The sequence below is a fragment of the Kaistia sp. SLG-1 genome, assembly GCF_059699055.1.
Map to the genome: position 1 here is coordinate 20,001 of NZ_AP048544.1, position 112,315 is coordinate 132,315.

102 protein-coding genes and 2 tRNA genes (1 of these 104 running past the window's edge) are annotated in these 112,315 nt (G+C 67.5%); 54 read left to right on the top strand and 50 right to left on the bottom strand.

Going from position 1 to position 112,315, the window contains the following annotated elements; genetic code table 11:
* Positions 1-689: 689 nt before the first annotated feature.
* A complete protein-coding gene (locus tag AC6HZP_RS00080) occupies positions 690-3,245 on the bottom strand; it encodes a DNA translocase FtsK (protein WP_497524921.1) in 2,556 nt (851 codons plus the stop codon).
* Positions 3,246-3,763: 518 nt separating this feature from the next.
* On the opposite strand from AC6HZP_RS00080, the gene AC6HZP_RS00085 reads away from it, so the two are divergent.
* Positions 3,764-4,627, top strand: a complete 864-nt coding sequence (locus AC6HZP_RS00085) for a 2OG-Fe(II) oxygenase family protein (protein WP_497526710.1) — start codon at positions 3,764-3,766, stop codon at positions 4,625-4,627.
* A 13-nt stretch (positions 4,628-4,640) separates the two neighbouring features.
* Here AC6HZP_RS00085 and AC6HZP_RS00090 read toward each other — a convergent pair whose 3' ends face one another.
* The 11 genes from AC6HZP_RS00090 to AC6HZP_RS00140 all read right to left on the bottom strand — a co-directional run bounded on the left by AC6HZP_RS00090 (position 4,641) and on the right by AC6HZP_RS00140 (position 18,289).
* The gene (locus AC6HZP_RS00090; RefSeq protein WP_497524922.1) at positions 4,641-6,647 is read right to left on the bottom strand and encodes a bifunctional DedA family/phosphatase PAP2 family protein; all 2,007 of its coding nucleotides are present in this window, start codon (positions 6,645-6,647) and stop codon (positions 4,641-4,643) included.
* A 59-nt stretch (positions 6,648-6,706) separates the two neighbouring features.
* The gene (gene rnk / locus AC6HZP_RS00095; RefSeq protein ID WP_201401494.1) at positions 6,707-7,120 is read right to left on the bottom strand and encodes a nucleoside diphosphate kinase regulator; all 414 of its coding nucleotides are present in this window, start codon (positions 7,118-7,120) and stop codon (positions 6,707-6,709) included.
* Positions 7,121-7,577: 457 nt separating this feature from the next.
* Positions 7,578-8,834 carry a D-amino acid dehydrogenase gene (locus AC6HZP_RS00100; protein WP_497524923.1) on the bottom strand — a complete coding sequence of 419 codons (1,257 nt, stop codon included), beginning with the start codon at positions 8,832-8,834 and terminating at the stop codon, positions 7,578-7,580.
* Between the two features lie 99 nt (positions 8,835-8,933).
* Positions 8,934-9,992 carry a GGDEF domain-containing response regulator gene (locus AC6HZP_RS00105; RefSeq protein WP_497524924.1) on the bottom strand — a complete coding sequence of 353 codons (1,059 nt, stop codon included), beginning with the start codon at positions 9,990-9,992 and terminating at the stop codon, positions 8,934-8,936.
* Positions 9,993-10,004: 12 nt separating this feature from the next.
* The gene (gene cheB, locus AC6HZP_RS00110) at positions 10,005-11,027 is read right to left on the bottom strand and encodes a chemotaxis-specific protein-glutamate methyltransferase CheB (RefSeq protein ID WP_497524925.1); all 1,023 of its coding nucleotides are present in this window, start codon (positions 11,025-11,027) and stop codon (positions 10,005-10,007) included.
* Entirely contained in the window at positions 11,024-13,288 is a 2,265-nt protein-coding gene (locus AC6HZP_RS00115) for a hybrid sensor histidine kinase/response regulator (protein WP_497524926.1), read from the bottom strand. The genes cheB and AC6HZP_RS00115 overlap by 4 nt, the downstream gene beginning before the upstream one ends.
* Positions 13,285-13,935: a chemotaxis protein CheW gene (locus tag AC6HZP_RS00120; RefSeq protein WP_497524927.1), complete on the bottom strand. Its 651-nt coding sequence runs from the start codon at positions 13,933-13,935 to the stop codon at positions 13,285-13,287. The genes AC6HZP_RS00115 and AC6HZP_RS00120 overlap by 4 nt, the downstream gene beginning before the upstream one ends.
* Positions 13,935-15,194 (bottom strand): CheR family methyltransferase, encoded by a 1,260-nt coding sequence (locus AC6HZP_RS00125; protein WP_497524928.1) that lies wholly within the window; start codon positions 15,192-15,194, stop codon positions 13,935-13,937. Before AC6HZP_RS00125 ends, AC6HZP_RS00120 begins: the two co-directional genes overlap by 1 nt.
* Complete coding sequence (locus AC6HZP_RS00130; RefSeq protein ID WP_497524929.1) at positions 15,194-15,658, bottom strand: chemotaxis protein CheW; 465 nt, start codon at positions 15,656-15,658, stop codon at positions 15,194-15,196. The genes AC6HZP_RS00125 and AC6HZP_RS00130 overlap by 1 nt, the downstream gene beginning before the upstream one ends.
* Positions 15,659-15,684: 26 nt before the next feature.
* Entirely contained in the window at positions 15,685-17,322 is a 1,638-nt protein-coding gene (locus AC6HZP_RS00135) for a methyl-accepting chemotaxis protein (protein ID WP_497524930.1), read from the bottom strand.
* A 286-nt stretch (positions 17,323-17,608) separates the two neighbouring features.
* Complete coding sequence (locus tag AC6HZP_RS00140) at positions 17,609-18,289, bottom strand: GntR family transcriptional regulator (RefSeq protein ID WP_497524931.1); 681 nt, start codon at positions 18,287-18,289, stop codon at positions 17,609-17,611.
* 214 nt (positions 18,290-18,503) lie between these two features.
* On the opposite strand from AC6HZP_RS00140, the gene AC6HZP_RS00145 reads away from it, so the two are divergent.
* The gene (locus tag AC6HZP_RS00145; protein ID WP_497524932.1) at positions 18,504-19,610 is read left to right on the top strand and encodes an enolase C-terminal domain-like protein; all 1,107 of its coding nucleotides are present in this window, start codon (positions 18,504-18,506) and stop codon (positions 19,608-19,610) included.
* 42 nt (positions 19,611-19,652) lie between these two features.
* Here AC6HZP_RS00145 and AC6HZP_RS00150 read toward each other — a convergent pair whose 3' ends face one another.
* Positions 19,653-20,693 carry a glycosyltransferase family 2 protein gene (locus tag AC6HZP_RS00150; protein ID WP_497524933.1) on the bottom strand — a complete coding sequence of 347 codons (1,041 nt, stop codon included), beginning with the start codon at positions 20,691-20,693 and terminating at the stop codon, positions 19,653-19,655.
* A gap of 124 nt (positions 20,694-20,817) precedes the next feature.
* Here AC6HZP_RS00150 and AC6HZP_RS00155 point away from each other — a divergent pair, with 124 nt between their 5' ends.
* Positions 20,818-21,813, top strand: coding sequence for a methyltransferase domain-containing protein (locus AC6HZP_RS00155; protein WP_497524934.1), 996 nt, complete (start codon positions 20,818-20,820; stop codon positions 21,811-21,813).
* Between the two features lie 52 nt (positions 21,814-21,865).
* Positions 21,866-23,272, top strand: a complete 1,407-nt coding sequence (locus AC6HZP_RS00160) for a class I SAM-dependent methyltransferase (RefSeq protein ID WP_497524935.1) — start codon at positions 21,866-21,868, stop codon at positions 23,270-23,272.
* Between the two features lie 24 nt (positions 23,273-23,296).
* Here the strand turns inward: AC6HZP_RS00160 and AC6HZP_RS00165 are convergent.
* Both AC6HZP_RS00165 and AC6HZP_RS00170 read right to left on the bottom strand, forming a co-directional pair.
* Positions 23,297-23,371: transfer RNA gene (locus AC6HZP_RS00165), tRNA-Gly, on the bottom strand.
* A 303-nt stretch (positions 23,372-23,674) separates the two neighbouring features.
* Positions 23,675-23,749, bottom strand: a tRNA-Gly gene (locus AC6HZP_RS00170).
* 288 nt (positions 23,750-24,037) lie between these two features.
* Here AC6HZP_RS00170 and AC6HZP_RS00175 point away from each other — a divergent pair.
* From AC6HZP_RS00175 to AC6HZP_RS00195, 5 genes are all read left to right on the top strand, one after another.
* Complete coding sequence (locus AC6HZP_RS00175) at positions 24,038-24,640, top strand: outer membrane protein (RefSeq protein ID WP_201401507.1); 603 nt, start codon at positions 24,038-24,040, stop codon at positions 24,638-24,640.
* Positions 24,641-24,767: 127 nt separating this feature from the next.
* Entirely contained in the window at positions 24,768-25,286 is a 519-nt protein-coding gene (locus tag AC6HZP_RS00180; RefSeq protein ID WP_497524936.1) for a prolyl-tRNA synthetase associated domain-containing protein, read from the top strand.
* Between the two features lie 77 nt (positions 25,287-25,363).
* Positions 25,364-26,290, top strand: a complete 927-nt coding sequence (gene trxA, locus AC6HZP_RS00185) for a thioredoxin (protein WP_497524937.1) — start codon at positions 25,364-25,366, stop codon at positions 26,288-26,290.
* A gap of 13 nt (positions 26,291-26,303) precedes the next feature.
* Positions 26,304-26,984, top strand: a complete 681-nt coding sequence (locus AC6HZP_RS00190; RefSeq protein WP_497524938.1) for an LON peptidase substrate-binding domain-containing protein — start codon at positions 26,304-26,306, stop codon at positions 26,982-26,984.
* A gap of 110 nt (positions 26,985-27,094) precedes the next feature.
* Entirely contained in the window at positions 27,095-27,286 is a 192-nt protein-coding gene (locus AC6HZP_RS00195) for a Trm112 family protein (RefSeq protein WP_201401511.1), read from the top strand.
* A gap of 440 nt (positions 27,287-27,726) precedes the next feature.
* Here AC6HZP_RS00195 and AC6HZP_RS00200 read toward each other — a convergent pair whose 3' ends face one another.
* The gene (locus tag AC6HZP_RS00200) at positions 27,727-28,200 is read right to left on the bottom strand and encodes a nucleoside deaminase (RefSeq protein ID WP_497524939.1); all 474 of its coding nucleotides are present in this window, start codon (positions 28,198-28,200) and stop codon (positions 27,727-27,729) included.
* A 47-nt stretch (positions 28,201-28,247) separates the two neighbouring features.
* The gene (locus AC6HZP_RS00205; protein ID WP_497524940.1) at positions 28,248-29,486 is read right to left on the bottom strand and encodes a ubiquinone biosynthesis hydroxylase; all 1,239 of its coding nucleotides are present in this window, start codon (positions 29,484-29,486) and stop codon (positions 28,248-28,250) included.
* A gap of 113 nt (positions 29,487-29,599) precedes the next feature.
* Between AC6HZP_RS00205 and tesB the strand changes: the two genes are divergently transcribed.
* From tesB to AC6HZP_RS00255, 10 genes are all read left to right on the top strand, one after another.
* Complete coding sequence (gene tesB / locus AC6HZP_RS00210; protein WP_497524941.1) at positions 29,600-30,502, top strand: acyl-CoA thioesterase II; 903 nt, start codon at positions 29,600-29,602, stop codon at positions 30,500-30,502.
* 241 nt (positions 30,503-30,743) lie between these two features.
* A complete protein-coding gene (locus AC6HZP_RS00215) occupies positions 30,744-31,082 on the top strand; it encodes a P-II family nitrogen regulator (RefSeq protein ID WP_201401515.1) in 339 nt (112 codons plus the stop codon).
* A gap of 120 nt (positions 31,083-31,202) precedes the next feature.
* Entirely contained in the window at positions 31,203-32,549 is a 1,347-nt protein-coding gene (locus AC6HZP_RS00220) for an ammonium transporter (protein ID WP_497524942.1), read from the top strand.
* 194 nt (positions 32,550-32,743) lie between these two features.
* The gene (locus AC6HZP_RS00225) at positions 32,744-33,928 is read left to right on the top strand and encodes an aminotransferase class I/II-fold pyridoxal phosphate-dependent enzyme (RefSeq protein WP_497524943.1); all 1,185 of its coding nucleotides are present in this window, start codon (positions 32,744-32,746) and stop codon (positions 33,926-33,928) included.
* Between the two features lie 24 nt (positions 33,929-33,952).
* Positions 33,953-36,523 carry an FtsK/SpoIIIE family DNA translocase gene (locus tag AC6HZP_RS00230; protein WP_497524944.1) on the top strand — a complete coding sequence of 857 codons (2,571 nt, stop codon included), beginning with the start codon at positions 33,953-33,955 and terminating at the stop codon, positions 36,521-36,523.
* Between the two features lie 84 nt (positions 36,524-36,607).
* Positions 36,608-37,282 (top strand): LolA family protein, encoded by a 675-nt coding sequence (locus AC6HZP_RS00235; protein ID WP_497524945.1) that lies wholly within the window; start codon positions 36,608-36,610, stop codon positions 37,280-37,282.
* Between the two features lie 380 nt (positions 37,283-37,662).
* Positions 37,663-38,466, top strand: coding sequence for an exodeoxyribonuclease III (gene xth / locus AC6HZP_RS00240; protein ID WP_201401519.1), 804 nt, complete (start codon positions 37,663-37,665; stop codon positions 38,464-38,466).
* An 871-nt stretch (positions 38,467-39,337) separates the two neighbouring features.
* Positions 39,338-39,745, top strand: coding sequence for an ArsR/SmtB family transcription factor (locus AC6HZP_RS00245; RefSeq protein WP_497524946.1), 408 nt, complete (start codon positions 39,338-39,340; stop codon positions 39,743-39,745).
* Positions 39,742-40,311 (top strand): SRPBCC family protein, encoded by a 570-nt coding sequence (locus AC6HZP_RS00250; protein ID WP_497524947.1) that lies wholly within the window; start codon positions 39,742-39,744, stop codon positions 40,309-40,311. The genes AC6HZP_RS00245 and AC6HZP_RS00250 overlap by 4 nt, the downstream gene beginning before the upstream one ends.
* An 84-nt stretch (positions 40,312-40,395) precedes the next feature.
* Complete coding sequence (locus AC6HZP_RS00255; protein ID WP_497524948.1) at positions 40,396-41,187, top strand: SDR family NAD(P)-dependent oxidoreductase; 792 nt, start codon at positions 40,396-40,398, stop codon at positions 41,185-41,187.
* Positions 41,188-41,376: 189 nt separating this feature from the next.
* Here the strand turns inward: AC6HZP_RS00255 and AC6HZP_RS00260 are convergent, their stop codons facing one another.
* Both AC6HZP_RS00260 and AC6HZP_RS00265 read right to left on the bottom strand, forming a co-directional pair.
* The gene (locus tag AC6HZP_RS00260; RefSeq protein WP_497524949.1) at positions 41,377-41,838 is read right to left on the bottom strand and encodes a cyclic nucleotide-binding domain-containing protein; all 462 of its coding nucleotides are present in this window, start codon (positions 41,836-41,838) and stop codon (positions 41,377-41,379) included.
* Between the two features lie 52 nt (positions 41,839-41,890).
* Entirely contained in the window at positions 41,891-42,574 is a 684-nt protein-coding gene (locus AC6HZP_RS00265) for a response regulator transcription factor (protein WP_018182190.1), read from the bottom strand.
* A 132-nt stretch (positions 42,575-42,706) separates the two neighbouring features.
* Between AC6HZP_RS00265 and AC6HZP_RS00270 the strand changes: the two genes are divergently transcribed.
* Positions 42,707-43,237, top strand: a complete 531-nt coding sequence (locus AC6HZP_RS00270) for a L,D-transpeptidase family protein (RefSeq protein ID WP_497524950.1) — start codon at positions 42,707-42,709, stop codon at positions 43,235-43,237.
* Positions 43,238-43,490: 253 nt separating this feature from the next.
* Here AC6HZP_RS00270 and AC6HZP_RS00275 read toward each other — a convergent pair whose 3' ends face one another.
* Entirely contained in the window at positions 43,491-44,219 is a 729-nt protein-coding gene (locus AC6HZP_RS00275) for a YggS family pyridoxal phosphate-dependent enzyme (protein ID WP_497524951.1), read from the bottom strand.
* Positions 44,220-44,419: 200 nt separating this feature from the next.
* Here AC6HZP_RS00275 and leuS point away from each other — a divergent pair, with 200 nt between their 5' ends.
* From leuS to holA, 3 genes are all read left to right on the top strand, one after another.
* On the top strand, positions 44,420-47,053 hold the full coding sequence (leuS, locus tag AC6HZP_RS00280) for a leucine--tRNA ligase (protein ID WP_497524952.1): 2,634 nt from the start codon (positions 44,420-44,422) through the stop codon (positions 47,051-47,053).
* Entirely contained in the window at positions 47,040-47,594 is a 555-nt protein-coding gene (lptE, locus tag AC6HZP_RS00285) for an LPS assembly lipoprotein LptE (protein WP_201401526.1), read from the top strand. Before leuS ends, lptE begins: the two co-directional genes overlap by 14 nt.
* Before the next feature lie 140 nt (positions 47,595-47,734).
* Positions 47,735-48,730, top strand: a complete 996-nt coding sequence (gene holA, locus AC6HZP_RS00290; RefSeq protein WP_497524953.1) for a DNA polymerase III subunit delta — start codon at positions 47,735-47,737, stop codon at positions 48,728-48,730.
* Positions 48,731-48,754: 24 nt separating this feature from the next.
* Here holA and AC6HZP_RS00295 read toward each other — a convergent pair whose 3' ends face one another.
* Positions 48,755-49,732, bottom strand: coding sequence for a GlxA family transcriptional regulator (locus AC6HZP_RS00295; protein ID WP_497524954.1), 978 nt, complete (start codon positions 49,730-49,732; stop codon positions 48,755-48,757).
* A gap of 117 nt (positions 49,733-49,849) precedes the next feature.
* Here AC6HZP_RS00295 and AC6HZP_RS00300 point away from each other — a divergent pair, with 117 nt between their 5' ends.
* Positions 49,850-50,491: an HD domain-containing protein gene (locus AC6HZP_RS00300; protein WP_497524955.1), complete on the top strand. Its 642-nt coding sequence runs from the start codon at positions 49,850-49,852 to the stop codon at positions 50,489-50,491.
* A 109-nt stretch (positions 50,492-50,600) separates the two neighbouring features.
* Here the strand turns inward: AC6HZP_RS00300 and AC6HZP_RS00305 are convergent, their stop codons facing one another.
* The 5 genes from AC6HZP_RS00305 to mnmE all read right to left on the bottom strand — a co-directional run bounded on the left by AC6HZP_RS00305 (position 50,601) and on the right by mnmE (position 56,332).
* Positions 50,601-51,488 (bottom strand): ParB/RepB/Spo0J family partition protein, encoded by an 888-nt coding sequence (locus AC6HZP_RS00305; RefSeq protein WP_497524956.1) that lies wholly within the window; start codon positions 51,486-51,488, stop codon positions 50,601-50,603.
* A gap of 37 nt (positions 51,489-51,525) precedes the next feature.
* The gene (locus AC6HZP_RS00310; protein ID WP_201401531.1) at positions 51,526-52,374 is read right to left on the bottom strand and encodes a ParA family protein; all 849 of its coding nucleotides are present in this window, start codon (positions 52,372-52,374) and stop codon (positions 51,526-51,528) included.
* A gap of 25 nt (positions 52,375-52,399) precedes the next feature.
* A complete protein-coding gene (gene rsmG, locus AC6HZP_RS00315; RefSeq protein WP_497524957.1) occupies positions 52,400-53,035 on the bottom strand; it encodes a 16S rRNA (guanine(527)-N(7))-methyltransferase RsmG in 636 nt (211 codons plus the stop codon).
* A complete protein-coding gene (mnmG, locus tag AC6HZP_RS00320; RefSeq protein ID WP_497524958.1) occupies positions 53,032-54,912 on the bottom strand; it encodes a tRNA uridine-5-carboxymethylaminomethyl(34) synthesis enzyme MnmG in 1,881 nt (626 codons plus the stop codon). The genes rsmG and mnmG overlap by 4 nt, the downstream gene beginning before the upstream one ends.
* A gap of 94 nt (positions 54,913-55,006) precedes the next feature.
* A complete protein-coding gene (gene mnmE, locus AC6HZP_RS00325) occupies positions 55,007-56,332 on the bottom strand; it encodes a tRNA uridine-5-carboxymethylaminomethyl(34) synthesis GTPase MnmE (RefSeq protein WP_497524959.1) in 1,326 nt (441 codons plus the stop codon).
* A gap of 142 nt (positions 56,333-56,474) precedes the next feature.
* Between mnmE and AC6HZP_RS00330 the strand changes: the two genes are divergently transcribed.
* Positions 56,475-58,493: a thioredoxin domain-containing protein gene (locus AC6HZP_RS00330; protein ID WP_497524960.1), complete on the top strand. Its 2,019-nt coding sequence runs from the start codon at positions 56,475-56,477 to the stop codon at positions 58,491-58,493.
* A gap of 115 nt (positions 58,494-58,608) precedes the next feature.
* On the opposite strand, the gene rho is transcribed toward AC6HZP_RS00330, so the two are convergent.
* The 3 genes from rho to hemE form a co-directional block, all read right to left on the bottom strand.
* A complete protein-coding gene (gene rho, locus AC6HZP_RS00335; RefSeq protein ID WP_201401535.1) occupies positions 58,609-59,874 on the bottom strand; it encodes a transcription termination factor Rho in 1,266 nt (421 codons plus the stop codon).
* Positions 59,875-60,096: 222 nt separating this feature from the next.
* Positions 60,097-60,528 carry a protoporphyrinogen oxidase HemJ gene (gene hemJ, locus AC6HZP_RS00340; RefSeq protein ID WP_201401536.1) on the bottom strand — a complete coding sequence of 144 codons (432 nt, stop codon included), beginning with the start codon at positions 60,526-60,528 and terminating at the stop codon, positions 60,097-60,099.
* 16 nt (positions 60,529-60,544) lie between these two features.
* Positions 60,545-61,567, bottom strand: coding sequence for a uroporphyrinogen decarboxylase (hemE, locus tag AC6HZP_RS00345; RefSeq protein ID WP_497526711.1), 1,023 nt, complete (start codon positions 61,565-61,567; stop codon positions 60,545-60,547).
* Positions 61,568-62,003: 436 nt separating this feature from the next.
* Between hemE and AC6HZP_RS00350 the strand changes: the two genes are divergently transcribed.
* The 5 genes from AC6HZP_RS00350 to dnaQ all read left to right on the top strand — a co-directional run bounded on the left by AC6HZP_RS00350 (position 62,004) and on the right by dnaQ (position 65,722).
* Entirely contained in the window at positions 62,004-62,870 is an 867-nt protein-coding gene (locus AC6HZP_RS00350; protein ID WP_201401537.1) for a pyruvate, water dikinase regulatory protein, read from the top strand.
* Positions 62,867-63,454: a Maf family protein gene (locus AC6HZP_RS00355; protein ID WP_497524961.1), complete on the top strand. Its 588-nt coding sequence runs from the start codon at positions 62,867-62,869 to the stop codon at positions 63,452-63,454. The genes AC6HZP_RS00350 and AC6HZP_RS00355 overlap by 4 nt, the downstream gene beginning before the upstream one ends.
* 9 nt (positions 63,455-63,463) lie before the next feature.
* Positions 63,464-64,336: a shikimate dehydrogenase gene (locus AC6HZP_RS00360; RefSeq protein ID WP_497524962.1), complete on the top strand. Its 873-nt coding sequence runs from the start codon at positions 63,464-63,466 to the stop codon at positions 64,334-64,336.
* On the top strand, positions 64,333-64,941 hold the full coding sequence (gene coaE / locus AC6HZP_RS00365; RefSeq protein ID WP_497524963.1) for a dephospho-CoA kinase: 609 nt from the start codon (positions 64,333-64,335) through the stop codon (positions 64,939-64,941). The genes AC6HZP_RS00360 and coaE overlap by 4 nt, the downstream gene beginning before the upstream one ends.
* 61 nt (positions 64,942-65,002) lie before the next feature.
* A complete protein-coding gene (gene dnaQ / locus AC6HZP_RS00370; RefSeq protein WP_497524964.1) occupies positions 65,003-65,722 on the top strand; it encodes a DNA polymerase III subunit epsilon in 720 nt (239 codons plus the stop codon).
* A gap of 296 nt (positions 65,723-66,018) precedes the next feature.
* Here dnaQ and secB read toward each other — a convergent pair whose 3' ends face one another.
* On the bottom strand, positions 66,019-66,507 hold the full coding sequence (gene secB / locus AC6HZP_RS00375) for a protein-export chaperone SecB (protein WP_201401542.1): 489 nt from the start codon (positions 66,505-66,507) through the stop codon (positions 66,019-66,021).
* A 259-nt stretch (positions 66,508-66,766) separates the two neighbouring features.
* Between secB and AC6HZP_RS00380 the strand changes: the two genes are divergently transcribed.
* From AC6HZP_RS00380 to AC6HZP_RS00395, 4 genes are read left to right on the top strand one after another with little or no spacing between them, the layout of a single operon-like run.
* Positions 66,767-67,498 carry a Tim44/TimA family putative adaptor protein gene (locus tag AC6HZP_RS00380; RefSeq protein WP_201401543.1) on the top strand — a complete coding sequence of 244 codons (732 nt, stop codon included), beginning with the start codon at positions 66,767-66,769 and terminating at the stop codon, positions 67,496-67,498.
* Positions 67,499-67,513: 15 nt separating this feature from the next.
* Positions 67,514-68,614 (top strand): murein transglycosylase A, encoded by a 1,101-nt coding sequence (gene mltA, locus AC6HZP_RS00385; protein ID WP_497524965.1) that lies wholly within the window; start codon positions 67,514-67,516, stop codon positions 68,612-68,614.
* A complete protein-coding gene (locus AC6HZP_RS00390; RefSeq protein ID WP_497524966.1) occupies positions 68,611-69,198 on the top strand; it encodes a Smr/MutS family protein in 588 nt (195 codons plus the stop codon). Before mltA ends, AC6HZP_RS00390 begins: the two co-directional genes overlap by 4 nt.
* Positions 69,195-69,614 carry a helix-turn-helix domain-containing protein gene (locus AC6HZP_RS00395; RefSeq protein ID WP_201401546.1) on the top strand — a complete coding sequence of 140 codons (420 nt, stop codon included), beginning with the start codon at positions 69,195-69,197 and terminating at the stop codon, positions 69,612-69,614. Before AC6HZP_RS00390 ends, AC6HZP_RS00395 begins: the two co-directional genes overlap by 4 nt.
* Before the next feature lie 12 nt (positions 69,615-69,626).
* Here AC6HZP_RS00395 and AC6HZP_RS00400 read toward each other — a convergent pair whose 3' ends face one another.
* The 3 genes from AC6HZP_RS00400 to hslV all read right to left on the bottom strand — a co-directional run bounded on the left by AC6HZP_RS00400 (position 69,627) and on the right by hslV (position 72,748).
* Entirely contained in the window at positions 69,627-70,574 is a 948-nt protein-coding gene (locus AC6HZP_RS00400; protein WP_497524967.1) for a DUF1402 family protein, read from the bottom strand.
* Positions 70,575-70,759: 185 nt separating this feature from the next.
* The gene (gene hslU, locus AC6HZP_RS00405; RefSeq protein ID WP_201401548.1) at positions 70,760-72,064 is read right to left on the bottom strand and encodes an ATP-dependent protease ATPase subunit HslU; all 1,305 of its coding nucleotides are present in this window, start codon (positions 72,062-72,064) and stop codon (positions 70,760-70,762) included.
* A 117-nt stretch (positions 72,065-72,181) separates the two neighbouring features.
* Positions 72,182-72,748: an ATP-dependent protease subunit HslV gene (gene hslV / locus AC6HZP_RS00410; RefSeq protein ID WP_201401549.1), complete on the bottom strand. Its 567-nt coding sequence runs from the start codon at positions 72,746-72,748 to the stop codon at positions 72,182-72,184.
* Positions 72,749-72,943: 195 nt separating this feature from the next.
* On the opposite strand from hslV, the gene hisB reads away from it, so the two are divergent.
* The 10 genes from hisB to AC6HZP_RS00460 all read left to right on the top strand — a co-directional run bounded on the left by hisB (position 72,944) and on the right by AC6HZP_RS00460 (position 79,923).
* Positions 72,944-73,537 carry an imidazoleglycerol-phosphate dehydratase HisB gene (hisB, locus tag AC6HZP_RS00415; protein ID WP_497524968.1) on the top strand — a complete coding sequence of 198 codons (594 nt, stop codon included), beginning with the start codon at positions 72,944-72,946 and terminating at the stop codon, positions 73,535-73,537.
* A 9-nt stretch (positions 73,538-73,546) separates the two neighbouring features.
* Positions 73,547-74,038 carry a DUF2628 domain-containing protein gene (locus tag AC6HZP_RS00420; protein WP_201401551.1) on the top strand — a complete coding sequence of 164 codons (492 nt, stop codon included), beginning with the start codon at positions 73,547-73,549 and terminating at the stop codon, positions 74,036-74,038.
* Positions 74,035-74,685, top strand: coding sequence for an imidazole glycerol phosphate synthase subunit HisH (hisH, locus tag AC6HZP_RS00425; protein ID WP_201401552.1), 651 nt, complete (start codon positions 74,035-74,037; stop codon positions 74,683-74,685). Before AC6HZP_RS00420 ends, hisH begins: the two co-directional genes overlap by 4 nt.
* Positions 74,685-75,425, top strand: a complete 741-nt coding sequence (gene hisA, locus AC6HZP_RS00430) for a 1-(5-phosphoribosyl)-5-[(5-phosphoribosylamino)methylideneamino]imidazole-4-carboxamide isomerase (protein WP_497524969.1) — start codon at positions 74,685-74,687, stop codon at positions 75,423-75,425. Before hisH ends, hisA begins: the two co-directional genes overlap by 1 nt.
* On the top strand, positions 75,425-76,213 hold the full coding sequence (gene hisF / locus AC6HZP_RS00435) for an imidazole glycerol phosphate synthase subunit HisF (RefSeq protein ID WP_497524970.1): 789 nt from the start codon (positions 75,425-75,427) through the stop codon (positions 76,211-76,213). Before hisA ends, hisF begins: the two co-directional genes overlap by 1 nt.
* Before the next feature lie 12 nt (positions 76,214-76,225).
* Positions 76,226-76,549, top strand: a complete 324-nt coding sequence (locus AC6HZP_RS00440; RefSeq protein ID WP_497524971.1) for a phosphoribosyl-ATP diphosphatase — start codon at positions 76,226-76,228, stop codon at positions 76,547-76,549.
* 23 nt (positions 76,550-76,572) lie between these two features.
* Complete coding sequence (gene coaA, locus AC6HZP_RS00445; RefSeq protein ID WP_201401556.1) at positions 76,573-77,526, top strand: type I pantothenate kinase; 954 nt, start codon at positions 76,573-76,575, stop codon at positions 77,524-77,526.
* A 121-nt stretch (positions 77,527-77,647) separates the two neighbouring features.
* Positions 77,648-78,547 carry a cation diffusion facilitator family transporter gene (locus AC6HZP_RS00450; RefSeq protein WP_497524972.1) on the top strand — a complete coding sequence of 300 codons (900 nt, stop codon included), beginning with the start codon at positions 77,648-77,650 and terminating at the stop codon, positions 78,545-78,547.
* Positions 78,548-78,671: 124 nt separating this feature from the next.
* Positions 78,672-79,271 (top strand): nucleotide exchange factor GrpE, encoded by a 600-nt coding sequence (gene grpE / locus AC6HZP_RS00455; protein ID WP_201401558.1) that lies wholly within the window; start codon positions 78,672-78,674, stop codon positions 79,269-79,271.
* A 13-nt stretch (positions 79,272-79,284) separates the two neighbouring features.
* Positions 79,285-79,923 (top strand): trimeric intracellular cation channel family protein, encoded by a 639-nt coding sequence (locus AC6HZP_RS00460; RefSeq protein WP_244669679.1) that lies wholly within the window; start codon positions 79,285-79,287, stop codon positions 79,921-79,923.
* A gap of 6 nt (positions 79,924-79,929) precedes the next feature.
* Here the strand turns inward: AC6HZP_RS00460 and olsB are convergent, their stop codons facing one another.
* The 5 genes from olsB to rsmI form a co-directional block, all read right to left on the bottom strand.
* Positions 79,930-80,877: a l-ornithine N(alpha)-acyltransferase gene (gene olsB, locus AC6HZP_RS00465; protein WP_497524973.1), complete on the bottom strand. Its 948-nt coding sequence runs from the start codon at positions 80,875-80,877 to the stop codon at positions 79,930-79,932.
* A gap of 390 nt (positions 80,878-81,267) precedes the next feature.
* On the bottom strand, positions 81,268-82,794 hold the full coding sequence (locus tag AC6HZP_RS00470; RefSeq protein WP_497524974.1) for a YifB family Mg chelatase-like AAA ATPase: 1,527 nt from the start codon (positions 82,792-82,794) through the stop codon (positions 81,268-81,270).
* A 116-nt stretch (positions 82,795-82,910) separates the two neighbouring features.
* Positions 82,911-83,852 (bottom strand): glutathione synthase, encoded by a 942-nt coding sequence (gene gshB / locus AC6HZP_RS00475; RefSeq protein ID WP_497524975.1) that lies wholly within the window; start codon positions 83,850-83,852, stop codon positions 82,911-82,913.
* A 64-nt stretch (positions 83,853-83,916) separates the two neighbouring features.
* Positions 83,917-84,321 (bottom strand): YraN family protein, encoded by a 405-nt coding sequence (locus tag AC6HZP_RS00480; protein WP_497524976.1) that lies wholly within the window; start codon positions 84,319-84,321, stop codon positions 83,917-83,919.
* Positions 84,272-85,246 carry a 16S rRNA (cytidine(1402)-2'-O)-methyltransferase gene (gene rsmI / locus AC6HZP_RS00485; RefSeq protein WP_497524977.1) on the bottom strand — a complete coding sequence of 325 codons (975 nt, stop codon included), beginning with the start codon at positions 85,244-85,246 and terminating at the stop codon, positions 84,272-84,274. The genes AC6HZP_RS00480 and rsmI overlap by 50 nt, the downstream gene beginning before the upstream one ends.
* 128 nt (positions 85,247-85,374) lie before the next feature.
* Between rsmI and AC6HZP_RS00490 the strand changes: the two genes are divergently transcribed.
* Entirely contained in the window at positions 85,375-86,598 is a 1,224-nt protein-coding gene (locus tag AC6HZP_RS00490) for a penicillin-binding protein activator (protein WP_497524978.1), read from the top strand.
* A 145-nt stretch (positions 86,599-86,743) separates the two neighbouring features.
* Here AC6HZP_RS00490 and hemW read toward each other — a convergent pair whose 3' ends face one another.
* The 3 genes from hemW to rph are packed head-to-tail and all read right to left on the bottom strand — an operon-like array spanning position 86,744 to position 89,270.
* Positions 86,744-87,901 (bottom strand): radical SAM family heme chaperone HemW, encoded by a 1,158-nt coding sequence (hemW, locus tag AC6HZP_RS00495; RefSeq protein ID WP_497524979.1) that lies wholly within the window; start codon positions 87,899-87,901, stop codon positions 86,744-86,746.
* A 5-nt stretch (positions 87,902-87,906) separates the two neighbouring features.
* The gene (locus AC6HZP_RS00500; protein ID WP_497524980.1) at positions 87,907-88,557 is read right to left on the bottom strand and encodes a non-canonical purine NTP pyrophosphatase; all 651 of its coding nucleotides are present in this window, start codon (positions 88,555-88,557) and stop codon (positions 87,907-87,909) included.
* A complete protein-coding gene (rph, locus tag AC6HZP_RS00505) occupies positions 88,557-89,270 on the bottom strand; it encodes a ribonuclease PH (protein WP_497524981.1) in 714 nt (237 codons plus the stop codon). The genes AC6HZP_RS00500 and rph overlap by 1 nt, the downstream gene beginning before the upstream one ends.
* 185 nt (positions 89,271-89,455) lie before the next feature.
* Between rph and hrcA the strand changes: the two genes are divergently transcribed.
* Positions 89,456-90,505, top strand: coding sequence for a heat-inducible transcriptional repressor HrcA (gene hrcA, locus AC6HZP_RS00510; RefSeq protein ID WP_211201089.1), 1,050 nt, complete (start codon positions 89,456-89,458; stop codon positions 90,503-90,505).
* 75 nt (positions 90,506-90,580) lie between these two features.
* On the top strand, positions 90,581-91,552 hold the full coding sequence (locus AC6HZP_RS00515) for a complex I NDUFA9 subunit family protein (RefSeq protein WP_497524982.1): 972 nt from the start codon (positions 90,581-90,583) through the stop codon (positions 91,550-91,552).
* Positions 91,553-91,634: 82 nt separating this feature from the next.
* Here the strand turns inward: AC6HZP_RS00515 and AC6HZP_RS00520 are convergent, their stop codons facing one another.
* Positions 91,635-92,441, bottom strand: coding sequence for an undecaprenyl-diphosphate phosphatase (locus tag AC6HZP_RS00520; RefSeq protein ID WP_497524983.1), 807 nt, complete (start codon positions 92,439-92,441; stop codon positions 91,635-91,637).
* 154 nt (positions 92,442-92,595) lie between these two features.
* On the opposite strand from AC6HZP_RS00520, the gene AC6HZP_RS00525 reads away from it, so the two are divergent.
* Together AC6HZP_RS00525 and queG are read left to right on the top strand one after the other, a co-directional pair.
* Positions 92,596-93,288 (top strand): glutathione S-transferase family protein, encoded by a 693-nt coding sequence (locus AC6HZP_RS00525; RefSeq protein ID WP_201401584.1) that lies wholly within the window; start codon positions 92,596-92,598, stop codon positions 93,286-93,288.
* Positions 93,285-94,454: a tRNA epoxyqueuosine(34) reductase QueG gene (queG, locus tag AC6HZP_RS00530; RefSeq protein WP_497526712.1), complete on the top strand. Its 1,170-nt coding sequence runs from the start codon at positions 93,285-93,287 to the stop codon at positions 94,452-94,454. Before AC6HZP_RS00525 ends, queG begins: the two co-directional genes overlap by 4 nt.
* 28 nt (positions 94,455-94,482) lie before the next feature.
* On the opposite strand, the gene AC6HZP_RS00535 is transcribed toward queG, so the two are convergent.
* The 6 genes from AC6HZP_RS00535 to dnaK form a co-directional block, all read right to left on the bottom strand.
* Positions 94,483-95,103: a 2,3-bisphosphoglycerate-dependent phosphoglycerate mutase gene (locus tag AC6HZP_RS00535; protein WP_201401585.1), complete on the bottom strand. Its 621-nt coding sequence runs from the start codon at positions 95,101-95,103 to the stop codon at positions 94,483-94,485.
* 20 nt (positions 95,104-95,123) lie between these two features.
* The gene (gene dapB / locus AC6HZP_RS00540; protein WP_497524984.1) at positions 95,124-95,936 is read right to left on the bottom strand and encodes a 4-hydroxy-tetrahydrodipicolinate reductase; all 813 of its coding nucleotides are present in this window, start codon (positions 95,934-95,936) and stop codon (positions 95,124-95,126) included.
* 65 nt (positions 95,937-96,001) lie between these two features.
* Positions 96,002-96,709 (bottom strand): orotidine-5'-phosphate decarboxylase, encoded by a 708-nt coding sequence (gene pyrF, locus AC6HZP_RS00545; RefSeq protein WP_497524985.1) that lies wholly within the window; start codon positions 96,707-96,709, stop codon positions 96,002-96,004.
* A 121-nt stretch (positions 96,710-96,830) separates the two neighbouring features.
* Positions 96,831-97,430, bottom strand: a complete 600-nt coding sequence (locus AC6HZP_RS00550) for a class I SAM-dependent methyltransferase (RefSeq protein ID WP_201401588.1) — start codon at positions 97,428-97,430, stop codon at positions 96,831-96,833.
* Positions 97,431-97,501: 71 nt separating this feature from the next.
* A complete protein-coding gene (dnaJ, locus tag AC6HZP_RS00555) occupies positions 97,502-98,638 on the bottom strand; it encodes a molecular chaperone DnaJ (RefSeq protein ID WP_201401589.1) in 1,137 nt (378 codons plus the stop codon).
* A 113-nt stretch (positions 98,639-98,751) separates the two neighbouring features.
* Positions 98,752-100,803, bottom strand: a complete 2,052-nt coding sequence (dnaK, locus tag AC6HZP_RS00560; RefSeq protein WP_256434836.1) for a molecular chaperone DnaK — start codon at positions 100,801-100,803, stop codon at positions 98,752-98,754.
* Positions 100,804-100,877: 74 nt separating this feature from the next.
* Between dnaK and AC6HZP_RS00565 the strand changes: the two genes are divergently transcribed.
* Together AC6HZP_RS00565 and pncA are read left to right on the top strand one after the other, a co-directional pair.
* Positions 100,878-101,525: an alpha-ketoglutarate-dependent dioxygenase AlkB family protein gene (locus tag AC6HZP_RS00565; protein WP_497524986.1), complete on the top strand. Its 648-nt coding sequence runs from the start codon at positions 100,878-100,880 to the stop codon at positions 101,523-101,525.
* An 84-nt stretch (positions 101,526-101,609) separates the two neighbouring features.
* Entirely contained in the window at positions 101,610-102,251 is a 642-nt protein-coding gene (pncA, locus tag AC6HZP_RS00570) for a bifunctional nicotinamidase/pyrazinamidase (protein ID WP_244669684.1), read from the top strand.
* A gap of 4 nt (positions 102,252-102,255) precedes the next feature.
* On the opposite strand, the gene AC6HZP_RS00575 is transcribed toward pncA, so the two are convergent.
* Together AC6HZP_RS00575 and AC6HZP_RS00580 are read right to left on the bottom strand one after the other, a co-directional pair.
* Positions 102,256-103,155, bottom strand: a complete 900-nt coding sequence (locus tag AC6HZP_RS00575) for a glycosyltransferase family 17 protein (RefSeq protein WP_497524987.1) — start codon at positions 103,153-103,155, stop codon at positions 102,256-102,258.
* A gap of 34 nt (positions 103,156-103,189) precedes the next feature.
* Entirely contained in the window at positions 103,190-105,472 is a 2,283-nt protein-coding gene (locus tag AC6HZP_RS00580; protein ID WP_201401593.1) for an NADP-dependent malic enzyme, read from the bottom strand.
* 206 nt (positions 105,473-105,678) lie between these two features.
* Here AC6HZP_RS00580 and mutS point away from each other — a divergent pair, with 206 nt between their 5' ends.
* The 3 genes from mutS to murJ all read left to right on the top strand — a co-directional run.
* Positions 105,679-108,342: a DNA mismatch repair protein MutS gene (mutS, locus tag AC6HZP_RS00585; protein WP_497526713.1), complete on the top strand. Its 2,664-nt coding sequence runs from the start codon at positions 105,679-105,681 to the stop codon at positions 108,340-108,342.
* Between the two features lie 90 nt (positions 108,343-108,432).
* On the top strand, positions 108,433-111,222 hold the full coding sequence (locus tag AC6HZP_RS00590; RefSeq protein WP_497526714.1) for a [protein-PII] uridylyltransferase: 2,790 nt from the start codon (positions 108,433-108,435) through the stop codon (positions 111,220-111,222).
* 166 nt (positions 111,223-111,388) lie between these two features.
* Positions 111,389-112,315 carry the 5' portion of a murein biosynthesis integral membrane protein MurJ gene (murJ, locus tag AC6HZP_RS00595; protein WP_201401595.1) on the top strand. It continues 639 nt past the right edge of the window, so 927 of the gene's 1,566 nt are visible here — the first part of the coding sequence; the start codon lies at positions 111,389-111,391; the stop codon falls past the right edge of the window.

Sequence of the window (112,315 nt, forward strand, 5' to 3'; positions counted from 1 at the left end):
CCAACCAAATTGGCGACGCGAGACTTGCCGTCGCGATCAAGGTGCGGTCGTCCTGAGGACAGGCGGCATAGGCTTGCCGCGGTACTTCATTCATCAGTGACCGACTCCGAGCGCGTCACCTGAAACAAGAAGCCCTCACCTTGCCCTCTCCCGCGTGCGGAAGACGGTTTGGGTCGGCGCCCCAAGAAAGCTCGGCCACAAGCGCAGGCAATCTCCTTCCCAACTGCCGGAGGCGGTTGGGCAGGTCCGCGAAGGGAAGAGACAACAAGGTCGGTCCCTCGTGCCGACAACAAGCCCCCCACCCTACCCTCTCCCGCGAGCGGGAGAGGGTTTGGGCCTGTGCCCTTCATCGATCTAAGGCGCGACGACAGACGAGCTCGTTGCCTCCCGGGCGTTTCTCGACGTGCAGGACACTGAGCGCCCGTCTCTGACGCCTCACCGGCTCGTGCGTATTCCGGGAAAGTTGCCGGAACGGCGAGCTGCCCGATCCTCCACGACCGAATGGGTCACAAACCCGCGGGCAATGCGGAGTCCGGAAGGCGGGCCCCGCCGCGATCGCTCGGCACGAGGCGGCCTTCCAGCCCGCACAAACGAAAACGGCGGCCCGAGGGCCGCCGTTTTGTCTAGGGAAGCGAAAGCCAGAAGGCTCGCTCTTCATGGTGGGTCGCGACTTGCGGCGCGAAGGCGCCCTAGCGCTCCATGAAGATTTCGCGCTTTCCGGCGTGGTTGGCCGGGCCGACGATGCCTTCCTGCTCCATCCGCTCCATGATCGAGGCGGCGCGGTTGTAGCCGACCTGCAGGCGGCGCTGGATATAAGAGGTCGACGCCTTGCGGTCGCGCAGCACGACGGCCACGGCCTGCTCATAGGCGTCGCCGCCGCCTTCCTCGGCCATCGCGGTCTTGTCGAACACGGCGACATCTTCCTCGGCAGGCGCGGTAACTTCCGCCTCTTCCTCGTCGCCGGCGGTGACGGCGTCGAGATATTCGGGCCGGCCCTGGCGCTTCAGGTGGGCTACGACCTGCTCGACCTCGTGATCGCTGACGAAGGGACCGTGCACGCGCTGGATGCGCCCGCCGCCGGCCATGAACAGCATATCGCCCTGGCCGAGCAGCTGCTCGGCACCCATCTCGCCCAGAATCGTGCGGCTGTCGATCTTCGACGTCACCTGGAAGGAGATGCGGGTCGGGAAGTTGGCCTTGATCGTGCCGGTGATGACGTCGACCGACGGGCGCTGCGTCGCCATGACCAGATGGATGCCGGCGGCGCGGGCCATCTGGGCGAGCCGCTGCACGGCGCTTTCGATGTCCTTGCCGGCGACCATCATCAGGTCGGCCATCTCGTCGATGATGACGACGATGTAGGGCAGGTTCGAGAGGTCCATGACCTCCTCTTCCTGCATCATCTCGCCGGTGGCGCGGTCGAAGCCGGTCTGGATCGTGCGGGTGATGACCTCGCCGCGGGCGCGCGCCTCGGCGACCCGCACATTGAAGCCGTCGATGTTGCGCACGCCGAGGCGCGACATCTTCTTGTAGCGCTCCTCCATCTCGCGCACCGCCCATTTCAGCGCGGTGACCGCCTTCTTCGGATCGGTGACGACCGGAGTGAGCAGATGCGGGATGCCCTCATAGACGGAGAGCTCCAGCATCTTCGGGTCGATCATGATCAGGCGGCACTCTTCCGGGCGGTGCCGGTAGAGCAGCGACAAGATCATGGTGTTGATGGCGACCGACTTGCCGGAGCCGGTGGTGCCGGCGACCAGCAGGTGCGGCATGCGGGCCAAATCGGCGATCACCGGCTCGCCGCCGATGGTCTTGCCGAGGCAGAGGCCGAGCTTGGCCTTGGCCTCCGCGAAGGCCTCGCTCGCCATCAGCTCGCGCAGCCAGACGGTCTCGCGGGTCTGGTTCGGCAGCTCGATGCCGATGACGTTGCGGCCCTCGACCACGGCGACGCGCGCCGACACCGCGCTCATCGAGCGAGCGATATCGCCGGAGAGGCCGATGACGCGGGACGACTTGGTGCCGGGCGCCGGCTCCAGCTCGTAGAGCGTGACCACCGGGCCGGGATTGGCGTCGATGATCTCGCCGCGAATGCCGAAGTCGCGCAGCGTCTGCTGCAGGAAGTTCGAGTTCTGGTCGAGATATTCGGCCGAGAGCTCGAAGGGCGGCTCGGAGACCGGCGGCTCGGCCAGAAGGTCGAGCGGCGGCAGTTCATATTCGCCGGTATGGAAGCTGACGACCGTCTCGGCGCGAACGGGAGCGGCTTCCGGGACGAGCGTGAGGGCAGCCGGCGCGACCTCGGGCCTGGCCTCGGCGACCGGTTCCGCGGCGACGGGCGCGGCCGCAGCCTCGAAGGCGCTTTCGCGCCGCAGGCGGCGGGAATTTCGCGAGCGGGCGCTGAGGCTCTGGACCGGCGTCACCCAGATCGGCCATTCGAACCAGACCTGGATCGAAGCCTGGACGTGACCCGGCAGCAGCGTTTCCGGCGCGCGCAGCGCCGGCGGCACCAGGCTTGGAGCCGGGACGACGACAGCTACCGAAGCGGGCGCCACAGCAGCGGGTTCGGCGGGAGCGGGCTGCGTCGGCGCTGAGGCGACCGGCGCCGTGGCGACCGGCTCGGCCGGACGCACGGGACGGGTGACGCGAGGGGCCTGCGCCACCGGCGCTTCCGGCAAGCCGATGGCATGCGCGGGCGGAACCGCGCGGCCGACCTGGATCAGGCGCTCGAGACGACGGATGTTGGAAGGCCGTGCCGCCTCGACGATCTCGGCCTGGCGATCGAGCTGCGGCTCGGGAGCGGCCGGCGCTTCGGCCACTTCGGCGACCGGAGCGGGCTCCGGCGTGGAAACCACATGCGGCGGCACCATCGAGGGAACGACGGGGCTGGCGTTGCGCACAACCGGCGGGGCGACGGGCGGAACGGTCGCAACCGGCGCGGCCTTGGCCGAAACCGGCAGGACCGGCGCGGGAGCCGCCGTCACCAGCGCGGCGGGCGCGGCGGCAACGGGCGTCTGGACGGAAGCAGCCGGCACGGACGGGGCAGACGAGGTCTGAACGGCGGGAACGGGCTGTTCCGCCGCCTCGCTGACGACCTCGGCGGCATCGGCCGGAAGATCGGCGTCGCCGGCCTCACCGCCCGCATTGCGCGGACGGCGCAGATAGTCGGGCGTGCGGGTGAAGCGGGCGTTCATCCCGGCCGTGAAGGGCTGCAGCCAGGTCGGCAGCGGCTCGCCATCCGGCCCGACCATCGGCGCCTCGGGCGCGGCCGCCGGGGCCGCGGGACGCGATGGATTGGGATGATGCAGTGCCTCCCGTTCGCGCGACGGGCGCGCCGCGGGCTCGGCGGAATGGAGGGAAGTATATTGGGGAGGCCGATTGGAAGAACGCATGTTTGTCGCTGACCCTGGTACGCGGTCTGGCCGACCGTTGCTGGTCGTTCAGGCATACGAAGAACAGCGTTAACGAATGGTTTGAACGATCCGTCCAATCCACCATTCGACCCTCCTGTTGCAGCGAGCCCACAGCGGCGGCGCGAGCGCCGGATCGCGCCCTGCCCCGCCGAAACGGCCGGTTCCCGCGCCGAGACGACCGCGCCGGCCACGGCAACGAAGCCGCGCTGTCGCAGGACGCGATCGAGATCCTTGCGCGGCCGCTGCCGGGTCGTCATTCTAGGATGCGGCACGCTATGGTTGCAGGCGCGCCGGACGGGACGGATGTGCCGGGCAGGTCGGCATGCCGGACGATGAAGGAGACGCCCTTGACCATCGTGAAGCCGGAATATGTCGGGGACGGCGGCGTCGCCACCGTCTCCTATTTTGCGCCGGACGCGCCGACCCGTTTCACGGATTCGCTCCATCGCACCGGCTTCGCCGTCATCCGCGACCATCCGGTGCCGCGGGATCTCGTCGAGACGATCCATGCCGAATGGCTCGCCTTCTTCGAAAAGGAAGCGAAGCACGCCTACGCCTTCGATCGCGAGACGCAGGACGGCTATTTCTCGACCGCCGTCTCGGAGACCGCCAAGGGCAACGACAAGCGCGACTTGAAGGAATTCTTCCACATCTTCCCCGGCGGCCGCTATCCGGCGGAGGTTTCCGACGCGGCGCGGCGCTATTTCGCGATCGCCGGCGACTTTGCCGGCGAACTGCTTTCCTGGGTCGAGGCGAACACGCCGGAAGACGTCCGCGCGCGCTTCGCCATGCCGCTCGCCTCGATGATCCGCGAGAGCCCGGCAACCCTGCTGCGCGTGCTGCGCTATCCGCCGCTGACCGGCAAGGAAGAGCCGGGCGCCGTCCGCGCCGCCGCGCATGAGGACATCAATCTGCTGACCGTCCTGCCCGCCTCGAACGAGCGCGGGCTGCAGCTCCTGACCCGGAGCGGCGCGTGGACCGACGTGCCGACCGATTTCGGCTCGCTCGTGGTCAATGTCGGCGACATGCTGCAGGAGGCATCGGGCGGCTACTACAGCTCGACGACGCATCGGGTTGTCAATCCGTCCGGCGAGGCGGCGCGCCGGTCCCGGATCGCGCTGCCGTTGTTCCTGCAGCCGCGCCCCGAGGTGAAGCTGTCGGAGCGCCATACGGCCGGGAGCTACATGGACGAGAGGCTGCGCCAGCTCGGCGTCAAATAGGCCCCTCCCCCGATCAGGGCGCCGCGGGGGCCCGGCGGAGCAGCAGCAGCACCCGCCGGCCGCCCGCCTCGTCCGCCACCCAATCGAGCCGGCCGGACTGCGGGAACGAACCGAGCAGCCCGAATTGCTCGGCGGCCGACAATTCCGGATCCCGCAGCAGCGTCGCCAGGCCCAGCGGCCGGCTGACCCGTTCGTCCGACAGCGAGCCGAGCAGGATCCGGTCGCGGCGATCGGCCGATTCGGCTGAGACCGTCGTCGGCCAGAAGCGCAGCACCAGCCGATGGTCGGCATCGACCGGCCGCACCATCGTCAGCACGGCGAAACGCCCGGCATGCGTCTGCGGCAGTGGCGGCAATCCGTCGAGGGGCGCATCCGGCGACAGGAATTTGGCGAACCCGCCGACACCGCCGGAGGGCGCGATCTGCCAGCCGGCATCGGTCAGCGCCTCGCGCAGCGCCTCGACGCCGGCATCCGACTGCAGCGTCAGCGCGCCGCCTTCGGAACCGTCGAGCTCCCAGCGATCGGCCGGGAAAGTGGCCCAGTCGCCGAGACGCCAATGCGCCGCGTCGAGGCTCGTCTCGACGACGCGCGGCCGGTAGGCGTCGACCGCCCTGGAATAGTTCGTCGCGACCCGCAGGCCGCCGGCGACCAGGAGCGCGGCAAGCACGACGCCGACGAAGCGGAACGGCCGCATCGCCTGCAGGTCGAGCCGGCGGAAGACGAGCGCATAGATCGCCGAGAGCGCCGAGCCGAGCGCGAGGCCCGCCAGCACGTCGGAGGGCCAATGCGCCGCCAGATAGATGCGCGACGCGGCGATCGCCGTGATCAGCACGCCCGCGAGCGCGAAGCCGGCCACCTTCCAGCGGAACGGCGCATTGTGGGTCGCAAGCCACGCGGCCGAGGCATAGAGCGCGGCGGCCGAGGTGGCGTGGCCGCTCGGAAAGCTGAAGGCATCGGCGCCGGTATAGATGTCGATCGGGCGGGGAATGACGAAGACGCCCTTCATCAGCGGCACCGACAGCGCCGCCAGCCCCATGGTCAGGACGAGGCCGACCGCCAGGCTGACCTGCCGGCGCAGGAGCAGCCAGACGACGATCGCCAGCAGGACTGCCGTGATCACCACGCCGTCGCCGAGGCTGGTGATGGCGATCATCACCCTGTCGAGCCCGGGCGTCCGCCAGCCCTGCACCAGCGTGCTCACCGCCGTATCCATGCGGGTGATCTGCTCGCGCATGAGGACGTCCTCGGCCAGCGACACGAACGCCACCGCGAGCGCGATCACCGCCGCGCCCATGACGATCAGGGTCGAGGTGCCGGGATCATCGGGATCGAGGACGGCGACGAGAACGCGGTCGAAGGCGGTATCGCGCCGCTTGGCAAGCCGGATGAGGCGGCGATAGCGCCGGCCGAGGCCGGGCAGCATCCAGCGCCAGGCGATGTAGCCGAGCCAGATGGCGAAGCCGATCAGGATGAGCGCCCCGACGAGCATCGCCACCAGCCGGCCGGCGATCGAGCCGAGCACGCCGAGCGCGAGGCCCATGCCGGCGCCGGGCAGGATATGCGCCGGCGCCCAGACGAGGGCGGAAAGGACATTGACGAGAAAGAAGCGCGCCGGCGGCATGCCGACGACGCCGGCGACGAGCGGGATGACCGCCCGCACACCGGGCACGAAACGGCCGATCGCCACGCTCAGCGTGCCGAAGCGGGCAAAGAACGCCTCGCCCCGGGCGAACAGCTCCGGCCGCTCGCGCAACGGCCAGGTCGAGCGGATCCGGTCCTTGTAGCGATGGCCGATCCAGTAGGAGATGCCGTCGCCGGCGATCGCGCCGAGCGTCGCCCAGAGCAGGATCGGCCAGAGCGACAATTCGCCGAGGCCGACGACCGCGCCGACCCCGATCAGGATCGCCGTGCCGGGCACGAACATGCCGATAACGGCGATCGCCTCCGCCATGGCGCAGAAGAAGACCAGGGCCGCCGCCCAGTGCGGATGCCCGGCGACGAGCTGGATGAGGGTCTGCAACCAGTCGTCCATGGCCCAAGACTAGCCCCGGACGAGAGCCTGGAAAACCCTCGCCGTCATCAGACGGCCTCGGCTTCGCCGACCTGGAGCACCGTCAGGCGCTTCAATTCGCCGTTGCGGGTTTCCCAGCTGATCGATTCGCCGACGCCGACGCCGATCAGCGCCGCCCCGATCGGGGTCAGGACGGAGATCCGGCCTTGGCCGATATCGGCCTGCTCCGGATAGACGAGCGTGACCTTGCGCACCATGCCGGCGGTATCGTCGCGGTACTCGACCTCGTGGCCCATCCGGACGAAGGGATGCGAGCGCTTGGCGTCGGCGACGACGCGAGCGCGGTCGAGTTCCTCGTTGAGGACCTCCGCCACGTCGGGATGAGAATGCGTGGCCGCCCGCGCCAGCGTCGAAAGCCGCTCGTGATCGGCCGCCAGAATGGTGATCCGGGGCCTGAGGCGGCCGGGGCTGCGGGTGGTCATGGTCGTCGTCTCCACTATGGGACCGCTGCGCCTGGCTTGAAGCGGCGAGGATCCCGAAATGATCTTCCATCGCCGCCTTCCGTTTGGGAAGGGCCGGCGAGGTTCGAGAAGCATCTGCCCCGCAATTCGCCGCGAAAGCGGCTGTTGCGGGCGAGTGCCTGAGGCAAGGGCATCCTGTCGAGGCGCGGGCGCGCGAACGGAATCAGGGCTGGCTTGGCGAAGGGTTTTGAAATGTCATGCTGGCAAGAACCCCGTGTCCGGGGCGAACGCGCGCGCCGAACCCGGGGCTAGTGTCCCGCGATCAGAAGACCCGCATGGAGCAGGGAACGGCGAAAGGGCGAATGGATCAACATGGTCCGTCCAGACATAAGCACACTGGCGCGAAAGTCAAACCAACGCGCCTGCGCGCCGACCCGACCGTCCGAAAACGTCACACGTGAAACAGTCGCCGCTTGCCCTACCCGCGACGGTCCGGCGCAAACGGGGCGATGTCGACGTCGGGGCGCTTGTCGGAGATCTGGTCGGCGAGCGCCTTGCCGGAGCCGCAGGCCATGGTCCAGCCGAGCGTGCCGTGGCCGCTGTTCAGATAGAGATTGGCATAGCGGCAGAAACCGAGGCGGGGCGGCCCGTCCGGCGTCACCGGGCGCAGCCCCGACCAGCGCTCGGCCGCGGCGATCGCCGCCTCTGGCACCTTGGGGAACAGCATCCGGAGCGAGGCGATCAGCCCCTCATAGCGCTTCTCCGGCCGGGTGAAGTCGTAGCCGGCGAGCTCCGCCGTGCCGCCGACGCGGATGCGGTTCTCCAGATTGGTGTGGCCGACCTTCATCGTCTCGTCCGAGACGGTGCTGACCGGCCCGACGGCGTCCGAATCCGCCGAGATCGTCAGCGAATAGCCCTTCACCGGATAGATCGACACCGGAATGCCATGCGGCTCGAGCAGGCCCTTCGACCAGACGCCGAGCGCCACCACGACCGCCTCCGCCTCGATCGTCTCGCCGCCGGCGACGACGCCGATCACCTTGTCCCGCTCGATGACGAGCTTTTCCGCCGCGCGGCCATAGAGGAAGGTCACGCCGCGCGCCGCGCAGGCCTGGGCCAGCGCCTGGGTGAACAGGAAGCAGTCGCCGGTCTGGTCGGTCTCGAGCAGCACGCCGCCGATGACGCCGCTGGTCGGGTCGATGTTGGGCTCGAAGGCGAGCAGATCGTCGCGGCCGAGGCTCCGGTGCGGCACGCCGAGCTCGTCGAGCACGGCCAAGTCGCGCTTGTAGCCCTCGGCCTGCGCCGCCTCGCGGAAGGCGACGATCAGGCCCTTCTGCCGGCCGGCATAGTTGATGCCGATCTCGGCGCGCAGCTGGTCCGAGCAGTCGCGCGAATATTCGGCGAGCCGCACCATGTTGCGCTTCGAGGTCACATATTGCTCGACGCTGGAGGCGCGCCACATCCGCCAGAGGAACTGGCTCATGGCGAAATCCGGCATGCGGCTGACGATCAGCGGCGCATGCTTGGCGAAGATCCACGACGCCGCCTTGCCGATCAGGCCGGGAAAGGCCCAGGGCGACGACAGCGCCGGCGAGATCTGCGCCGCATTGGCATAGCTGGTGCCGTGCCCGGCCGCGGTGTTCTTCTCGATCACCGTCACCCGGTGGCCGGCCTCGGCCAGATACCAGGCCGTCGTCACGCCGATCACCCCGGCCCCAAGCACGACAATATGCATGACTTCCCCTCGCTCCGATTCGCGCCGCCAGGCGACGCGCCCCCCGGCCCGTTCAATCGGAACTCGCAGCGGCGATCAAGCGCCGACCACGCCGCGGCCCTACGAGGCCCCCCCCGCCGGCGGCTCGCCGCCCTCGTGCAGCACGATGCGGTCGCGCCCTTCGGCCTTCGCCCGGAACAGCGCCAGGTCGGCCGCCTTGACCAGATCGTCCGGCGTCACCGTTTCCTGCGGCATGATCGTCGCCACGCCGACGCTGACGCTGACCCGTCCGTCGCCATGCGGAATATCGAGCTCGCGCACGCCCCGGACCAGCCGCTCCGCCACATGCTGCGCCCCGGCGGGCGTGACGTCGGTGAGGACGATGACGAATTCCTCGCCGCCATAGCGCGCCGCGAGGTCGGTCGACCGGCTGGCGCTCGTCTGCAGCACCTGCGACACCCGCTTCAGGACGTCGTCACCGGCGAGATGGCCATAGGCGTCGTTGTAGCGCTTGAAATGATCGACATCGATCATCAGCACCGAGACCGCCGTCTGCGTCCGCAGTCCGCGCTTCCATTCGGCGCCGAGATATTCGTCGAAATAGCGGCGGTTGCCGAGGCCGGTCAGTCCGTCGATCCGGGTCAGCCGCTCGAGCTCGAGATTGACGCGCATCAGCTGGCGCTGGCTTTCGCGCAGTGCCCGATAGGCCTCGTCGCGCTGGACGTGATCGAGATAGGCGCGGGTGTGGTAGCGGATGCGGGCGATCAGCTCGACCCGGTCCGGCAGCTTGACCAGATAGTCGTTGGCGCCGGCCTGGAAGGCCTCGCTCTTGATGGCCGGATCGTCCTTGGCCGACAGGACGATGACGGGAACCGAATGCGTCGCGTTGACGCGACGGTAGTGGCGCACCAGCTCCATGCCGTCGATTCCGGGCATGACCAGATCCTGCAGGATGACGGTCGGCTTGACGCGCTCGGCGACGGTCAGCGCGTCCATCGGATCGGTGCAATAGTGGAAATCCATGTCGGGCTGGTTGGCGAGCATGCGCCGCACCGCTTCGCAGATCATCACCTGGTCGTCGACCAGCAGCACCATCGACAGATATTTGTCGGCCGGCACCGGTGTCGGCAAATCCGGCGATCCCGGATCCTTCGGGTTCAAATCCTGTTCACCCTTCATGGGATGGCCTTTTCAAACTTGGGCGCGAAGACACGCGTCGACGAGGCGCGACGCGATCGAATCGAGCGGAAGGATTTCCGCGGCGGCGCCCAGCTCGGCCGCCGCCTTCGGCATGCCGTAGACCGCGCTGGTGGCGCGATCCTGGGCGATGGTGAGATGTTGCCGCTCGCGCAGCGTCTTGAGCCCGGTGGCGCCGTCGCGGCCCATGCCGGTCAGGAGGACCCCGACCAGATCGTCCTGCCACCAGCGCGCGGCGCTCTCGAAGAAGACGTCGATGGACGGACGATAGATATGCTGTCGCGGCTCCGCCGCATAGCCGAGCTCGCGGCTCGACTTGAAGACGAGATGATCGCTCGTCGACGCCACCAGCACCGTGCCCGGCGCCGGCCTGTCCCCCTCGATCGCCGCGCGGACCGAAAGCGCCGTGTGCCTGCCGAGCCAATCGGCCAGCCCGGCGACGAACTGCTCGTCGAGATGCTGCACGAGGACGATCGCCGCCGGAAAATCACCGGGCAGCTTGCCAAGCACGGCCGCGACGGCCGCGGGTCCGCCGGCCGACGCGCCGATGGCGACGAGGCTCGACGCTGGCGCGCCGGTTGCGGGCGGGCTCTTCCGGGCGGCCGGGCGGGTGGGAACGTCGCGAACCAGCTTGCCGATCGTGGCGATCCGGGCGAGCAGCACCGAGGCATTTTCCGCCCCGTCGCCGCGCGGGCCTGCCTGCGGCATGTCGACGGCGTCGAGGGCGCCATGGCCCATTGCCTCGTAGACGCCTGGCACATTGTGCTCGACGCTGGCCGTGACCAGCAGGATCGGACAGGGCGTCGCCTGCATGATCCGCCGCGTCGCCTCGACGCCGTCCATGACCGGCATGGTCAGATCCATCAGCAGCAGGTCCGGCAGGTCGCGCAGGCACATTGCCACCGCCTGCGCCCCGTCCATCGCGATCCAGGCGAGCTGGTGCTCCGCCGTCGAGACGAGGATGCGCCGCAGAAGCTCGACGGCGATCGGCATGTCGTTGACGATGCCGATCCTCATTCGGCGGCCTCCCCGATCAGGTCCACGACGGCATGCAGAAGCGTCTCGTCGTGGAAGCTGCCCTTGGTCAGATAATAGTCCGCCCCGGCGTCGAGGCCGCGCGCCCGGTCTTCTTCCCGGTCTTTGTAGGAGACAATCATCACCGGCAGGTTCCGCAAGCGGGCATCCTTCTTGATCAGCGTGACCAGTTCAATGCCGTCCATGCGCGGCATGTCGATATCGGTCACCACCAGGTCAAACGGATCGGAGCGGACCGCGTTCCAGCCGTCCATGCCGTCGACGGCGACCTCGACCTCATAGCCGTGATAGTCGAGCAGCTTGCGCTCGAGCTCGCGCACGGTGAGCGAATCGTCGACCACCAGGATGCGCTTCCGCCGCCGCGCGGCGGCGCCGGCGCTGCGCCGCTCCAGCGTGCGGAGCCCGCCCGATGCGGCCAGCCGCTCGGCCGAGCGCACCATGTCGGCGACATCGAGGATCAGCACCGGCGAGCCGTCGTCCATCAGCGCGGCGGCGCTGATGTCCTGCACCTTGGCGAGACGCGGATCGAGCGTGCGCACCACCAGCTCGCGCTCGCCGAGGAAGCGGTCGACGATCAGGCCGTAGGCCTCGCCGCGATCGCCGATCACGACGACGGCGAGTTCGCCCGAATCGAGCTTCGGCTCGCCGCGGCCGAGCACCTCATGCGTCGTCAAAAGGCCGAGCTGGCGCTCGTCGAGGCGGAAATGCGGCCGGCCCTCCAGCAGCTCGATGTTCTCCCGCGCCAGCGACAGCGTGCGGATGATGCCCGTCAGCGGGAAGGCGTAGGGCTCGCCGTCGACCTCGACCAGCAGCGTCCGCATCACTGACAGCGTCAGCGGCAATTGCAGCAGGAACTCGGTGCCGGAGCCCCGCTCCGACGTAACGCTGACCAGGCCGCGCACCTGCTTCGCCATCGCCTGCACGGCATCGAGGCCAACGCCGCGACCAGAAATATGGCTGACCGATCCCTTCATCGAGAAGCCGGGCAGGAACAGGAATTCCAGGAGCTCGGCCTCGCTGAGATGGGCCGCCGTCGCCTCCGTCGTCAGCTGGCGAGCGAGGATGGCGGCGCGCAGCGCCTCGAGATCGATGCCCCGGCCGTCATCGGCGACGCGGATCTGCAGCAGGCCAGCCTTGTGCCAGGCCTCGACGCGGACGACGGCCTCGGCCGGCTTGCCGGCGGCGAGGCGCTCCTCCGGCGTCTCGATGCCGTGGTCGACGGCGTTGCGGAGCAGATGGCCGAGCGGCGCGTCGAGCTGCTCGAGGATGTCGCGATCGATGCTGGTCGAACCGCCGACGATTTCGAGGCGCACCGGCTTGCCGAGGCTGCGGCCGAGATCCCGTACGCTACGCGAAAAATGCCGGACGCCGTCCTCGAACGGGCGCATGCGGCTCGCCAGCGTCTCGTCATAGAGACGGTTGGCGAGATCGGTAGCGCGGCGGTCGATCAGTTCGAGCTCGCCGAGGCGGGCGACGAGGAATTCGTGGCTCTGCACCATGTGCCGCTGCGCCTCCTCGAAGGCGAGCGTCACCTTGTCGCCGGCCGTAGCCGGCAGCGCCGCGCGCAGCTGCTCGAAGGCGCGCGCCGTGTTGGTCTGCAGGCGCTTCAGCCGCAGCAGCTCGTCGTGGAAGGGCCGCAGTCGGCGGGCCTCCATCAGCGATTCGCCGGCGAGGCCGAGCAGACGGTTCAGGCTCTCCGCCGTGACGCGGACCATGCTGTCGCCGGACGCGTTCGAGGCGACGGGCTCGGGCGTCTCGGCGCGGGTAGCCACCGGCGGTTTCGGCTCCGGTGCAGGCGCCTGGACCTCGACAGGGACAGGGGCGGGCTTTGCCGCCACCGGATGCGAGGCCGCCTCCAGCGTCGTGAGAAAAGCAGCGATTTCGCCGGCAAAACGGTCAGGGTCGCTGCCGTCTTCCTCGCTGCCGGCCGCGATGACGGCCAGGAGATCGACACCCCGGAGCAACGCGTCGATGTGATCGCGGCTGAGGGTCAAGCGGCCCTTCTGCGCAGCGACGAGGGTTTCCTCCATCGCATGCGCCACCTCGACGGCGGCGACGAGATCGATGATCCGCGCCGCGCCCTTCAGCGAATGGGCGGCGCGCATGCAGGCTTCGAGATGATCGGCGGCGACGGGATCGCGCTCCAGCGCCAAGAGGCCCGCCGTCAGCGCCTCGGACTGCGTCGCGAGCTCGGCCCGGAACAGGTCGAGCATGGAAAACTGGCTGAAATCCTCGCCGCTCATGCGATGTTCCGATCGATCGCGTCGAGAAGCCGGGTTTCGTCCAGCAGCCCGACCGTCCGCCCCTGCCAGTTGAGCACGGCGGTGGTGAAGGAGGAGACCGCCTGCCCGACCGTTCCCGGCACGGGCGAGAGCGCGCTCCGCTCATAGCGATGGATGCCGTGCACCTCGTGCACGCTGAAGGCGATCCGGCCATTGGCGCGACCGATCACCACCATGCGCTCGAAATGAAGGCTGCGGTCGCGGCGTTCGACCGCGACGTCCTTGTCGATGCCGAGCAGCGTCGCGAACGAGACGCAGACCAGAAGCTCGCCCCGCACATTGGCGATGCCGCGCACGACGCCGTTGCGCCGATGCGGCAGCGTGTGGACCCGACGCGGCTCGGCCACCTCCTCGAATACGGCGGTCGACAGCGCCAGCCATTCCTCGCCGATGCGGAAGATCACGGCGGCGGCGCGCTCCTCTTCGACATTGGTATCGATCGGCTTCTCGCTGGCGAAATGCAGCGCCCATTCGGCGCGGTATTCCGGCGGCAGCGGCCGGTCGAGCAGCCCGCGCGCGATCTCCGCATAGGCCTCGCGGTCCCGGCCGCGCGGCGCGGCGACGGCCTCGACCGCTTCGACTGTCGTCGTCCGGCTCTCGTCCGACATCAGCTACCGCTCCTCTTCGACATCCGGGCCAGCCGGTCGTTCAGTGTCTTGGCGCCGGCGCCGTCGCCCCGGCGTTGCAGCAGCAGGGCGAGATGCGCCAGCGCCTCGCGATGCTCGGGCGCGAGATAGAGCGCCTTGCGATAGTTCTGGATCGCCTCATCGGTCGCACCATCGGCATCGAGGACGAGGCCGAGCCGATAGAACGCCTCGGCGGAGGCGCCGAATTCGCTCAAATGGGCGCGGGCCGCCTCCAGCGCCTGCGCCAGCTGGCCGGCATTGGCGGCGCGCTCGATGGCGGCGAGGCTTTCGCCGGCCCGGTCGGGCGGCGGCAATTCCGAGGTCACGGTACGCGCCGGACCCGGCTTGGCCTGGGTCGGGCGCGGCTTCGCCGACACGACCGCAAGCCTGGCCGTCCCAGCCGGAGCTGGCGGCGGGGGCGCAGCACGCCGCGCCGGAACCGCCGGCTTGCCGGCCTCTTCCCGCTTCAGGCTGAAGGCGAACGCCATCGGCAGTCGGGCCGACACGAAGCCGCAGGCGATCGGCAACGCCGATTCGGCCGGGCCGACCAGCAGCAGCCCGTCCGGCGCGAGCACGGATTTGAGGCAATCGAGGGCGCGGTCCTGCGTCGGCCGGTCGAAGTAGATCAGAAGGTTGCGGCAGAAGACGATGTCGAAGCGTCCGCCCTCCCGCTCCGCGTCGAGATCGAACAAATTGGCGCGCCGGAAGCGGACGCAATCGCGCACGGCCCGACGCGGCCGGTACTCGCCGTCGACCGCCTCGAAATGGCGATCGCGGAAGCCAAGGTCGCGGCCGCGAAACGAATTGCGGCCATAGAGCGCCCGCTCCGCCGCGGCGATGTTGTGCTGGCTGACGTCGCGCGCCTCGATCTGGAACGCGTCGGCCGGGAAGCCGGCGTCGAGCATCGCCATCGCCATCGAATAGGGCTCCTCGCCCGTCGAGCAGGGAAGGCTCAGCAGACGGAACGGCTGGCGGCTGCGTGGCAGCGTCCGGAGATGCTGCACCACCGCGGCGAAGGCGCCCTCGTCGCGAAAGAACCAGGTCTCCGGCACGATCGTCGCGTCGACCAGCGCCTGCCGTTCGGCCGCCGACGCGTTCAGAACGGACCAGTAGACCCGCAGATCATCGAGGCCGAGCGCGGTCATCCGCTCCTTGAGCGCATGTCGGATGACCGAGGCGCCGACCGCCTCGCTGCTCAGGCCGATCTCGTCCTTCAGGAACTGTTCGATCACCTCCTGCATCAGGCGCTCGCATCGAGCTGGCGGAACAGGATGTCGCGAAGCTCCGGCGACAGCAGCGCCTCGGCTCGCACCAGCTGGATCAGGCCGATCGAGTCGGAGGCGACGGGGCCGAGATAGGCGGGCATGCCGGCCTCGACGCCCGACGGCACGAAATCGGCGGGATCGCGCGACACGGTCTCGATGACGCGCTCGGCGACGAGGCCGAGCCGCCGCGTCTCGCCTTCGCCGACGGGATAGCGGATCAGGATGATGCGCGTGCTGAGCACCGCCGCTGACGGACGGCCGAGCGCCAAGAGGCTCAGATCGATCAGCGGCACCGGGCCGCCGCGATAGTTGATGGCGCCGACAACGCCGGCCGGCGCGCCGGGCAGCACGGTCGGCTCGATGAAGGGCAGGACTTCCTCGACCTGCCCGACATCGAGGACATAGCGATCCCGGCCCAGGCGAAACATCAGGAACAGCATGGCGCGGTCCTCCCGTTCGAACCGCGTCAGGCGCGCAGCTTGAACCGCGTGATGCTGTTGCGAAGGCCGCTCGATACCTGGTTGAGCTCGTCGATCGCGAGCGACGATTGCTGCAGCGATTCGACCGTCTGCTGCGCCGCCTCGCTCAATTGCGAGAGCGCGTCGCTGATCTGGCCGGCGCCGGTCGCCTGCGCCTGCATGCCCTCGTTCGCGATCTCGAAGCGCGGCACCAGGCCCTGCACCTGCTCGATGATCTCCGACAGCTGGCCGCCGACCTGCTGCACCTCGGTCATGCCGCGACGCACTTCCTCGGAGAATTTGTCCATGCCCATGACGCCGGCGGCGACGGCGGACTGGATGTCCTTCACCATCTGCTCGATGTCGTAGGTCGAGACGGCGGTCTGGTCGGCGAGGCGGCGGATCTCGGTGGCGACGACGGCGAAGCCGCGGCCGTACTGGCCGGCCTTTTCCGCCTCGATGGCGGCGTTGAGCGAAAGCAGGTTGGTCTGGTCGGCGACCTTGGTGATGGTGGTCACCACCTGGTTGATGTTGCCGGCCTTCTCGCTGAGGATCGCCAGCTTGGCGTTGATGGCGCCGGCCGCCTCCATGACATGGCGCATGGTCGCCTCCATGCGCGACAGGCCGGCCTGGCCGCCGCCCGCGAGCGACGCGGTCTGCTCGGCGACCGTCGACACTTCGTTCATGGTGCGGACAAGTTCATTGGAGGTGGCGGAGATCTCCTTTGCCGTGGCGCCGATCTCGGTCGTCGTCGTCGCGATCTCGTTGGCCGTCGCCTGCTGCTGCTTCGACGTCGCGGCGACCTCGGTGATCGAGGTGTTGACCTGGATGCCGGACTTCTGCACCTGGCCGATCAGGGTCGTCAGGTCGTCGGCCATGCCGTTGAAACCATCGGCGAGCGTCGAGAACTCGTCGCGGCGAGCCAGCGCCAGGCGCTGGCTGAAATCGCCCCTGCGCATCACGGCGACGGCGTCGACGAGGTGGGCGAGCGGTCCCATGATGGCGCGGAACAGCCAGTAGGCGAGCAGCACCGACAGCACCAGCGCCGCGACGAAGCTGGCGATCAGCGCCAGCTTGGCCGTCTGCACATTGGCGAGGATCGCCTGCGTCGAGCGATCGCTCTCCAGCTTGTTGTAGTCGACCATGGCGCGAAGCTGGGCCTGGATGCGGTCCAGCACCGGCTCAAGCTCGGTCTTCACGACGGCGCGCTGCCGCGACGCGGACTCGACCGTGTAGCTCGCCCTCGCCATCTCGATGAGCGCGTCCTCGCGGGGGAAGAACTCCTCCGTGAGCTTGCGGATCCCGTCGAGGTTGATCCGGTCCTGCTCGGAATCGATCGTATCCTCATAGGCGACCGTCAGGCGGCGCACGAGGTCGCGATTGGTCTGGATCGCCGTGATGGCGCTCTGGCGCGCCGCGTCCGTGTCGGCCAGCGCCAGGTCCTGCACCAGGTTCTGCGTGTCGGTCCAGCCGGCCATCATCTCCATGCTGGTGACGAGGCCCGGCACCGTCTTGGTCTCGACGGAGAGCGCCTCGCTCTCGGTGCGGATCAGCGAGGCGAAGGTCACCACCGCCATGATCGACATCACCACCAGCACCGCGGCGAAGCTGCCGAGAATGCGTTGACGAATGGTCAGATTGTTCATCGAGCGTATTCCGTCCTGCAAGCATGGCCCCGGGGCCGGGAGGTTCCCCATCGACGTCCTGGAGCCCGATCGCGTCCGAAATCACGCGCCACCCCGTCGGATTGTCGCCTGACTATATACCGTCCAATCCTTTCATCTCCATTGCGCTCCATCGCCAAAACGCGACGGCGAACAAGAAGAACAGAGGCCGAAAACAGAAAAAACGGTTGAGCGGAAAGCAATGGACCAACCCGGGCGTCCAAGATCCTTGGGGCACGCCGGCCACGGCCGCGAAGCACCGCCGGCTTCAGAGCCCCATCGCCCGGTGCATGGAGCGGGCGAGATGCGCCTCCATCGCCGCGACGGCGGCTTCCGGATCCTGCGCTTCCAGCGCGGCGAGGACGGCGAGGTGCTCCTGCATCGTGTGGACGATCGCCAGCGACGACAGCATGTAGAGCGTGTCGAGGCGGACGACGCAGATCTGCTCCATCATCTGGGCGTGCGAGGCGATCATCAGCGGATTGCGCGTGCCCTCGACCAGCGCGCCGTGAAAGGCGCGGTCGAGCTCGGCCGCGCGCGCGAACAGGACGGATTCGACCACGCCCTCGCGGGCGAGATCGATGATCTCGTCGTGCCGCTGCCGCCATTCGGCGATCTCGCCCATCGTCACCCGCTCGGCGAAGCGCCGGAGCGCCTCCGCCTCGATCACCCGCCGCATCTGGAAGCAATCCTTCAGATGCGCGAGGTCCGGCTTGACGATCTGGATGCCGGAACGCGGCAGGACGACGAGGAAGCCCTCCTGCTCCAGCCGCTGCATCGCCTCGCGCAGCGTGCCGGTCTGCACCTCGAGCAATTCGGCCAGTTCGCCCTGCGAGACCGTCGCGCCAAGCGCGATCCGGCCCGCGAACAGCGCCTCCTTGAAGCGCTGATAGGCGATCTGGCTGAGCTTGGCAGGCGTCTCGCCGGACTGGGTTCTGCGTCTTTCCATGGCGTTGCTATAGCACGGCCATCCCGAAGGAGACAGGCGCACTGTTGCTATCAAAATGCCGATGTGAATAATCAGATGACGATTCTGATTGCATTCAGACGGTGGCAGCGCCGCCGCCGCGCGCAAGCGGGACCGCCATTCGCCGCCCCGGCCCGGGGTGACGCGACTTCCATCGCAGAGATCAGGGACGTGCGCCGCACGTCGGGAGCCACACGTGAAGATCACGGACATCCGCGCCTATATCGTCGAGGACGATCACCCGAAATACGCCTTCCGCTGGCGCGAGGGCCTCGCCGGCTCCGGCGACGGCACGCCGAAGGGCGAGCGCCCGAAATCGGCGATCCTGCGCGTCGATACGGACGAGGGCATCACCGGCGCGATCAAGACCGGCGACGGCGAGGCGATCGCCAGCCTGACCCGCCGGCGGCTCAAGTCGCTGATCGGCGAGAACCCGCTCCTGACCGAGCGGCTCTGGACCAAGATCTGGGAGATCGACCGGATCGAGGAGCTGCACATGCGCGATCTCGGCCTGATCGACCAGCTCGCCTGGGACATCAAGTCGAAGAAGGCGGGACTGCCGCTCTACCAGCTGCTCGGCGGCAATTCCGACCGCATCCAGGCTTATGCCTCGACCGTCACCTTCGAAACGATGGACGCCTATGAGCGCCAGATCAAGGAATGCATCGACGTCGGCTTCACCGCCTTCAAGCTGCATGCCTGGGGCGACGCGAAAGCGGACGCCAGGCTCTGCCACAATCTGCGCAAATGGACCGGCGACGACGCGACGCTGATGTTCGACGGCTCGGCCGGCTGGGATTTCGTCACCGCGCTCTGGTTCGGCCGCCAGCTGGAAGACGCTGGCTTCCACTGGTACGAGGAGCCGATGCGCGAATTCGATCTCCGCAGCTACACGAAGCTGACGGAACAGCTCGACATTCCCGTCCTCGCCGCCGAGACCTCGGACGGCTGCCACTGGAACGCCGCGACCTGGATCGACATGGGCGCGCTCGACATGATGCGCACCTCGTCTTTCTACAAGGGCGGCATCACCGGCGCGATGAAGGTGGCGCATCTGGCGGAATCGCACGGCATGCGGGCGCAGGTGCACGGCATGGGCGTCGCCAACGCGCATATCTGCGGCGCGATCCCCAACAACGATTTCTACGAGCAGCTGGTGATGTCGAGCGAGCACATCGCCGGCCTCGCCACAATGGCAGAGCTGCCTGTTGTTGACGGCTTCATCACCGTGCCCTCGACGCCCGGCCTCGGCCTCGAGCCGGACTGGGCCTATCTCGAGCGCACGGCGCTGGCGATCGTCTGACGGGATAGGGTTGGCCGAGCGCCTGTCCGCCCCGCCGAGCCGTCACTTTCGATCGGACGACTCGGCCCGGCGGCGCTCGGTCTTCTCCCTGCGGCGCCCGGACGCGCCATATCGCACCAGGACGCGCGCCAGATTGCTGAAGCGGCCGCGATAGAGAAGCTCGACCATCGGCGCGACGCGACGCACGCGCTTTCTCTGCCGACGGGGAAGCTCCGGCGTGATTTCGAGGATGTCGGCCCATGCCTGCTGCATCCGCTGCGGTTCGCCAAAGCGCGACCCGGCAATGAAATCCCCGACCGAAGCGCGGAAGAAACGCGGCGCCACATAGTCCCGGATCCAGTATTGATGCAACCGGGGCTGGTTTGGATAGACTTCGAGAAGCTTGCGGTAGTAGATCATCCGCGACTTCGCCATCCGCGCGCTGAACGAGGTCGACGCGGCGTGAATGCGCCATTTGGTCAGGGGCTCGTCGATATAGACGCTGTGGTAGCCCTTGCGGAACAGGCGCAGGAACAGATCGTCGTCCTCATAACCGGCCAGCCGCTCGTCGAAGCGGCCGGCTTCGAGAAACGCCTGCCGTTCGATCAGTGACGCGCCCGGCAGGATGAACATGTCCTGCTCCAGGCAATGCCGCAGCGTCACCTTGGGATGATCCGGACAGAAGATGTCGAGGCAGCGATGCGCGACCATCTGGCCGCCGACATCGACATGGTCGAGATTGCCATAGACCAGCGCGAGACGCGCCGGCGGCACTTCCTGCTCGAACGGTCGCCTCAGCACCTCAAGATGATGCGGATACCATATATCGTCCTGATCCAGCAGAGCGATGTGACTGCTGTGGCATTGATCAATCGCAGCATTTCGCGCCGACGATTGTCCGCCATTTGGCTTGGATATCAGAGTAATCGGCCTGGTCTCGGCCAATTCCCGGACAATATTCGCGCCGCCATCGGTCGACCCGTCATCCACGACGATGATTTCGTCAGGTAGACTCGTCTGAGCGAAAACGCTGTCTATTGCCTCCCGAATATATTTCTCGCCATTATAGAGTGGAATGACCGCAGCGATTGTAATTCTCGTCATCTACTCTCTCTCAATAACTGGCAGAAAATTCCGTAAACTCGACGATACCACTTGACGCTCAGACAGCCACCGTCCACCCATGTAATCCGGAGCGTACAACAGCATCCATTTGGTTGACAGGCATATGAAGTTGAAAAAGTTGCGCAAGGTTGTACCGGCCTTTCACATGGTCGACGCCCTGTGGTGCGACCAACATGGCGTCTTCGTGAAGGGGTGGGCGCACGTCTCCGATACCGCGCCGCGCGCCATCCACCTGAAGAGCGGCGCGACACGGGTCTCGACCACCGAGTTCTCGGATCGCCCGGATCTGCTGACCCACTATCCGCGGCTCGATTCAACCCGCTGCGGCTTCGCCCTCTACCTGCCGTGCCCGCCCTTCCGGCCCGTGACGCTGGAGGTGGAAAGCTCGCTTGGCACCGTCGAGATCGACGTCACCGCCCTCCCCCCGGACCATCCGCAGAACGCCATTCCCGACGGCGGCGCGGCCCCGCAGGACCAGTTCACGGCGGCGATGAAACAGATTCGCGGCACCGTGCTCGAGATCGGCGCCCGGACGGTCAGCCCGGGCGCGGTTCTGAACGCGTCGCTGTTCGAGCCCGAATGCACGTTCATCGGCTTCGACATTCACGCAGCGCCCGGCGTCGACATCGTCGGCGACGCCCATTTCCTCGGTGACTACGTCGAACCCGCCTCCCTCGATGGCGTGTTCTCCCACGCCGTGGTCGAGCATCTCGCCTATCCGTGGCTGCTCGCCGCCGAGATCAACAAGGTGCTGAAGGTCGGCGGGCTGACGATGCACTCGGTGCCGCACTCCTTCCCCCTGCACGAACTGCCCAACGATTTCTGGCGGATGTCGAGCGAGGGATTGAAGGTGCTTTTCTCACCGAGCCTGGGCTTCGAGGTGCTGGCATGCGGCATGGCCGAGCCGGTGCGGATGCTGGTGCAGCCGTCCTTACGGGAGGGTCCGATGCTGGAGTTCCCGCTGCATGACGGCATGACCATGTCCTGGATCCTGGCCCGAAAGATCTTCGACCTCCCTGAAGGCGCGGTCGCATGGCCGGTCGCCCGGGAGCTCTCCCTGCAACAAGCCATGGCCTATCCGTCCCACACCGACGCCTGAACGATCGCTAGCCCCAAAAACTGTCGCTACCCCCCGGAGCGAATGAGACAAAATGAACGTCCGCTTTCCTGATGGCCGGCAGCCGCCGGCAGCCTTCGCATGTCCCGTCTGCTCCGACCCCGATCCAAAGCCGTTCGTCGCCGCGGTGGATAGTGTCCAGCCAACGCCGCAGGCCGGGCGGGAACTCCATCTCTATCGCTGCGATCGCTGCCAGTCGCTGACCTACCACCCCTTTCCGGAGATCGACTACACCCAGCACACCGCGTCCGAACTGACCGTCCGCGACTATGTCGAGTTCAATGGCGCGATCGACCTGGTGGCGAGGAACCTGCTCCGGGTCATTCCCGACGAGGGCGGGACCGGCCGGCTGCTCGATATCGGCTGCGGCTTCGGCTTCGGCATGGACGCCATCCGCAGCATTGCCGGATGGGAGGTCCGGGGCTACGAGCCGTCGCCCTACGGGAAGCTCGGAAGGGAACAGCTCGGGCTCGATATCGTCAGCGACTTCGCGGCGAAGAACGACGGATCGAGCGCGCTGTTCGACATCGTCCATTGCTCGGAAGTCATCGAGCACATCCATGACCCCGGCGAATTCGTGGGGATCCTCGCCTCCTATCTGAAAGAGGACGGCGTGCTGGTGCTGACGACGCCGGATGCCGGTCGCATCGCGCGGGGAACGGACCCGAGCACCCTGCTCGCCCTCCTGTCACCCGGCGCCCATACGATCCTCTACAGCCCGGAAGGCCTGGCACGGGTCCTGCGCGACGCCGGTTTCGCGCATGTCGAGATCGACCGGAGCGCGGCGAGCATGCTCGTCTACGCCTCGCGGGAGCCGCTCCGCTTCCAGCAGCGATCGCCGGAGGCGGTCGCCGAACGCCTGCACCGGCATCTGCGGGACAAGCTCGCGCGCGCCACACCGGGCTCCCCGCTGGAGATCGGATTGCGCTATCGCCTGTTCCGCGGCGCGCTGGATGCCGGCGACTATCCGCTCGCCGAGGCGGCCTTCACGCCGAGGCTTGCAGATGCCGCGCCGAGGCTGGACGACATCGAGACGCCAGCGCAGTTCGCGGCGCGCTGGCCGATCTGCATCGCCGCCTCGACCTATTATCTCGGCATGCTGATGCTGCTGCATCGCGGCGACTATCCGGGGGCCGCGCGTCACTTCCGCGCCGCCGCCCGCCTCTGCCAGGCCAAGATGACCCTCTCCGCCGCGACGGCCGTGGTCGAGACCGACCTGTTGTGGCGGGCCGTCTATCACGAGGCCCTGGCGCTTTCCTATGCGGGGGAACCGCTCCGTGCGCTGGCGCGGCTCGCGAGCTTCGTCGATTTCGGCGGCGAGGCGAGCCCGCCCGTGCCGGCCAATCTCCACGCGCCGGTCCTCGCGCTCCGGAACAAGCTGGCCGAGCTGGATAGCGAGGTCCAGAAAGCAAAAAGGCCACGGAAACCGTGGCCTTTTTGAAGTTCCGGTGGGTGACCGGAAAATTGGAGCGGGTGAAGCGATTCGAACGCTCGACCCTAACCTTGGCAAGGTTATGCTCTACCCCTGAGCTACACCCGCATCCGTCCGGCGCGCCGGCATGCGCACCTTATGACCCAAGCCCGGACCGATTGCAAGAGAGCCGCGAGCGGTCCACAGGGCGATCGTCGCCGCCATCCGCCGGGCCGGAAAACCGCGGGGAATCCGCGCGGTACGGACGGAACAGCCGGCCGGCGAACCGCTGAGCCGGCGCAAAAATCTCGTTAGAAATCACAGATAAACCGAGGCCGCCTCACGTCCAGCCAAGGCAACCGGGACGACAAAAAGCAAAAAGGCCACGGAAACCGTGGCCTTTTTGAGCATCCGGTGGGTGACCGGAAGTATTGGAGCGGGTGAAGCGATTCGAACGCTCGACCCTAACCTTGGCAAGGTTATGCTCTACCCCTGAGCTACACCCGCTTCTCGCCGGCACCGCCAGCGTGGGCACCTTATGACCGAAGCCGGAATCGATTGCAAGAGGGTTTTTCCATCCGATTTGAGCCAGAAAGATGCCATGCCGTTGCCACGATGCGAGACCTTTTTACCGCAGCGCACGCGTCATGCTGTCCCCTCGGGGCGACGCCGGCTGATTTGGAATGGTCAGCCTCAAAAGCCGGTGCTATGCCGCCGTCGAGGGTCAAGCCAGGGGTGGCTGAGATAATGGATCGGGCAGGTTCCCGCGTCGATCCGCATCTCTTGAGGATACCCATGAACAAGCTTCTTCTCGCCGGCGCAGCGCTCCTCGCCCTTACGGGCGCAGCCGCAGCGGCAGATCTCACCTACGAGCCGGCACCGGCGCCGGCCCCCGTCGTGACCGAAGCCGCCTTCGACTGGACCGGCTTCTATGTCGGTGTGCATGGCGGCGCGCTGTTCGGCGACTTCACCGGCGATCTCAACGGACTGAGCAGCACCGGCGGCCTCATCGGCGCGCAGGCGGGCTACAACTACCAGATCGACCATTGGGTGATCGGCGTCGAGACGGACTTCGCCTATTCGTCGCTGAAGGACGTCGCCGAACTGCAGTGGCTCGGCAAGACCACGGCCCGCGCCGGTTACGCCTGGGACAAGTTCCTGGTCTACGCCAAGGGCGGCGTCGCCTATGGCGATCTGAAGTTCGCCGACGAGAGCCAGTGGGCGGTCGGCTGGACGGCAGGCGCCGGCGTCGAATACGCCTTCACCAAGAACCTGACCGCCCGCCTCGAGTACGACTATGTCGACCTCGGCAAGAAGGACATCGGCAACTTCACGCCGGTCGTCAATGGCGGCGCCACCGGCTCCGCGGTCACGGCCGGCCTGAACTTCAAGTTCTGATCGGTTTCGACGGAATGCCCTGGAAAGCCCGGCCCCGCGCCGGGCTTTCCTTTGTCCGGCTCAGCGATGCCCGCTTGCCCGGCCGGCGCCGGCATGCTTCATCTCGGCGTTCCGCGAGGGGATGAAGATGACGGCGACGCAGGACGACCTTTTCCGCTTTCTCGACGAGCTCGGCATCGAGACGACAACGGTGGAGCATCCCCCGCTCTTTACCGTCGAGCAGTCGCAGGGCCTGCGCGGCGCGATCGCCGGTCGGCACAGCAAGAATCTGTTCCTGAAGGACAAGAAGGGCGCGATCTTCCTCGTCGTTGCCGAGGAGGACGCCGCGATCGACCTGAAGCGGCTGCATGAACGGATCGGCGCCTCCGGCCGCCTCTCCTTCGGCTCGGCCGAATTGATGCAGGAACTGCTCGGCGTGACGCCGGGCTCGGTCACGCCCTTCGGCGTTCTGAACGACCGCGAGGCGCGGGTCCAGGTGGTGCTCGACGAGGCGCTGGCGGCGCCCGGCCCGGTCAATTTCCACCCGCTCGTCAACACCGCGACGACGACGATCGCCGCCCCCGACCTGGTCGCCTTCCTGCGCGCCACCGGTCACGAGCCGCTTTTGCTGTCCTTTTCGCCCGCATCCGCCAGTCCGGATTTGTAAAATCGGGTTCGAAGCGCCATCTTCTCCCCCGACATGCCGGCGCGAGAGCCGGTTCCGCGACGATTGAGGCAATCCTTATGAACCAGCCCAGCTTCAGCATCGGCGACACCGCCGCGACCTCGGCGAATGGCGCCGAGGCGCTGATCAAGGAAACGACGACCAACAACTTCGCCAAGGACGTGCTGGACGAATCGCGCCGGCAGCCGGTGCTGGTCGACTTCTGGGCGCCCTGGTGCGGCCCGTGCAAGCAGCTGACGCCGGTGATCGAGAAGGTCGTGCAGAACGCGCGCGGCACGGTGAAGCTGGTCAAGATGAACATCGACGACCATCCGCAGATCGCCGGCCAGCTCGGCATCCAGTCGATCCCGGCCGTCATCGCCTTCGTCGATGGCCGCCCGGTCGACGGCTTCATGGGCGCGCTGCCCGAGAGCCAGGTGAAGGAATTCATCGAGCGCGTGGCCGGTCCCGCCGGCGGCGCCGAGCTCGAGGCGGCGCTCGCCGAGGCGGATGCCCGCGTCGAGCAGGGTGATTTCGCGGCGGCGTCGGAAATCTACGCCGCCATCCTCGCCGCCGAGCCGGACACGTTCCGCGCGCTGATCGGCCTGGTGCGCTGCGACGTGGCGACTGGCAATATCGACGCCGCCCGCGAGCTGCTCGATTCGCTTCCCGAGGAGAAGGCGAACGACCCGGCCGTGACCGGGTTGCGCGCCCAGATCGCGCTCGCCGACCAGGTCGCCGATCTCGGCGAGGAAGGCGAGCTCCGCGCCCGGATCGAGAGCAACCCCAAGGACTACGACGCCCGCTTCGAACTGGCGCTGCTGCTCAACGCCAAGGACCAGCGCGAGGACGCCGCCGATCTGCTCCTTGACATTTTCCGGCTGAATCGCAGTTGGGAAGATGACAAGGCCCGCAAGCAGCTCGTGCAGTTTTTCGAGGCGTGGGGCCCGACCGACGAAACGACGCTCTATGGGCGCCGCCGTCTTTCTTCCCTGCTGTTTTCCTGAAGGCGCCATTCGGATGCAGGTAGGCAATGCCACCTATGAAGGCCCGGACGATCTCCCCGATGTGATTCCGGTTTTCCCGCTGCCCGAGGCCTTGTTGCTGCCGCGCGGACAGATGCCGCTCAACATCTTCGAGCCGCGCTATATGGCGATGGTCGATCACGCCATGGCGGGGAACCGCATCATCGGCATGGTGCAGCCGCTCGCCCAGCCGGAATCGGAGGAGGGCGGCGAAGCCGGCGAGCTGTTCGCCGTCGGCTGCGCCGGCCGCATCACCTCCTATGCCGAGACGGGCGACGGCCGCTACATGATCTGCCTGACCGGCATCAGCCGGTTTCGCATCCTCGAGGAAGTCGAGCCCGAAGAGGGTTTTCGGCGCGCCCGCGTGACGGCGGCGGATTTCACCGCCGACTTCATCGAGGACGCCGGATCCGAGACGGTCGACCGCACGCACCTTCTCGATACGTTCCGCCTCTATCTCGACGCCAACCATCTGGAAGCGGACTGGGACAGCATCGAGAAGGCGTCGAACGAGACGCTGGTCAACGCGCTGTCGATGATGAGCCCCTATGGCATGGCCGAGAAACAGGCCCTGCTCGAGGCGCCCGACCTGAAGACGCGCTCGGAGACGCTGATCGCGCTGACCGAGGTATCGCTCGCCCGCCGCAGCGGCGGCGCGCCGTCGCAGCTGCAATAGAACTTTTCATCGTTTCGCCGAAACGATGAAAAGTTCTAACTATTCGTTGGTCGCGTTTTCTTCACGCGAACCGGTGTCCACTTCGCTCGAAAACGCTCCGGGAGACAGCCATGGTGCATGTCGAACGACCGGCGAGCCGGATCGACGGCAAGCTCCTGGAGCTGCTCGTCTGCCCGCTCACCAAGATGACGCTGGAATACGACCACCAGCGCCAGGAGCTGGTCAGCCGCGCCGCGCGCCTCGCCTACCCGATCCGCGACGGCATCCCGATCCTGCTGCCGGACGAAGCGCGGCCGATCTAGGGACTGGCCTCCGGGCTTCCAGTCCCATCAACCGGCTCACCATCATCCTGAGTGTCTGGCCCATAATGCAGGGACACGTACCTTTCACCTCTCCCTGAGGGAGAGGTCGACGCACGAAGTGCGGCGGGTGAGGGTTTACGGCCTCACCGGATGGTTTCCTAAACCCTCACCCGGAGCTTCGCTCCGACCTCTCCCTCAGGGAGAGGTAAGGGGCAAAGCGCTCGAGCGGGAAATCGTGCTCGCGTGTTGAATTGCGGGCCGGACACTGAGGTGCTTCGCGTCAGCGAAGCCTCGAAGGACGATCCAGCGGAGCATTTCGGCTGCGGAAATCCCCCTTCAGGGCGTTCTCTGGCCCCTCCTTCGAGGCCCGGCTGCGCCGGGCACCTCAGGATGATGGTCGAGTCCAGGGATGCAAAAAGGTCCAGGGATGACCCGAGGCTCTAGGCCTTGCCGAGATGCTTCGGCCAGAATGCCTGATGGACTTCGGCGGCTTCGTCTTCGAGATTGGTCGGGCCGACCACGGTGACGATGCGCGCGCCGGTTTCCAGCACCGCGCGGCTCGGCACGTTCAACCCGATCCCGGCAATCTCGCCAAGCCGCGCTTCGGAGCACGCAAACACCATGCGCCCGATGCCCGACCAGTAGATCGCCCCGGAGCACATCGCGCACGGCTCGGTGCTGGTGTAGAGCGTGCAGTCGGCGAGAAAAGCCGTGTCATAGCGCTGCGCCGCCATTTTGATCAGGTTCAACTCGGCATGGTTCGTCATGTCGTGGCCGGTGAAGACGCTGTTTTCGGCACGCAGGATGACGTCGCCCTGCTTGACCAGCACGGAGCCGAACGGCTCGTCGCCGCGGTCCATCGCGGATTTCGACAGGGCAATCGCTTCGCGTAGGAACCGCTCGTGCCTATCCATCAAAGTCTCCCCAAAAGCTGGCGCGGGAGGCAACCCGGCTGCAGAGCCTATATCGCCTCGCCGCGCAGCAGGCGCGGGCCGGACGTGCCGACGTCGGAGGCCGTGCCGATGAAGCTCTCCTTCAGGCGCGGCAGCCGGTCGACCAGGCCGAGGCCGACATCGCGAACAATCCGGAGCGCCGGATTGTCGTTCGAGAACAGCCGCGTCAGCCCGTCGGTCATGATCCCCATCTGCACCGTATCGAAGCGGCGCCAGCGCTCGTAGCGCTCCAGAATGTCGAGCGTGCCGGGATCGAGGCCGAGGCGAGCCGCCTCGACCACCGTCTCGGCCAGCGCCGCCGCGTCCTTGAAACCGAGATTGAGGCCCTGCCCCGCGATCGGATGGATCGCGTGCGCGGCGTCGCCGACCAGCGCGACGCGCGGCTTGACGAAGGCGCGGGCGAGCTTGAGGCCGATCGGATAGGCGCGGCGCGGACCGACCGGCTCGATCGCGCCGAGCTGATGGCCGAAACGGCGCTCGAGTTCCAACTGGAAAGTGAAATCGTCCGCCCGGACCAGCCGGTCGGCGCTCTCCGTGCTCTCCGACCAGACCAGCGACGAGCGATTGCCGGGCAGCGGCAGGATGGCGAACGGGCCGGCCGGCAGGAAGTGCTCGACCGCGCGGCCGTTATGCGGCCGCTCGTGCTCGACCGTGGTGACGATGCCCGACTGGCCATAGGACCAGCCGACGGTGCGGATGCCGGCGAGATCGCGCAGCCGCGACCTGGCGCCGTCGGCGGCGACCAGCAGGCGGGCCTTGATCGTCCGGCCGCCGGCGAGCCTTGCCGCGACATGCGACGAATGGGTGACGAAATCGACCACCGATTCGCTGGCGACGAGGTTGACGCCGGCGGCCGACGCGGCCTCGGTCAGCGCGCCGACCAGCGCCCCGTTCGGCACCATGTGGGCGAAGGGCTCGCCATCGCCGACCGAGCCGGAAAAGGTCAGGAACACCGGACGCACCGCGTCGCGCAACTTGCTGTCGGTGACGATCATCTCGGTGATCGGCTGGCTGGTCGCGGCGATCGTCTCCCAGATGCCGAGCTGCTCCAGCATCCGCTTCGCCGCCGCCGCGATCGCCGAGGCGCGGCCATCACGCGATCCCGCGCTGGCGGGAGCCGGATCGACCACCGTCACGGAGAGCGAGGGGGCGCCCTGCTTCAGCGCCAGCGCCGTGCACAATCCGACATAGCCGCCGCCGGCGATCAGCACGTCGATGACGGGTTCTTCGTGTTCACGCACGCCCATGAGGATCCGTCCCTTCCGGCACTCCGCCGCTTGACTTGACCGGCCATCGGCCGCAACACCAACTCTCGATCCGCCTCCTGCAAGACAAGACCCCAAGACAAGTCCCTGCCCGCATGATCGACGACCTCCTCTCGATACTCGATCTGGAACCGCTGGAACACAATCTGTTCCGGGGTCGCAGCTTTGATCCCGGCTGGCAGCGCGTCTTCGGCGGCCAGGTCATCGGCCAGTCGCTGGTCGCCGCCTCGCGCACCGTCGAGGCTGACCGGCCGGTGCATTCGATGCACTGCTATTTCCTGCGCCTCGGCGATCCTGCAGCCCCGATCATCTACGAGGTCGAGCGGGTCCGCGACGGCGGCAGTTTCTCGACGCGGCGCGTCGTCGCGATCCAGCACGGCCGCACCATCTTCGTCATGTCGGCCTCCTTCCACATCCGCGAAGAGGGCTTCGACCACCAGATCGCCATGCCGGACGTGCCGCCGCCGGAAGACCTGCCGGTCGACGGGCCGCAGACCGCCGCCCTGCTCGACGGCGCGCCGGAGGGCGTTCGGCGCTACTGGGAGCGGCTCCGGCCGATCGAGCTCCGGCCAGTCGACCTCGAGGGCTACTTTACCCGCGCCGAGCCGCGGCTCGGCCACGCGATCTGGCTCCGGGCCAAGACCTCGATCGGCGACGATCCGGTGCTGAACAGCTGCGTCCTCGCCTATGCGTCGGACCTGACGCTGCTCGACACCACCCTGCTCGCGCATGGCCGCTCCGCCTTCGATCCGAGCGTGCAGGTGGCGAGCCTCGACCACGCCATATGGTTCCATCGGCCGTTCCGCATCGACGACTGGCTGCTCTATGTCGAGGACAGCCCCTCGGCCTTCGGCGCGCGCGGTTTCAATCGCGGCAGCCTGTTCGATCGCCGCGGCGTCCTCGTCGCCTCGGTGGCGCAGGAAGGGCTTGTCCGCCCGGTCGAGCCGTCGGCGCACAATTCGCTGGCGCTGACCCGGCCCTCGAAGCCTAATAATTAGGCAAAACCTTCCGATTGACTGCCCAAGAGGCAGAAATTGCGGCCAGACCGGGGCATTGCCTCGGATCGAGGCCGTTCGGCTGACGCGCTTTTGCGCGTTTCGCATTTTTTCCCGACGCCCGCGCTGACTTGGCACGGACCTTGAATGGTCCTTGCCAGCGAACGCCGCCGCGTGGCCGCTCCGGACAAAACCCGGGTCAGCCGCACGGTCCCTGAGCTTTCAGAGAAGGGAATCGGAACACATGCAAATCGTGATGGCGATCATCAAGCCGTTCAAGCTGGACGAGGTCCGCGACGCCCTGACGGCGATCGGCGTCCAGGGCCTGACGGTGACGGAAGTGAAGGGCTACGGCCGCCAGAAGGGCCATACCGAAATCTATCGCGGCGCCGAATACGCGGTCAGCTTCCTGCCGAAGCTGAAGATCGAGGTCGCCGTGGCGTCCGAGGCGGTCGACGCCGTGGTCGAGGCGATCGCCTCCGCCGCAAAGACCGGCCAGATCGGCGACGGCAAGATCTTCGTCTACCAGATCGAACAGGCCGTCCGCATCCGCACCGGCGAGACCGATACCGACGCCCTCTAGCGCTCCCGCCCGCGCCGGGAGGCGCTGACGGATCCGACATCACATCGAACAACCGCCGCGAGAAGGGCGTGTCCCGGGCGCCGGCAGCCGACCCCAGGTCGGTTCGACAGGAGAGGTTCCATGAAGCTTCGAAATGCTCTTTCCCTTGTGGGCGCGGGTGGCGCGCTCCTCGCATCGGCGGTCGTCGCCTTTGCCCAGGACGCCACAGAGCCGGCCGTCCAGGCGACCGACGCGGCCGTTGCCGCCGCCACGCCGACGCTGAACTCCGGCGACACCGCCTGGATGCTGGTCTCGACCATCCTGGTCCTCGCCATGATCGTCCCCGGCGTGGCGCTGTTCTACGGCGGCCTCGTGCGCGCCAAGAACATGCTGTCGGTGCTGATGCAGGTGCTGCTGATCGCCTGCGTCGCGATGATCATCTGGGTCTTCTACGGCTACAGCCTCGCCTTCACCGATGGCGGCGCGCTGATCGGCGGCCTGTCGAAGGCGTTCCTCGCCGGCATCAAGCCGGACACGCTCTCCGGCACGATCCCGGAATATGTCTTCCTGTCGTTCCAGATGACCTTCGCGGCGATCACCGCGACCCTCGTCGTCGGCTCCTTCGCCGAGCGCACGAAGTTCGCCGCCGTGATGCTGTTCATGGTCCTCTGGATCACCGTGATCTACCTGCCGATCGCCCACTCGGTCTGGCAGTCGACCGGCTGGCTGTTCAAGCGCGGCGCGCTTGATTTCGCCGGCGGCACCGTCGTCCACATCAATGCCGGTATCGCCGGCCTGGTCGGCGCCCTGATCATCGGCAAGCGTGCCGGCCTCGGCAAGGACCTGATGCCGCCCCATTCGCTGACCCTCTCCATGGTCGGCGCCGCCCTGCTCTGGGTCGGCTGGTTCGGCTTCAACGCCGGTTCGGCGCTGACCGCCGGCGCGGTTGCCGGTCTCGCCACGATCAACACCTTCGTCGCGACGGCCGCCGCCGCCATCGGCTGGTCGCTGATCGAATGGGTCGTCCGCGGCAAGCCCTCGATGCTGGGCGCGATCTCGGGCGTCGTCACCGGCCTCGTCGCCGTCACCCCGGCCGCCGGCTTCATCGGACCGGCCGGCGCCATCGTCCTGGGCTTCATCGCCTCGTTCATCTGCTTCTTCTTCGTCACCACGGTGAAGAACACCTTCGGCTATGACGACAGCCTGGACGTCTTCGGCATCCACGGCGTCGGCGGCATCGTCGGCGCCCTTGCCACCGGCATCCTGGTCAGCCCGTCGCTCGGCGGCGTCGGCGTCACCGACTACCAGATGGGCCACCAGCTCTGGGTCCAAATCGAAGGCGTGCTGTTCACGCTGGTCTGGTCCGGCGTCGGCTCGGCGATCCTCTACAAGATCGTCGACGTCATCGTCGGCCTCCGCGTCCGTCCGGAAGTGGAGAGCGAAGGCCTCGACATCGTCGAGCACGGCGAGCGCGCCTACCACAGCTGATCCGGCCGGGCGCCCCGGCGCCCGACCTTTCCCAAAAACAACACCTTCCCAGAAAAACACTTTCCAGAGACGGCGAGACCCCGGCCCAGCGGCCGGGGTCTTTTTTTCGCCGCACCTCGGGGATGGTTAAAGCCGGCTTAACCAACGGCCGCTTAGGGTCGAATTATCAGTCTTCGAAAACAAGGATCGGCGTCATGCTCGGCCCGACGAGCGCCCGTCAAGCGACCTCTCCCTTTGCCCGCCTGAACGAGCGGCTGGCCGGCGTGGCCCCTGGCCTCCCGCCGATCAACCTGACCATCGGCGAGCCGCAGCATCCCGTGCCCGCCTTCGTGGCGCCGGTGATCGCGGAGAACATCGCGCTGTTCGGACGCTACCCGCCCATGCGCGGCACCGACGCCTTCCGCGGCACCGTCGCCCGCTGGCTCGACCGTCGCTATTCCCTCGGAACCGCGATCGCCCCCGAGCGCATGGTGCTGCCGCTGAACGGTTCGCGCGAGGGCCTGGTGCTCGCAGCGCTTGCCGCCCGCCAGCGCCGGCCCGAGATCGACCGGCCGGTCGTGCTGCTGCCCAATCCGTTCTACCAGGCCTATGCCGCCGGCGCGGAAGTGGCCGGCGCCGAGATCGTGCTGCTCGACGACGGCGCCGACGGACGCGCCATCCCCGATCTCGGCCGGATCTGCGAGGACGTGCTTTCGCGCACCATCGCCCTCTACATCGCCTCGCCGGCCGCGCCCCAGGGCGACGTCGCGACGCTCGACGACTGGACGCGGGTCCTGGAGACGGCGCGCCGCTTCGGCTTCATGGTCTTCGCCGACGAATGCTATTCCGAGATCTACCGCGACGCGCCGCCGCCCGGCGTGCTGCAGGCGGCCGACCGGCTCGGCGACGGCTATGCCGGCGTCCTGACTTTCCACTCGCTCTCCAAGCGCTCGAACCTGCCGGGGCTGCGCTGCGGCTTCGTCTCCGGCGACCCGGATTTCCTGGCCACATGGATGCGCTTCCGCAACATCGCGGCGCCGCAGGTGCCGGGGCCGATCCAGGCCGTCGCGGTCGCCGCCTACGAGGACGAGAGCCACGTCGCCGAGAACCGGGCGCTCTACAACGCGAAATACGAAGCCGCCGCCGCGATCCTCGGTCCGAACGTCCGGCCGAAGACGCCGGCGGGCGGTTTCTTTCTCTGGCTCGAGGTCGGCGACGGCGAGGACGCGGCGGTGCGGCTCTGGCAGGAAGCCGGCGTCCGCACCATTCCCGGCGCCTATCTGGCGCTGCCACGCCCCGACGGCTCCAATCCCGGCACGCCCTATATTCGCGTCGCCATGGTTCAGGATCTCGCCACCACCCAGGAAGCGCTCACCCGCATGGCGCGTGTTCTCGGCTAGAAGCGCAAAGGACATGACCGGATAATGCGTTCGACACGATCGGTTTCGCTGCCGCTGCCTTCCGAGGAAGATGACGGCCTCCGCAGGCTTCTCCGCCGCCATTTGAGGCTGCTGACGGGGCTGGCGCTGCTTGCCGGCACGGCCGCCATCGCGGCGAGCCTGGCGACGTGGGCGGTCGACGATCCGTCCCTGTCTTACGCGGTCGACAAGGAGCCGGTGAACGTGCTCGGCCTGCCGGGCGCGATCATCGCCGATCTGCTGATGCAGTTCTTCGGCCTCGCCGTCGCCATGCTGCTGCTGCCGGCGGTGATCTGGGGCTGGCGCGGCCTGTTCGGCGGCCGCCCGTTCCGCAAGACCATGCTGCTTTCCTGGATCGGCGCCAGCGCGCTCGCCGCCGCCGTGCTCGCCCTCGTGCCCGTCACGGCCAAATGGCCGCTGCCGACCGGCATGGGCGGCGTCATCGGCGACATCATCGCCCGCCTGCCCGGCCTCGTCGTCGGCACGCCCGTCGACAACACCGCCACGATGATTTCAGGCGCCCTGTTCGGCGTCGCCGCCCTGGCGCTCTTCCTGCATTCGGCCGGCTTCATCCGCTTCGGCCGCGAGCCCGAGGAACGCGCCGCGGCGCCCGAGCCGGTGCGCTCGGCGCCGAAGCGGCAGCGCCCCGAGGACCGCTTTGACGACGGCGACGACCTTCTCGGCGAAGAGGAGCGCTCGAGCTTCCTCACCGTGCCGCTCGGCGCGCTGGCGCATTTCGGCTATTCGGCCAAGGCGAGCCTCGCCCGCCTGTTCGGCCGCAAGTCGGGCGAGGCGGCGGAGCGCCGCGCCGCCTTGGCCGACCCGGACGATCGCCCGATGCGCGACCGCGTCGAGCCGCGCCTGGCGGGCGCTGCCAAGGCACCCGGCCGCGTCCGGGTGGCGGAACCGGAAGACGATTTCGACGACGGCTCGAACGAGGACGACGCCGACTACGACCTGGCGCCGAGCCCGGCCCCGGCGCGCGCGCCCGCCGCCCGCGCCAAGCCCGGCAAGCGCCAGACCCGCGAGGCGCAGCCCTCGCGCGGCGCGAACGACGTGTTCGAACTGCCGCAGCTCGACTTCCTGACCCCGCCCCGCGCCGCCGATCCGCGCATGAAGATCAACACCGAGGCGCTGGAGCAGAACGCCCGCGTGCTCGAAGGCGTGCTCGACGATTTCGGCATTCGCGGCGAGATCATCCATGTCCGCCCCGGCCCCGTCGTCACGCTCTACGAGCTGGAGCCGGCGCCCGGCATCAAGTCGTCGCGCGTCATCGGTCTCGCCGACGACATCGCCCGCTCGATGAGCGCGATCGCCGCCCGCGTCGCCGTCATCCCCGGCAAGAACGCCATCGGCATCGAGCTGCCGAACGCCCGCCGCGAGATGGTCTTCCTGCGCGAGATGCTGGCGGCCGAGGATTTCGAGCATTCGAAGGCCCGCCTGCCGATCGGCCTCGGCAAGACGATCGGCGGCGAGCCGGTCGTCGTCGACCTGTCGCGCATGCCGCATCTCCTCGTCGCCGGCACCACCGGCTCCGGCAAGTCGGTCGCCATCAACACCATGATCCTGTCGCTGCTCTACCGGCTGACGCCGGCCGAGTGCCGGCTGATCATGATCGACCCGAAGATGCTGGAACTCTCCATCTATGACGGCATCCCGCATCTTTTGACGCCCGTCGTCACCGATCCGAAGAAGGCCGTCGTCGCGCTCAAATGGACCGTGCGCGAGATGGAGGACCGCTATCGCAAGATGTCGAAGGTCGGTGTGCGCAACATCGACGGCTACAATGCCCGCGTCGGCCAGGCCAAGGCGCGCGGCGAGATCCTGACCCGCACGATCCAGACCGGCTTCGACAAGGAGACCGGCGAGGCGATCTACGAGCAGGAAGACCTGCCGCTGGAGCCGATCCCCTACATCGTCGTCATCATCGACGAGATGGCGGATCTGATGATGGTGGCCGGCAAGGATATCGAGGGCACGGTGCAGCGCCTCGCCCAGATGGCCCGCGCCGCCGGCATCCACGTCATCATGGCGACGCAGCGTCCCTCGGTCGACGTCATCACCGGCACGATCAAAGCGAACTTCCCGACCCGCATCTCGTTCCAGGTCACCTCGAAGATCGACAGCCGCACCATTCTGGGCGAGCAGGGCGCCGAGCAGCTGCTCGGCCAGGGCGACATGCTCTATATGGCCGGCGGCGGCCGCATCCAGCGCGTGCACGGCCCCTTCGTTTCCGACGAGGAAGTCGAGAAGATCGTCGGCCATCTGAAGCTGCAGGGCCGGCCCGATTATCTCGACGCCATCACCGAGGATGACGGCGAGGACGAGGGCGGCGGCGATCCGTCGGCTTCCGTGCTCGGCGGCGAGGAATCGAACGACCTCTACGACAAGGCCGTCGCCGTGGTCTTGCGGGACCGCAAGGCCTCCACCAGTTATATTCAGCGTCGGCTGTCCATCGGCTACAACCGCGCGGCATCGCTGATCGAGCGGATGGAGCAGGAGGGCCTCGTCGGCCCCGCCAACCATGCCGGAAAGCGGGAAATCCTGGTCGAGAACAACGAAGACGGGCGCTACTGACGCCCCGAAATCGCCATCAACCGGCAATAGGCCGCAGGGCATGACGGACGCAATCGCCGGTCAGCCCGGCTCATGACGCGAAGGATGTCCATCGTGACGATCGACACGGAAACCGGCACGACGCGGCGGCGCTTCCTGGCCCTCTCGGCCGGGCTCGCCACGGCGGCGATCGCCGCTCCGCTGCTGACGGCGGGCGAGGCGTTCGCCGCGTTCAACGCCGACCAGAAGGCGGCGCTCAGCAAGATCAACGCCTATTTCAATTCGATCCGCACCATGCAGGGTCGCTTCATCCAGTTCGGCCCGAATGGCGAGCAGTCGGAAGGCGTGTTCTTCATCTCGCGCCCCGGCAAGATCCGCTTCAACTACAGCCCGCCGGTGCGGATGGACGTCGTCAGCGACGGCAACCAGGTCGCTATCCGCGACAACAAGCTGCGCACCCAGGATCTCTATCCCTTGAAGCGGACGCCGCTGCGCTATCTGCTCGCCGACAGGATCGACCTGACCTCGTCCAACATCGTGCGCAAGATCATTGAGGAGCCCGATCTGATCTCGCTGGTGCTGGAACAGGAGAGCGCGTTCGGCGGCGGCAGTTTGAAGCTGATCTTCGACACGCAGACCTACGAGCTGCGCCAGTGGGTCGTCACCGACGCGCAAGGGCTCGACACGTCGGTCGCCGTCTATGACGTCGAGATCGGCCGTCCCGCCGATCCCAAGCACTTCAAGATCGACTACTACCTGCCGAACAAGAGCCTGAAATAATCGGCTCGCGCCGATGTGAACGGCGGTGATGCCGGATTGTCACGCCGGTCCTTGAATCCCCCGCCGGGCTCCCCAAATGTTAGAAACAGCGGGCCATTCCATCGATCGGTAGTGCCCCCCGTCTCGCCGAAGATGGTCCCGCGAAGCGCCGCGTCTCTGACGGGCGCAAGGCGCTGTAAAGCGCAACGCCCAGCTTCCCCCCCGGAGCTGGGCGTTTCCTTTTGTGGGCCAAGCCCACGCGCTGTCGCCGCCCCTCCCCGGTCCTGTCCGCGAGCCCGCATTCCGGCCAGCACAATTTTGCCGAGAGCGATTTTGCTTGGCGATCGGCGGCGCGATCCCTTATGCCGACCCGGCGCTCTTCTCGCCGCCGGAACCCCTTCATGACCATCAGCATCGCGACCTGGAACATCAATTCGGTCCGCCTCCGGATCGATCTCGTCACGTCCTTCCTCGAGGCGCACCAGCCCGACGTCCTGTGCCTGCAGGAGATCAAGTGCATCGAGGACAATTTCCCGGCCGGCGCCTTCAACAAGCTCGGCTATGTCCACCAGGCCGTGCACGGCCAGAAGGGCTATCACGGCGTCGCCACCGTCTCGCGCAAGCCCTTCGTCGAGACGAAGCGGCGCGGCTTCTACGGCAAGGAGGATGCGCGCCACATCCAGGTCGCGCTGACCGACCGCGACCTGCCGATCACGCTGCATAATTTCTACGTGCCCGCCGGCGGCGACGAGCCGGATCCGGCGATCAACGACAAGTTCGAGCACAAGCTCGGCTTCCTGAACGAGATGAAGAGCTGGCTGACCGGCGCCGAGACCAGCGGCCCTGCGATCCTCGTCGGCGATCTCAACATCGCCCCCTATGAGCACGACGTCTGGTCGCACAAGCAGCTTCTGAACGTCGTCAGCCACACGCCGGTCGAGACGGAACTGCTGGAAGAAGTGCGCGAGGCCGGCGGCTGGATCGACGCCATGCGCCACTTCATCCCGAAGGACGAGAAGCTCTTCACCTGGTGGAGCTACCGCGCCAAGGACTGGGAGACCTCCAATCGCGGCCGCCGCCTCGACCATGTCTGGGTAACGCCGCCGCTCAAGGCGCGCCTGCAGGGCATCGAGGTGATCAGCGAGGCGCGCGGCTGGAACAAGCCGTCTGACCACGTCCCCGTCATCGCCCGTATCGCGGTCTGAGGCGCCGGTTTTTGACCTGCCTCCTCGCGCCTTAACCCTCCCCTCGAGGGAGGGTCAAGATCGCCTTCGGGCGGTCTTGGGGAGGGGACTTCCAAGCGCCGTCATCCCGGGCGCAGCGAAGCCCAGGATCCACTCAGCCGAAGCATCAGGAAGAGCCCACGGACTCTGCCAAGATCGCGGCTGCATGGATCCCCGCCTTCGCGGGGATGACGGCGAGGCTGTTCCTTGCCGTTTTGGCTCAAGCTCTCAATCCGCACGGCCCTTCACCTCTCCCATGGGGAGAGGTCGGAGCGAAGCTCCGGGTGAGGGGTTGGGAATTCTCGGGTGAGGCCTGAACCCCTCACCCGCCGGCCTTCGGCCGTCGACCTCTCCCCATGGGAGAGGTGAAGCACTCTCCGTCATCCCGGACGCCGCGAAGCCCGGGATCGCTCCAGCCAAACCTTGCGAAAGTCGAGCGTGCGCTCGGCATGGATCCCTGCTTTCGCAGGGATGACGGTGGAGTGTGTGCCGGCCGTCCGTGGCTCAACAGCGCGAACCGGCGCGAGGCGCCCGTCCGTCAGGATGACCTGAAAAGCGCCGCCGGATTGAACTGCCTCGCCTCCCCGCCCTCGGCGTGACGGCGGAGTGTGTGTCGGCCGTCCGTCGCTCAACGGCGCAAGCTGGTACGAGCGAAACTTATCATCCGTGAGGACGAGCCGAAACGACGGCGCCGGATGGAACGCCGGCGCCTCCCCACCCTCGCCGTCATCCCTGCGAAAGCAGGGATCCATCGCCGCCGAAGCCTGGGGAGCTGAGCCGCGGTCCTTCGACAGCCGCCAAATCATTCAACCAACCGGTTGACTATTGCGTCTCGAGTGCTATATTCAACTACATGGTTGACTATAGCGCACCCCTTCTCGACGACGTGTTCCATGCCCTGGCCGATCCGACCCGGCGGGCGATGGTGGCGCGGCTGTCGCAATCGGAACAGACGGTGAGCGAGCTCGCCGCGCCGTTCTCGATCACCCTTGCCGCCGCCTCCAAGCACATCAAAGTACTGGAGCGCGCCGGGTTGATCGCCCGCACCGTCAGCGGCCGCACCCATGTGTGCCGGCTCGACGCCGCGCCGATACATGCCGGCATGGAGTGGATGCGCCATTACGAGAAGGTCTGGCAGCAGAGCCTCGACAGGCTCGAAGACCTGCTCGTCGCCGAGGATGCGAAACGGGGAGACGCGGAACGCGAGACGGGGGCCGATCCGAACCCGAAACGGGACGGCAAACAAGGAGTCCAGTCATGACCATGCTTGATCAGACACCATCCGGCGAAACCTTGCTCAGCGAGCTCATCGCGAAGGATGCTGTGCGCATCGAACGCCTGCTGCCCGGGCCGATCGAACGCCTGTGGAACTACTGGATCGATCCGGACAAGCGCCGCACCTGGTTCGGCGCCGGCGAGATCGAACCGCGCACCGGCGGCCGTGTCGGCATCCTGATCCGCAACGGCGATCTCTCCGACGCAGGCGACCTGCCGCCGCCCAAATATGCCGAACACGGCAATGAGGGCCGGATCATCGGCCATGTGACGGTCTGCGAACCGCCGCGCCTCTTCGGCTTCCGCTGGCAACACGGACCGGACCTTGAATCCGACGTGCGCGTCGAACTGGAGCCCCGCGGCGACAAGGTGCTGCTGCGCCTGACCCATACCCGCCTGCCCTCGCGCGCGGCCCTGGTCAGCGTTTCGGCCGGGTGGCAGACCCATCTCGGCATTCTGGAAGCCCATCTCGCCGGCGAGACGCCGCAGAGCTTCTGGCGCACCATGACGCGGCTCGACGCGATCTACGACCAGCGCATTCCGCCCTGGTAGCGCCTCGGGGGGCCCCGCCCCCCGGACCCGCATCTTCCTCGCATACGGACTTCACATCCCTCTGATTCAGCCAGGGAGGCTGTCATGCTGCTCAAAAACAAGATTGCCGTAATCTATGGCGGTGGCGGCGCCATCGGCGGGGCCACCGCCCGCACCTTCGCCCGCGAGGGCGCCGAGATCTTCCTCGCCGGCCGCACCCGCGAGCGGCTCGAAACGGTCGCCGCCGACATCTGCGCCGAGGGCGGTCGCGCCACCGTCGACATCGTCGACGCGCAGGACGAGGCGTCGGTCGACGCGCATGCCGACCGGGTCGCCGAACGCGCCGGCGGCATCGACATCGCCTTCAACGCGGTGAGCGTCGTGCACCGGCAGGGCCTGCCGCTGGCCGAGGTCAGCCTGGACGAATTCGAGCACACGATCGGCGGCAATACGCGCACCAATTTTTTGACCGCGCGGGCGGTTGCCCGCCACATGCAAGAGCGCGGCGGCGTCATCCTGACGATGACGGCGCCGGGATCGCGGGTGACGCATCCGGGCTTCCTCGCGCACGGCATCGCCTGCAGCGCGGTCGAGACGTTTTCGCGGCTGCTCGCGGTCGAACTCGGCCAGTTCGGCGTCCGCGTCATCTGCCTGCGCTCCGACGCCATTCCCGACGCCGTGCCGCTTTCCTACACGCGCGAGCTGTTCGACGGCATGACGCGCGGCATCGGCACGACGACGGAAGCGTGGCTTGAGGTGCATGCCCGGGATACGCAGCTCGGCCGCCTGCCGAGGCTGGAGCAGATCGCCGACTATGCCGCCTTCGTCGCCTCGGACCGCGCCGGCGCCATGACCGGCGCGCTGGCAAACTTGACCTGCGGCTCGCTGCTCGACTGAGCCGGAGCGGGTCCTAAGTGTCTAGGCCGTAGTGCGGGGACACTCTCCTTTCACCTCTCCCTGAGGGAGAGGTCGACGCACCCAGTGCGGCGGGTGAGGGTTTACGGCCTCACCGTAGGGTTCCCTAAACCCTCACCCGGAGCTTCGCTCCGACCTCTCCCTCAGGGAGAGGTGAAGGGCAACGCGGGTCTACGACTGCCCCGCGTCGAACCGGCCCTCGAGCCGGCCGAGATCGCCGACGGTTTCCATCAGCCGGTCGGCGATCATCGTGTGCATGCGCTGGGCGACTTCGGGATATTCGGTCAGGATGCGCCGCATCAGCGTGCGGTCGATCTCGACCACCAGCGCGTCGCCCAACGCCGTCGCCGTGGCGGGGCGGCGCGTCTCGATGAACAGGGCCGTCTCGCCGATAAGCGTGCCCGGGCCATAGACGCCGAGCACGACGCGATCCTCGCCGCCGCGCGACAGTTCGATCTCGCCCGACATCACGACGAAGCCCGACAACGCCTTGCTGTCGGCGCGGAACAGCACCCGCCCGGCCGGCAGCTCCAGCCGGGTCGCGCTGAAGGCGATGAGCCGCAAATGGTCCGTCGCCAGTTCCGCGAACAGCGGAACGGTCGAAAGCCTTGCGATATCCTGTTCCAGCGTCACGCCGATATTCCTGCCCCGAGCCGCGATCGAAGCCGCATGGCCGGCCTGTGTTTCATGGAACCAGCTTGTAGCCGCCGGCTTCCGTCACGAGCAGTTCCGCGATCGAGGGCTCGCGCTCGATCTTCTGCCGCAACCGGTAGATATGCGTTTCGAGCGTGTGCGTCGTGACGCCAGAATTATATCCCCAGACTTCGTGCAGCAACACATCGCGGCCGACCACCTTTTCGCCGGCGCGATAGAGGAACTTCAGGATCGACGTTTCCTTCTCCGTCAGCCGGATCTTCTGGCCGCGCTCGTCGAGCAGCAGCTTGGCGCTGGGGCGGAAGGTGTAGCGGCCGATCGAGAAGGTGGCATCCTCGCTCTGCTCGAACTGGCGCAATTGCGCGCGGATGCGGGCGAGCAGGACGGCGAAGCGGAACGGCTTCGTCACATAGTCGTTGGCGCCGGCCTCGAGGCCGAGAATGGTGTCGGATTCGGAATCATGCCCCGTCAGCATGATGATCGGCGCCTTGAAGCCGCCCTTGCGGAGCAGTTTCACCGCCTCGCGGCCATCCATGTCGGGCAGCGTCACATCCATGATCAAGAGGTCGGTCGGCTCGCCGCGCGCCCGCTGGACACCCTTGGTGGCCGTCGGCTCGTCGAGCAGCTCGAACTCTTCATAAAGCGACAATTGCTCGACAAGACTTTCGCGCAGCAGGTCGTCGTCGTCGACGACCAGAATTCGCCGTGCAGCCATGGCGCTTGCCCCTGACGTTTTCTTCGGCTTTCGTAGGCCGGAACCGAAGCATTCTTCCAATTCGATCGGCTAAGGTGTAGCCCTCAATTGTGGCACCGCGCAAGCAAGCGCCACGCTTCCCCCGAAAGTCTTATGCGCCGGCACAACCGACAGACCCTGCTCGTCCAGCCCCGCCCCGGCTGCCGCACCCGTGGCGTACTCCGCCTCGGCAATCTCAGGGTTCCCTGCGCGCTCGGCCGCTCCGGCGTGACGCACGCCAAGCGCGAGGGTGACGGCGGCACGCCCGCCGGACGCTATGCGCTCCTCGAAGTGCGCTACCGGCCCGATCGGATCCAGCGCCCGAGGACGGCGCTGCCGCTCCGCCAAACACGGCCGCGCGACGGCTGGTGCGACGGCAAGGGCGACCGCAACTACAACCGCCCCGTCACCCTGCCCTATCCCGCCAGCACCGAGACGATGTGGCGCGACGACGCCGTCTACGACATTGTCGTCATCCTCGACTGGAATCTCATGCCGCGCCGCCAGAACGGCGGCAGCGCCATCTTCTTCCACTTGGCCCGCCCCGGCTACACGCCGACGGAAGGCTGCGTCGCCGTCAGCTACCCGGACATGCTGAAGATTTTGCGGCGGCTAAGGCCCGGCGCGGCGATTGAGGTGCGGTAGGGACTGCGCGACTTCCCTTCACCTCTCCCCTCAGGAGAGGTGAAGGAAGGCGTCCCACCCTCGCCGTCATCCCTGCGAAAGCAGGGATCCATGCATCCGCGCCCTCGGGATTCTCGCGCCGAGACCCCAGCCAACCCGGCTGGATGGATCCCGGGTCAAGCCCGGGATGACGGCGAGCGTGTTGCGCAGGCTGGCGCCATGCTCGTTCCGCAACGGGATCGGGCCAAAGACGAGAACCTTCGCCTTCGGCGCCTCACCCGGCCTGTTCGCCCGGCTCGTCCGGAGCGACGGCGGAGATGATCGGCGGGCGGGAGCCGAAGATGGCGCCGCCGACGCGGACGTGGGTGGCGCCGAAGGCGATCGCCGTCTCGAAATCGCCGCTCATGCCCATCGAAAGGTTCTTGACGCCGATCTCGGCTGCGAGCTTGGCGAGCAGGGCGAAATGCGGCCCGGCCGCCTCGCCGGCCGGCGGAATGCACATCAGCCCGCCGATGACGAGGCCGTGCACCGCGCGGCAGCGCTCGACGAATTCGGCCGCCTCGCGCGGCGCAATCCCCGCCTTCTGCGGCTCCAGCCCGGTGTTCACCTGCACGAACAGCTTTGGCGTCCGGCCCTGCTTCTGGATCTCGGCCGCCAACGCCCCGGCGATCTTGTCGCGATCGACGGTGTGGATGGCGTCGAACAGCGCGACCGCCTCCTTCGCCTTGTTCGACTGCAGCGGCCCAATCAGATGCAGCTCGATATCGGCCGTCTCGGCGCGCAGCAACGGCCATTTCGCCTGCGCTTCCTGCACGCGGTTCTCGCCGAAGCGGCGCTGGCCGGCGGCGATGACGGGACGGATCTCGTCGACCCCGAAGGTCTTCGACACGGCAATCAGCTCGACCGAACTATCCGGCCGGCCGCTCGCGGCCTCCTTGGCGCGGATGCGTTCGAGAACGGCGGCGAGGCGCGACTGGACGTCGTCGGGCTTCAGATCAGGCATGGCGCGCTCCGTATCCTAGAGGTGCTGCGGCCTAGCATGCGTCGGGGCGTCGCTCAACCGAGCGGCGGACCGCCGCCGGGCGCGCCTCTCGCCGCTGCGGCAGCGTTAGCGGTTGACCGGGCGGTGCGTTTCTGGTGAAGGTCGCACCCTGCTCTGGTGGCGTGAAGCCGCCCTTTCCCTCTCTTTTTCGACGACGGACCATGGCCATAGAACGCTACAACCCTCGTGACGCCGAACCGCGCTGGCAGCGTGCCTGGGCCGAACAGGGCATTTTCGAGACGAAGAACGACGACCCGCGTCCGAAATACTACGTGCTGGAAATGTTCCCCTATCCGTCGGGGCGCATCCATATCGGCCACGGCCGCAACTATGTGATGGGCGACGTGGTGGCGCGCTTCAAGCGCATGAAGGGCTTCAACGTCCTGCATCCGATGGGCTGGGACGCGTTCGGCCTGCCGGCCGAGAACGCCGCCATCGAGCGCAACAGCCATCCGAAGATCTGGACCTACGAGAACATCGAGACGATGAAGGCGCAGCTGAAGCTGCTCGGCCTCTCGCTCGACTGGAGCCGCGAGATCGCCACCTGCGATCCCTCCTATTATGCCGAGCAGCAGCGCATCTTCACCGATCTGCACGCCGCCGGCCTGGTCTATCGCAAGGAGAGCGAGGTCAACTGGGACCCGATCGACAACACCGTGCTCGCCAATGAGCAGGTGATCGACGGGCGCGGCTGGCGCTCGGGCGCGCTGGTCGAGCGGCGCAAGCTGTCGCAGTGGTTCTTCAAGATCACCGATTTCGCCGAGGAGCTCCTTGGCGCGCTGGACGAGCTCGACCGCTGGCCGGACAAGGTCCGGCTGATGCAGCGCAACTGGATCGGCCGCTCGGAAGGCCTGATGGTCCGCTTCGGCCTCGACGCCATCTCGGCGCCGCAGGGCGAGAGCGAGATCGAGGTCTACACCACTCGTCCGGACACGCTCTACGGCGCCTCCTTCGTCGCCATCGCCGCCAACCATCCGCTGGCCGCCAAGCTCGCCGAGACCAACCCGGCGCTGGCCGAGTTCATCGTCGAATGCGGCCGCACCGGCACCTCGGCCGAGGCGATCGAGACGCAGGAGAAGAAGGGCTTCGACACCGGCATCCGCGCCAAGCACCCGCTGGTGCCGGGCTGGTACCTGCCGGTCTATGTCGCCAACTTCATCCTGATGGATTACGGCACCGGCGCCGTCTTCGGCTGCCCGGCGCATGATCAGCGCGATCTCGACTTCGCCCGCAAATACGGCCTGCCGGTCAAGGCGGTCGTGCTGCCGGAAGGCGCGGATTCGCTGACCTTCGAAGTCGGCGACACGGCCTATACCGATGACGGCACGCTGTTCCATTCCGACTTCATGAACGGCATGACCATCCCCGAGGCGAAGGAGGCCGTGGCGCTCCGGCTCGAGGGCCAGATCCTCGGCAATGCGCCGCAGGCGAAGCGCCAGGTGAATTTCCGCCTGCGCGACTGGGGCATCTCGCGCCAGCGCTACTGGGGCTGCCCGATCCCGATCATCCATTGCCCGAGCTGCGGCCCGGTCGCCGTGCCGAAGGAAGACCTGCCGGTCCGCCTGCCGGAGGACGTCACCTTCGACAAGCCCGGCAACCCGCTCGACCGGCATCCGACCTGGAAGCACGTGAAGTGTCCGCATTGCGGCGAGGCCGCGACGCGCGAGACCGACACGATGGACACGTTCGTCGACTCGTCCTGGTATTTCGCCCGCTTCGCCAGCCAGCCCGGCGAGGCGCCGCTCTCCAAGGACGCGGCCGATCACTGGCTGCCGGTCGATCAGTATATCGGCGGCATCGAGCACGCGATCCTGCACCTGCTCTATTCGCGCTTCTTCACCCGCGCGCTCGAGCGCACCGGCCGTGTCTCGGTGACGGAGCCCTTCGCGGGCCTGTTCACCCAGGGCATGATCGTGCACGAGACCTACAAGGACCAGAACGGCAAGTGGCTGTTCCCGGAAGAGGTCGAGAAGCGCGCCGACGGCACCTCGGTCAAGGTCGGCACCGATGAGCCGGTGACCGTCGGCCCGCCGGAGAAGATGTCGAAGTCGAAGAAGAACGTCGTGCCGCCGGAAGTGGTGGCCGAGACCTACGGCGTCGACTGCGCCCGCTGGTTCATGCTCTCCGACACGCCGCCCGAGCGCGACAGCGAATGGACGGAAGCCGGCATCGAGGGCGCCTGGCGCTTCACCCAGCGCCTCTGGCGCCTGGTCGGTGAGGCGATCGAGCTCTCGGAGAAAGACGCGCCGAAGCCCGACGCGTTCGGTCCGGAGGCGACCGCGCTGCGTCGCGCCAGCCACAAGCTGGCGGCCTCGGTCGAGGAAGACATCGAGCGCCTGCGCTTCAACGTCGCCGTCGCCCGCATCCACGGCTTCGCCAACGTCTTCGGCGACGCCATCTCGGCCGCCCGCAAAAACGGCGAGACCAGCGGCGACAAGCCCGCTGCCGACGTCGCCTTCGCGCTGCGTGAAGCGGCGGAGTTCCTCGTCGCCGCCATCGGCCCGATGATCCCGCATCTGGCGGAAGAGATCTGGGGGCTGCTCGGCCATGACGGGCTCGCCGCCGAAGCCGCCTGGCCGGTCGTCGATCCGGCCCTGCTCGCCGAAGACGAACTGGTGCTGCCGATCCAGATCAACGGCAAGAAGCGGGCGGAATTGACAATCTCCGCCACCGCGTCGGAAAGTGAAATCGAGTCCGCCACCCTGGCCCTCGACGGCGTCGTCAAGGCGTTGGAAGGCCGTGCCCCCCGCAAGATCGTCATCGTGCCGAAGAGGATCGTCAATGTCGTCGTCTGATTACGGCCGGGTTCCGGCCTCGGCCGCCGGGCGGCTGGCGCGCGCCGGCCTCGTCGCCGTCGGCCTCGGCATGCTCGCCTCGGCCTGCACGGTGCAGCCGGTCTACATGCCGATCGCCCAGGGACCGCAGGTCGCCGCCGATCTTTCCGCCATCTCGGTCGAAGACGTCAGCGACCGCGTCGCGCAGGAAGTGCGCAACAACCTGATCTACGGCTTCACCGGCGGCGGCAAGGCCGCGCCGACCCGCTATGAGCTCTCCATGCGGGTCACGTCGGCCGAGGCCCGCCTCGGCTTCGAGCGCGACGAGACGGCGCCGGCCTATTCGGTCACCGTCACCGTCGCCTACGAGCTGAAGGAAATCAGCAGCGGCAAGGTCATCCTGCGCTCGCTCAACCGCGGCGTCGCCTCCTATGACCGTTCGAACCAGGCCTTCGCCAACCAGCGGGCCCGGATCGATGCCGAGGATCGCGCCGCCCAGGCGGTCGCCGACGACATCCAGCTCCGTCTCTCGGCGGCGCTGGCAACCCGCAAGACCAGCTAGGTCGCCCCGGCGCTCGGCGCCGGCGGCCAGGCTCGTTTGACTGCGTTTTCCCAGGGCGAAGCGGCCACCGCTTCGCCCGAAACGTTTGAGGCCGACCGGACACGATGGTCCAGATCAAGCCCCAGGATGCCGACCGATTCTTGAGCCGGCCGGATCCCGCCATCCGCGTCGTGCTGATTCACGGCAGCGACACCGGCCTCATCTCCGAGCGCGCCGCCGGCTTCGCCAAGACCATCCTCGGCAAGAACGACGATCCGTTCGCGCTCGTCCGGCTCGATTCCTCCGAGATCGCCAGTGATCCCGGCCGGCTGGCCGACGAGGCCAACACAATCGCCCTCTTCGGCGGCACGCGCGCCATCTGGGTCAAGGTTTCCGGCAACCGGCCGATCCAGGCCGCCGTCGAGGCGGTGCTGGCGGCGCCGCCGCAGGATGCCTGGATCGTGCTCGAGGCGGGCGACATCAAGAAGGGCGTCGGTCTCCGCAAAATCTGCGAGAACGCGCGCGGCGCGGCGGCGATCGCCTGCTACGCCGACAATGACGCGGCGCTCGACCGCCTGATCGATTCCGAACTCCAGGAAGCGAAGCTCTCGATCGAGCCGGATGCGCGGGCGCTGCTGCGCAGCCTGCTCGGCGCCGACCGGCTGGCGAGCCGCTCCGAGGTCGCCAAGCTCTGCCTTTATGCGCTCGGCACCGGCGCGATCGACATCGACGCCGTGCGCGCCGTCGTCGGCGATGCCGGCGCGTCGGCAACCGACGAGGCCGTGGACGCGGCAGCGCTCGGCGACGCCGCCGGGCTCGACAAGGCGTTCCGGCGCATCCTCGGCTCCGGCACGGCGGCCTTCGTCGTCGCCAACGCGGCGCTCCGCCATTTCCATCTGCTGCACCGGATCAAGGCGGCGGCCGAGGACGGCATGCCGCAATCGACCGCGATCGAGCGCTATGCCGGCGGTATCTTCTTCCAGCGCAAGGGCAAGCTGGAGCAGCAATTGCGGATCTGGACCGCCGATCGCCTGCTGATGGCGCTGGAGCGCCTCGACGGGGCGATCTTCGATAGTCGACTCAAGGCAAACATAGCCGACGAAGTAATCGGCCAGGCCCTGCTCGCTGTCACCATGCTGGCGCGGGCCCGGCGCTAGGAATCCCGGGCTCTCCGCGATTCATTAGCCGCGAAAGCGTTTGCGGTATTCGGCCGGCGTCACGCCGACATGGCGTCCGAACGCGCGGCGCAGCGTATCGGCATCGGCGAAGCCGCATTGGGCGGCGACCTGCTTCGGCGCGTCATGGCCCATTTCGAGCAGACGCCGCGCCGCGGCGACGCGCGCGGCCTCGACCCAGCTCGCCGGCGTGATGCCGACCTCGGCGCGGAACAGCCTGGCGAAATGGCGGGGGCTCAGATGCAGCCGTTCCGCGAGGCTCGCCACCGTATGGTCGAGCGCCGGATTGGCGGCGACCCAGCGCTGCAGCTCCTGCAGGGCGGAGCGCCCGGCCGGCACCGCCTCGTCCTTGCGGCTGAACTGCATCTGCCCGCCGGGACGCTTGAAGAACATCACCAGCTGCGCCGCGACGCGCATGGCGATCTCGCGGCCGAGGTCCTCCTCGACGAGCGCCAGCGCCAGATCCATGCCGGCGGTGACGCCCGCCGCCGTGCGCAGGCGGCCGTCGCGGATATGGATCGCGTCCTCGTCGACCGTGACGGCCGGATAGGCCTCCGCGAGCTTGCGTGCAACGCCCCAATGCGTCGTCACCCGGCGGCCGTCGAGAAGCCCGGTCGCGGCGAGCAGGAACGCGCCGGCGCAGACCGAGCCGTAGCGGCGCGTCGACGGCGCCACATCCTTGAGCCAGGCCACGACCTCTGCCGCGGGCTCGACGACATGCGCGCTCGGCGCGCCGGCGACGAGCAGCGTATCGATCGGCGCTGCGAAATCCGCGCCGATGACATGGTCCGGCAGCAATTGCGCGCCGGACGAGCTTCTCACCGGCCCGAGCTCGCCGGCAAGGACGACCAGCCGGTAGACCGCCTCGCCCGCCTGGCTGTTCGCCTCGGCGAACACATCGAGCGGGCCGGCGACGTCGAGCAGCTGGACGCCCGGCATCGCCAGGATCGCAATCGTCTTCGTGGTCGGCTCCGCCTTGTCCATTTCGCACCCGCGTCCGTCTCAGGCCGGATTTGGCAGAAAACGCCGTGATCCGTCAATTGCAGACGAGTTTGCACGAAGCCTACCCTCCAGGCCAGTCCCAACCGCAGGAGAAATTGGATGACCTTGACCATCGACGGGGTAGGCATTCCCGACAGCCAGCTCGCCCGCGAGATCACCGAGTTGGTGCGCGATACGGAATCGCCGCTACTCTTCCATCACTCGAGCCGCGTCTTCTACTGGGGGGCGCTGGCGGCGCGGAAGCAAGGGCTGAAGGTCGATCCGGAGCTGCTCTATTGCGGCTGCATGTTCCATGACATGGGCCTGACCCACCAGCACAGCAGCGCCTGCGAGCGCTTCGAGGTCGACGGCGCCAACGCGGCGCGCGACTTCCTGCGCTCGCATCGCATCGCCGAAAGCGACATCGACACCGTCTGGACGGCGATCGCGCTGCACACGACGCCCGGGATTCCCCAGCACATGCACCCGGTCGTCGCCATGGTCACCGCCGGCGTCGAGATGGACGTGCTGGGCCTCACTTATGCCGATTACACCGACGCCGAGCGCGAGGCGGTCGTCGCTGCCCATCCGCGGCCCGGCCCGTTCAAGGAGGAAATCATCCAGGCCTTCTATGACGGCATCCGCCACAAGCCGCAGACGACCTTCGGCAACGTCAAGGCGGACGTCCTCGCCGACAAGGACCCGGCCTTCCAGCGCGGCAATTTCTGCAGCGTGATCCGCAGCTCCGCCTGGCCAGGCTGAGTCTGACCCCAAATCAAAACGCCGACCGCATGCCCTGGGGCCAACGGTCGGCGTCTGTGTTTCGCGCTTCCGCTCGCCGTTAGAGGCGGCGGGCGTTCCCCAAAAAGAACTACTCGCGCTTCAGCAGGCGGCAGATCTCGTCGAGCTGTTCCAGCGACTTGTAGCGGATCTTCAGCTCGCCACTGCCGTTCGACTTGTGATCGATCGTCACCATCAGGCCGAGGCTGTCGCCGAGCAGCTTTTCCAGCGCCCGCGTGTCGGCATCCTTCTCGGCCTTGCTGGCGGCGCGCTGCGCCTTCTTCGGCTCGTTCTGGGTCAGCGCCTCGGCGTCGCGCACCGTCAGCCCCATGTCGACGATCCGCTGCGCCACCGCTTCCGGATTGTCGACGGTAACGAGCGCGCGGGCGTGGCCTGCCGTCAGCTTGCCGTCGCGCAGATAGGTCTGCACCGCCGGCGGCAGCTTCAAAAGCCGCAGCGTGTTGGCGACATGCGGCCGGCTCTTGCCGATGACGTCGGCGAGCGCCGTCTGGCTATAGTCGAACTCGTCGATCAGCTGCTGGTAACCCAGCGCTTCCTCCAGCGCGTTCAGGTCGGCGCGCTGGACGTTCTCGATGATGGCGAGCTCGAGCGCTTCCTTGTCGTTGACGTCGTGGATGATGATCGGCACGTCGTGCAGGCTGGCGCGCTGCGCCGCCCGCCAGCGCCGCTCGCCGGCGATGATCTCGTAGGCGTCGGCCGGGCCGCCCGGCACCGGGCGGACGAGGATCGGCTGCATGATCCCCTTCTCGCGCACCGAGGCGGTGAGATCGGCAAGATCCTCCTCCTCGAACGCCTTGCGCGGGTTGCGCGGGTTCGGCCGCAGGAACTCGACCGGCACGCGGCGCGAATTGCGGCTGCGCGGGTCGCTCGCCACCGTGTCCTGGGCGGCGCCGACATCACCGATCAGGGCGGCAAGCCCCCGTCCAAGGCGCCGGCGCGATCCGTCTTCCATGCTCATGGCGTCCACTCCTCAAAACCCGAATATGTCGCGCCCGTCAGGCGGCGCGCAGGCGCTTCTCGCGCTGAATGATTTCCGAGGCGAGCCGCAGATAGGCCTGGCTGCCGGTGCTCTTGAAATCGTAGAGCAGCACCGGCTTGCCGTGCGACGGCGCCTCCGAGATGCGGACATTGCGCGGGATCACCGTGTCGTAGACGGCGTCGCCCATATGCGCCCGCACGTCGGCCACCACCTGGCTGGCGAGATTGTTGCGGCTGTCGAACATGGTCAGCACGATGCCGTGGATCGACAGTTCCGGGTTCAGCGCATGCTTCACCTGGTCGACCGTCTGGAGCAGCTGGCTCAATCCCTCGAGCGCGAAGAATTCGCACTGCAGCGGCACCAGGATCGAATGCGCCGCCGACAGCGCGTTGATCGTCAAGAGGTTGAGCGAGGGCGGACAGTCGACCAGCACATAGCTGTAGTTTCGACCCCGAATCGATTCCGGACGCTGCATGTGGCTGGCGATCGCCCGCCGCAGCTTGAAGGCGCGGTCCGAGCGGCCGGCGATTTCCAGCTCGACGCCGAGCAGGTCCATGGTCGACGGCGCCACCGACAACCGCGGCACCGCCGTCTCCATCACGATCTCGGCCAGCGAGGATTCGCCGACCAAAACGTCATAGGTCGAGCGCAGCCGGCTCTTGCGATCGATGCCGAGCCCGGTCGAGGCGTTGCCCTGCGGGTCGAGATCGACGATCAGCACTTCCTCGCCGATCGCGGCCAGCGCGGTGCCGAGGTTGATCGCCGTCGTCGTCTTGCCGACGCCGCCCTTCTGGTTGGCCAGCGCGATGACGCGCGGCTGGGGCGGCAGCAGGGACGGCGGCGAAAACGGATCGGCTTGGGACATCAGCGGCCTCTTCGGTTGAGCGCGGTTAGCTGGACCGGCGCTCTGCGCGGCAGATCTCGACGATCGAGCTTCGCTCGTCGATCATGCTCTTGTGTCTTACCAGATCGAGGCTCCAAGATTTAGAGGCCTCGGCCAGTTCCCCCTCGAAATCTTCACCTTTGTGAAAGGTTCCTATGCTGCCCGTCGCCAGAACCGGCGCCGAGAGATCGAGCAGGTCCTTGAGCGAGGCCAGCGCGCGGGCGCTGATGCGCTCGACCGGCTCGTTCCATTGTTTCAGAACCGATTCGATCCGCCCTTCATGCACGACCGCGGCTGCGCCGGTCTCGCGAATCACCGTGCGCAGGAAGGCGCATTTGCGCTGATTGGCCTCGACGCAATGGACGACGGCGCCCTCCTGCCCGGCCAGCAGGATGGCGGTGATCATGCCGGGCAGGCCGGCGCCGCTGCCGAGATCGAGCCAGCGCCGCGTGTCCGGAAACAGCGCGACGAGCTGGGCGCAATCGGCGACGTGGCGCAGCCAGATCTGGTTCAGCGTGTTCGGCGAGACGAGGTTCTGGGCCGGCTGCCACTTGCGCAGCAGCGCGACATAGCGCTCCAGCTGCTCGCCTGTTTCACGTGAAACGGGGAGAATGGCCTCGACGGCCGCGATCGTATCGGTCATGCAACAGTCCGGATTTGCGGGCGGCGACGCGCCGTGGTCAGGAGCAGCGCCAGCGCCGCCGGCGTCATGCCTTCGATGCGCCCGGCCTGGCCGAGCGTGGCGGGACGCACCAGCATCAGCCGCTGGCGCAGCTCGTTCGACAGCCCCTCGATGGCGCGATAGTCAATGTCATCGCCCAGCGCGACCGCCTCGTCGCGCTTGACCGATTCGATATCGTTCTGCTGCCGATTCAAATAGACGGCATATTTGGCGTCGGCCTCGATCTGATCGAGGATCGCCGGCGCGAAGGCGCCGAGCTCGGGCCAGACCTGCACCAGCCGCGCCCCGTCGATATCCGGATAGGCCAGGAGATCGAAGGCCGAGCGGCGCACACCGTCCTGGTTGACGCCAAGGCCAACCTTGACTGCCTCGTTCGGCGTCATCGTGTGCGAAGCAAAGGCGGCGCGCGCCGCCTCGAGCTGACCGAGCTTGGCGGCGAAGGCGTCGCGACGACGATCGCCGACCACGCCGACCGCGAGGCCGAACGGCGTCAGGCGCTGATCGGCATTGTCGGCGCGCAGCGACAGCCGGTATTCGGCCCGCGAGGTGAACATGCGATAGGGCTCTGTGACGCCGCGATTGATGAGGTCATCGATCATCACGCCGATATAGCTTTCCGCCCGGCTGAAGGCGACGCCATCCTGGCCGCCGGCGCGACGCGCCGCATTGATGCCGGCGACGACGCCCTGCGCCCCGGCCTCTTCATAGCCGGTCGTGCCGTTGATCTGGCCGGCGAGGAACAGGCCCTCGACCTTCTTGGTCTCCAGCGACGCGGTCAGCTCGCGCGGATCGACATGGTCATATTCGATCGCGTAGCCGGGCCGCAGAATGACGGCGTTCTCAAGACCGGGGATGGTCCAGATCAGCGCCTTCTGCACATCCTCCGGCAGCGAGGTCGAAATGCCGTTCGGATAGATGGTCGGATCGTCGAGCCCTTCCGGCTCCAGGAAGATCTGGTGCGAGTCGCGCTCGGCGAAGCGGACGATCTTGTCCTCGATGCTCGGGCAATAGCGCGGGCCGCGGCTTTCGATCTGGCCGGAATACATCGGCGACCGATGCAAGTTGGCGCGGATAACGTCGTGCGTCGCCTCGGTCGTACGGGTGATGAAGCAATCGACCTGCTGCCGGTCAATCCGCGCCGTCAGCGTCGAGAACGGCTCCGGCTCATCATCGCCCGGCTGGCGCTCGAGGATATCGAAATTGATGGTGCGACCGTCGAGGCGCGCCGGTGTGCCGGTCTTCAGTCGCGCCAGGTTGAAATCGTGACGCGCCAGGGCAGCCGAAAGGCCGATTGCCGGCTTCTCGCCGACCCGGCCCGCCGGGATCTTGGTCTCACCGATATGGATCAGGCCGCGCAAGAAGGTGCCGGTGGTGATCACCACGGCGCCACAGCGGATGGCGCGGCCGTCAGCGAGCACGACACCGGCGATGCGGCCGTCGACGACGGTCAAGTCATCCGCCTCGCCTTCGACGACGGTGAGATTGGGGGTCGCGGCGATCTCCGCCTGCATCGCCTCGCGATAGAGCTTGCGATCGGCCTGGGCGCGCGGACCGCGCACGGCCGGTCCCTTGCGCCGGTTCAGCATGCGGAACTGGATGCCGCCGGCATCCGCCACCCGACCCATCAGGCCGTCGAGCGCATCGATCTCGCGCACCAGATGGCCCTTGCCCAACCCGCCGATCGCCGGATTGCACGACATGATGCCGATGGTCGCGGCCTGGTGGGTGACGAGGGCGGTGCGGGCGCCGAGCCGCGCCGAGGCGGCGGCCGCCTCGGTGCCGGCATGGCCGCCGCCGATGACGACGACGTCGAAGCTCGCGACTGCTGCGCTGGTCATGATTTGGATCCCTTTGATCGGGCTGTCCTAATCGCTCGACCGAACCGCGTCAAAGGCAAAACTGTTTCACGTGGAACAGAAGCGGAATCCGCGTCTATTTGCCGATGCAGAATTCGGAAAAGATCACGTCGAGCAGGTCCTCGACATCGACCTTGCCGGTGACGCGACCGAGCGCATCGGCGGCGCTGCGCAAGAGTTCCGCCTTCACCTCGACGGCATGATCGCCGGCCCGTTCCAGCTCGTTGAGATAGCCGAGCGAGCGGCTGATGCCGTCGCGCTGCCGTGTCCGCGTGATCAGCGCCGTCGGCATCGGCCGCGCCAGACGAAGCGCCGTGCCGATCGCACGGACCAACGCATCCAACCCCTGCCCGCTCCGGGCCGACACGACAACATCGGCCCCATCGACTCGTTTCGAGTCCGAATCGAGCAGATCGAGCTTGGTGCGCACCCGCAGAACCGGCGCGCCATCGGGAATCGTTTCGGCAAAGGAGTCCTGATCGGAAAGCGCCAGCACCAGATCGGCGGTGTCGGCGCGGCGCCTGGCGCGGGCGATGCCCTCGCGCTCGACGACGCTCTCCGTCTCGCGCAGCCCGGCCGTATCGATCAGCGTCACGGCATGACCGTCAATGTCGAGCGCCACCTCGATCAGGTCGCGCGTCGTGCCCGGCTCGGCGGTGACGATCGCCGCCTCGCGGCGCACGAGCGCATTCATCAAGCTCGACTTGCCGACATTCGGCGGCCCGAGCAGCACGACCTCGAAGCCATCGCGGACCCGCTCGCCAAAATGCTGGTCGTCGAGATGCGCCGCCATTTCTTTGGCCACGCCGGCGGCTTCGCCCCAAGCCGGCGCCATGACGTCATCCGGCACGTCCTCTTCGTCGACGAAGTCGAGACCGGCCTCGACCAGGGCGCGCGCGCGGATCAGGCGATGGCGCCAGTCTTCATAGAGCTTGCGCAGGCCGCCATCGGCCTGGCGGATGGCGAGACGCCGCTGCATCTCGGTCTCGGCTGCGATCAGATCCGCCAACCCCTCGATCTCGGTCAGGTCGGCGCGGCCATTCTCGAAGGCGCGACGCGTGAACTCGCCGGCCTCCGCCGCGCGAAAGCCCGGCAGCGCCGCGAGTGTCTTCAGGATGCCGGCGATGACGGCCCGGCCGCCATGCACCTGCAATTCGGCGACATCCTCGCCGGTGAAGCTGGCCGGGCCGGGGAAGAACAGCGCCAGGCCGCGATCGAGGATCTCTCCATTCTCCGGCGCGCGCAGCGTCCGAAGGCTCGCCAGACGCGCCGGCGGGACCGCGCCGATCAACGTTTCGAGGCCGAATCGAACGCCTTTGCCCGAGAGCCGGATGACGGCAACGCCGGAGGGAGCCGCGCCGCTCGAAAGCGCGAAGATCGTGTCGTCGCGATGCAATGTCATATGCCCTTGCCTGCCTTCCGGAACCGTCGCCGCTGGATCGGCCGCTTGCTCGACTTCTTGGTCGGCCTCTTGCCTAGCCGCGCCGATCCGACAGGTCTAGGCTTCGGGCCGTCCGCGACGCAAACCAACCGCGAAAGCTCCGATGTCCGAAAACCTGCTGCGCTTCGAGACCAGCCCCTATCTGCTTCAGCACCAGGACAATCCCGTGCACTGGCGCGGCTGGAACGCCGCCGCGCTCCAGGAGGCGAGGGATCTCGACCGTCCGATCCTGCTCTCGATCGGCTATGCCGCCTGCCACTGGTGCCACGTGATGGCGCATGAATCGTTCGAGGACGCCGCGACCGCCGCGGTGATGAACCGTCTCTTCGTCAACATCAAGGTCGATCGCGAGGAGCGGCCCGACATCGACCAGATCTATATGGCGGCGCTGCACGCGATCGGCGAGCAGGGCGGCTGGCCGCTCACCATGTTCCTGACGCCGGACGGCAAGCCGATCTGGGGCGGCACCTATTTCCCGAAGGTGTCGCGCTATGGCCGGCCGGCCTTCGTCGACGTGCTGACGCAGATCGACGGCTTCTATCGCGGCGACCGCGCCGAGATCCTGGCGCAGGCCGATCGGATCGCCGCCCATATCCAGCCGCGCCCCGCCTCCGGAGGCCCGACCCTCGGCCCGAACCTGCTCAACCAGGCGGCGCGCTCTATTCTCTCGATCATGGATCTCGAGCGCGGCGGCACGCGCGGCGCGCCGAAATTTCCCAACGTGACGGTGATCGACTTTCTCGCCCGCAGCGCCAACCGCACCGGCATTCCCGAGTATGCCCGCGCGGCCGACGCGACGCTGACCGGGCTGTCCAACGGCGGCATCTTCGATCATGTCGGCGGCGGCTTCGCCCGCTACTCGACCGACGCCGACTGGCTGGTGCCGCATTTCGAAAAAATGCTGTCCGACAACGGCCTGCTGCTGGAACAACTGGCGCTGGCGACCGTCCAGAGCCCGAACCGTTCGACGTATCGAAGCCGCATCGAGACGACGATCGGCTGGCTCGTTCGCGAGATGCTATTGCCCGGCGGCGCCTTGGCCGCCAGCCTCGACGCGGATTCCGAGGGGCATGAGGGGCGCTTCTATGTCTGGCGGCGCGACGAGCTCGATCGCTTCCTCGATGCCGATGACGCTGATTTCCTCGCCGCGACCTACGACATCCACGAGGGCGGCAACTGGGAAGGCGTTTCGATCCCGAATCGATTGCGGACCCCTGCCCCGCTCGCCGACGCCGACCAGCAACGCGCCGATGCGCTGCTCGCTCGCATGCTGGAAGAGCGCGCCGGCCGCGTCCGGCCCGGCCTCGACGACAAGATCCTGGTCGACTGGAACGGCTATGCGATCACCGGCCTCGCCACCGCCGGCTGGCTGCTCGATCGGCCCGACTGGGTGGCGCTGGCGGAATCAGCCTATCGTTTCATATCCGAATCGGTTTCCCGCGACGGACGCCCCGGCCATGCGCTCCGCAATGGCCAAGGCGTCTTTCCAGGCTTCTCCTCCGATCTCGCATCGCTCGCCCGCGCCGCCGTCGCCCTGCATCAGGCGACGCAGAAGACAAACTATCTCGACGAAGCGACCCGCGTGCTGGATCTGCTCGAAACGCACCATGGCGACGGCCAGGGCAATCTGCACTTCACCGCTGATGACGCCGAGCCGCTGATCGTCCGCAAGGCAGACCGCATCGACGACGCCTCGCCCAACCCGCACGGCCTCGCCGTCGACAGTCTCGTCCGGCTCTGGTCGTTGACAGGCGACGATAGATTCCGAGACCGCGCCGACGCGATCCTCGCGGCCTCGGCTGGCGCGATTGCGGAAAACGTCTTCGGCACGGCGAGCCTGCTCTCCGGCCTCGATCTCCGCCTGACGGTCCGTTCGGTGGTGATCCTGACCCCGCCGGGCGAAAGCGGAGCAGAGCTCCGGCAGGCGGTGCTGGAGAACTGGAGCCCGAACCTGGTGCTCGACATCCGGGCGGATGGCGCCGCGCTGCCGGCCGCGCATCCCGCCCATGGCAAGCGCGCAATCGACGGCAGGGCGACCGCCTATGTCTGCCGGGAGGGCGCCTGTTCGCTGCCGCTCTCCGGCGCCGAGGCGCTCGCCGCCGAACTTCACCCGCATGGCTAACGAAACGCTAACAAGGCCGGGCTCGCGGGTTAACAGCCCAGACGAAAAATGGCCGGGACGAGCCCGGCCATTTTGATCTCGGAGACGGCCGCCGACAGGCGGCCGAAATGCTAGATCAGGTGTTCATCTGATCGAAGAAATCGGAGTTGTGTTTCGTCTGCCGGAGCTTGTCGAGCAGGAACTCGATCGCGTCGACGGTGCCCATCGGCATGAGGATGCGGCGGAGCACGTACATCTTCTTGAGCACATCCGGCGGAACCAGCAGCTCTTCCTTGCGGGTGCCCGAGCGGGTGATGTCGATCGCCGGGAAGGTCCGCTTGTCGGCCACCTTGCGGTCCAGGATGATTTCCGAGTTACCGGTGCCCTTGAACTCTTCGAAGATGACTTCGTCCATGCGGCTGCCGGTATCGATCAGCGCCGTCGCGATGATCGTCAGCGAACCGCCTTCCTCGATGTTGCGCGCGGCGCCGAAGAAGCGCTTCGGCCGCTGCAGCGCATTGGCGTCGACACCGCCGGTCAGCACCTTGCCGGAGGACGGCACGACCGTGTTGTAGGCGCGGCCGAGGCGGGTGATCGAATCCAGCAGAATGACGACGTCGCGGCCATGCTCGACCAGGCGCTTGGCCTTCTCGATCACCATCTCGGCGACGGCAACGTGGCGGGTGGCGGGCTCGTCGAAGGTCGAGGAGATCACCTCGCCCTTCACCGAGCGCTGCATGTCCGTCACTTCTTCCGGGCGCTCGTCGATCAGGAGAACGATGAGGTAGCACTCGGGATGGTTCTGGGCGATCGAGTGGGCGATGTTCTGCAGGAACACCGTCTTACCGGTGCGCGGCGGCGCCGTGACCAGGGCGCGCTGACCTTTGCCGAGCGGCGCGACGAGGTCGATGATCCGCGGCGTCATATCCTTGCCGGCCGGAACCTCGAGCTCCATCTTGAAGCGCTCGTTCGGATAGAGCGGCGTCAGATTGTCGAAGTGGACCTTGTGGCGCGCCTTGTCGGGGTCCTCGAAATTGATCGTCGAGACCTTGAGCAGGGCGAAATAGCGCTCGCCATCCTTCGGACTGCGGATATAGCCCTCGACCGTGTCGCCGGTCCGCAGCGAGAAGCGGCGGATCTGCGAGGGAGAGACATAGATATCGTCGGGTCCGGCGAGATAATTGGCGTCGGGCGAGCGCAGGAAGCCAAAGCCGTCCTGCAGCACTTCGACGACGCCCTGTCCGACGATCTCGACGTCGTTGTCTGCCAGCTGCTTCAGGATCGCGAACATCAGTTCCTGCTTGCGCAGCGTGCTCGCATTCTCGACCTCAAGTTCCTCGGCGAAGGCCAGCAGCTCCGTCGGGGATTTGGACTTGAGGTCCTGCAGTTTCATTTCACGCATGGGTTTTGTGAATCTCGTTTGGATTCAAAGAAAGGATGGATATCGAAGGGCATAAATGGGGATTGGCAGAACTTCAGCCTGGCGGGAGCTATGCCCGCCGGCGCGATGCTTCGGTCGTCCCTGGCAGGTCAACCGGCATCTGTCTGCTTCGACAAGATGGCGCACCATAATCGCTCGCCGGTTCCACGGCAAGCGTCAGAAACGTCGCAAAATCACAGAAACTCAGAACGGTTTTACCACGACCAGAATGACGATGAGGATCATCAGGATCGTCGGGATCTCGTTGGCGAGACGGTAGGCCCGCTCCGAACGCGTGTTGCGATCCGCCGCGAAGGCCTTGCGGCACGACGCCAGCCACATATGGAAAACCGACATGGCGATGACAAGCACGAATTTCGCCATGAACCAGGGCTGCTGCTCGAAGCCGCCCAAACGGACGATCGTCAATCCCGTGATCCAGGTCAGGATCATCGCCGGATTCATGATGATCCGCAGCAGCTTGGCTTCCATGACCTTGAAGGTCTCGGACTTGTCGGAGCCTACCGCCGCGCCGGTGTGATAGACGAAAAGGCGCGGCAGATAGAAGATTCCCGCCATCCACGTGATCACCGCGATGACGTGCAGGGCCTTGATCCAGTCGTAGTAAGCCAGCATTGCCGTTCCCCCTGCCCTAGCCGCGAATGCGTGCGATCAGCCGCTCGACATGCGCGATCGGCGTCTGCGGCACGATCCCGTGCCCGAGATTGAAGATCAGTCGCGAGCCGCGCATCGTCTCGAGAATTTCATCGACCGAACGATCGAGCTCGTCGCCGCCGGCGACCAGGACCATCGGGTCCAGATTGCCCTGGATGGCGGCGCGACCGTCGATTTCGTCGCGCACCGCCTGCAGCGGCACGGTCCAGTCGACGCCGACCGCGTTGACGCGCGTCGTCTCGACGAAGGCCGAAAGCCCGCGATCCGCGCCTTTCGGGAAGCCGATGATGCGCGCATCCGGGATTTCCGCCCGCACGCCGGCGACGATCCGCGCGATCGGCCCGGCCGACCAGCGTTCGAATGCCTTCGGCGACAGAACACGAGACCAGCTGTCGAAAATCTGCACGGCGTCGGCACCGGCCCGCAATTGCGCGACCAGATAGACGATCGAAGCCTCGACCAGCGTGTCGATCAGCCGGTCCAGCGCTTCCGGGTCGCGCGCCGCCAGCAAACGCGATGGCGCCTGATCCGGAGTCCCCTTACCGGCGATCATGTAGGTCGCAACGGTCCAGGGCGCGCCGCAGAAGCCGATCAGGGCCTTGTCGGGGGCCAACTCGCGGCGGACGGCGCCAACCGTCTCCAGCACCGGCGCCAGCCTTTCGAGGACGGCGTCTACGGAAAGCTGCGCGATCTCGGCCGGATCGATCGGATCGAGACGCGGTCCCTCGCCTTCGACGAAGCGGACGTCACGGCCGAGCGCGTGCGGAATGACGAGAATGTCGGAGAACAGGATCGCCGCGTCGAAACCGAACCGGCGGATCGGCTGCAGCGTCACCTCGGTCGCGAGCTCGGGCGTGTAGCAGAGATCGAGGAAGGATCCGGCCTTGGCGCGGAGCTCCCGGTATTCGGGCAGATAACGGCCTGCCTGGCGCATCAGCCAGATCGGCGGCTCGGCGAGAACCTCGCCATCGAGGACGCGCAACAAGCGCGCTTTCGTCATCAAAGCCGTCGGGACTTTCTGCACCACCACCACCAAAGAAAGAGATCTATCTGTAGTTTCTTCTTCTTTTAGACGGTGGATTACCGTCATTCATCGCCGTCCACAATGCGACCGAGACGCCGTCTGAAGAACCCGCCCTTTTCAGCCCCATATCCGCCCGGCTGGGGAAAGAGAGTGGATGGCGGCGCGTATCGCCTTGGCCCATTTGCGCTTTTTGCCAATCCTCAACTTTGGAGCAGTTCTGCCATCATTGTTAATATCCCCTTAACGCATAGGTTAATAACTCGTTAATCCCCGATTCCATCGACAGCCCCGGACTCGATCTCCCCAGGCGGAGCCGCTGTTGATCAATTCGCGGCGATCGGGGACAAGTCGGGTCCTGGCCGAACGGAGGCCGACTTATCCCGTCCGTGTCCACAGCCCTGGGGATGACAGTGTGAAGAACGAGTCCCGGCATCTCCATTTGCACCTGATTTCGGATGCTACCGGCGAGACGCTGCTGACCGTCGGACGCGCCGCTTCGGCGCAATATCCGGGCGTTTCGGTGATCGAGCACATGCATTCGATGGTGCGGGCGCCGAAGCAGATCGACCAGCTTCTTGTCGAGATCGAGCGCGAGCCGGGCATCATTCTCTACACGCTGGTCGATCGCGTCATGGCGGCGATGCTGGAACAGGGCTGCCGCGACATCGGCGTGCCCTGCTTCTCGGTGCTCGATCCGGTGCTGCAGGTGTTCCAGTCCTATCTCGGCGCGTCGAGTGAGGGTCGCGCCGGCGCGCAGCATTCGCTCGACGGCGACTATTTCCGCCGCATCGAGGCGCTGACCTTCACCATGATGCATGATGACGGCCAGTTGCCGGAGGATCTCGACCTCGCCGAGATCGTCATCATCGGCGTCAGCCGGACGTCGAAGACGCCGACCAGCATCTATCTGGCCAATCGCGGCGTGCGCACCGCCAATATCCCGATCGTGCCGGGGATCGGCCTGCCGGCGGAACTCGAGGCAGCGAGCCATCCGCTGATCGTCGGGCTGGTCGCGACGCCGGACCGGATCGTGCAGATGCGGGAAAACCGGGTTCTCTCCAATGCCGCCTTTGGCAGCGAGGACGATCCCTATGTCGATCGCGCCGCCGTCGCCAACGAGATCGCCGCCACCCGCAAGATCTGCGCCCGCAATGGCTGGCCGGTCATCGACGTGACGCGCCGTTCGATCGAGGAGACGGCCGCCGCCATCCTGGCGCTGCGCAACAAGCAGGCCGGAACGCTCCGCGAAGCCGGGATCCGGGACGGGCTTTCATCATGACGCTGATCCTCGCCTCCACCAGCTCGACCCGCATCGCCCTCCTCCGCAATGCCGGTCTCGCCTTCGAGGCGATCGCGCCGGGCGTCGACGAGCGGGCGCTGGAAACGCCCCTCCTCGCCCAAGGCGCCTCGCCGACCGAGATCGCGCTGGCCCTTTCGCGCGCCAAGGCGCTCGCCATCGCGGCGCCCGGCGGTCTGGTTCTCGGCGGCGATCAGGTGCTCGATCTCGACGGCGCGCGCTTCGTCAAGCCGGTCGATCGCGCCGCTGCCGCTGCGCAGATCGCGGCGCTCGCCGGCCGTACCCATCGCCTGCGCACGGCGGTCGTGCTTGCGGAGAACGGCGAGATCGTCTGGGAACATGTCAGTACGGCGAGCCTGACCATGCGGCCCCTGACAAGCGAGGCGATCGAGCGATATCTCGACGCGGCCGGTGATAGTGCGCTGTGGTCGGTTGGCGCCTATCTGCTCGAAGGCGTCGGAATCCAGCTTTTCCAAGCGATCGAAGGCGACTATTTCAGCATTCTCGGACTTCCCATGTTGCCGCTGCTGGCCGAATTGCGCCGGCGCGGCCTCCTTCCGTCCTGACGAGGCGATATGACGATCTCAGCCACGACGACTGTTCCGACCGCCTGTGTCATCGGCTGGCCGGTCAAGCATTCCCGCTCGCCGATCATCCATCGCCACTGGCTGGCGGAGCTGGGGCTTGCCGGCGACTATGTCCGCCATCCGGTCGAGCCGGAGAATGCTTCCGCCTTCTTCGCCGGTTTCGCCGGCGGCCCCTTCATCGGCTGCAACGTTACCGTCCCGCACAAGGAAGTCGCCTTCGCCTCGGTCGACCAGGCCGATGCGGTCGCGACCGCGCTCGGCGCCGTCAACACGGTCTGGCTGGAAAACGGCAAGCTCCTCGGCTCGAATACCGACGCCGAGGGTTTCATCGCCAATCTCGACCAGCGAGCCCCCGGTTTCGACGCCAATCCCGGCCCGGCGATCGTGCTTGGCGCCGGCGGCGCGGCGCGCGCGGTGATCTGGGCGCTGAAGGCGCGCGGATTCGCGCCGATCCATGTCGTCAACCGGACCCGTGACCGGGCCGAGGCGATGGCCGAACGTTTCGGCTCCGAAATCCGGCCCGCCGGCTGGGACGACCTCCCTCGCCTGCTGCCGCAGGCGACCTTGCTGGTCAACACCACCTCGCTCGGCATGGAGGGCCAGCCGCCGCTGGTGATCGACCTCGGCGCGGCGCGCGACGATCTGTTCGTCACCGACATCGTCTACACGCCGCTCGAGACGCCGCTGCTTTCGATTGCGCGGGCGCGCGGGCTGAAGACGGTCGACGGCCTCGGCATGCTGCTGCACCAGGCCGCGCCGGGCTTCGAGCGTTGGTTCGGCCGCCGGCCCACCGTCACGCCGGAGCTCCGGGCCCTGATCCTCGCCGACATGGGCATCGTCGAAGCAGGAAACGCGGCGTGATCGTCATCGGCGTCACCGGCTCGATCGGCATGGGCAAGTCGACGACGGCCCGGCTGTTCGCCGAGCATGGCGCCGTGCTGCACGACGCCGATGCCGTCGTCCACGCGCTCTATCGCGGGCCGGCCGTGCCGGCGATCTCAGCGCGTTTTCCGGACGCGATCCAGGATGGCGTGGTCGACCGGGTCCGGCTGTCGGCGATCCTCGCCGCGGATCCGGGCGCGTTGCGGGAGCTGGAAGCGATCGTCCATCCGATGGTGCAGGCCGTCGAGGCTGAGCGCATGGACAAGGCGCGGCGTGCCGGCCGGTCGATGTTCGTCGTCGACGTGCCGCTTCTGTTCGAGACCGGCGGCGAAAAGCGGGTCGACGTCACCGTCGTCGTCAGCGCGCCGGCCGAGATCCAGGCGGCGCGGGTTCTGGAGCGCTCGGGCATGACGCCGGAGCGGCTCGCCGCCATTCTCGCCCGCCAGATGCCGGATGCGGAAAAGCGCCGGCGCGCTCATTTCGTTGTCGAGACGGGCGGCAGCAAGGAAGCGTCGGCGGCGCGTGTGGCGGATATCGTGCGGGCGCTGGCGGCGACAGCGGCCGCGCGGTCGGACCGGAACTGACAAAGTGTTGCGTGCCGGCCCCGGCATCGGCACCATGGATTGACGAATAGCGGAGAGAGCGTTGCGCGAGATCGTCTTTGATACGGAAACGACCGGCCTCGAACCGTTGAAGGGCGACCGGCTGGTCGAAATCGGCGCGGTGGAGCTGTTCAACCACCTCCCCACGGGTCGCGACTTCCACATCTACATCAACCCCGAACGGTCGATGCCGGTCGAGGCGTTCCGCGTGCATGGTCTTTCCGACGAATTCCTGGCCGACAAGCCGGTGTTCAGCGCGGTGGTCGACGATTTCATCGCCTTCATCGAAGGCGCGACGCTGATCGCTCACAACGCCAGCTTCGATATCGGCTTCATCAACGCGGAGTTCGCACGGCTCGGCAAGCCGCCGATCCCGCCGGATCGGGTGATCGACACGCTTGTGCTGGCGCGCCGCAAGCATCCGATGGGCCCGAACTCGCTCGATGCGCTCTGCTCGCGCTATGGCATCGATACCAGCAAGCGCACCGTCCACGGCGGCCTGATCGACTCGGTGCTGCTCGCCGACGTTTATCTGGAGCTGATCGGCGGGCGCCAGCCGGACCTGATCCTGATGCCGGACGCGGCCGCCGAGGTCAGCGACGACGGCGCGCCGATCATCGTGGCGCCGACGCAGCAGCGGCCCGAGCCGCGTCCGTTCCGCGTCACCGCGGAAGAGCAGGCGGCGCACCAGGCCTTCATCGGCAAGATGGGCGACAGCGCGCTGTGGAAGGCCTACCTGCCGGAAGAGGCCGGCGAGGCCTGAGGGCTTCTGGCCTTTCGAAGCGGCACGCTCTTCTTTCACCTCTCCCTGAGGGAGAGGTCGGAGCAAAGCTCCGGGTGAGGGTTTAGAGAACCCATCAGGGCATTGCGCTGCCGGAAGCCTGACTTGCGAGGCAGTAAACCCTCACCCGCCGGCCTTCGGCCGTCGACCTCTCCCTCAGGGAGAGGTGAAAGGGCAGCTCTGTCCGCGAAAAGGAACACCCAAAAAAGAAAAGCCCCTGATCCATCCGGAGCAGGGGCTTCGTTCGTTCTGCGTCGGCCTTGCCGTCGCGAGGCCGATCAGCTCGGGCGCGAACCCTGCTGCTGGGCGGCGGCCATTTCCATCAGGCGCTGACGGTAGAGCTGGGTGAAGTCGACGGGATCGACGAGCAGCGGCGGGAAGCCGCCATTGCGGGTCATGTCGGCCAGGATCTGGCGCGCGAACGGGAACAGCAGGCGCGGGCATTCGATCATCAGGATCGGCGCCAGGTTTTCCTGCGGCACGTTCGAAAGGCGGAACACGCCGGCATAGACCAGCTCGGCGACGAAGATCGTCTGGTCGCCTTCGGTGGCGCGGCCTTCGAGACGGAGCTCGATCTCGTAATCTTCAGCGTCCAGCGGCGTGGCGCCGACATTGATGCCGATGTTGATGCTCGGAGCCGTGCGACGCGGACCGAGCGAACGGGGCGCACCGGGATTCTCGAAGGAAAGATCCTTCACATACTGCAGCAGGATCGAAAGGTTCGGCTGGGCGAGCTGGCCCGCGCCGTTTTCGTTGTCATCGGCCATAATGGCGGCTCCCCTGGACAATCGGCCGAATGGCCTGATCTTGACAAGTGGGCTCGCTAACACTTCCGTCTCAGTGATACAAGCGCTGTACGACGTCCGTCGGAGGCTCGATGTGCTGCCCTAGCCGGCATTGTGCCCTTGACGGACTTGGATCGCCGCCCAACGATTACCACATTGGGTCCATGATCGCTCGCTTGCGCGTTTCCGGCTCCAGATCCGGTCTCATGGGCCCTCCAGAATAGGACAGGATGCCTTCGGCATGAACGGCTTCGTCGATATCTATACGCTGATCTTCCTCGTCCTCGCGGTGGTGATCTTCTTCAAGCTGCGCGGCGTGCTGGGTCAGCGCACGGGCAATGAGCGCCCGCCGTTCGACCCGTTCGCCCGTCGCAAGGCCAGCGAGCCGGAAGCGGCCGCCGGCGACAAGGTGGTGGCGCTGCCGCGTCGCCCGTCCGCGAATGACGATGCCGCCGTCGCCGCGCAGCCGGTCACGACCAGCGAGGATCAGCGCATCGCCGCCGTCGCCCAGCCTGGAACGCCGCTCGCCTCGGCGCTCGCCGCGATCATCGCGGCGGACCGCAATTTCGATCCGCAGCAGTTCATCGACGGCGCGCGCACCGCTTACGAAATGATCGTCACCGCCTTCGCCCAGGGCGACCGCAAGGCGCTGAAGCCGCTGCTCGGCCGCGAGGTCTATGACGGCTTCGCCGGCGCCATCGGCGAGCGCGAGGCGCGCGGCGAGACGGTCGAGTTCAATTTCGTCGGCTTCGAGAAGGTCGAAATGGTCGATGGCGCGCTGAAGAACGGCACGGCGCAGGTCTCGGTCAAGTTCGTCTCCAAGCTGATCTCGGCGACGCGCGACAAGGCCGGCGAGATCGTCGATGGCGATGCCGTCCACATCGCCGACGTCACCGATATCTGGACCTTCGCCCGCGATGTCTCATCCCGAGACCCGAACTGGCTGCTGGTGGCGACCGAAACCGTTGAATGACCGGAAGCCCGCGTTGTGTCGACGGAAGCGAACACCCGGCTTGTGCCGATCCCCTTCGACGCGCTCGAAGGCTGGCGGGATGACGACCATGCGGCGGCGTGGCGCGCCTTTCACCGGAGCGCCGTCCATATCGCGGACCAGCCTCCGAAGACACGCGCGCTCGGCATAGACGGCGTCGCGCTGGCGAAGGTCGCCGGCGCGGCCATCGGCCTGCCGGCCGAGCTGGACGGCGAAAGCGCCCGCCGCTTCTTCGAGGCAAATTTCCAGCCGTTGCGGCTGGTTCAGCCCGACAGCGACGCCGGCTTCTTCACCGGATTCTACGAGCCCGAAGTCGCGGCATCCCTGCAGCCGTCGGCGGAGTTCGCCGTGCCGCTGCTGGCGCCGCCGTCGGAGCTGGTCGAGATCGACGAAAAGGATCCGCCGCCCGGCCTCGAGCCCGGCATGCGTTTCGCGCGCCGGACGGAGGCGGGGTTCGAGCCCTTCTTCGACCGGGGCGAGATCGAGCGCGGCGCGCTTGCGGGGCGCGGACTGGAAATCGCCTATCTCGCCGATCGCGTCGATGCGCTCTTCGTCCATATCCAGGGCGCGGCGCGGCTGCGGCTGCCGGGGGGCGAGCTTCTCCGCGTCACCTATGCGGCGAAGTCGGGCTATGCCTACACCTCGGTCGGCCGGGTGCTGCTCGATCGCGGCGCGTTGCCGAAGGGCGGCGTCTCCATGCAGACGATCCGCGAATGGCTCGCCGCCCATCCGGACCAGGCGTCCGAGGTGATCTGGCAGAACCGCTCCTACATCTTCTTCCGCGAGGCCGCGGTGCAGGATCCGGCGCTCGGGCCGATCGCCGCCGCCAAGGTGCCGCTGACCGCCGGGCGCAGCCTCGCCGTCGACCGCACGCTGCACACTTTCCATGTGCCGGTCTGGATCGACACGAGGCTGCCGGCGGCCGAGGGCGGCGCCGCGTTCCGCCGGCTGCTCGTCGCGCAGGATACCGGCTCGGCCATTCTCGGCCCGGCGCGCGGCGACATCTTCTTCGGCTCCGGCGACGAGGCCGGCCGGATCGCCGGGCGCATGCAGGCGGCGGGCGGTTTCGTCGTGCTGGCGCCGCGGGGCGGGTCATGACACGCCGCAAGCGCAGCCTGTCGGGCGAGGAGCGCACGCTCTGGGCGACGGTCGCGCGCACCGCCGTGCCGCTGCGGCCGGAAGATGTCATGCCCGAGCCGCCTCCGGCGCCGGTCGCCGAGCCGCAGTCGCTTCAGGCCGAGCTGGCGAAGCCGGTCGGGGCGGGGGCGAAGATCGGCAAGGCCGACAAGCCGGCGCCGCCACCGCCGCTGCATCCGATCGAGCGGCGCACGCTGACCCGCGTCGCGCGCGGCACGATCGAGATCGACGGCCGCATCGACCTGCACGGGCTGACCCAGATGGACGCGCATGACCGGCTGCGCGGCTTCCTTGTCGACGCGCAGGCGCGCGGCGCCAAGCTCGTCATCGTCATCACCGGCAAGGGCAAGGCGACCGGCGAGGATCCGTTCGGCATGACCGAGCGCGGCGTGCTGCGCCGGCGCGTGCCGCAATGGCTGGCCGAGCCGGGCTTGCGCGGCATCGTCATCGGCTTCGAGGAGGCGCACCGCAGCCATGGCGGCGGCGGCGCGCTCTATGTGCGGATCCGCAAGAAGCGGACGGCGCACAAGGCAGGTCCGGCATGACCCCGTTCGGCCAGCGCCTGCGCGAGATGCGCGAGGAGAGGGGCCTGTCGCTCAAGGACATGGCCGGGAAGCTCCAGGTCTCGAGCTCCTATCTCTCGGCGCTCGAGCACGGCAAGCGCGGCAGTCCGAGCTGGTTCATGGTCCAGCGCATCATCGCCTATTTCAACGTCATCTGGGATGAGGCCGAGGAACTGCAGCGCCTCGCAGAACGCTCGCATCCGCGCGTCGTCGTCGACACGGCGGGACTGGCGCCCGAGGCGACGGAACTCGCGCATCTTCTCGCCGGCGAGATCGGCGGCCTCAGCGTCAAGTCGTTGCAGGAACTGAAGAAGGCGGTTCAGGACGCCCGCGATCGCGACAGCGCCCGGCGGGCGCTGCAGGCCGAACACGCGCTGGATCTGCCGACGCTCAAGTGAGCGACGGGCTCCTCAGAGCAGCGCGCGCAGCTCGTCGAGCCGCTCGTTCACCAGCCAGCCATAGTAGTTTTCCTGCGGCATCGCGTTCTTGTTGCGCTTGCGCTCGGCGGCGAGCTTGCGGGCGCGCACCTTGACGTCGCCGACATTATAGAGCGTCGAGGTGATGCCGGGATTGTTCGAGATGTCGACGCCGGCGGTGTCGCGATAGACGTCGATCGACAGGCGGAGGATCGCCGCCATGTAGTCGAGCGACATGTTGGGATCCATGATCGCCTGGTAGAGCTCCGGCGCCCGCTCGGCATCGAGCAGCGGCAGTCCGCTCTTCCGGTGCACGATGTCGGTGACGGTGAGCGCGGTCAGCGGATTGATCTGGCCGAGCCCGAAGGTCTGGCCGGCATAGAGCGGCTGGAAGAACACCTTGGAGAAGCGGTCGCGCGGGAACGACTTGCCGTCGACCTTCTTGCCCCGGAACTCGGCGTCCCAGACATCCTCGCGGCAGGTCCAGAGGTCATAGGATGACTTCAGCCCGTCGCAGCGGTCGAATTGCGGGCGGCTGACAAATTCGGCGACGCTCTCGCCCTGGTAGCCGAAGGCGAGGTCCTTGGTGCCGAGATAGGCGAGCGCCTTGACGTAATAGGCCTGGGCGCTGTCGAGGCCGCCGACGTTGTAGGTGTGCTCGCCGACGATGGCGCCGACCAGATGCACCGGGTCGACGTCATAGATCTTGGCGGCGCGCTTGATCGAGCGGATCAGGGTCTTGTCGCGCTTCAGCAGCGCGTAGATCCGGCGGTATTTCGCCTCGAACGTCTCCTTGGTCTCGCCGGCCCGCTTGATCGAACTCATGTCGATTTCGGGCTGCGCCGCGCTGCGGTTGCCGGGCGGCACGACGACGGCGGCCTTGGCCGGCAGGATGGTCGCGAGGACGAGGGAAGCGAGCAGGGCGCTACGCAGAAGACGCATGGGAAGCGATCCGTCGGTCGAACGAGAGACCGCACCCGTCATGGATCGGCCGATCCGGGTTTATAGCATCGGAAAACCGGGCTCGAAAACGGCTTACCTGCCACAGGGCGCGGATAAAGCCGCTGCGGCAGGTTGCAGAAGGTTGCGCGGCCCCGCCAAAAGGGCAGGGCGGGGCCGCTATCGCGTCAGAGGATGTAGCGCGACAGGTCGATGTTGCGCGAGAGATCGCCGATATGCGCCTCGATATAGGCGGCGTCGATCGTCACCGTGTCGCCGGAGCGATCCGGGGCGGCGAAGCTGATGTCGTCGAGGATCCGCTCCATGACGGTCTGCAGCCGGCGCGCGCCGATGTTCTCGACCGACGAGTTCACCTCGACCGCGATGCGGGCGATGGCGTCGATCGCATCCTCGGCGATAACGAGCTTGACGCCTTCCGTCTGCATCAGCGCGACATACTGCTTGATCAGGCTCGCCTCCGGTTCCGTCAGGATCTGGCGGAAGTCGGCCTGGGTCAGTGCGTTGAGCTCGACGCGGATCGGCAGGCGGCCCTGCAGCTCCGGCAGCAGGTCCGACGGCTTGGCGATGTGGAAGGCGCCCGACGCGATGAAGAGGATGTGATCGGTCTTCACCGGGCCGTACTTGGTTGCGACGGTCGTACCTTCAATCAAGGGTAGAAGGTCGCGCTGCACGCCTTCACGTGAAACATCGCCGGCCCGGCCTTCGCGGGCGCAGATCTTGTCGATCTCGTCCAGGAAGACGATGCCGTCGTTCTCGACGATCGAGATCGCCTCGGCCGTCAGCTGCTCGTCGTCGAGCAGCTTGTCGGATTCCTCGTCGATCAGCACCTTGTAGCTGTCCTTGACCGTGACGCGCCGCGTCTTGGTCTTGCCGCCGAAGGCCTTGCCGAGCATGTCGCCGATGTTCATGACGCCGATCGAGGCGCCCGGCATGCCGGGAACGTCGAACTGCGGCAGGCCGCCGGACTGGTCGCGCACCTGGATCTCGATTTCCTTGTCGTCCAGCTCGTTGGCGCGCAGCTTCTTGCGGAAGCTTTCGCGCGTCGCCGGGCTGGCGCTGTCGCCGACGAGCGCGTTCAGCACGCGTTCCTCGGCCGAGAGATGCGCCTTGGCTTCGACGTCCTTGCGCTTCTTCTCGCGGGTCAGCGAGATGCCGACCTCGACCAGGTCGCGGACGATCTGCTCGACGTCGCGGCCGACATAGCCGACCTCGGTGAACTTGGTCGCCTCGACCTTCAGGAACGGGGCGCCGGCGAGACGGGCGAGCCGGCGCGAGATCTCGGTCTTGCCGACGCCGGTCGGCCCGATCATCAGGATGTTCTTCGGCAGCACTTCTTCGCGCATCGTGCCTTCGAGCTGCTGGCGCCGCCAGCGGTTGCGAAGCGCGATGGCGACGGCGCGCTTCGCGTCGTTCTGGCCGATGATGTAGCGGTCGAGCTCGGAGACGATCTCGCGGGGAGAGAAATTGGTCATGGGACTTCCTGTCCGCCTATAGCGTTTTCAAGCGAAGTGTGTGCGGTTCGCGGCTGGAAAACGCGTCAAAACAAGGAGCTAGAGTATCGAGCCGTTTCGGAGAAACGGTGAGACACTCTAGGCAGCGTCGAGCTGTTCGAGCGTCACGCTGGTATTGGTGTAGACGCAGATCTCGGCGGCGATCGCCATCGCCTTGCGGGCGATCTGTTCGGCGGTGAGATCGGTGTCGGCCAGCGCGCGGGCGGCGGCGAGGGCGTAGTTGCCGCCGGAGCCGATGCCCATGACGCCGCCTTCCGGCTCGAGCACGTCGCCATTGCCGGTGAGCACGAGGCTCGTCGTCTTGTCGGCCACCAGCATCATCGCCTCGAGATGGCGCAGATAGCGGTCGGTGCGCCAGTCCTTGGCGAGCTCGACGCAGGCGCGGGTCAGCTGTCCCGGATATTGCTCGAGCTTCGCCTCGAGGCGTTCGAACAGGGTGAAGGCGTCGGCGGTCGAGCCGGCGAAACCGGCGATCACGCCGCCCTTGCCGAGCGGGCGGACTTTGCGGGCCGTGTGCTTGATGACGGTCTGGCCCAGCGACACCTGGCCGTCGCCGGCGATGACCACCTTGTCGCCCTTGCGAACGGTGATGATCGTCGTCCCGTGCCAAGCCGCATAGGGGCTATCGTTCTGGGAATGTGTCATGATTTGCTTTCGTGGCGGATCGCCTTGGTCCCTTGAGGCCCCGCGGCGATCCCTGTTGGCTAGAGCGTCTCTGGAGCGTCTTATGTAGGCGCACCGTCCGGCGATGCAAAGGCTTGCTCAACCTTGTGGCGTTACAGGGAAACGCCTGTTAAAAGCCGGCTGTCCCTAGCAAGGCGGACTGAGAAGGAAAGAGATATGCGTAGCGCCACGATCGAGCGCAAGACGAAGGAAACCGAGATCGCGGTAACGCTGGATCTCGACGGCACCGGCCGCGCCGACATCGCCACGGGCGTCGGCTTCTTCGATCATATGCTCGATCAGCTGGCCCGCCACGGCCTGATGGACCTGACGGTCCGCTGCAAGGGCGACCTGCATATCGACCAGCACCACACCGTCGAGGACGTCGGCATCGCCATCGGCCAGGCGCTCAAGAAGGCGCTCGGCGAGATGCGCGGCATCACGCGCTATGCCGACACCCACCTCGCCATGGACGAGGCGCTGACGCGCTGCGCCATCGACGTCTCCGGCCGGCCCTATCTGGTCTGGAAGGTCGAGTTCACGCGCGACAAGGTCGGCGATTTCGATACCGAGCTGTTCAAGGAATTCTTCCAGGCCTTCGCCCAGAACGCCGGCATCACGCTGCATATCGAGAATCTCTACGGCGACAACAACCACCATATCGCCGAGACCTGCTTCAAGGCGGTCGCGCGCACGCTTCGCGTCGCAGCGTCGATCGATCCGCGCCAGGCCGACCGTGTGCCGTCGACCAAGGGCAAGCTCGGCGACTGAGAGGGCGGCATGACGATCTACACCGTGCACGCACCGCCCGTTTCCGCGACCGGCGGGCTGGACGAGGCCGACCGCATGATCTTCGTCAAGGACGGCTTCTCGTGGCCGGCCTTCTTCCTGCCAGTGCTGTGGATGCTCTATCGGCGCATGTGGGTGGTGCTCGCAGTCTATGCGCTCTACCTCGTCGCGATCGAGCTTTCCGGCCGCTATCTCGGCGCGCCGACGGCGGCGGCACTCGGCCTGCTCGGCGCGCTGTTCCTCGGCCTCGAGGGCAGTTCGCTTCTGCGCTGGACGCTCTCGCGGCGCCGCTTCACCGAGGCGGGCGTCGCCGAGGGCCGTTCGCGCGCCGAGGCCGAGATCCGCTTCTTCCACCGTTTCGCCGCCGCTTCGCCGGTCGTGCCGGAGGCCGTTCCGGCCACTGCCAGGATCGCTCGCGCGGCGCAGCCCAATGCCTCGGCCGATATTGTCGGCCTCTTTCCGACCCCGGGGACAGCCCGATGACCATTGCCATCATTGACTACGGCGCGGGCAATCTTCGCTCGGCCGCCAAGGCGCTCGAACTCGCCGCCGCCGGCATCGGCTCGACGGCGCGGATCGTCGTCACCGCCGATCCCGACGTCGTCGCCAAGGCGGACCACGTCGTCCTGCCCGGCGACGGCGCCTTTGCCGATTGCCGCACCAATCTCGACAGCGTCGACGGCATGATCGAGGCGATCAACGAGACGATCGACGCCAAGGGCCGGCCGTTCCTCGGCATCTGCGTCGGCATGCAGCTCTTGGCGACGCGCGGCATCGAATACGGCGTTACCAAGGGCCTCGGCCGCATTCCCGGCGAAGTGCGCCGCATCGAACCCTCCGATCCGCGCCTGAAGATCCCGCATATGGGCTGGAACACGCTGAACGCCTCCGCCCCGCATCCGCTCCTCGACGGCATCGCGCTCGGCGACGACGGCTGGCATGCCTATTTCCTGCATGCCTACCAGCTCTTCGCCGAACAGCCGGGCGACGTCATCGCGACCGCCGATTATGGCGGTCCGGTCACGGCGATCGTCACCACCGGCAACATCGCCGGAACCCAGTTCCATCCCGAGAAGAGCCAGAAGCTTGGTCTCGCCCTTCTCGCCAACTTCCTGAAGTGGAAGCCCTGATGATCCTTTTCCCCGCCATCGACCTGAAGGATGGCGCCTGTGTCCGCCTGAAGCTGGGCGACATGGAGCAGGCGACGGTGTTCAACACCGATCCCGCCGCCCAGGCGCATGAATTCGAGACCCAGGGCTTCGAATATCTGCATGTCGTCGACCTGAACGGCGCCTTCGCCGGCCAGCCGGTCAACGGCGCGGCGGTCGAGGCCATCCTGAAGGCGGTCGAGATGCCGGTCCAGCTCGGCGGCGGCATCCGCGACCGCGCCGGCGTCGAAGCCTGGCTCGACAAGGGCATTTCGCGCGTCATCCTCGGCACGATCGCCGTGCGCGATCCCGATCTCGTCCGCGAGGCCTGTAAGGCCTATCCGGGCCAGGTCGCCGTCGGCATCGACGCGCGGGGCGGCAAGGTCGCGGTCGAAGGCTGGGCCGAGACGTCCGAGCTGACGACGATCGAGCTGGCGCGCCGCTTCGAGGATGCCGGCGTGGCGGCGATCGTCTTCACCGACATCGACCGCGACGGCGTGCTGAAGGGGTTGAACATCGAATCGACGCTGGCGCTCGCGCGCGCCGTCGAGATCCCGGTGATCGCCTCCGGCGGCCTCGCCTCGATCGACGACGTCAAGCGCCTGCTCGAGCCCGATTGCGCCATCCTGGAAGGTGCGATTTCCGGCCGCGCCCTTTATGACGGCCGCCTCGATCCGGCGGCGGCGCTGAAGCTGATCCGCGAAGCGCGGGAGCAAGCCTGATGCTCAAGACCCGTGTCATCCCCTGCCTGGACGTGCATGACGGCCGCGTCGTCAAGGGCGTGCAGTTCGTCGACCTGGTCGACGCCGGCGATCCGGTCGAGGCCGCCAAGGCCTATGACGCCGCCGGCGCCGACGAGCTCTGCTTCCTCGACATCACGGCGACGCACGAAAACCGCGGCACCATTCTCGATGTCGTGGCGCGCACCGCCGAGGCCTGCTTCATGCCGGTGACGGTCGGCGGCGGCGTCCGCGCCGTCGAGGACATCCGCGCCCTGATGCTGGCCGGCGCCGACAAGGTGGCGATCAACTCGGCCGCCGTGACGGACCGCATGATCGTCGCTCGCGCGGCGGAGAAGTTCGGCGCGCAGGCGATCGTCGTCGCCATCGACGCCAAGCAGACCAAGCGCCGCGGCATGAGCGGCGACCACCACGACCGCTGGGAGATCTTCACCCATGGCGGCCGCAAGCCGACCGGCATCGACGCGATCGAATATGCGATCGAAGTCGCGGCGCTCGGCGCGGGCGAGATCCTCCTGACCTCGATGGACCGCGACGGCACGCGCGACGGTTTCGACCTCGCTTTGACGCGGGCGATCGCCGACGCGGTGCCGGTTCCGGTGATCGCGTCGGGCGGCGTCGGCGCGCTCGACCATTTCGTCGACGGCGTCGTCGAGGGCCATGCCAGCGCGGTGCTCGCCGCCTCGGTCTTCCATTTCGGCCAGTTCACCATCGGCGAAGTAAAGTCCCACATGGCGGCGGCCGGCATTCCGGTCCGTCTCGACGGTTAAGGAGGGCAGGGCATGTCGAACTTCACGCTTTCCGACCTCGCCGCGATCATCAGGAACCGCGCCCATTCGGGCGATCCCGGCTCCTATACGGCCAAGCTCGTCGCCAAGGGGCCGTCGCGCTGCGCCAAGAAATTCGGCGAGGAGGCCGTCGAGGCCGTGATCGCCGCGACCGAGCGCAACGCGGCCGACCTGACGTCGGAGGCCGCCGACGTGCTCTACCATCTGCTCGTCATGCTGGAGGCGGCCGACGTGCCGCTCGACGCGGTGATGGACGAGCTCGAAGGCCGCACCCGCCAGACCGGGCTGCAGGAAAAGGCGTCGCGGCCGGCGGAGTGATCCGCGGTCCGGGGAGAATGATCATGGACAAGTCCGCGCGGATCGAGCACGCCCCGCATCGCTATTTCGGCCGCAAGGAATGGGCCGGCCTCCGGGCCGACATGCCGCTGACGCTGACCGAGGACGATCTCGTCCGGCTGCGCAGCCTGAACGATCCGATCTCGATCGACGAGGTGGTGACGATCTACCTGCCGCTGTCGCGGCTCCTCAGCCTCTACGTCGCGGCGACGCAGGGGCTTTACAACGCCACCCGCACCTTCCTCGGCGCGACCGAGGGCAAGACGCCCTTCATCATCGGCATCGGCGGCTCGGTCGCCGTCGGCAAGTCGACCACGGCGCGCGTGCTCAAGGCGCTGCTGGCGCGCTGGACCAACACGCCCAAGGTCGACCTGATCACCACCGACGGCTTCCTCTATCCGAACGCCGTGCTCGAGCGCGAAGGGCTGATGGAGCGCAAGGGTTTCCCCGAGAGCTACGATCTGCCGGCGCTGCTTGCCTTTCTCTCCGACATCAAGGCGGGGCGCGGCAGCGTCTCGGCGCCGGTCTATTCACATCTCGTCTATGACATCGTGCCGAGCGAGCGGGTTACCATCGACCGGCCGGACATCCTGATCGTCGAGGGCATCAACGTGCTGCAGGCGCCACGCCTGCCGCGCGACGGCACGGCGGTGCCCTTCGTCTCCGACTTCTTCGATTTCTCGATCTACATCGACGCCGTCGAGGCCGACATCCGGCGCTGGTATGTCGAGCGTTTCCAGCGGCTGCGCGAGACGGCCTTCCGCGACCCCAACTCCTACTTCCATCGCTACTCGCTGATCTCGGACGAGGAGGCGCTGGCGATCGCCGAGGGTCTGTGGTCGCGCATCAATCGCCTCAACCTCTACGAGAACATCCTGCCGACCCGACCGCGCGCCGACCTGATCCTATCCAAAGGAGAAAGTCACCGGATCGAACAGGTCGCGCTGCGCCGTTTGTGAGGTGTAGCCTGGGTTTTCGGCACATAGGATTGCCACTCGTTCGCAGTTGCGAAGATAGCCGTTGAAGCCTCCTCCGGGCGATGTTAAGGCGCCCGGACCGCTTGAAGGGCCGAGGACGATCATGCCGAAATGGAACGACAGGATTACGCTTGTCGCGCTCAGCTCGATCGTCATCGCGCTGGTCGTGATGGGGCTGAAATATGCCGCGTACTGGAAGACCGGCAGCGTCGCGCTCTATTCGGACGCGCTCGAGAGCATCGTCAACCTGGCGACGGCGGTGGCAGCGTTCTGGGCGATCCGCCTCAGCCACAAGCCGGCCGACAGCGACCACCAGTTCGGCCATCACAAGGCGGAGTATTTCTCCGCCGTGCTGGAAGGCGTGCTGATCGTCGTCGCGGCGCTCCTCATCCTGCGCGAAGCCTGGATCTCCTATGAGGAGAAGCGCGCGCTCGAGAATGCCGGCGTCGGCCTCTCGATCAACCTGATCGCCACCGCCATCAACGGCGCCTGGGCGATGTATCTGTTCCGCTTCGGCCGCCGCCGCCGCTCGCCCGCCTTCATCGCAGAGGCCTGGCACCTGACCAGCGACGTCGTCAGCTCGGTCGGCGTCTTCATCGGCCTCGTTCTTGTGGCGCTGACCGGCTGGATCGTGCTCGATCCGCTGCTCGCCGTCATCGTCGCCGTCAACATCCTCTGGTCTGGCTGGCGCGTCATCCGCGATTCGGTCGGCGGGCTGATGGACCACGCGGTTTCGAGCGACGTCGAGAGCGAGATCCGCGCGGTCATCTCGGCCGAGGCGACCGGCGCCATCGAGGTGCATGACCTCAGAACCCGCAATGCCGGCCGCGTCATCTTCATCGAGTTCCACCTGGTCGTGCCCGGCTCGATGACGGTCGCCGCCGGCCATGTCATCTGCGATCGCATCGAGGCGGCGCTGAACAAGGCGATCGAGGGCTCGGAAGTTCTGATCCATGTCGAGCCCGAGGCCGAGGCGCAGCACCACGGCGTCATCGTGCTCTAGGATCGCCGGATCGGCCGCGCGGCAGCGCTGTCGGGCCTCCGGACGGGCAAGAGCTTGATTTTCTGCCGCAAACTCATGATATCGGGCCTAACCCTTTTGTCCTGATAAAAAGCGAGAGTTCGCCATGTCCGACGATACCCAGTCCGTGCCCCCGACCGAGCCTGCCGTTGAAGCGGCCTCGGCAGAGGCCGACGTCGCCGCGGCGCGCATCGCGGCCCTGGAAGCGGAAGCCGCCGAACTGAAGGACCGTGTCCTGCGCACGGTCGCCGAGATGGAAAACCTGCGCCGTCGCACCGAGCGCGAGGTCGCCGACGCGCGCCAGTACGGCATCGCCGCCTTCGCCCGCGACATGCTGACGGCCGGCGACAACCTGGCCCGTGCGATCGACGCCGTTCCCGACGAGGCGCGCACCGGCAACGAGGCGCTGACCGCCCTGATCGACGGCGTCGAGATGACCGAGCGCGACCTGCAGAATTCGCTCGAACGGCACGGCGTCCGCAAGCTCGAGCCGCTCGGCCAGAAGTTCGATCCGCACCTGCACCAGGCCGTGTTCGAGATTCCGACCGAGGAGCAGCCGGCCGGAACCGTGCTGCAGGTGATGCAGTCCGGCTACGTCATCGGCGACCGCGTCCTGCGCCCGGCCATGGTCGGCGTCGCCAAGGGCCCGGCCAAGCCGAAGGAGCCGAAGCCGGAAAACGACGCCGCCGCGTCCCGCTCCGCCTGATCCGGGAGAGGCCGTGGACGCGTCCCTGCTCTTCGGCCTCGACCTTCTCGGCGTTGTCGTCTTTGCGCTGACCGGCGCGCTGGCCGCCTCGCGCCGGCAGCTCGACATCGTCAGCTTCGCCTTCCTGGCGGCGATTACCGGCGTCGGCGGCGGCACGCTGCGCGACGTGATCCTCGGCACCACGCCCGTGTTCTGGATCGTCCAGCCCGCCTATGTCGTGGTGTGCATCGCGACGGCGGTCGCGACCTTCTTCCTGGCGCCCTTCGTCGAATATCGCTACCGGCTGCTGCTCTGGGCCGATGCCATCGGCATTTCCGGCTATTGCGTGATGGGGGCGGCGCGCGCACTCGATGCCGGCGCCAGCCCGCTCGGCGCCGTCGTGATGGGCGTCGTCACCGCGACCTTCGGCGGCATCATCCGCGATATCGTCGCCGGCGAGCCGTCCGTCCTGCTGCGCAAGGAAATCTACATCACCGCCACGGTGGCCGGCGCCGGCCTGTTCGTGGTGGCGACGCTCGTCGGCGTTCCGTTCTGGCCGGCGGCGTTGCTTGGCGCCTTCTCCGCCTTCTTCGTCCGCGCCGGCGCGCTCACCTTCGGCTGGACGTTACCGGCCTATCGCTCGCGGCCGGGACGTCAGATCCCGCCGCGTTGATCGCCCTCACGCGGCGTAGCGTGTCGCGTCGACGCCGTAGTGGTTGACATAGCGCTCGCTGATCGACTGCACCGGCAGGATGATCAGCACGTCGGTCGTCCCGAACTGGCGGTCGACGACCGCGCCGTCGCCGATATAGGCGCCGAGGCGGAGATAGCCCTTGATCAGCGGCGGCAGGGTCTTCAGAGCGGCCTTCATGTCGATCTCGGCTTCGCCCAGCCGATCCATCGGCACGCCGCGGCCGGCGATGGCGCTCACCGACCATTCGGCCGGGGCGCGGGCATTGTGATGCAGGAAGGAGAGCGGCAGCGCCAGCGCTTCCGGATCCGTGCCCTCCAGCGAGGCGCAGCCGACCATGACGTCGATCTTGTGGCTGCGCACATAGCTCCAGATGCCGTGCCAGAGCAGCTCGACCGTGCGCTTGGTGCGATACGGCTTCAGCACGCAGGAGCGGCCGAGCTCGAGAAAGTTCAGCCGCTGGTGCCGCTCGACGAGCGCGCCGATATCGAACTCGTTGGCCGAATAGAAGCCGGTGTGGCGCTCGGCCACCTCCTGCCGCAGCAGGCGGTAGGTGCCGACGATGGCGGATTCGCCGGCGCTGGTGCGGGTGTCGTGGTCGATGACGAGCAGGTGGTCGCAGATCTTGTCGAAGCCGTCCCGGTCGCGCCGCGACAGCTGCGCCTGCATGTCGGGGATCGCCGACATCTCTTCGTAGAACACCTTGTAGCGCAGCTTCTGCGCCTTCTTGACCTCGCGCGGCGTGGTCGCGAGGCGCACTTCGAGCGAACCGATCCTACCGAGAGGTTCAGGCAATGCGGGGGCAGGGCGAAGGGACTTGGACATCGACAGCTTTATACCGCCGAATACAAGCTGCGATAGTGCCGGCAGGGCCACGGTTGCGCCGGAAATGCGCAGCGCCTCCTGGGATATCGCTGCAAGATCGCGCTTGGCCATCGTCTCTGTCTCCGTCTTCCGCGATGCCGGCTTTTCGGCCGGGCCGTCACCAAAGCACAGGTCTCCGACAGTTTGGTGACGAAGGGTGGCGGCGAAGGGAGGATCGGCCCGGGGCCATGCCGACCCGACGGGCCGCTCCGACAGTTCGGGCCCGGGCGGTGAACCGGCTGGGGCAGGGCGACCTGGCTGCCAGATTGGCCTACCTAAAATGCCCACCCGATATGCCGAGCTGACATGCGGATCGCGTGGCCGGCCGGGCAGCCAGTCCGCTGTTGCGCCGGCACAGGCCGGTCGATGCACCCGGCCAGTCGGCTTGGCGAAATCTCCGGGCCGCGCCGCGCTGGCCCGATTTGAGTGCCGCCCGCCCCGGTCGATCCTGCGGATCGCCAGTCAGGCGGCGGCCAGCACGCGCTCGCCGCCGACCCGGTAGCTCAGCGCTTCGGCCAGATGCAGCCGTCCGACCTGTTCCGCGCCGTCGAGGTCGGCGATCGTCCGCGCCACCTTCAGCACGCGGTGATAGCCCCGCGCGGAAAGCTTCAGCGCCGCCGCCGCGTCCTGCAGCAACCGCGTGCCGGCAGCATCAGGGGCCGCGACGGTCTCGATCAGCGCCGTGGCGCAGCGGGCATTGATGCCGGCGGCCTCGACGCCCCGATACCGCTCGGCCTGGATTTCTCGCGCGACCGCCACGCGGGCGGCCACCGTGGCGCTCGCCTCCGAGGCCGACGCGCCGATCAGGTCGGTCGCCGTGACGGCCGGCACCTCGATGCGCATGTCGATGCGGTCGAGGAAGGGACCGGAGAGCCTCGCCTGGTAGTCGGCCGCGCAGCGCGGGCCGCGCGCGCAGCTATGGCCGGGCTCGCCGGCCAGCCCGCAGCGGCACGGGTTCATCGCCGCGACGAGCTGGAACCGCGAGGGATAGCTGACGCGATGATTGGCGCGGGCGATCACCACCTCGCCCGCCTCCAGCGGCTGGCGCAGTGAATCGAGCACCTGCGGCGTGAATTCCGGCAGCTCGTCGAGGAAGAGCACGCCGTGATGGGCGAGCGACGCCTCGCCCGGCCGCGCGCGGAGCCCGCCGCCGACCATGGCGGCCATCGAGGCGGAGTGGTGCGGGGCGCGGAAGGGGCGGCGATCGGTCAGCTTGCCGCCGATCAGCTCGCCGCCGATCGAGGCGATCATCGAGACCTCGAGCAGTTCCTTCGGCGCGAGCGGCGGCAGGATCGAGGGCAGGCGGCTCGCCAGCATCGATTTTCCCGCGCCGGGAGGGCCGGCCATCAGGAGGTTGTGGCCACCGGCGGCGGCGATCTCCAGCGCCCGCCGCGCGCTCTCCTGGCCGCGGATGTCGGCAAGGTCGGGCAGGGCGCCGCCATCGCGATGGAGCGCCGGCTCGGGCCGGGTCAGTACCTGCGTGCCCTTGAAATGGTTGGCGATGGCGATCAGGCTGCGCGGCGCCAGGATCTCCATGTCGCCGCCGGCCCAGGCGGCCTCCGGGCCGCAGGCGGAAGGGCAGATCAGGCCGCGCCCGATGGCGTTGGCGCCGATCGCCGCCGGCAGCACGCCGGCGACGGTGGCGATGGTGCCGTCGAGCGCCAGCTCACCGAGCACGACGAAGTCGGCCAACAGCTCGCCCGGAAGGACGCCGAGGCCGGCCATCAGACCGAGCGCGATCGGCAGGTCGTAATGGCTGCCTTCCTTGGGAAGGTCTGCCGGGGCGAGGTTGACGATGATCCGCTTCGGCGGCAAAGCGAGGCCGGAGGCATGCAGCGCGGCGCGCACCCGCTCGCGGCTCTCGGCGACCGCCTTGTCGGGCAGGCCGACGATGACGATGCCGGGAAAGCCCGGCCCGATCTGCACCTGTACGTCGACCGGCACCGCCTCGATGCCGTGGAACGCCACCGTCGTGACATGTGCGACCATTGCCCGCCACCCCCGTTATGGGATGACGCTACGTCAACTTGCGGGGTAATACAAGAACAGGTCGTGAACATTCCGCGCCGGCCGTCGGCGCGGATCCTGTTAGCGTTCTGTAAACCTCACCGCTTCGCTTCGACGGCGTCCCAGATCAGCGAGGCGATGTCGGCACCGCCGAAGCGCTTCACTTCGCGGATGCCGGTCGGCGAGGTGACGTTGATCTCGGTGAGATAGTCGCCGATGACGTCGATGCCGACGAACAGGAAGCCGCGCTTCTTCAGTTCCGGCCCGATCGCCTCGCAGATCTCGCGGTCGCGGCGGGTCAGCTCGATCGGCTCGGGGCGGCCGCCGACATGCATGTTGGAGCGGGATTCGCCATCAGCCGGCACGCGGTTGATGGCGCCGACCGCGACGCCGTCGACCAGGATGATGCGCTTGTCGCCGGCGCGAACGGCCGGCAAGTAGCGCTGCACGACATAGGGTTCGCCGCGATAGGCGGCGGAGAAGATCTCGAGCAGCGAGGCGAGGTTCTGGTCGCCCTCGGACAGGCGGAACACGCCGGCGCCGCCATTGCCGAACAGCGGCTTGATGATGATGTCGCCATGCTCCTGGCGGAAGCGGCGGATCTCGTCGGCATCGCGCGAGATCAGCGTCGGCGGCATCAGCTTCGGATATTCGGTGACGAAGATCTTTTCCGGCGCGTTGCGGACTTCGGCGGGATCGTTGACCACCAGCGTCTTCGGATGGATGCGCTCGAGCAGGTGCGTCGTCGTGATGTAGCCCATGTCGAAGGGCGGATCCTGGCGCAGGAACACGGCGTCGAGCGTCGAGAGGTCGGTGCGCTCCTTGTCGCCGAGCGAAAAATGGTCGCCCGGCACGTCGCGGACCGTCACGGTCTCGATCGCCGCCTCGACGCGGCCGTCGTTCAGCGACAGCCGGTCCGGCGTGTAGTGGTAGAGCTTGTGGCCGCGCCGCTGGCCTTCCAGCATGATGGCGAAGGTGGAATCGCCCCGGATGTTGATGTTGGCGATGTGGTCCATCTGGACGGCGACGGAAAGCGACATGAAGGCCCCCAATGCGGAATAGGCCTCTTATGTCGTGTGGCGGGGCCGGATGGCAATGCCGCCGTCAGGAATCGGAAGCGAAAGCGTCGACGATGTGGTGCGGCAGCCGCCGTGGCAGAACCGCGACGATGTCGAAGCGCAGCGTCAGCCCGGCCGCCTGCGGGTGGCGGGCGAGGAAGCTCTCCGCCGCGCGGAGAAGGCGGTTTCGCGCCGCCGGGGTGATCGCCAGGATGGCGGCGTCGAGGGTGCGCCGCGCCTTCACCTCGACGAAGACCAGCATGCCGCCGCGCCGCATGACGAGGTCGATCTCGCCGAGCGGGCTGCGGAAGCGTCGGGCGACGGTGCGATAGCCCTTCAGGTTGAGATAGAGGGCGGCGACCGTTTCGGCGAAACGGCCGCGTCGTTCGGAAACACGGCGGTCAGGCCGCGCCATCTTCGTCGCGATCCGCATCGGGATCGTCGTCGTCATCCGCGTCGCCGGCGGCTTCCGCCTTCAGCTCCAGCGCGCGCTGGTAGAGGTCGCGCTTCGGCATGCCGGTGGCCGTCGCGGCAAGCGCCGCCGCCTCCTTCAGCGGATGGTTCTCCAGGAGCCGCGCCAGCAGCGTGTCGACTTCGTCGGCCCTCGGCTCCGTGACCGTCGGCGGGCCGATCAGGATGACGATCTCGCCCTTCGGCGGCGCTTCGCCGCCATAGGCCTCGGCGAGCGAGCCGAGCGTGCCGCGCCGCACCGTCTCGAAGGTCTTGGTCAGTTCGCGCGCCACCACGGCGGGGCGATCCGCGCCCAGCGTCTCCGCCATGTCGATCAGGGAATCGAGCGTTCGGTGCGGGGATTCGTAGAAAATCAGCGTCGCCGGGATGTCGCCGAGTGCTGAGAGCCGCTTCTTGCGGCCAACCGTGCGGTTGGGCAGGAAGCCGGCGAACAGGAAGGTGTCGGTCGGCAGCGCCGCCGCGACCAGCGCCGTGAGCAGCGCCGAGGCGCCGGGGATCGGCACGACGCGATGCCCCGCCGCCACCATGTCGCCGACGAGGCGGAAGCCGGGGTCGGAGACGAGCGGCGTGCCGGCGTCGCTGACCAGCGCCACCACCTTGCCCTCGGCGAGCGCTGCCAGCAGCTTCGGCCGCTGCCGGTCGGCATTGTGCTCGTGATAGGCGAGGAGCTCGGTATCGATGCCGTAATGGCGGGTGAGCACGCGGGTGACGCGGGTGTCCTCGCAGGCGATGATGTCGGCGGCGGCGAGCGTCGCCAGCGCGCGCAGCGTGATGTCGCGCAGATTGCCGATCGGCGTCGCCACGACATAGAGGCCGGCTTCCAGCGTCGGCGCGCGCAGGCGCTGGCCGTCGATCATGTAGCTGGCGCCGCCTTCGAGCGCGGCCGCGCGTTCGGACGCGCTCATCGCGTGTCCGCTTCGACGTTGTGGAGATGTGACACCCGACTTGAATTCACGGAACGCGCCGCCTTTGCCGCTGAACTGACCCAGCCTTTCCAGTACAGTTACATCTTGCGATTGAACAGGAGAAGGCTGTGGGTTGGTTCCGTTTCGAACGGCAGGGCGGCAGGGTTTGGGCGATCGGCCCGATGCTCGCGGCGCTCGGCCTGCTCGCGGCCTGTTCGTCGACACTGGATGCGCCCCGCGTCGGCGCGGGCGTGGCGCCGGCCGTAGGCGGCAGCCGGCCGGCCACCGGTGAGACGCTCGGCAACGGCACGACCCGCGTCGCCCTTCTGGTGCCATCCTCGGCGACGGGCAATGCCGGCGTCACCGCCGCCAATCTGAAGAACGCCGCCGATCTGGCGCTGCGCGAATTCCATGGCGGCGCCAATCTGCAGATCCTCGTCAAGGATGATCGCGGCACGCCGGAAGGCGCGCGCGCGGCCGCGACCGAGGCGATCGCCGAGGGCGCTGAGCTGATCATCGGCCCGCTCTTCGCCCCGTCGGTGGCGGCGGCGGCCTCCGTCGCGCGGCCGGCCGGCGTGCCGGTCGTGGCGTTCTCGACCGATACCAGCGTCGCCGCCCGCAATGTCTATCTCCTGAGCTTCCTGCCGCAGTCCGACGTCGACCGCATCATCGGCTACGCCGCGGGACGCGGGAAACACTCGATCGCCGCGCTGCTGCCGGACAATGGTTACGGCACGGTGATGCAGGCGGCGCTGCAGAAGGCGGCGACGGTCAATGGCGCGCGGATCGTGACGATTGAGCGCTACGGTCTCGACCGTGTCGCCATGCAGCAGAAGGCCGAGGCGATCGCGAAGGTCGTGCAGAGCGGTCAGGTCGACGCCGTGTTCATGCCGGATGCCGGCGACGCCGCGCCCTTCCTCGCCCAGATCCTGAGCGCGAAGGGCGTCCGCCCCGGGCAGGTGCAGTTCCTCGGTTCCGGCCAGTGGGACGATCCGCGCATCGCGCGCGAGCCGACGCTGAAGGGCGGCTGGTATCCGGCGCCCGACCGCGCCGGCTTCGCCGCCTTCGCCAACCGCTATCAGGGCACATTTGGCGCGACGCCGGTGCGCACGGCGTCGCTCGGCTATGACGCGACCAGCCTCGCCGCCGGTCTCGCCGCCCGCTATGGCGACAAGCGCTTCGCGACCGAGACGCTGGCGAACCCGAACGGCTTCATCGGCGTCGACGGCGCGTTCCGCTTCCTGCCGGACGGAACCAACCAGCGCGGCCTCGCCGTCTACGAACTCGGCGGCGGCGCTCCGGTGCAGATCGATCCTGCACCACAAACGTTCTCGCGGACCGGAAGTTCGTAACACCCTCACCCCAACCCTCTCCCGCCAGCGGGAGAGGGGGCGCGGCTGCGCTGGTCAGCTCGGCTTCAAATCGATGAAGTGCCCAAGCCAAAACCCTCGCCCGCTTGCGGGAGAGGGCAGGGTGAGGGTCTTGTTCGGGTCGAAGCTACGCCGCCAGGTCGGCGACCACCGCGTCGAGCACGAAGGAGCCGGAGCGGGTGCAGCGGATGCGGTTTTCGTCGATTTGCTCGACCATGCCGTGCTCGATCAAATCGGCGAGCCGCTTCGGATCGAGGTCGCGGCCGGAGATCGCCCGGTAGCGGCGGAGATCGATGCCCTCGATCAGGCGGAGCCCCATCAAGAGCATCTCGTCGCCGGCTTCTTCCGGATTGAGGATGTCGTCGGTCTCGATGCCGTCGCCCCAGGATTCAACGCGTCCCAGCCATTGCTCGGGCTCGCGCACGATCGCGGTGGCGTGGCGACGGCCATCGATGACGAGGCGGCCATGCGCGCCGGGGCCGATGCCGGCATATTCGCCGTAGCGCCAGTAGACGAGATTGTGCCGGCACTCGCCGCCGGGAACCGCATGGTTAGAGATCTCGTAGGACGGGCGGCCGTGCTGCTCGCAGATCTCCTGCGTGATCTCGAACAGAGTCGCCGCCGTGTCCTCGTCCGGGATCGCCAGCTTGCCGGCCTTGTAGAGCTTCTCGAACATCGTGCCCGGCTCGATGGTGAGCTGGTAGAGCGACATGTGGTCGGAGGCGCGCTCCAGCGCCTGCAGCAGCTCGGCCCGCCACATGCCCGGCGTCTGGCCGGGGCGGGCATAGATCAGGTCGAAGGAGAGGCGCGGGAAGGTGGCGCGGGCGATGTCGATGGCGCGCATCGCCTCCTCGACATTGTGGATGCGGCCGAGCGCCTTCAGATCGGCGTCGTTCAGCGCCTGCACGCCGAGCGAGACGCGGTTGACGCCGGCGGCGCGATAGCCGCGGAAGCGCTCCGCCTCGACGCTGGAGGGGTTGGCCTCCATCGACACCTCGACGTCGGGCGCGACGTTCCAGGCCGCGCCGATCGCGTCCAGGATGGTGCCGACCGTCTTCGGGTCCATCAGCGACGGCGTGCCGCCGCCGAGGAAGATCGAGTTGACGGTCTTGCCGGGCGACTTCGCCGCCATCGTCTGGATCTCGGTGACGAAGGCGCGTGCAAAACGCTCCTGATCGACCCCCTGATGGCGGACATGCGAGTTGAAATCGCAATACGGGCACTTCGCCGCGCAGAACGGCCAGTGCACATAGACGCCAAATCCGGGTTCGATCGGAGCGGACATCGGGATCAGGCCCCGAGCTCGGCGTTGGCGAACAGCGCGAAGGCGCGCGCCCGGTGCGACAGCGCATCGGTGCGGCCGGCCGACCAGCCGTGCTTTTCTTCCGCTACCATCTCGCCGAAGGTACGCTCATGGCCATCCGGCAGGAAGGCCGGATCGTAGCCGAAGCCGATGTCGCCGCGCGGCGGCCAGACCATCGTGCCGTTGATCTCGCCGCGATAGTAGCGCGTCGTGCCATCCGGGAAGGCGAGGCAGAGCACGGCGACGAAATGCGCGGTGCGCTTGTCCGGCGTCACGGCGCCGGCCTGCTGCAGCTTCTCCTCGACATTGCGCATGGCGCGGGCGAAATCGCCGTCGGGCGCCGCCCAGTCGGCCGAATAGACGCCGGGATCGCCGCCGATCGCGTCGACGCAGAGGCCGGAATCATCGGAAAGCGCCGGGAAGCCCGAGGCCTTGGCGGCGGCATGCGCCTTGATCGCGGCGTTTTCCTCGAACGTCGTGCCGGTCTCGTCGGGAACCGGCAGGCCGAGTTCGCCCGCCGAGATGACCTTGAGCCCGAACGGCGCCATCAGCCCGGCGAATTCGCGCAGCTTGCCGCCATTGTGGGAAGCGAGCACGAGCGTGTCGCCGGACGACAGTCGATGGTTCGGTGCGTTCATCAGAGGATCGCCAGCTTCTGCAGTTCGACCAGATCGATGATGCCAGCCTTGGCGAGCTGCAGCATCGCGGCCAGCTCTTCCTCGTTGAACGGCTTGCCTTCGGCGGTGCCCTGGATCTCCACGATGCCGCCCGAGCCGGTCATGACGAAATTGGCGTCGGTCTCGGCCTCGGAATCCTCGGCATAGTCGAGATCGAGCACCGGCGTGCCGCGATACATGCCGACCGAGACGGCGGCGACGTGATCGCGGATCACCTTCGGGCCGACCATGTCGCGCGACTTCATCCACTGCACGCAGTCATAGAGCGCGATCCAGGCGCCGGTGACCGAGGCCGTGCGGGTGCCGCCATCCGCCTGCAGCACGTCGCAGTCGATGGTGATCTGCTTCTCGCCGAGATGGACGAGATCGACGACGGCGCGCAGCGAGCGGCCGATCAGGCGCTGGATTTCCTGCGTCCGGCCCGACTGCTTGCCCGTCGCCGCCTCGCGGCGCATGCGGTCGCCGGTCGAGCGCGGCAGCATGCCGTATTCGGCCGTCACCCAGCCCTTGCCGGAACCGCGCAGCCAGGATGGCGGCTTGTCCTCGAGGCTGGCGGTGCAGAGCACATGCGTATCGCCGAATTTGACCAGGCAGGAGCCTTCCGCATGCTTGGCAACGCCGCGTTCAAGCGTTACCGCACGCAGGGCGTCCGCGGCGCGTTTCGAAGGTCGCATTGGGGTATCCTGGCTGTTTCGTTGGTCCGCTTGTACAGGCCGGCGGCTCGAAACGTAAAGCCCTGCTTGAACCCGGTGGCAAAATCGACACTTAATCAAGGAGATCGCGGAATTCCGCGCTTCATCTCAGGAGAGGAACAGGCGTCGTGACCGCCGATCACAGGATTCCGGATACGCGGGCGTCGATGCTTTCATCGCTCGACCAGCGTTCGCGCGAGGTCTTCAAGCGGATCGTCGACAGCTATCTGGAGACGGGGGATCCGCTCGGATCGCGCAATCTTGCCCGTATCCTGCCGATGGCGCTGTCGCCGGCCTCGGTGCGCAATGTCATGGCCGACCTCGAGGGGCTGGGGCTGATCTATTCGCCGCACACCTCCGCCGGCCGGCTGCCGACGGAGAGCGGGCTGCGCCTCTTCGTCGATGCGATGCTGGAAGTCGGCGACCTCACCTCGGACGAGCGGCGCGACATCGAGAGCCGCGTTGCCGGCGGCGGCGCCGGGCGCTCGGTCGACGACGTGCTGTCGGAAGCGGGGCGGATGCTCTCCGGCCTGTCGCGCGGCGCCGGCGTCGTGCTGGCGTCGAAGTCCGACCAGCGGCTCAAGCATATCGAATTCGTCCGCCTCGAGCCGGCGCGGGCGCTGGTGGTGCTGGTCGGTGAGGACGGCTCGGTCGAGAATCGGCTGATCGACCTCGATCCCGGCACGACACCGTCGAGCCTGGTCGAGGCGACCAACTATCTGAACACGCATCTGCGCGGCCGCAGCCTGGCGGAGGCGCGCGCCGAGCTGAGCCGCCGGCAGCAGCAGGCGCGGGCCGAGCTCGACCAGCTCACGGCGCGGCTCGTCGACACCGGCCTCGCCAGCTGGGTCGAGGCGAGCGGCGGCCGGCCGGATACGCTGATCGTGCGCGGCCAGGCCAACCTTCTCGACGACGTCAAGGCAGCGGAGGATCTGGAGCGCATCCGCCTGCTGTTCGACGATATCGAGACGCAGCGCGAACTCGTGCATCTGCTCGGCAGCGCCGAAGCGGGCGAGGGCGTGCGCATCTTCATCGGCTCGGAGAACAAGCTGTTCTCGCTCTCCGGCTCCTCGCTGGTGGTGTCGCCCTATCGCGACAGCGAGAGCCGGGTCGTCGGCGTGCTCGGGGTGATCGGGCCGACGCGGCTGAACTACGCCCGCATCGTGCCGATGGTCGATTACACCGCCAAGCTGGTCGGCCGCCTGATCGGTCCGTAGACGCGACCCTCTGCCGTCTGTACAGCGCCGCGACGAGCCGATATGAGAACGGTTCAAAGATTATGGAGACGAAACATGGCGACGGGTACCGACAAACTGGTCACGGTTTTCGGAGGCTCAGGCTTTATCGGCCGTCATGTCGTGCGCGCGCTCGCCAAGCGCGGCTGGCGCGTGCGGGTCGCCGTGCGCAGGCCCGATCTCGCCGGCCACCTGCAGCCGCTCGGCGCCGTTGGCCAGATCATGCCGGTGCAGGCCAATCTGCGCTATCGCTGGTCGGTCGATCGCGCCGTTGAAGGCGCCGACGCGGTCGTGAACCTGGTCGGCATCCTGGCCGAAAGCGGCCGCCAGAACTTCTCGGTGCTGCACAATTTCGGCGCCCGCGCCGTCGCCGAGGCGACCCGCGCCGCCGGCATCAAGACGCTGGTGCACCAGTCGGCGCTCGGCGCCGATCCGAAGTCTCCGTCGGCCTATGCCCGCACCAAGGCGCTGGGCGAGGCGGCCGTGCTGGAGACCCTGCCGGGCGCCGTCATCTTCCGCCCGTCGATCGTCTTCGGGCCGGAGGACAATTTCTTCAACCGCTTCGGCGATCTCGCCCGCATCTCGCCCTTCCTGCCGCTGATCGGCGGCGGCGCGACGAAGCTGCAGCCGGTCTTCGTCGGCGATGTCGCCGAGGCGATCGCGCGCGCCGTCGACGGTGAGCTCGCGGGCGGCACCATCTATGAGCTCGGCGGACCCGAGGTGAAGACCTTCCGCGGCTGCATGGAGCTGCTGCTGGCCGAGATCGAGCGCAAGCCGCTCCTGGTCTCCGTGCCGTGGTCTGTGGCGCATTACGGCGCCTCGATCGCGCAGTGGCTGCCGAAGCCGCTCCTGACGGTCGACCAGGTCCGGCTCCTGAAGCAGGACAACATCGTCTCGGTCGCCGCCGAGGCGGAGGGCCGCACGCTGACCGGCATCGGCATCAATCCGAGCAACCTGCTCGCCGTCCTGCCGGCCTACCTGCAGCGCTTCAAGCCGCACGGCCAGTTCGACCACAAGCGCACGGCCTGACCCGGCGCTTCTTCGATCGGTACAAAAAAGCCCTCGCCAGTCATCTGGCGAGGGCTTTTTGCTGGGCGGATGGCAGCCGGTCTCAGCCGAAGGTGAGCACGGCGGCGAGGCCGATGGCGCCGATGACGATGCGCCAGTAGGCGAAGGGCGCGAAGCCGCGCTGGCTGACAAAATCGAGCAGCCGGCGGACGACGAAGACGCCGGCGATGAAGGCGGCGATGAAGCCGACGACGATGTTCCAGGCGCCGGCGGTCGTGATCTGGTCGTGCGTCTTGTAGAGGTCGTAGGCGAACGCCCCGACCATGGTCGGCATCGCCAGGAAGAACGAGAACTCCGCCGCCGAGCGCTTGTCGCTGCCGAACAGCATCGCCGCGACGACCGAGGCGCCGGAGCGCGACACGCCGGGCACCATGGCCAGGCACTGGGCGAAGCCGATGCCAAGATACATGCCGAGCGAGAAGTCCATGGCGTTGTGATAGCGCGGCTTGAGGTCGAGCCGGTCGACGATGAGGAGCACGAAGCCGCCGAGGATCAGCATGGTGCAGATCAGGATCGGGCTTTCGAACAGCACCTGCTTGATGAAGCCATGCGCCGCGGCGCCGATGACGGCCGCGGGCAGGAAGGCGAGCAGGATGCCGAACACGAAGCGGCGGGTGCGCGGATCGGAGGGGAGATCGTGCACGATCTTCAGCAGCCGCCCGAAATAGACGGTCAGGATGGCCAGGATGGCGCCGAGCTGGATCAGCACTTCGAAGGCGCGGCCCGGGCTGTCGAAGCCGAGGAAGTGCCCGGCCAGCAGCAGATGGGCGGTCGAGGAGACGGGAATGAATTCCGTGAGGCCCTCGATCAGGCCGAGCACAAGCGCGTCCAGCAAACCTGGGATATCCATCATCGCTCCTGCGATTGCTGTTGAGGTTTAAACGGCGATTCGGCTTGATACTCGCCACAATCGAGGCCTATATGCGGGCGCTCAAGCCGTTCTCGCAATTTCTTTTGTCGCGGCAGAATCGCCCCGCATCCCCCAGTCTCGACCTGCGTAGCCGATGCCATTTCTTCACCATCATCCGTTTTCCCCAGCCTCCCGCTACGCCCGCCTCGTGCTGGCGGAGTATGACGAGACCGTCGAATTCGTCGAAGAGAAGCCCTGGGTGCGCAACGCGTCGCTCCTGGCCCTCAATCCGGCCGGCACGCTGCCGGTTTTCATCGATGACAATGAGTCCGTGGTGGCCGGCGGATCGGTGATCACCGAATATCTGGTAGAGACCAAGGGCGCGCGCATGGGCGAGGTCCGGCTGATGCCGGAGCACGCCGCCGATCGCGCCGAGGTCCGCCGCCTGGTCGAGTGGTTCGCCGGCAAGCTCCATGGCGAGGTGACCGGCTATCTCATCAACGAGAAGATCTACAAGCGGCAGATGAAGACGGGCGAGGGCAATACGTCGCCCGATCCGGCGGCAATCCGCGCCGCCCGCGCCAATATCCGCTATCATGTCCAGTATATCGGCTATCTGGCGGCACGGCGGAACTGGCTGGCCGGGCGCGAGCTGACGCTCGCCGATTTCGCCGCCGCCGCCGAGATCTCCTGCATCGACTATCTTGGCGAGGTGCCATGGGAGGCGGACGAGGCGGCGAAGGCGTGGTACGCCCGGGTGAAGTCGCGGCCGTCCTTCCGGCCGCTGCTGAGCGACGTGGTGCGGGGCGTGCCGCCGGCGGTGCACTACGCCGACCTGGACTTCTGAGCCCCGATCCCTCCGCCCCCGGCGCGCTGAGCGCCAAGCAGCTCGCGGCGGAAAAGGCGCGGCTGATCGCCGATGCGCTGGCCGAGGGCTTCAGCGTCGTGCGCATCACCGGGCCGGACTCCATCCCGCTGGCGCCGGAGCGGCTGCAGAGCTTCCTCGAGGATGGCCATCACGGCAGCATGGCCTGGATGGCGGAGACGGCCGAGCGCCGCGCCGATCCGCGCGTGCTCTGGCCGGATGTCCGCTCGGTCGTCATGCTGGGCCTGAACTACGGCCCCGAGGAAGATCCCCGCGCGCTGCTCGGCGAGCCGGATCGCGGCAACATCTCCGTCTACGCCCGCAATCGCGACTACCACGACATCATCAAGGGCAAGCTGAAGCTGCTCGCCGGCCGGCTGGCCTCGCGCACCGGCCATGAGGTCAAGGTCTTCGTCGATACGGCGCCGGTGATGGAGAAGCCGCTCGGCGAGGCGTCCGGCCTCGGCTGGCAGGGCAAGCACACCAATCTCGTCTCGCGCGAGTTCGGCTCCTGGCTGTTCCTCGGCTCGATCTTCACCGCGCTGGAACTGCCGGTCGACCCGCCCGAACGGGATCATTGCGGCAAGTGCCGGGCCTGCCTCGACGCCTGCCCGACCAATGCCTTCCCGACGCCCTATCGCATCGATGCGCGGCGCTGCATCTCCTATCTGACGATCGAGAATGCCGGACCGATCCCGCGCGAGTTCCGCGCCGCCATGGGCAACCGTATCTATGGCTGCGACGATTGCCTCGCCGCCTGCCCCTGGAACAAGTTCGCCAAGGCGTCGTCGGAGATGAAGCTGAAGGCGCGGCCGGAATTCGAGGCGCCACGCTTGGGCGATCTCGCCGCGCTCGACGATCCGGCGTTCCGGGCGCTGTTCTCCGGCTCGCCGGTGAAGCGCATCGGCCGCGACCGCTTCGTCCGCAACGTGCTGGTGGCGATCGGCAATTCGGGCGACGCGTCGCTGCTGCCGGCGGTGCGGACCCTGCTCGGCGATCCCGCCGCGGTCGTCAGGGGCGCGGCGGTCTGGGCGCTGTCCAGGCTGGCGCCGGACGCGTTTGTGTCCGCGCGGATCGAGGCGATCGCACGCGAGGACGACGAGGCCGTGAAAGACGAATGGCGGGCCCTGGGACCCGCCATCGGATAGTCGTGTGTGGGACCGGCGGCTACGCCGCTCAGCCCTTCAGGACTTTCTTCTCGGCGACCGTCGTGTCGGCGTTGAGGCGGTAGACGATCGGCACGCCGGTCTCGAGCTCGCGCTCCAGGATCTCGGCGGGCGTCAGGCCTTCGAGCGCCATGATCAGAGCGCGCAGCGAATTGCCGTGCGCCGCGACGATGACCTTCTCGCCGCGCATGACCGGCGGCAGGATGTTGAAGATGTAGTAGGGCCAGACGCGGGCGCCCGTGTCCTTCAGCGACTCGCCGCCGGGCGGCGGCACGTCATAGGAACGGCGCCAGATCTTGACCTGCTCCTCGCCCCACTTGGCGCGCGCATCGTCCTTGTTGAGGCCGGAGAGGTCGCCATAGTCGCGCTCGTTCAGCGCCTGGTCGCGGATGGTCTGGAGGTCCGGCTGGCCGAGCTCGCCGAGGATCAGCTTCAGCGTGTGCTGGGCGCGGGAGAGTTCCGAGGTGAAGGCGACGTCGAAGGAGAGGTCGAGGCCCTTGAGGCGCTTGCCGGCGGCCGTCGCCTCGGCGACGCCCTGTTCCGTCAGCGCCGGGTCGCGCCAGCCGGTGAACAGGTTCTGCAAGTTCCATTCACTCTGGCCATGGCGAACGAGCACGAGAAGGCGATCCATACGGAAGGCTCCTTTAGGGGTCAGTCGGTGAAGCCGAGCACGTCGGCCATGGAATAGCGGCCGGGCTTGCGGCCGTGGGCCCAAAGCGCCGCCTTGATGGCGCCGCGGGCGAAGAGGGCGCGGTCGGAGGCGTGATGCGACAGCGTGATCATCTCGCCCTCGCCGGACAGCATCACGGAATGGTCGCCGATGACGCTGCCGCCGCGCAAGGTCGCGAAGCCGATCGTGCCGCGTTCACGCGGGCCGGTGATGCCGTCGCGGACGCGGACGGAATGCGAGGCGAGGTCGATGTCGCGGCCCTCGGCCGCGGCCTGGCCGAGCATCAGCGCGGTGCCGGACGGCGCGTCAACCTTGTGACGATGGTGCATCTCCAGCACCTCGATGTCGAAATCCGCGTCGAGCGCGCGAGCCGCCTGGCGCACCAGCTGCGCCAGCAGATTGACGCCGAGGCTCATATTGCCGGCCTGGACGATCACCGCGTGGCGGGCGGCCGCGTCGATCGCGGCGTGATCGTCGACCGAAAGGCCGGTGGTGCCGATGACGTGGACGATGCGGGCCTGGGCGGCGATCTCGGCAAAGCCGAGGGTAGCGACGGGCGCGGTGAAATCGAGCACGCCCTGGGCGCTTGCGAAAACCGGCAGCGGATCGTCGGTGATCGCAACGCCGAGCGGCGGCAGGCCGGCGATCACGCCGGCATCCTGGCCGAGGAAGGGCGAACCCTCGCGCTCGATCGCCCCGACGACGGCGACGCCCTCGGTCTCGGTGACGGTCCGGATCAGCGTCCGGCCCATGCGGCCGGCGGCGCCGACGATGACGAGACCCATATCGGGCATAACGGTTTCCCCCGGTTCAAAGCGCATATAGCAGGCTGGTCGCCTGCGCGGGAAGGGGTGGCGGCCTAGATCGCCGAGGCGACTTCGATTTCCGAGAGAATGGCCTTGGCGGCGGCCTTCGGATCGGCCGCCTCGAGGATCGGCCGCGCCACGACTAGGTGGTCGGCACCCGCCCGGATCGCCGCGGCCGGCGTCGCGACCCGCTTCTGGTCGCCGACGATCGAGCCGGCGGGGCGGATGCCGGGGGTGACGATCGCCATGCCGGCGCCGACGACGGCGCGCATGGCGCCGGCCTCTTCCGGCGAGCAGACGATGCCGCTCATGCCGGCCGCCCGCGCGTCGGCGGCGCGCCGCGCCACCAGCTCGGCCGGGTTGGTGGCATAGCCGGCGGCGGCGAGATCGGCCTCGTCCATCGAGGTCAGCACGGTGACGGCGAGCAGGCGAAGGTCGCTGGTGCCCTTGCCCTTTACGGCGGCGCGCATCGCCTTCGGATAGGCGTGGATGGTGCAGAAATGCATGCCGAGCTTGGCGATGTTCTGCACGGCGTGCTCGACGGTGTTGTCGATGTCGAGCAGCTTGACGTCGAGGAAGACCTTCTTGCCCTGGTCGACGAGGCGCTCGGCGAAGGTGAGGCCGCCGGCGAAGCAGAGCTGCAGGCCGACCTTGTAGAAGGTGACGGTGTCGCCGAGCGTCGCCACCATCTCTTCCGCCGCGTCGACGGTGGGCAGGTCGAGGCCGACGATCAGGCGGTCACGGATGTCGAGCAGGGGCATGGTCGGGCCTCATGGTTCAGCGGCCGTGCGGGCGGCGCAACAATATCAATTCGCGCGGCGAGGCACGCAGGGCAATGGCGGTTCGATGGGGTCGAGGCCGACCGGCTCGGGGAGAGCCGGCTCAGTGGGTCCGCCGATAGACCCAGACGCGGGCCGGCGGCACGTTCTTCATGACCCAACCGGTGTGGGTTGTCGAGAACTGGGCGGGATCAGGCGGGATCGGCGAGGCGAGGCTGTAGGAAAACTGGATAAAAGGCCGGTCCGGCGTCAGCCGGTCGAAGGCGTCGTCGATCAGCTTGTGCCGGCGGGCCGGCGGCTGGGTGATCAGCGGCAGGCTGGAGACGACGGCGCTGACCGGCCCAACGATGCCGCGATCCCTGAGGATCTTGTCCATGGCGTAGGCGTCGCCCTGGACGATCGTCACGCCCGGGAAGCGCTTTTCGAGCAGCCGGCAGAATTCGGCGCTGTATTCGATCGAGATGATCCGCTCCGGCGCCACGCCGCGCTCGAGCAGCGCCTGGGTGACGACGCCGGTGCCTGGTCCGAGCTCGATCACCGGCAGCGTGTCGTTCGGATCGACGAAGCTCGCCATCAGCTTGGTCAGCGCCTTGCCCGAGGGGCTGACGGCGCCGATCGAGAGCGGCTTGCCCATCCAGCTTCGAAAAAAGCGGACCTCATCGGCAACGAGCGCTTTCAGCTTTCGCATCTGGATAGAGGACATGACGGCCCCGAATGGTTGAGATTACGGACTATGCGCCACGCATCGCGGCAATCCTGTGACGCACGAGCCTCTCAGCTGCCGCCGAAGAAGTCCCGGATCCGGGCGAAGAAGCCGGCGGATTCCGGGTTGGTCTCTTCGGACGAGGCCTTCTCGAATTCCTCGAGCAGTTCACGCTGGCGGCGCGACAGGTTGCGAGGCGTTTCGACGACGACCTGGATGTACATGTCGCCCATCTGGCTCGAACGCAAGACGGGCATGCCCTTGCTCTTCAGGCGGAACTGCTTGCCGGTCTGGGTGCCTTCCGGAACCTTGACGCGGGTCTTGCCGCCATCGACCGTCGGCACGTCGAACTGGCCGCCCAGCGCCGCCGTCGTCAGCGAAATCGGCACCCGGCAGAAGATGTCGGCGCCCTCGCGCTGGAACAGGCTGTGCGGCTTCACCGACAGGAAGAGATAGAGATCGCCGGCCGGGCCGCCGCGCAATCCGGCCTCGCCCTCGCCCGAGAGGCGGATGCGGGTGCCGTCCTCGATGCCGGCGGGAATGTTGACGGAGAGCGTGCGCTCCTGCGTCGTGCGGCCGGAGCCGGCGCATTTGTCGCAGGGGTCGGAGATGATCTCGCCGCGTCCCTGGCAGGTCGGGCAGGTGCGCTCGATCGAGAAGAAGCCCTGCGCCGCGCGCACGCGGCCATGGCCGTCGCAGGTGGTGCAGACCTTCGGGTGCGATCCCGGCTTGGCGCCGGTGCCGGAGCAGGCCTCGCAGGCGATCTTGGTCGGGACATGCACTTCCGCGGTCTTGCCGGAGAAGGCTTCCTCGAGGGTGATCTCCATGTTGTAGCGAAGGTCGGCGCCGCGCTCGCGGCCGCCCGAGCGCTGGCCGCCGCCGCTGCGGCGCCCGCCACCCATGAACTCGCCGAAGATGTCGTCGAAGATGTCCGACATCGAAGAGGAGAAATCGCCGGAGAAGCCGGGTCCGCCGCCGCCATTCTCGAAGGCGGCATGGCCGAAGCGGTCATAGGCTGCCCGCTTCTGCGGGTCCTTCAGCATCTCGTAGGCTTCGTTGATTTCCTTGAACTTCGCCTCGGCAGTGTGATCACCCGGGTTCTTGTCGGGATGGTACTGCATCGCGAGCTTGCGGAAGGCGACCTTCAGGCCCTTGTCGTCACAATCGCGCGCGACGCCCAGCAGCTCATAGTAATCGATTTTTGCCATGCGGCGCCCGTGGTGAAAGCGAGCCGAAACTCAAGAGAGTGGCACAAACGGTGCCATACCGTGATAGAGGCCCGGCGCGGTACGCCGGGCCTCCCTGTTCTCGCGAAGACCGATCAGTGGGTCTTCTTGTCGTCGTTGACTTCCTCGAAGTCCGCGTCGACCACATCGTCCGAACCGGCCGCCTCGGGATTGCCCTGGCTGCCGTCGGCCTGCTGGGCCGCGTACATCGCCTCGCCGAGCTTCATCGAAGCCTGGGCCAGCGTGTTGGTCTTCTGCTCGATCGCTTCCGGATCGTCGCCCTCGAGCGCCGTCTTCAGATCGGCGATCGCGGTTTCGATCGTCGACTTGTCGGCGGCCGAGATCTTCGAGCCGAACTCGCCGAGCGACTTCTCGGTCGAATGCACCAGCGCTTCGCCCTGGTTCTTCGCCTCGACGACCGCGCGACGCTTCTTGTCCTCGGCGGCGTGGCTCTCGGCGTCCTTGACCATCTTCTCGATGTCGGCGTCGGAAAGACCACCCGAGGCCTGGATGCGGATCTGCTGCTCCTTGCCGGTGCCCTTGTCCTTTGCCGAGACGTTGACGATGCCGTTGGCGTCGATGTCGAAGGTGACCTCGATCTGCGGCACGCCACGCGGCGCCGGCGGCAGGCCGACGAGATCGAACTGGCCGAGCATCTTGTTGTCGGCCGCCATCTCGCGCTCGCCCTGGAAGACGCGGATCGTCACGGCGGACTGGCTGTCCTCGGCCGTCGAGAAGACCTGGCTCTTCTTGGTCGGGATCGTGGTGTTGCGTTCGATCAGGCGCGTGAACACGCCGCCGAGCGTCTCGATGCCGAGCGACAGCGGGGTCACGTCGAGCAGCAGCACGTCCTTGACGTCGCCCTGCAGAACGCCGGCCTGGATCGCGGCGCCCATGGCGACGACTTCATCCGGGTTGACGCCCTTGTGCGGCTCCTTGCCGAAGAACTGCTTCACGATCTCCTGGATCTTCGGCATGCGGGTCATGCCGCCGACCAGAACCACTTCGTCGATCTCGCCGGCCGAGAGGCCCGCATCCTTGAGCGCCGCCTTGCAGGGCGCCACGGTCCGCTGCACCAGATCGTCGACCAGCGCCTCGAACTTCGAGCGGGTCAGCTTGATCGCGAGGTGCTTCGGGCCCTTGGCGTCGGCGGTGATGAAGGGCAGGTTGATCTCGGTCTGCTGCGCCGACGAAAGCTCGATCTTGGCCTTCTCCGCCGCTTCCTTCAGGCGCTGCAGCGCCAGCTTGTCGCCGCGCAGGTCGATGCCCTGCTCGCGCTTGAACTCGTCGGCGAGGTAGCCGACCAGGCGCATGTCGAAGTCTTCGCCGCCGAGGAAGGTGTCGCCATTGGTCGACTTCACCTCGAAGACGCCGTCGCCGATCTCGAGGATCGAGATGTCGAACGTGCCGCCGCCGAGGTCATAGACCGCGATCGTCTTGCCGTCGTTCTTGTCGAGGCCGTAGGCGAGTGCCGCCGCCGTCGGCTCGTTGATGATGCGCAGCACCTCGAGGCCGGCGATCTTGCCGGCGTCCTTGGTGGCCTGACGCTGGGCGTCGTTGAAATAGGCCGGAACCGTGATCACGGCCTGCTCGACCGGCGTACCGAGGAAGGATTCGGCCGTTTCCTTCATCTTCTGCAGGATGAAGGCCGAAATCTGGGCCGGGGAGTACTTCTCGCCCTCGACCTCGACCCAGGCGTCGCCATTCGGACCCTTGACGATGTTGTAGGGGACGAGATGCTTGTCCTTCTCGACCATCGGGTCGTCATAGCGGCGGCCGATCAGGCGCTTCACCGCGAAGAAGGTGTGTTCGGGATTGGTGACCGCCTGGCGCTTCGCCGGCTGGCCGACCAGTTTCTCGCCGTCGTCCGTGAACGCGACCATGGACGGCGTCGTGCGCGCGCCCTCGGCGTTCTCGATGACCTTCGGCGTTTTGCCGTCCATGACGGCGAGACAGGAATTCGTCGTTCCGAGGTCGATACCGATGACCTTAGCCATATTCTCTCTCCTTTCGGCTGGCCGTGCGGACCCTCTTGGAGGCTTCCGCCGTGCCGGGCAGGTGCCCGAACGGCCCCCATGAACACTACGATTTGCGTGGTCTCGGCGAACGGGCCGGCCTGCGCAGGTTCTGGGCGTATATAAGAAGATGCCTAAACGGCCGCAAGTCGGCTCTCAGCCTGATGTCGGCGGGACGCTACGAACCAAGGGAGGCAAGCCCGGAAATGCCATCTTCCACCGGAGAGAACACCCTGCTGGACGGGTTTCGCCTGGTTCCCGGGCGGCTCGACCGGACGGCGCAGGAGGCGCTGCGGGACGCGATCCGCGCCGTGGCAGTGGAAGCGCCCCTCTACCGCCCGACCATGCCGCGAACCGGCAAGCCGTTCTCGGTCCGCATGACCAATTGCGGGCCCCTCGGCTGGGTTTCCGACCAGAGCGGCTATCGCTACCAGCCGACCCATCCCGGGACCGGCCGGCCCTGGCCCGCCATTCCCGAGGTGCTGCTTTCGCTCTGGAAGGAGCTCGCGGACTATCCGCATCCGCCGGAGGCCTGCCTGGTCAATTTCTACGAGGCCGAGGCGCGGATGGGGCTGCACCAGGATTCCGACGAGGCGGAGTTCGCCGCGCCCGTCCTTTCGGTATCACTCGGCGACAGCTGCCTGTTCCGCATCGGCGGCCTCGACCGCCGCGACCCGACCCGCTCGCTTCGCCTCGCCTCCGGCGACGTGCTGCTGCTCGGCGGCGCGTCGCGCCTCGCCTTTCACGGCGTCGACCGGATCTATCCGGGCACGTCGACCCTGCTGGCGCAGGGCGGGCGCATCAATCTGACGCTTCGCCGGGTGACCAAGCCCGACGAAAGCCCTGAATGGTGATGAAAGTCTTGGACGATAATGAAAGTCTTGGACGATCGGGAATAGTTGGTTAACAAGGCCGCTCAGACGACGAGGCAGCGTCCTGTGGGGGGATATATCGTGCCGGAATCGAACACCGTTCTCATTGTGACCGACATTCAGAACGACTTTCTGCCGGGCGGCGCGCTCGCGGTGGACGATGGCCACGCCATCGTTCCGCTCGTCAACCGGCTCGCCCGCGGCTTCCAGAACGTCGTCATCACGCAGGACTGGCATCCGGCCGGCCACATCTCGTTCGCCTCCAGCCATGCCGGCCGCGCCCCATTCGAGACGATCGGGCTGCGCTATGGACCGCAGGTGCTCTGGCCGGATCACTGCGTCCAGGGCACGCAGGGCGCGGCGCTGGCATCGGGCCTCGACATCCCGCACGCCCAGCTGATCCTGCGCAAGGGCTATCACGCCCACACCGACAGCTACTCGGCCTTCTTCGAGGCGGACCGCAAGACGCCGACCGGGCTCACCGGCTATCTGTTCGAGCGCAACATCGAACACGTCTTCGTCGTCGGCCTGGCGCTCGATTTCTGCGTGTCGTGGACGGCGCAGGACGCGCGGGCGCACGGCTTCCAGACCACGGTGGTCGAGGACGCCTGCCGCGCCATCGATACGCAGGATTCGCTGGCCGAAGCGATCGCGGTGATGGATCGCGCCGGCATCCACCGGATCCAGTCGGTCGGCCTGCCCGGCTGAGGCTTCAGCGCCGCGCTAGTTCCCTGTAGTCCGCCAGCGTCGCCTCGGAGGCGATCAGGCCGGCGAAGCGGTCGGCATTGTCCCGGACGAAAGCGGGCAGCTTTGCCGCCGGGTCGAGGCGCGGCGTGGCGTCGCCGCCATTTGCGGCCGCGCGCTCCAGGACATCGGCGATCAGGCCGATGATCACGGCTTCGCTCTCCATGTCCGGCCGGATATGCGAATAGGCCATCATCTTCTCGCGCACGGCGGCGGGGCCGTTCATCGAGGTGAAGTGCCAGCCGGCGTCGGGCACGCGGATCCAGGGGCGCGGCCGTACGCCAAACACCATCCGCTTCCACTGCCGCAGGACCGAGAGGATCCGCTTTTCCTTCGGCGCCCAGCCAGGGCCGCCGGAGCGCAGCGACTGCAGCCGGCGGATGTCGCCGTAGCGGCCCATGCGCGGCTTGTCCCACCCGGTCGAGACCAGAAGGTTCAGGAAGTAGATGTAGTAGTCCATCTCGAGCAGATGGACGGCCTTCGGTCCGTTCGCCCGGACGATCGCCTCGATCGCGCTCGCGCGCGGGATCTCGTCGACGTCGCAGAGGATGACGTAGTCGTCGGGCGCGGCGCCGCGCAGGCCGCGCGCCAGCGCGTCGCGCTGGAAGCGCTCCTTCACGAAGTAGTGGCGCTCCTTGTTGCCGCCGCCGAGCGGCAGGTCGTCGACGACGACATGCTCGATCTTGGGAAGGAACCGCGCAAAGCGTTCGCGGTTCTCCTGGAAGACGAGCGGCTTCGGCTGGCCGCGGAAGGTGTAGGGCGACTCGCACAGCACGAAGCGGTCGACGATGCCGTCGAGTTCGTTCAGCCGCACCTCCAACAGATCGAGTTCGTTGAAGAAGGTGAAGCAGTCGTAGACTTTCGGCATCGCGGGGTCCGACGGTTGGCGTTCGTCCGCCTCTTTAGCCGCCCACGTTGAAGGCCGCCAGTGCCGCCATGTTGACGATGTCGCTGTCGCGCGCGCCGAGCGAGAGGATCTGCACCGGCTTGTCGAGGCCGACGAGCAGCGGCCCGATCACCGTGGCCCCGCCCAGCTCCTGCAGCATCTTGGTCGAGATCGAGGCCGAGTGGAACGCCGGCATGACCAGCACGTTGGCCGGACCCGACAGGCGGCAGAACGGATAGGCCGCCATCGCCTTCTGGTTCAGCGCCACGTCGGCCGCCATCTCGCCGTCGAACTCGAAGCCGACGCGCCGGCGCTCGAGGATCTGCACCGCCTCGCGGACATGGCGGGAGCGTTCGCTCTCCGGCTGGCCGAAGGTGGAATAGGCCAGCATGGCGACGCGCGGCTCGTAGCCGAGGCGCTTGGCGACGCCGGCCGCCTCGACGGCGATGTCGGCCAGTTCCTCGCCCGTCGGCATGTCGTGCACCGCCGTATCGGCGACGACGACGGTGCGGCCGCGGATCAGCGCGATCGACACGCCGATGACACGATGGCCGGGGCGGGTGTCGATCACCTTGCGCACGTCGTGCAGGACGGTCGAATAGTTGCGCGTCACGCCCGAGACCATGGCGTCGGCGTCGCCGAGCGCCACCATGGTGGCGCCGAAATAGTTGCGGTCGGTGTTGATCAGGCGCTGGCTGTCGCGATGCAGGTAACCCTGCCGCTGCAGCCGGGCATAGAGGAAGTCGATATAGGCCGGGTTGCGCTTCGACAGCCGCGCATTGTGGATTTCCATCCCGTCGACAAGCTCGATGCCGGCGTTCGCCGCCGTCTCGCGGATGATGTCCTCGCGGCCGATCAGGATCGCCTTGCCGAGTTCCTGCGACACGAAGCTGGAGGCGGCGCGGATCACCTGCTCTTCCTCGCCCTCGGCGAAGACGACGCGCTTCGGATTGCGGCGGACGCGCTCGTAGATCCGCGCCAGCGTGCCGACGATCGGGTCGCGGCGGGCCGAGAGCTGGATCTTGTAGGCGGCCATGTCCTCGATCGGCTTGCCGGCGACGCCACTGTCCATCGCGGCCTGGGCGACCGCGGCGGGGATGTCGGAGAGCAGGCGCGGATCGAACGGCACCGGAATGATGTAGTGCGGCCCGAAGCGGGGACGGACGCCCTGATAGGCGGCGGCGACCTCGTCGGGAACGTCCTTGCGCGCCAGGGCGGCAAGGGCGTTGGCCGCCGCGATCTTCATGTCCTCGTTGATCGTCGTGGCGCGCACGTCGAGCGCGCCGCGGAAGATGTAGGGGAAGCCGAGGACGTTGTTGACCTGGTTCGGATAGTCGGAGCGGCCGGTCGCCATGATGGCGTCGTCGCGGATCTCGGCCACTTCCTCCGGCGTGATCTCGGGATCGGGATTGGCCATGGCGAAGATGATCGGCTTCGGCGCCATCGAGCGCACCATGTCCGGCGTCAGGGCGCCCTTGGCCGAGACGCCGAAGAAGATGTCGGCGCCCTTCATCGCGTCTTCGAGGGTGCGCGCGTCGGTCGGCGTCGCATGCGCCGTCTTCCACTGGTTCATGCCCTCGGTGCGGCCCTGGTAGACCACGCCCTTGGTGTCGCAGAGGATGACGTTCTCGGCCGGCATGCCCATCGCCTTGACCAGCTCGATGCAGGCGATGCCGGCGGCGCCGGCGCCGTTGCAGACGAGGCGGGTCGTCTTGATGTCGCGGCCGGTCAGGTGCAGCGCGTTGATCATGCCGGCGGTGGCGATGATCGCCGTGCCGTGCTGGTCGTCATGGAAGACGGGAATGTCCATCAGCTCGCGCAGCCGGCTCTCGATGACGAAGCAGTCGGGCGCCTTGATGTCTTCGAGATTGATGCCGCCGAAGGACGGGCCCAGATAGCGGACCGAGTTGACGAAGGCGTCGACATCCTCGGTGTCGAGCTCGAGATCGATCGAATCGATGTCGGCGAAGCGCTTGAACAGGACGGCCTTGCCCTCCATCACCGGCTTCGAGGCGAGCGGGCCCAGATTGCCGAGGCCGAGGATGGCGGTGCCGTTCGAGATGACGGCGACCATATTGCCGCGCGTCGTGTAGTCGTAGGCGAGCGCCGGGTTCTCGGCGATCGCCTTCACCGGCACGGCGACGCCGGGCGAATAGGCGAGCGACAGGTCGCGCTGCGTCGCCATCGGCTTGGTCGGCGTGATTTCGAGTTTGCCCGGCCGCCCCTGGGCGTGGAAATCCAGCGCCTCCTTGTCGGTGAGCACGGGGCCGCTTTTGGCGGGACGTTTGGTCTCGGTCATGGGATGGGGCTCGGCGTAGGCGTTTCCAGGGGGCGGACGGCATTCGCCGTCTCAGATTGTGGACCGCGACGATATCACCGGTTTTTGTGATCTCAAGTGCGATCACCCCGCGCGCGAGGGTGAAACACCTTCAACGTTTTGCTAGCGTCCCCGCCATGCTCTCACCCGATCCCGCCCCCGACGCCACGCTTCCCCGGCCCACGCCGATGATGGAGCAGTATCTCGAGATCAAGACCGCCAATCCGGGCAGCCTGCTGTTCTACCGGATGGGCGACTTCTACGAACTGTTCTTCGACGATGCCGAGGTCGCGTCGCGCGCGCTCGGCATCACGCTGACGAAGCGCGGCAAGCATCTCGGCGAGGACATCCCGATGTGCGGCGTGCCGGTGCATGCCGCCAACGACTATCTGCAGAAGCTGATCTCGCTCGGACACCGCGTCGCCGTCTGCGAGCAGCAGGAAGATCCGGCCGAGGCGAAGAAGCGCGGCGGCAAGTCCGTGGTGAAGCGCGGCGTCGTCCGCCTCGTCACGCCGGGCACGCTGACCGAGGACACGCTGCTCGACGCCGGTCGCAACAATTATCTCGCCGCGGTGGCGCGGCTGCGCGGCGCGGCGGCGGATGGCAGCGACCGCTTCGCCATCGCCTGGATCGACATCTCGACCGGCGATTTCCGCCTGGCGGAGACCGACCAGACGCGGCTCTCGGCCGACATCGCCCGCGTCGATCCGCGCGAGCTGCTCGTTCCCGACAGCTTCTTCGCCGACGAGGACCTCGGTCCGTTCGTGCGCGAACTCCCCGTCTCGGTGACGCCGCTTCCGGGCGCGTTCTTCGACGGTTCGACCGCCGGCACGCGGCTCGCCGCCTATTTCGGCGTCGGCACGCTGGACGGCATCGGTTCCTTCTCCCGCGTCGAGCTTTCGGCCGCGGCCGCGGCGCTTGCCTATGTCGAGAAGACGCAGATCAGCGAGCGGCCGCCGCTCGCCCGGCCGATCCGCGAGAGCGACGGCGCCGTCATGCTGATCGACGCGGCGACGCGCGCCAATCTGGAACTGGTCCGGACGCTTTCCGGCGAGCGGCGCGGCAGCCTGCTCGCGGCGATCGATCGGACCGTGACGGGCCCTGGTTCGCGCCTGCTCGCCGAACGGCTCGCCAGCCCCTCGACCGATCCGGAGCTGATCGAACGCCGCCTCGATGCGCTCGATCACATGCTGAAGCTCGGGCGACGGCGCACCGTCATCCGCGAGGCGCTCGGCGCCAGCCCGGATCTCGCCCGCGCCCTGTCGCGCCTGTCGCTCAATCGCGGCGGCCCGCGCGATCTCGCCGGCATCCGCTACGGCCTCGATGCGGCGGCGCGGCTCGCGGCGACGCTCGGCGAGGACGGGTCGGCCCTGCCGGACGAGCTGGTCGCCGCCCGCGCGTCGCTCGCCGACGCGCCGCATGATCTCGCCGCCGAGTTCGCGGCGGCGCTCGCCGACGAGCTGCCGCTCCTGAAGCGCGACGGCGGCTTCGTCCGCCCCGGCTACGACGCCGATCTCGACACCACGCGGGCGCTGCGCGACGAAAGCCGCCAGGTGATCGCGGGCCTGCAGGCGACCTATGCGGCCGAGACCGACATCAAGGCGCTGAAGATCAAGCACAACAACGTGCTCGGCTATTTCATCGAGGTGCCGCAGCAGCATGGCGAGCGGCTGCTGGGCGCCGATTTCGCCGGCCGCTACATCCATCGCCAGACCATGGCCGGCGCCATGCGCTTCATCACCACCGAGCTTGCCGACCTCGAGGCGAAGATCGCTTCGGCCGGCGACCGTGCGCTGGCGATCGAGCAGGCCACCTTCGACGCGCTGCTCGCCCATGTCGTCGGCGTGGCCGATCGGCTGCGCGCCGTCGCGGCGGCGCTCGCCGTCATCGACGTCACGGCCGCGCTGGCGACGCTGGCCGAGACCGACAATTATGCCCGGCCGGTCGTCGACCGCTCGCTGGCCTTTGCCATCAAGGGCGGCCGCCATCCGGTCGTCGAGCAGGCGCTGAAGCGCGACGGCGGCGCCGCCTTCGTCGCCAATGGCTGCGACCTCGGCGCCCGCAAGGATGGCAAGCCCGGCCTGATCTGGCTGATCACCGGCCCGAACATGGCCGGTAAATCGACCTTCCTGCGCCAGAACGGGCTGATCGCCATCCTGGCGCAGATCGGCTCCTACGTGCCGGCCGAGAGCGCCCATCTCGGCATCGTCGACCGCCTGTTCAGCCGCGTCGGCGCCGCCGACGATCTCGCGCGCGGCCGGTCGACCTTCATGGTCGAGATGGTCGAGACGGCGGCGATCCTCAACCAGGCGACCGACCGCTCGCTTGTTATCCTCGACGAGATCGGCCGCGGCACGGCGACCTTCGACGGCCTGTCGATCGCCTGGGCGGCGATCGAGCATCTGCATGAGGTCAACCGCGCCCGCGGCCTGTTCGCGACGCACTATCACGAGCTGACGGCGCTGTCGCAGCGGCTCGACCGGCTGGAGAACGCCACCGTCCGGGTCAAGGAATGGAACGGCGACGTCGTCTTCCTGCACGAGATCGTCGCCGGCGCGGCCGATCGCTCCTACGGCATCCAGGTGGCGAAGCTCGCCGGCCTGCCGCCCTCCGTGGTGGCGCGGGCACGCGACGTGCTCTCGCACCTGGAAGAAACCGACCGCAAATCGCCGGCGGCGACGCTGATTGACGATCTGCCGCTATTTGCCGCGCTCGCCGTCAAACCGCAGCCTGTCGTGGCGGAAGACCCGCTCGGCCCGGTCCTCGACGGGTTGCAGCCGGACGAAATGACCCCGCGACAGGCGCTGGAGGCGCTCTACAGCCTGAAAGCGGCGCGGGCGCAGAATCGCTGACCCGCCGGGGCCGGAGCCGCGCCGACGCGACTATTGGCGCGGGTCCGAAAAGCGGTCTAGGTTTCGGCCACTTGCCACGATCCAGGGCCGATCGCCTCCATGACCACCAGATCCGACACCGCGCTCCTCGACGGCCCCTCGCTCGCCGAGGAACTCCATGCGATGGCGCCGGGGCTGGATAAATCGGCGCTGCGGTCGGCCGTTCTCGCCCATCTGAAGCAGACGATGAAGGCCGGCCGGGCCGAGGCCGAGGCGCAGCTGATCGCCGACGGTCATGGCAGCGCCTGCGCCCGTCGCCTGTCGCGCCTGCAGGACGAGATCATCGGCGCGATCTACGAGGTGGCGGTCCGCCACGTCTATCCGGCCGAGAACCCGACCTCGGCCGAACGCATGGCGCTGGTGGCGGTCGGCGGCTATGGCCGCGGCATGCTGGCACCCGGCTCCGACATCGATCTCCTGTTCGTGCTGCCCTACAAGCAGACGCCCTGGGGCGAGAGCGTCGTCGAGTTCGTGCTCTACATGCTGTGGGATCTCGGCCTGAAGGTCGGCCACGCCACCCGCAATGTCGACGAATGCATCCGCCTGTCGCGCGGCGACATGACGATCCGCACCGCCATCCTGGAAGCGCGCTTCCTCTGGGGCGACCGGCATCTCTTCGACGAACTGACCCAGCGCTTCGACACCGAGGTGGTGAAGGGCACCGGGCCGGAATTCATCGCGGCCAAGCTCGCCGAGCGCGACGATCGTCACCGCAGGCAGGGCGCCTCGCGCTATGTGGTCGAGCCGAACGTCAAGGAAGGCAAGGGTGGCCTGCGCGATCTGCACACGCTGTTCTGGATCGCCAAATATTTCTACCGCGTCCGCTCCGGCGACGCGCTGGTCGAGGCGGGGCTGTTCTCGCGCTCGGAGATGGCGCTATTCCGCAAGTCGGAGGATTTCCTCTGGTCGGTGCGCTGCCATCTGCACTTCCTGACCGGGCGGCCGGAGGAGCGGCTCTCCTTCGACGTGCAGCGCGAGATGGCGGTCCGCCTCGGCTACACCTCGCATCCGGGCATGAAGGATGTCGAGCGCTTCATGAAGCACTACTTCCTGGTCGCCAAGGATGTCGGCGACCTGACGATGATCTTCTGCGCCGGTCTGGAGGAGGAGAACGCCAAGCCGACGCCGCTCCTGAACCGGTTCTTCACCTTCGGCTCCCGCCGCCGCCATCGCAAGATCACCGGCTCCAGCGATTTCGTCGTCGAGCACGACCGCATCAACATGGCTTCGCCGGACGTCTTCAAGCGCGATCCGGTCAATCTGATCCGCATCTTCCATCTGGCCGACAAGCACAACCTCGCCTTCCATCCCGACGCGATGAAGCAGGTGACGCGCTCGCTGAAGCTGATCGACGCGAAGCTGCGCGACGATCCGGAGGCCAACCGCCTGTTCCTGGAGCTGGTCGCCTCGCGCAACCAGCCCGAGGTGGTGCTGCGGCGGATGAACGAGGCGGGCGTGCTCGGTCGCTTCGTGCCTGACTTCGGCAAGGTCGTCGCGATGATGCAGTTCAACATGTACCACCACTATACGGTGGACGAGCATCTGATCCGCTCGATCGGCGTGCTGTCGGAGATCGACGCCGGCGACCGCGCCAGCGAGCATCCGCTCGCCAATTCGGTGATGCCGACGATCCAGGACCGCACCGCGCTCTATGTCGCGATGTTCCTGCACGACGTCGCCAAGGGCCGGCCGGAGGATCATTCGATCGCCGGCGCCCGGGTGGCGCGCAAGCTCTGCCCGCGCCTCGGCCTGACGCCGGCGCAGACCGAGACGGTTGCCTGGCTGATCGAGCATCACCTCCTGATGAGCATGACGGCGCAGTCGCGCGATCTCGGCGACCGCAAGACGATCCAGGATTTCGCGGCCGTGGTGCAGAGCCTGGAGCGGCTGAAGATGCTGATGGTGCTGACCATCGCCGACATCAAGGCGGTCGGCCCCGGCGTCTGGAACGGCTGGAAGGGGCAATTGCTGCGCACGCTCTACTACGAGACCGAGCCCTTGCTCACCGGCGGTCACAGCCAGGTCTCGCGCGACGAGCGCGTCGCCGCCGCCAAGGCGGAGCTGGCCGAGGCGCTGGCCGACTGGCCGGCCAAGGAGCTCGACACCTATCTCGATCGTCACTATCCGGCCTACTGGCTGCGCGTCGACCTGCCGCGCAAGATCGCGCATGCGGCGCTGATCCGCGACGCCGACCGCTCCGGCAGGACGCTGGCGACGGCGGTCACGACCCGCGCCTTCGAGGCGATCACCGAGATCACCGTTCTTGCGCCCGACCATCCGCGCCTGCTCTCGATGATCGCCGGCGCCTGCACTGCCGCCGGCGGCAACATCGTCGACGCGCAGATCTTCACCACGACCGACGGGCTCGCGGTCGACACCATCTTCATCGCGCGCGAATTCGAGACCGACGCCGAGGAGACGACGCGGGCGCTCAAGGTCGGTGCGCTGATCGAGCAGGCGCTTTCCGGCGCCGTGGCGCTGCCGGAGGCGATCGCCAAGAAGGCGAAGTCGCGCGCCCGCATCAAGGCCTTCACCGTCGAGACGCAGATCCTGCTCGACAATTCCTGGTCGAACCAGTTCACCGCGATCGAGGCCTCCGGGCTCGACCGGCCGGGCCTGCTCTACGACCTGACCCGCTCGATCTCGGATCTGAACCTGAACATCGCTTCGGCCCATATCGTCACCTTCGGCGAGCGGGCGGTCGACGTCTTCTACGTCACCGATCTGACCGGCCGGAAGGTGATGAACGCCAATCGCGAGGCGAGTATCCGCCGTCGCCTGCATCAGGCGTTCGAGGGCCTGCCGCCGGCGGAGAAGCCGGCCGCGAAGAAGGCCGGCTGAGGCGGAAAGCGGTCGCGCGCGGCTTCGTTTGCGAAAGCGCGCGACGGGAAGGCGGCGGCGGTCGCTCGGCCTTCGCTTTGCCTTGATTTTCTCGCAACCAAGGGTCTAACTCGGCCCGCTCGCGGGCGCGGGCGACGTGTTCCTCCTTCCGATCCGCCAGGTGGCAATGTCTCTCCTGAAAAACTTTGTCACCGTCGGTGGTTCGACGACATCGAGCCGGCTTCTCGGCTTCGTCCGCGACATGTTCATGGCGGCGGCGCTCGGCACCGGGCCGGTGGCGGACGCGTTCATGGTCGCTTTCCGCTTCCCAAACCTGTTCCGGCGGCTGTTTGCCGAAGGCGCTTTTTCCTCCGCCTTCATTCCGTTGTTCGCCGGCAAGCTCGAGGCCGAGGGCCGCGACGCGGCCAAGGAGTTTGGTTCGGAGGCGCTGTCGGCGCTGTTCGCCTTCCTGATCGTGCTGACGGTGATCGCGCTGATCGCCATGGTGCCGCTCATGTACATCATGGCGCCGGGCTTCGTGTCGGATCCGTCGAAATTCGATCTCGCGGTGCTGCTCACCCGGATCTCGTTCCCCTATCTGACGCTGATCTCGCTGCTGGCGCTCTATAGCGGCGTGCTGAACGCGGAAGGGCGCTTCATGGCGGCGGCGATGGCGCCGGGCCTTCTCAATGTCGTGCTGGTGGCGGCGCTCGCCTACATCCTGTTCTACAAGCTGGAGAACACGGCCGAGGCCGGTATCCTGCTCTCCTGGGCGACGCTGATCGGCGGCGTCTTCCAGCTGGCCGTCGTCGTCTTCGATGCCTGGCGGACGGGCATGCTCTTGAAGCTGCGCTGGCCGCGCCTGACGGCAGGGGTTCGCCGGCTGACGACGCTCGCCGTGCCCGGGATGATCGCCGGCGGCGTCACCCAGATCAACATCGTCATCGGCACGATGATCGCCTCCTTCGCGCCGGGCGCCATCGCCATCCTCGGTTATGCCGACCGCCTGTATCAGCTGCCGCTCGGCATCGTCGGCGCCACCATCGCCGTCGTCATGCTGCCGGACCTGTCGCGCCATGTCCGTTCCGGCCGCACGGATCTGGTCCATTACACG

Bases quoted from the DNA above. Each gene is read 5' to 3' on its own strand.
- lptE (WP_201401526.1), top strand. From the start codon at position 47,040: ATGTCGTCGTCTGATTACGGCCGGGTTCCGGCCTCGGCCGCCGGGCGG.
- dapB (WP_497524984.1), bottom strand. From the start codon at position 95,936: ATGCCCGATATGGGTCTCGTCATCGTCGGCGCCGCCGGCCGCATGGGC.
- leuS (WP_497524952.1), top strand. From the start codon at position 44,420: ATGGCCATAGAACGCTACAACCCTCGTGACGCCGAACCGCGCTGGCAG.
- AC6HZP_RS00535 (WP_201401585.1), bottom strand. From the start codon at position 95,103: ATGGATCGCCTTCTCGTGCTCGTTCGCCATGGCCAGAGTGAATGGAAC.
- AC6HZP_RS00355 (WP_497524961.1), top strand. From the start codon at position 62,867: ATGACGCTGATCCTCGCCTCCACCAGCTCGACCCGCATCGCCCTCCTC.
- AC6HZP_RS00565 (WP_497524986.1), top strand. From the start codon at position 100,878: ATGCCATCTTCCACCGGAGAGAACACCCTGCTGGACGGGTTTCGCCTG.
- AC6HZP_RS00255 (WP_497524948.1), top strand. From the start codon at position 40,396: ATGCTGCTCAAAAACAAGATTGCCGTAATCTATGGCGGTGGCGGCGCC.
- AC6HZP_RS00515 (WP_497524982.1), top strand. From the start codon at position 90,581: ATGGCGACGGGTACCGACAAACTGGTCACGGTTTTCGGAGGCTCAGGC.
- AC6HZP_RS00220 (WP_497524942.1), top strand. From the start codon at position 31,203: ATGAAGCTTCGAAATGCTCTTTCCCTTGTGGGCGCGGGTGGCGCGCTC.
- secB (WP_201401542.1), bottom strand. From the start codon at position 66,507: ATGGCCGATGACAACGAAAACGGCGCGGGCCAGCTCGCCCAGCCGAAC.
- AC6HZP_RS00470 (WP_497524974.1), bottom strand. From the start codon at position 82,794: ATGGTCGCACATGTCACGACGGTGGCGTTCCACGGCATCGAGGCGGTG.
- AC6HZP_RS00500 (WP_497524980.1), bottom strand. From the start codon at position 88,557: ATGAACGCACCGAACCATCGACTGTCGTCCGGCGACACGCTCGTGCTC.
- AC6HZP_RS00550 (WP_201401588.1), bottom strand. From the start codon at position 97,430: ATGTCCTCTATCCAGATGCGAAAGCTGAAAGCGCTCGTTGCCGATGAG.
- AC6HZP_RS00400 (WP_497524967.1), bottom strand. From the start codon at position 70,574: ATGCGTCTTCTGCGTAGCGCCCTGCTCGCTTCCCTCGTCCTCGCGACC.
- mnmE (WP_497524959.1), bottom strand. From the start codon at position 56,332: ATGACATTGCATCGCGACGACACGATCTTCGCGCTTTCGAGCGGCGCG.
- AC6HZP_RS00235 (WP_497524945.1), top strand. From the start codon at position 36,608: ATGTCCATCGTGACGATCGACACGGAAACCGGCACGACGCGGCGGCGC.
- pyrF (WP_497524985.1), bottom strand. From the start codon at position 96,709: ATGCCCCTGCTCGACATCCGTGACCGCCTGATCGTCGGCCTCGACCTG.
- trxA (WP_497524937.1), top strand. From the start codon at position 25,364: ATGAACCAGCCCAGCTTCAGCATCGGCGACACCGCCGCGACCTCGGCG.
- AC6HZP_RS00175 (WP_201401507.1), top strand. From the start codon at position 24,038: ATGAACAAGCTTCTTCTCGCCGGCGCAGCGCTCCTCGCCCTTACGGGC.
- AC6HZP_RS00105 (WP_497524924.1), bottom strand. From the start codon at position 9,992: ATGAAGGGTGAACAGGATTTGAACCCGAAGGATCCGGGATCGCCGGAT.
- hemW (WP_497524979.1), bottom strand. From the start codon at position 87,901: ATGTCCGCTCCGATCGAACCCGGATTTGGCGTCTATGTGCACTGGCCG.
- hrcA (WP_211201089.1), top strand. From the start codon at position 89,456: ATGCTTTCATCGCTCGACCAGCGTTCGCGCGAGGTCTTCAAGCGGATC.
- AC6HZP_RS00270 (WP_497524950.1), top strand. From the start codon at position 42,707: ATGCGCCGGCACAACCGACAGACCCTGCTCGTCCAGCCCCGCCCCGGC.
- hisH (WP_201401552.1), top strand. From the start codon at position 74,035: ATGACCATTGCCATCATTGACTACGGCGCGGGCAATCTTCGCTCGGCC.
- AC6HZP_RS00450 (WP_497524972.1), top strand. From the start codon at position 77,648: ATGCCGAAATGGAACGACAGGATTACGCTTGTCGCGCTCAGCTCGATC.
- hslU (WP_201401548.1), bottom strand. From the start codon at position 72,064: ATGACCAATTTCTCTCCCCGCGAGATCGTCTCCGAGCTCGACCGCTAC.
- grpE (WP_201401558.1), top strand. From the start codon at position 78,672: ATGTCCGACGATACCCAGTCCGTGCCCCCGACCGAGCCTGCCGTTGAA.
- AC6HZP_RS00225 (WP_497524943.1), top strand. From the start codon at position 32,744: ATGCTCGGCCCGACGAGCGCCCGTCAAGCGACCTCTCCCTTTGCCCGC.
- coaA (WP_201401556.1), top strand. From the start codon at position 76,573: ATGGACAAGTCCGCGCGGATCGAGCACGCCCCGCATCGCTATTTCGGC.
- AC6HZP_RS00265 (WP_018182190.1), bottom strand. From the start codon at position 42,574: ATGGCTGCACGGCGAATTCTGGTCGTCGACGACGACGACCTGCTGCGC.
- hemE (WP_497526711.1), bottom strand. From the start codon at position 61,567: ATGACGAAAGCGCGCTTGTTGCGCGTCCTCGATGGCGAGGTTCTCGCC.
- AC6HZP_RS00420 (WP_201401551.1), top strand. From the start codon at position 73,547: ATGACGATCTACACCGTGCACGCACCGCCCGTTTCCGCGACCGGCGGG.
- AC6HZP_RS00245 (WP_497524946.1), top strand. From the start codon at position 39,338: ATGGTTGACTATAGCGCACCCCTTCTCGACGACGTGTTCCATGCCCTG.
- hisA (WP_497524969.1), top strand. From the start codon at position 74,685: ATGATCCTTTTCCCCGCCATCGACCTGAAGGATGGCGCCTGTGTCCGC.
- rnk (WP_201401494.1), bottom strand. From the start codon at position 7,120: ATGACCACCCGCAGCCCCGGCCGCCTCAGGCCCCGGATCACCATTCTG.
- hemJ (WP_201401536.1), bottom strand. From the start codon at position 60,528: ATGCTGGCTTACTACGACTGGATCAAGGCCCTGCACGTCATCGCGGTG.
- AC6HZP_RS00310 (WP_201401531.1), bottom strand. From the start codon at position 52,374: ATGTCCCAAGCCGATCCGTTTTCGCCGCCGTCCCTGCTGCCGCCCCAG.
- AC6HZP_RS00305 (WP_497524956.1), bottom strand. From the start codon at position 51,488: ATGAGCATGGAAGACGGATCGCGCCGGCGCCTTGGACGGGGGCTTGCC.
- AC6HZP_RS00230 (WP_497524944.1), top strand. From the start codon at position 33,953: ATGCGTTCGACACGATCGGTTTCGCTGCCGCTGCCTTCCGAGGAAGAT.
- cheB (WP_497524925.1), bottom strand. From the start codon at position 11,027: ATGAGGATCGGCATCGTCAACGACATGCCGATCGCCGTCGAGCTTCTG.
- AC6HZP_RS00125 (WP_497524928.1), bottom strand. From the start codon at position 15,194: ATGCAGGAGGTGATCGAACAGTTCCTGAAGGACGAGATCGGCCTGAGC.
- AC6HZP_RS00480 (WP_497524976.1), bottom strand. From the start codon at position 84,321: ATGACGACGACGATCCCGATGCGGATCGCGACGAAGATGGCGCGGCCT.
- hisB (WP_497524968.1), top strand. From the start codon at position 72,944: ATGCGTAGCGCCACGATCGAGCGCAAGACGAAGGAAACCGAGATCGCG.
- AC6HZP_RS00130 (WP_497524929.1), bottom strand. From the start codon at position 15,658: ATGCTGTTCCTGATGTTTCGCCTGGGCCGGGATCGCTATGTCCTCGAT.
- AC6HZP_RS00440 (WP_497524971.1), top strand. From the start codon at position 76,226: ATGTCGAACTTCACGCTTTCCGACCTCGCCGCGATCATCAGGAACCGC.
- dnaJ (WP_201401589.1), bottom strand. From the start codon at position 98,638: ATGGCAAAAATCGATTACTATGAGCTGCTGGGCGTCGCGCGCGATTGT.
- AC6HZP_RS00190 (WP_497524938.1), top strand. From the start codon at position 26,304: ATGCAGGTAGGCAATGCCACCTATGAAGGCCCGGACGATCTCCCCGAT.
- AC6HZP_RS00575 (WP_497524987.1), bottom strand. From the start codon at position 103,155: ATGCCGAAAGTCTACGACTGCTTCACCTTCTTCAACGAACTCGATCTG.
- AC6HZP_RS00525 (WP_201401584.1), top strand. From the start codon at position 92,596: ATGCCATTTCTTCACCATCATCCGTTTTCCCCAGCCTCCCGCTACGCC.
- AC6HZP_RS00150 (WP_497524933.1), bottom strand. From the start codon at position 20,693: ATGACGAGAATTACAATCGCTGCGGTCATTCCACTCTATAATGGCGAG.
- AC6HZP_RS00215 (WP_201401515.1), top strand. From the start codon at position 30,744: ATGCAAATCGTGATGGCGATCATCAAGCCGTTCAAGCTGGACGAGGTC.
- xth (WP_201401519.1), top strand. From the start codon at position 37,663: ATGACCATCAGCATCGCGACCTGGAACATCAATTCGGTCCGCCTCCGG.
- AC6HZP_RS00360 (WP_497524962.1), top strand. From the start codon at position 63,464: ATGACGATCTCAGCCACGACGACTGTTCCGACCGCCTGTGTCATCGGC.
- AC6HZP_RS00580 (WP_201401593.1), bottom strand. From the start codon at position 105,472: ATGACCGAGACCAAACGTCCCGCCAAAAGCGGCCCCGTGCTCACCGAC.
- rsmG (WP_497524957.1), bottom strand. From the start codon at position 53,035: ATGACCGATACGATCGCGGCCGTCGAGGCCATTCTCCCCGTTTCACGT.
- AC6HZP_RS00250 (WP_497524947.1), top strand. From the start codon at position 39,742: ATGACCATGCTTGATCAGACACCATCCGGCGAAACCTTGCTCAGCGAG.
- tesB (WP_497524941.1), top strand. From the start codon at position 29,600: ATGATCGACGACCTCCTCTCGATACTCGATCTGGAACCGCTGGAACAC.
- AC6HZP_RS00380 (WP_201401543.1), top strand. From the start codon at position 66,767: ATGAACGGCTTCGTCGATATCTATACGCTGATCTTCCTCGTCCTCGCG.
- hisF (WP_497524970.1), top strand. From the start codon at position 75,425: ATGCTCAAGACCCGTGTCATCCCCTGCCTGGACGTGCATGACGGCCGC.
- AC6HZP_RS00205 (WP_497524940.1), bottom strand. From the start codon at position 29,486: ATGGGCGTGCGTGAACACGAAGAACCCGTCATCGACGTGCTGATCGCC.
- AC6HZP_RS00330 (WP_497524960.1), top strand. From the start codon at position 56,475: ATGTCCGAAAACCTGCTGCGCTTCGAGACCAGCCCCTATCTGCTTCAG.
- AC6HZP_RS00520 (WP_497524983.1), bottom strand. From the start codon at position 92,441: ATGGATATCCCAGGTTTGCTGGACGCGCTTGTGCTCGGCCTGATCGAG.
- olsB (WP_497524973.1), bottom strand. From the start codon at position 80,877: ATGGCCAAGCGCGATCTTGCAGCGATATCCCAGGAGGCGCTGCGCATT.
- AC6HZP_RS00390 (WP_497524966.1), top strand. From the start codon at position 68,611: ATGACACGCCGCAAGCGCAGCCTGTCGGGCGAGGAGCGCACGCTCTGG.
- AC6HZP_RS00155 (WP_497524934.1), top strand. From the start codon at position 20,818: ATGAAGTTGAAAAAGTTGCGCAAGGTTGTACCGGCCTTTCACATGGTC.
- rho (WP_201401535.1), bottom strand. From the start codon at position 59,874: ATGCGTGAAATGAAACTGCAGGACCTCAAGTCCAAATCCCCGACGGAG.
- AC6HZP_RS00195 (WP_201401511.1), top strand. From the start codon at position 27,095: ATGGTGCATGTCGAACGACCGGCGAGCCGGATCGACGGCAAGCTCCTG.
- AC6HZP_RS00160 (WP_497524935.1), top strand. From the start codon at position 21,866: ATGAACGTCCGCTTTCCTGATGGCCGGCAGCCGCCGGCAGCCTTCGCA.
- AC6HZP_RS00115 (WP_497524926.1), bottom strand. From the start codon at position 13,288: ATGAGCGGCGAGGATTTCAGCCAGTTTTCCATGCTCGACCTGTTCCGG.
- AC6HZP_RS00140 (WP_497524931.1), bottom strand. From the start codon at position 18,289: ATGGAAAGACGCAGAACCCAGTCCGGCGAGACGCCTGCCAAGCTCAGC.
- AC6HZP_RS00300 (WP_497524955.1), top strand. From the start codon at position 49,850: ATGACCTTGACCATCGACGGGGTAGGCATTCCCGACAGCCAGCTCGCC.
- mnmG (WP_497524958.1), bottom strand. From the start codon at position 54,912: ATGACCAGCGCAGCAGTCGCGAGCTTCGACGTCGTCGTCATCGGCGGC.
- AC6HZP_RS00180 (WP_497524936.1), top strand. From the start codon at position 24,768: ATGACGGCGACGCAGGACGACCTTTTCCGCTTTCTCGACGAGCTCGGC.
- AC6HZP_RS00275 (WP_497524951.1), bottom strand. From the start codon at position 44,219: ATGCCTGATCTGAAGCCCGACGACGTCCAGTCGCGCCTCGCCGCCGTT.
- AC6HZP_RS00120 (WP_497524927.1), bottom strand. From the start codon at position 13,935: ATGTCGGACGAGAGCCGGACGACGACAGTCGAAGCGGTCGAGGCCGTC.
- rph (WP_497524981.1), bottom strand. From the start codon at position 89,270: ATGCGACCTTCGAAACGCGCCGCGGACGCCCTGCGTGCGGTAACGCTT.
- mutS (WP_497526713.1), top strand. From the start codon at position 105,679: ATGATGGAGCAGTATCTCGAGATCAAGACCGCCAATCCGGGCAGCCTG.
- AC6HZP_RS00135 (WP_497524930.1), bottom strand. From the start codon at position 17,322: ATGAACAATCTGACCATTCGTCAACGCATTCTCGGCAGCTTCGCCGCG.
- AC6HZP_RS00080 (WP_497524921.1), bottom strand. From the start codon at position 3,245: ATGGTCGGGCCGGATGGCGAGCCGCTGCCGACCTGGCTGCAGCCCTTC.
- gshB (WP_497524975.1), bottom strand. From the start codon at position 83,852: ATGTCGCTTTCCGTCGCCGTCCAGATGGACCACATCGCCAACATCAAC.
- AC6HZP_RS00395 (WP_201401546.1), top strand. From the start codon at position 69,195: ATGACCCCGTTCGGCCAGCGCCTGCGCGAGATGCGCGAGGAGAGGGGC.
- hslV (WP_201401549.1), bottom strand. From the start codon at position 72,748: ATGACACATTCCCAGAACGATAGCCCCTATGCGGCTTGGCACGGGACG.
- AC6HZP_RS00100 (WP_497524923.1), bottom strand. From the start codon at position 8,834: ATGCATATTGTCGTGCTTGGGGCCGGGGTGATCGGCGTGACGACGGCC.
- AC6HZP_RS00295 (WP_497524954.1), bottom strand. From the start codon at position 49,732: ATGGACAAGGCGGAGCCGACCACGAAGACGATTGCGATCCTGGCGATG.
- rsmI (WP_497524977.1), bottom strand. From the start codon at position 85,246: ATGAGCGCGTCCGAACGCGCGGCCGCGCTCGAAGGCGGCGCCAGCTAC.
- AC6HZP_RS00200 (WP_497524939.1), bottom strand. From the start codon at position 28,200: ATGGATAGGCACGAGCGGTTCCTACGCGAAGCGATTGCCCTGTCGAAA.